This window comes from Endobacterium cereale (genome assembly GCF_009617585.1).
In the GTDB taxonomy this organism is placed as follows: Bacteria; Pseudomonadota; Alphaproteobacteria; order Rhizobiales; family Rhizobiaceae; genus Neorhizobium; species Neorhizobium cereale.
In genome coordinates, this window is record NZ_WIXI01000022.1 from 616,358 (window position 1) to 713,746 (window position 97,389).

The 97,389-nt window shown below is 59.4% G+C and carries 85 protein-coding genes and 2 pseudogenes (1 of these 87 running past the window's edge); 46 read left to right on the plus strand and 41 right to left on the minus strand.

From position 1 onward, the window contains the following. A protein-coding gene (locus tag GAO09_RS03245) for a sensor histidine kinase (protein WP_235937888.1) crosses the window boundary here: on the minus strand, positions 1–942 show its 5' portion. 153 nt of this gene lie to the left of the window's left edge; 942 of the gene's 1,095 nt are visible here — the first part of the coding sequence; it begins with the start codon at positions 940–942; the stop codon falls past the left edge of the window. Between the two features lie 335 nt (positions 943–1,277). Here GAO09_RS03245 and GAO09_RS03250 point away from each other — a divergent pair, with 335 nt between their 5' ends. The 9 genes from GAO09_RS03250 to GAO09_RS03290 all read left to right on the plus strand — a co-directional run bounded on the left by GAO09_RS03250 (position 1,278) and on the right by GAO09_RS03290 (position 12,603). Next, a complete protein-coding gene (locus tag GAO09_RS03250) occupies positions 1,278–1,766 on the plus strand; it encodes a gluconokinase (protein WP_153352717.1) in 489 nt (162 codons plus the stop codon). 57 nt (positions 1,767–1,823) lie between these two features. Next, positions 1,824–3,089, plus strand: coding sequence for a metallophosphoesterase family protein (locus GAO09_RS03255; RefSeq protein WP_153352587.1), 1,266 nt, complete (start codon positions 1,824–1,826; stop codon positions 3,087–3,089). Further along, positions 3,089–6,565: an ATP-binding protein gene (locus tag GAO09_RS03260; RefSeq protein ID WP_153352588.1), complete on the plus strand. Its 3,477-nt coding sequence runs from the start codon at positions 3,089–3,091 to the stop codon at positions 6,563–6,565. The genes GAO09_RS03255 and GAO09_RS03260 overlap by 1 nt, the downstream gene beginning before the upstream one ends. A 501-nt stretch (positions 6,566–7,066) precedes the next feature. Continuing rightward, a complete protein-coding gene (gene proV, locus GAO09_RS03265; protein WP_153352589.1) occupies positions 7,067–8,299 on the plus strand; it encodes a glycine betaine/L-proline ABC transporter ATP-binding protein ProV in 1,233 nt (410 codons plus the stop codon). 44 nt (positions 8,300–8,343) lie between these two features. Continuing rightward, positions 8,344–9,225, plus strand: coding sequence for an ABC transporter permease (locus tag GAO09_RS03270; protein WP_153352590.1), 882 nt, complete (start codon positions 8,344–8,346; stop codon positions 9,223–9,225). Positions 9,226–9,292: 67 nt separating this feature from the next. Continuing rightward, positions 9,293–10,201, plus strand: a complete 909-nt coding sequence (locus GAO09_RS03275) for a glycine betaine ABC transporter substrate-binding protein (protein WP_153352591.1) — start codon at positions 9,293–9,295, stop codon at positions 10,199–10,201. A gap of 194 nt (positions 10,202–10,395) precedes the next feature. Continuing rightward, complete coding sequence (locus GAO09_RS03280) at positions 10,396–11,277, plus strand: glycine betaine ABC transporter substrate-binding protein (RefSeq protein WP_153352718.1); 882 nt, start codon at positions 10,396–10,398, stop codon at positions 11,275–11,277. Positions 11,278–11,377: 100 nt separating this feature from the next. Next, positions 11,378–11,635 (plus strand): helix-turn-helix domain-containing protein, encoded by a 258-nt coding sequence (locus GAO09_RS03285; protein WP_153352592.1) that lies wholly within the window; start codon positions 11,378–11,380, stop codon positions 11,633–11,635. Positions 11,636–12,105: 470 nt separating this feature from the next. Continuing rightward, a complete protein-coding gene (locus GAO09_RS03290; protein ID WP_209018585.1) occupies positions 12,106–12,603 on the plus strand; it encodes a DUF4262 domain-containing protein in 498 nt (165 codons plus the stop codon). 256 nt (positions 12,604–12,859) lie between these two features. Here the strand turns inward: GAO09_RS03290 and GAO09_RS29520 are convergent, their stop codons facing one another. The 7 genes from GAO09_RS29520 to GAO09_RS03320 all read right to left on the minus strand — a co-directional run bounded on the left by GAO09_RS29520 (position 12,860) and on the right by GAO09_RS03320 (position 17,765). Next, positions 12,860–13,033 carry a hypothetical protein gene (locus tag GAO09_RS29520; protein ID WP_209018586.1) on the minus strand — a complete coding sequence of 58 codons (174 nt, stop codon included), beginning with the start codon at positions 13,031–13,033 and terminating at the stop codon, positions 12,860–12,862. Next, entirely contained in the window at positions 13,033–13,353 is a 321-nt protein-coding gene (locus GAO09_RS03295; protein ID WP_153352594.1) for a hypothetical protein, read from the minus strand. The genes GAO09_RS29520 and GAO09_RS03295 overlap by 1 nt, the downstream gene beginning before the upstream one ends. Before the next feature lie 3 nt (positions 13,354–13,356). Continuing rightward, positions 13,357–14,142, minus strand: coding sequence for a gluconate 5-dehydrogenase (locus tag GAO09_RS03300; RefSeq protein ID WP_132275489.1), 786 nt, complete (start codon positions 14,140–14,142; stop codon positions 13,357–13,359). A gap of 164 nt (positions 14,143–14,306) precedes the next feature. Continuing rightward, positions 14,307–15,149, minus strand: coding sequence for a 5-dehydro-4-deoxy-D-glucuronate isomerase (gene kduI / locus GAO09_RS03305; protein WP_153352595.1), 843 nt, complete (start codon positions 15,147–15,149; stop codon positions 14,307–14,309). A gap of 52 nt (positions 15,150–15,201) precedes the next feature. Next, positions 15,202–15,663: a NanQ anomerase/TabA/YiaL family protein gene (locus GAO09_RS03310; RefSeq protein ID WP_153352596.1), complete on the minus strand. Its 462-nt coding sequence runs from the start codon at positions 15,661–15,663 to the stop codon at positions 15,202–15,204. Positions 15,664–15,737: 74 nt separating this feature from the next. Beyond that, positions 15,738–16,754 carry a 2-keto-3-deoxygluconate transporter gene (gene kdgT, locus GAO09_RS03315; RefSeq protein ID WP_153352597.1) on the minus strand — a complete coding sequence of 339 codons (1,017 nt, stop codon included), beginning with the start codon at positions 16,752–16,754 and terminating at the stop codon, positions 15,738–15,740. A 30-nt stretch (positions 16,755–16,784) separates the two neighbouring features. Beyond that, positions 16,785–17,765 (minus strand): sugar kinase, encoded by a 981-nt coding sequence (locus tag GAO09_RS03320; protein WP_153352598.1) that lies wholly within the window; start codon positions 17,763–17,765, stop codon positions 16,785–16,787. Between the two features lie 246 nt (positions 17,766–18,011). Between GAO09_RS03320 and pflB the strand changes: the two genes are divergently transcribed. Continuing rightward, the gene (pflB, locus tag GAO09_RS03325) at positions 18,012–20,270 is read left to right on the plus strand and encodes a formate C-acetyltransferase (protein WP_153352599.1); all 2,259 of its coding nucleotides are present in this window, start codon (positions 18,012–18,014) and stop codon (positions 20,268–20,270) included. 85 nt (positions 20,271–20,355) lie between these two features. Further along, a complete protein-coding gene (gene pflA, locus GAO09_RS03330; RefSeq protein ID WP_153352600.1) occupies positions 20,356–21,147 on the plus strand; it encodes a pyruvate formate-lyase-activating protein in 792 nt (263 codons plus the stop codon). Positions 21,148–21,175: 28 nt separating this feature from the next. Here the strand turns inward: pflA and GAO09_RS03335 are convergent, their stop codons facing one another. Then, complete coding sequence (locus GAO09_RS03335; RefSeq protein ID WP_153352601.1) at positions 21,176–21,436, minus strand: hypothetical protein; 261 nt, start codon at positions 21,434–21,436, stop codon at positions 21,176–21,178. Positions 21,437–21,817: 381 nt separating this feature from the next. Beyond that, positions 21,818–22,822 carry an acyl-CoA desaturase gene (locus GAO09_RS03340; protein ID WP_235937889.1) on the minus strand — a complete coding sequence of 335 codons (1,005 nt, stop codon included), beginning with the start codon at positions 22,820–22,822 and terminating at the stop codon, positions 21,818–21,820. Between the two features lie 352 nt (positions 22,823–23,174). Between GAO09_RS03340 and GAO09_RS03345 the strand changes: the two genes are divergently transcribed. The 3 genes from GAO09_RS03345 to GAO09_RS03355 are packed head-to-tail and all read left to right on the plus strand — an operon-like array spanning position 23,175 to position 26,501. Further along, on the plus strand, positions 23,175–23,630 hold the full coding sequence (locus GAO09_RS03345; protein ID WP_153352602.1) for a MarR family winged helix-turn-helix transcriptional regulator: 456 nt from the start codon (positions 23,175–23,177) through the stop codon (positions 23,628–23,630). Continuing rightward, complete coding sequence (locus GAO09_RS03350) at positions 23,617–25,401, plus strand: efflux MFS transporter permease (RefSeq protein WP_235937890.1); 1,785 nt, start codon at positions 23,617–23,619, stop codon at positions 25,399–25,401. The genes GAO09_RS03345 and GAO09_RS03350 overlap by 14 nt, the downstream gene beginning before the upstream one ends. A gap of 35 nt (positions 25,402–25,436) precedes the next feature. Beyond that, positions 25,437–26,501 (plus strand): HlyD family secretion protein, encoded by a 1,065-nt coding sequence (locus GAO09_RS03355; protein WP_153352603.1) that lies wholly within the window; start codon positions 25,437–25,439, stop codon positions 26,499–26,501. 71 nt (positions 26,502–26,572) lie between these two features. On the opposite strand, the gene GAO09_RS03360 is transcribed toward GAO09_RS03355, so the two are convergent. The 5 genes from GAO09_RS03360 to GAO09_RS03380 all read right to left on the minus strand — a co-directional run bounded on the left by GAO09_RS03360 (position 26,573) and on the right by GAO09_RS03380 (position 31,217). Then, positions 26,573–26,785, minus strand: a complete 213-nt coding sequence (locus GAO09_RS03360) for a hypothetical protein (protein WP_153352604.1) — start codon at positions 26,783–26,785, stop codon at positions 26,573–26,575. A gap of 23 nt (positions 26,786–26,808) precedes the next feature. Then, the gene (locus GAO09_RS03365) at positions 26,809–26,988 is read right to left on the minus strand and encodes a hypothetical protein (RefSeq protein WP_153352605.1); all 180 of its coding nucleotides are present in this window, start codon (positions 26,986–26,988) and stop codon (positions 26,809–26,811) included. Between the two features lie 139 nt (positions 26,989–27,127). Next, the gene (locus GAO09_RS03370; protein ID WP_153352606.1) at positions 27,128–29,362 is read right to left on the minus strand and encodes a methyl-accepting chemotaxis protein; all 2,235 of its coding nucleotides are present in this window, start codon (positions 29,360–29,362) and stop codon (positions 27,128–27,130) included. A 273-nt stretch (positions 29,363–29,635) separates the two neighbouring features. Continuing rightward, a complete protein-coding gene (locus GAO09_RS03375; protein WP_153352607.1) occupies positions 29,636–30,610 on the minus strand; it encodes a threonine ammonia-lyase in 975 nt (324 codons plus the stop codon). 106 nt (positions 30,611–30,716) lie between these two features. Beyond that, entirely contained in the window at positions 30,717–31,217 is a 501-nt protein-coding gene (locus GAO09_RS03380; RefSeq protein WP_235937891.1) for a flavin reductase, read from the minus strand. 216 nt (positions 31,218–31,433) lie between these two features. Here GAO09_RS03380 and GAO09_RS03385 point away from each other — a divergent pair, with 216 nt between their 5' ends. Beyond that, positions 31,434–32,189, plus strand: coding sequence for an HpcH/HpaI aldolase family protein (locus GAO09_RS03385; RefSeq protein WP_153352609.1), 756 nt, complete (start codon positions 31,434–31,436; stop codon positions 32,187–32,189). An 88-nt stretch (positions 32,190–32,277) separates the two neighbouring features. Then, complete coding sequence (locus GAO09_RS03390) at positions 32,278–32,661, plus strand: hypothetical protein (protein ID WP_153352610.1); 384 nt, start codon at positions 32,278–32,280, stop codon at positions 32,659–32,661. Between the two features lie 105 nt (positions 32,662–32,766). Here GAO09_RS03390 and GAO09_RS03395 read toward each other — a convergent pair whose 3' ends face one another. After that, positions 32,767–33,699, minus strand: coding sequence for a glutaminase (locus GAO09_RS03395; RefSeq protein ID WP_153352611.1), 933 nt, complete (start codon positions 33,697–33,699; stop codon positions 32,767–32,769). Between the two features lie 349 nt (positions 33,700–34,048). Between GAO09_RS03395 and purU the strand changes: the two genes are divergently transcribed. Together purU and GAO09_RS30305 are read left to right on the plus strand one after the other, a co-directional pair. Beyond that, positions 34,049–34,933 (plus strand): formyltetrahydrofolate deformylase, encoded by an 885-nt coding sequence (gene purU / locus GAO09_RS03400; protein WP_153352612.1) that lies wholly within the window; start codon positions 34,049–34,051, stop codon positions 34,931–34,933. 210 nt (positions 34,934–35,143) lie between these two features. Beyond that, positions 35,144–36,694, plus strand: a complete 1,551-nt coding sequence (locus GAO09_RS30305) for a sensor histidine kinase (RefSeq protein ID WP_153352613.1) — start codon at positions 35,144–35,146, stop codon at positions 36,692–36,694. Positions 36,695–36,710: 16 nt separating this feature from the next. Here the strand turns inward: GAO09_RS30305 and GAO09_RS29850 are convergent. Continuing rightward, positions 36,711–37,514 (minus strand): annotated as a pseudogene (locus GAO09_RS29850) (FAD-dependent oxidoreductase); the annotation flags it as partial. Between the two features lie 6 nt (positions 37,515–37,520). Between GAO09_RS29850 and GAO09_RS03415 the strand changes: the two are divergent. From GAO09_RS03415 to GAO09_RS03440, 6 genes and pseudogenes are all read left to right on the plus strand, one after another. Continuing rightward, positions 37,521–39,098 (plus strand): annotated as a pseudogene (locus tag GAO09_RS03415) (hydantoinase/oxoprolinase family protein); the annotation flags it as partial. Continuing rightward, positions 39,095–39,709 (plus strand): cysteine hydrolase family protein, encoded by a 615-nt coding sequence (locus GAO09_RS03420; protein WP_153352615.1) that lies wholly within the window; start codon positions 39,095–39,097, stop codon positions 39,707–39,709. The pseudogene GAO09_RS03415 and the gene GAO09_RS03420, both read left to right, overlap by 4 nt. A 31-nt stretch (positions 39,710–39,740) precedes the next feature. Continuing rightward, positions 39,741–40,514 (plus strand): aspartate/glutamate racemase family protein, encoded by a 774-nt coding sequence (locus GAO09_RS03425; protein ID WP_153352616.1) that lies wholly within the window; start codon positions 39,741–39,743, stop codon positions 40,512–40,514. Next, positions 40,511–41,149 (plus strand): aspartate/glutamate racemase family protein, encoded by a 639-nt coding sequence (locus GAO09_RS03430; protein WP_153352617.1) that lies wholly within the window; start codon positions 40,511–40,513, stop codon positions 41,147–41,149. The genes GAO09_RS03425 and GAO09_RS03430 overlap by 4 nt, the downstream gene beginning before the upstream one ends. Positions 41,150–41,438: 289 nt before the next feature. Continuing rightward, the gene (locus GAO09_RS03435; protein ID WP_153352618.1) at positions 41,439–44,495 is read left to right on the plus strand and encodes a hypothetical protein; all 3,057 of its coding nucleotides are present in this window, start codon (positions 41,439–41,441) and stop codon (positions 44,493–44,495) included. A gap of 27 nt (positions 44,496–44,522) precedes the next feature. Further along, entirely contained in the window at positions 44,523–49,394 is a 4,872-nt protein-coding gene (locus GAO09_RS03440) for a GMC family oxidoreductase (RefSeq protein ID WP_153352619.1), read from the plus strand. A gap of 465 nt (positions 49,395–49,859) precedes the next feature. Here GAO09_RS03440 and GAO09_RS29530 read toward each other — a convergent pair whose 3' ends face one another. From GAO09_RS29530 to GAO09_RS03455, 3 genes are read right to left on the minus strand one after another with little or no spacing between them, the layout of a single operon-like run. After that, on the minus strand, positions 49,860–50,969 hold the full coding sequence (locus GAO09_RS29530; RefSeq protein ID WP_209018588.1) for a HupE/UreJ family protein: 1,110 nt from the start codon (positions 50,967–50,969) through the stop codon (positions 49,860–49,862). 4 nt (positions 50,970–50,973) lie between these two features. Beyond that, complete coding sequence (locus tag GAO09_RS03450) at positions 50,974–51,801, minus strand: DUF4198 domain-containing protein (RefSeq protein WP_153352620.1); 828 nt, start codon at positions 51,799–51,801, stop codon at positions 50,974–50,976. Positions 51,802–51,805: 4 nt separating this feature from the next. After that, on the minus strand, positions 51,806–52,927 hold the full coding sequence (locus GAO09_RS03455; protein WP_209018589.1) for a hypothetical protein: 1,122 nt from the start codon (positions 52,925–52,927) through the stop codon (positions 51,806–51,808). 115 nt (positions 52,928–53,042) lie between these two features. Between GAO09_RS03455 and GAO09_RS03460 the strand changes: the two genes are divergently transcribed. Beyond that, the gene (locus tag GAO09_RS03460; protein WP_153352622.1) at positions 53,043–53,237 is read left to right on the plus strand and encodes a hypothetical protein; all 195 of its coding nucleotides are present in this window, start codon (positions 53,043–53,045) and stop codon (positions 53,235–53,237) included. Between the two features lie 98 nt (positions 53,238–53,335). On the opposite strand, the gene mmsB is transcribed toward GAO09_RS03460, so the two are convergent. From mmsB to araD1, 6 genes are all read right to left on the minus strand, one after another. After that, positions 53,336–54,526 (minus strand): multiple monosaccharide ABC transporter permease, encoded by a 1,191-nt coding sequence (gene mmsB, locus GAO09_RS03465; RefSeq protein WP_153352623.1) that lies wholly within the window; start codon positions 54,524–54,526, stop codon positions 53,336–53,338. 3 nt (positions 54,527–54,529) lie between these two features. After that, positions 54,530–56,092, minus strand: a complete 1,563-nt coding sequence (mmsA, locus tag GAO09_RS03470; RefSeq protein WP_153352624.1) for a multiple monosaccharide ABC transporter ATP-binding protein — start codon at positions 56,090–56,092, stop codon at positions 54,530–54,532. 57 nt (positions 56,093–56,149) lie between these two features. Beyond that, complete coding sequence (gene chvE / locus GAO09_RS03475; RefSeq protein WP_153352625.1) at positions 56,150–57,211, minus strand: multiple monosaccharide ABC transporter substrate-binding protein; 1,062 nt, start codon at positions 57,209–57,211, stop codon at positions 56,150–56,152. Positions 57,212–57,370: 159 nt separating this feature from the next. Beyond that, on the minus strand, positions 57,371–59,203 hold the full coding sequence (locus GAO09_RS03480) for an IlvD/Edd family dehydratase (RefSeq protein WP_153352626.1): 1,833 nt from the start codon (positions 59,201–59,203) through the stop codon (positions 57,371–57,373). Between the two features lie 45 nt (positions 59,204–59,248). Continuing rightward, a complete protein-coding gene (locus GAO09_RS03485; protein WP_153352627.1) occupies positions 59,249–60,175 on the minus strand; it encodes a Gfo/Idh/MocA family protein in 927 nt (308 codons plus the stop codon). A gap of 12 nt (positions 60,176–60,187) precedes the next feature. Then, entirely contained in the window at positions 60,188–61,180 is a 993-nt protein-coding gene (gene araD1 / locus GAO09_RS03490) for an AraD1 family protein (RefSeq protein ID WP_153352628.1), read from the minus strand. Between the two features lie 324 nt (positions 61,181–61,504). Here araD1 and ytfQ point away from each other — a divergent pair, with 324 nt between their 5' ends. The 14 genes from ytfQ (at position 61,505) to GAO09_RS03560 (ending at position 76,396) form a co-directional block, all read left to right on the plus strand. Further along, on the plus strand, positions 61,505–62,464 hold the full coding sequence (gene ytfQ / locus GAO09_RS03495; RefSeq protein ID WP_153352629.1) for a galactofuranose ABC transporter, galactofuranose-binding protein YtfQ: 960 nt from the start codon (positions 61,505–61,507) through the stop codon (positions 62,462–62,464). Positions 62,465–62,582: 118 nt separating this feature from the next. Beyond that, on the plus strand, positions 62,583–64,124 hold the full coding sequence (locus tag GAO09_RS03500) for a sugar ABC transporter ATP-binding protein (protein ID WP_153352630.1): 1,542 nt from the start codon (positions 62,583–62,585) through the stop codon (positions 64,122–64,124). Continuing rightward, positions 64,121–65,185, plus strand: coding sequence for an ABC transporter permease (locus tag GAO09_RS03505; RefSeq protein ID WP_153352631.1), 1,065 nt, complete (start codon positions 64,121–64,123; stop codon positions 65,183–65,185). The genes GAO09_RS03500 and GAO09_RS03505 overlap by 4 nt, the downstream gene beginning before the upstream one ends. Continuing rightward, positions 65,182–66,168, plus strand: a complete 987-nt coding sequence (yjfF, locus tag GAO09_RS03510) for a galactofuranose ABC transporter, permease protein YjfF (protein WP_153352632.1) — start codon at positions 65,182–65,184, stop codon at positions 66,166–66,168. Before GAO09_RS03505 ends, yjfF begins: the two co-directional genes overlap by 4 nt. Before the next feature lies 1 nt (position 66,169). Continuing rightward, positions 66,170–66,928: a FadR/GntR family transcriptional regulator gene (locus GAO09_RS03515; protein ID WP_153352633.1), complete on the plus strand. Its 759-nt coding sequence runs from the start codon at positions 66,170–66,172 to the stop codon at positions 66,926–66,928. A gap of 52 nt (positions 66,929–66,980) precedes the next feature. Beyond that, entirely contained in the window at positions 66,981–67,781 is an 801-nt protein-coding gene (locus GAO09_RS03520; RefSeq protein ID WP_153352634.1) for a potassium channel family protein, read from the plus strand. 151 nt (positions 67,782–67,932) lie between these two features. Continuing rightward, positions 67,933–68,157: a hypothetical protein gene (locus GAO09_RS03525; RefSeq protein WP_153352635.1), complete on the plus strand. Its 225-nt coding sequence runs from the start codon at positions 67,933–67,935 to the stop codon at positions 68,155–68,157. A gap of 179 nt (positions 68,158–68,336) precedes the next feature. Then, entirely contained in the window at positions 68,337–68,723 is a 387-nt protein-coding gene (locus tag GAO09_RS03530) for a response regulator (protein WP_324184912.1), read from the plus strand. Between the two features lie 334 nt (positions 68,724–69,057). Further along, a complete protein-coding gene (locus GAO09_RS03535; RefSeq protein WP_153352636.1) occupies positions 69,058–70,890 on the plus strand; it encodes a methyl-accepting chemotaxis protein in 1,833 nt (610 codons plus the stop codon). Between the two features lie 212 nt (positions 70,891–71,102). Beyond that, complete coding sequence (locus tag GAO09_RS03540; RefSeq protein ID WP_274379742.1) at positions 71,103–73,286, plus strand: ATP-binding protein; 2,184 nt, start codon at positions 71,103–71,105, stop codon at positions 73,284–73,286. After that, a complete protein-coding gene (locus GAO09_RS03545; RefSeq protein WP_153352637.1) occupies positions 73,279–73,734 on the plus strand; it encodes a response regulator in 456 nt (151 codons plus the stop codon). The genes GAO09_RS03540 and GAO09_RS03545 overlap by 8 nt, the downstream gene beginning before the upstream one ends. After that, positions 73,724–74,752, plus strand: a complete 1,029-nt coding sequence (locus tag GAO09_RS03550; RefSeq protein ID WP_153352638.1) for a sensor histidine kinase — start codon at positions 73,724–73,726, stop codon at positions 74,750–74,752. Before GAO09_RS03545 ends, GAO09_RS03550 begins: the two co-directional genes overlap by 11 nt. 367 nt (positions 74,753–75,119) lie before the next feature. Then, the gene (locus tag GAO09_RS03555) at positions 75,120–75,530 is read left to right on the plus strand and encodes a nuclear transport factor 2 family protein (RefSeq protein ID WP_324184910.1); all 411 of its coding nucleotides are present in this window, start codon (positions 75,120–75,122) and stop codon (positions 75,528–75,530) included. Positions 75,531–75,607: 77 nt separating this feature from the next. Then, complete coding sequence (locus GAO09_RS03560; protein ID WP_153352639.1) at positions 75,608–76,396, plus strand: class II glutamine amidotransferase; 789 nt, start codon at positions 75,608–75,610, stop codon at positions 76,394–76,396. A 227-nt stretch (positions 76,397–76,623) separates the two neighbouring features. Here GAO09_RS03560 and GAO09_RS03565 read toward each other — a convergent pair whose 3' ends face one another. From GAO09_RS03565 to GAO09_RS03580, 4 genes are all read right to left on the minus strand, one after another. Then, positions 76,624–77,613: a zinc-dependent alcohol dehydrogenase family protein gene (locus GAO09_RS03565; RefSeq protein ID WP_153352640.1), complete on the minus strand. Its 990-nt coding sequence runs from the start codon at positions 77,611–77,613 to the stop codon at positions 76,624–76,626. A gap of 60 nt (positions 77,614–77,673) precedes the next feature. After that, on the minus strand, positions 77,674–77,976 hold the full coding sequence (locus GAO09_RS03570) for an ArsR/SmtB family transcription factor (protein WP_153352641.1): 303 nt from the start codon (positions 77,974–77,976) through the stop codon (positions 77,674–77,676). A 144-nt stretch (positions 77,977–78,120) separates the two neighbouring features. Further along, positions 78,121–79,101, minus strand: coding sequence for an alpha/beta hydrolase family protein (locus tag GAO09_RS03575; protein ID WP_153352642.1), 981 nt, complete (start codon positions 79,099–79,101; stop codon positions 78,121–78,123). 22 nt (positions 79,102–79,123) lie between these two features. Continuing rightward, entirely contained in the window at positions 79,124–79,882 is a 759-nt protein-coding gene (locus GAO09_RS03580) for an SDR family oxidoreductase (protein WP_153352643.1), read from the minus strand. 96 nt (positions 79,883–79,978) lie between these two features. Here GAO09_RS03580 and GAO09_RS03585 point away from each other — a divergent pair, with 96 nt between their 5' ends. Continuing rightward, the gene (locus tag GAO09_RS03585; RefSeq protein ID WP_153352644.1) at positions 79,979–80,875 is read left to right on the plus strand and encodes an AraC family transcriptional regulator; all 897 of its coding nucleotides are present in this window, start codon (positions 79,979–79,981) and stop codon (positions 80,873–80,875) included. 111 nt (positions 80,876–80,986) lie between these two features. Here GAO09_RS03585 and GAO09_RS03590 read toward each other — a convergent pair whose 3' ends face one another. Beyond that, on the minus strand, positions 80,987–81,754 hold the full coding sequence (locus tag GAO09_RS03590; RefSeq protein WP_338015040.1) for a carbon-nitrogen hydrolase family protein: 768 nt from the start codon (positions 81,752–81,754) through the stop codon (positions 80,987–80,989). Positions 81,755–81,860: 106 nt separating this feature from the next. Then, on the minus strand, positions 81,861–82,601 hold the full coding sequence (locus GAO09_RS03595; RefSeq protein WP_153352646.1) for an SDR family NAD(P)-dependent oxidoreductase: 741 nt from the start codon (positions 82,599–82,601) through the stop codon (positions 81,861–81,863). Between the two features lie 181 nt (positions 82,602–82,782). Between GAO09_RS03595 and GAO09_RS03600 the strand changes: the two genes are divergently transcribed. Further along, the gene (locus GAO09_RS03600; protein ID WP_153352647.1) at positions 82,783–83,664 is read left to right on the plus strand and encodes an AraC family transcriptional regulator; all 882 of its coding nucleotides are present in this window, start codon (positions 82,783–82,785) and stop codon (positions 83,662–83,664) included. Between the two features lie 78 nt (positions 83,665–83,742). Here GAO09_RS03600 and GAO09_RS03605 read toward each other — a convergent pair whose 3' ends face one another. The 4 genes from GAO09_RS03605 to GAO09_RS03625 all read right to left on the minus strand — a co-directional run bounded on the left by GAO09_RS03605 (position 83,743) and on the right by GAO09_RS03625 (position 86,933). Next, complete coding sequence (locus tag GAO09_RS03605; protein ID WP_153352648.1) at positions 83,743–84,084, minus strand: hypothetical protein; 342 nt, start codon at positions 84,082–84,084, stop codon at positions 83,743–83,745. A gap of 40 nt (positions 84,085–84,124) precedes the next feature. Continuing rightward, positions 84,125–85,048 carry a LysR family transcriptional regulator gene (locus tag GAO09_RS29855; protein ID WP_235937893.1) on the minus strand — a complete coding sequence of 308 codons (924 nt, stop codon included), beginning with the start codon at positions 85,046–85,048 and terminating at the stop codon, positions 84,125–84,127. Positions 85,049–85,080: 32 nt separating this feature from the next. Next, positions 85,081–86,118 (minus strand): LLM class flavin-dependent oxidoreductase, encoded by a 1,038-nt coding sequence (locus tag GAO09_RS03620; protein ID WP_153352649.1) that lies wholly within the window; start codon positions 86,116–86,118, stop codon positions 85,081–85,083. Between the two features lie 152 nt (positions 86,119–86,270). Then, the gene (locus GAO09_RS03625) at positions 86,271–86,933 is read right to left on the minus strand and encodes a hydrolase (protein WP_153352650.1); all 663 of its coding nucleotides are present in this window, start codon (positions 86,931–86,933) and stop codon (positions 86,271–86,273) included. 155 nt (positions 86,934–87,088) lie between these two features. Between GAO09_RS03625 and GAO09_RS03630 the strand changes: the two genes are divergently transcribed. Continuing rightward, positions 87,089–87,973 carry a LysR family transcriptional regulator gene (locus GAO09_RS03630; RefSeq protein ID WP_153352651.1) on the plus strand — a complete coding sequence of 295 codons (885 nt, stop codon included), beginning with the start codon at positions 87,089–87,091 and terminating at the stop codon, positions 87,971–87,973. A 212-nt stretch (positions 87,974–88,185) separates the two neighbouring features. On the opposite strand, the gene GAO09_RS03635 is transcribed toward GAO09_RS03630, so the two are convergent. The 3 genes from GAO09_RS03635 to GAO09_RS03645 all read right to left on the minus strand — a co-directional run bounded on the left by GAO09_RS03635 (position 88,186) and on the right by GAO09_RS03645 (position 92,142). Continuing rightward, positions 88,186–89,103, minus strand: coding sequence for an alpha/beta hydrolase (locus tag GAO09_RS03635; protein WP_153352652.1), 918 nt, complete (start codon positions 89,101–89,103; stop codon positions 88,186–88,188). Positions 89,104–89,365: 262 nt separating this feature from the next. Continuing rightward, positions 89,366–90,364: a homoserine dehydrogenase gene (locus GAO09_RS03640; RefSeq protein WP_153352653.1), complete on the minus strand. Its 999-nt coding sequence runs from the start codon at positions 90,362–90,364 to the stop codon at positions 89,366–89,368. A 17-nt stretch (positions 90,365–90,381) separates the two neighbouring features. After that, complete coding sequence (locus GAO09_RS03645; RefSeq protein WP_153352654.1) at positions 90,382–92,142, minus strand: monovalent cation:proton antiporter-2 (CPA2) family protein; 1,761 nt, start codon at positions 92,140–92,142, stop codon at positions 90,382–90,384. 344 nt (positions 92,143–92,486) lie between these two features. Between GAO09_RS03645 and GAO09_RS03650 the strand changes: the two genes are divergently transcribed. From GAO09_RS03650 to GAO09_RS03660, 3 genes are read left to right on the plus strand one after another with little or no spacing between them, the layout of a single operon-like run. Beyond that, positions 92,487–93,254, plus strand: coding sequence for an alpha/beta fold hydrolase (locus GAO09_RS03650; protein WP_153352655.1), 768 nt, complete (start codon positions 92,487–92,489; stop codon positions 93,252–93,254). Positions 93,255–93,304: 50 nt separating this feature from the next. Beyond that, positions 93,305–93,769, plus strand: coding sequence for an L-alanine exporter AlaE (gene alaE / locus GAO09_RS03655; RefSeq protein ID WP_153352656.1), 465 nt, complete (start codon positions 93,305–93,307; stop codon positions 93,767–93,769). 18 nt (positions 93,770–93,787) lie between these two features. After that, positions 93,788–94,846 (plus strand): NAD(P)H-dependent flavin oxidoreductase, encoded by a 1,059-nt coding sequence (locus GAO09_RS03660; RefSeq protein ID WP_153352657.1) that lies wholly within the window; start codon positions 93,788–93,790, stop codon positions 94,844–94,846. Positions 94,847–95,013: 167 nt separating this feature from the next. Here GAO09_RS03660 and GAO09_RS03665 read toward each other — a convergent pair whose 3' ends face one another. After that, positions 95,014–95,637, minus strand: coding sequence for a glutathione S-transferase family protein (locus GAO09_RS03665; RefSeq protein ID WP_153352658.1), 624 nt, complete (start codon positions 95,635–95,637; stop codon positions 95,014–95,016). A 192-nt stretch (positions 95,638–95,829) separates the two neighbouring features. Between GAO09_RS03665 and GAO09_RS03670 the strand changes: the two genes are divergently transcribed. Next, entirely contained in the window at positions 95,830–96,714 is an 885-nt protein-coding gene (locus GAO09_RS03670) for a LysR family transcriptional regulator (RefSeq protein ID WP_153352659.1), read from the plus strand. Between the two features lie 53 nt (positions 96,715–96,767). On the opposite strand, the gene GAO09_RS03675 is transcribed toward GAO09_RS03670, so the two are convergent. Next, a partial coding sequence (locus GAO09_RS03675; RefSeq protein ID WP_153352660.1) for a substrate binding domain-containing protein occupies positions 96,768–97,389 on the minus strand: 622 nt, incomplete at its 5' end.

Sequence of the window (97,389 nt, forward strand, 5' to 3'; positions counted from 1 at the left end):
GGAGCCCTGGTTGGGCAAGGCGCTTTCCACAACAGGCGGCCCATTCATTTCCGCCCATAGCAGGTTAAGCTCCGAACCAACCACCATCCAGGCCACCTCCACACGGCCACTCGGCACGGAAAGCGCACCATGCTTGAGCGCATTCGTTGCAAGTTCGTTGATGACGAGGCCAAGCGCGGTGGCGCGCATGGGCTGCAATGGAACCGACGTGCCGGTCAATGAAAACGTCTGCCGGTCCGGCATCATATACGGTTCAAGCTCGATTTCGATCAGGCTGCGCAGATCGATGCGCGCATTATCCTCGATCTTTTCGTCCAGCAGTTCGTGAACGCGTGCCAAGGCGGAGATACGGCCGTTGAACTCGACGCCAAGCTCGCTCGGAAGGGTAAGGCGGGCAAGGCTCTGGGCGCCCATATAGGCGTTCTTGACCCGGTGGCGCAGTTCATCGCGCACCAGTTCGGCTTCCGAAACGGCATCCTTCAGTGCCGAAATCAGACGGACATTCTCGAGCGCGGTGGCCGTGGCGCTCGCGAGCGCTTCGAAAACCTCGATCTCTTCCTCGCTCGGCTCATAGGTCGCGGCCCAATAGGCTCCGATGGCTGCAATCGGATCGTCGCGCCGCACCGGCGTCATCAAAACCGCGCGAACGAAAGTCTCTTCGTAGAGTTCGTAAGGAATTCGGGGATCGAGCGCGATATCCGGCACGACAACCGTCTGCCTGTTGAGCATGGCCCAGCCGCTGATGCAGGCGGACATCGGGAACTTTTGCCCCTTCCAGAGCGGCCCGATCGCATCCTCTTCGATATAGTGGCAGAGATCACCGTCGCGGCGAATGATGGCAATGCCTTCGCAGCCGACCAGCGCACGCGCCGTCGCTCGCACGATATCCACCACCTCATCGGCAGTCTTGGCACCGGCCAGGCGCGCAACCGCTTGGGTCAACTGCCCAAGAGGTGTCCGTCGCCGGTCTCGATTTTGCCCTTCACTCATCACGTCAGCCCCTTGCCCGCACAAGGTGTGAAACACATATCGCAAAATCGCACAGTTACATTCATTAGCAAGACAAAACATTTCGTGATCGGCAAGCTGCACTCGCAAAAATGGTAAGCAGAACGTTGCCGCACTATTGACCTTGGAGACAAACATCGGTTCTCTCCCGCCGTCAGATCGGGAGAAATGGTTTTACCGTCCACCCCGAACACAGTTTCGATAAATGGAATGAGCGTAAGATGGCGACAGAGCAGACCAGCAAGACATTTCAGGGGCCGGTGATCGTGATGGGCGTGTCGGGCAGCGGCAAAAGCTCCGTCGGCATTCTGCTGGCCGAGACGCTGGGTTTGCCTTACGTCGAAGGTGACGAACTGCATCCGAAATCGAATGTCGAGAAGATGTCGAAAGGTACGCCTCTCACCGATGAAGACCGCTGGCCTTGGCTGGACATCATCGGCGGGCACCTGGCGGAGAGTGCATCAACCGGCGTCGTCATCACCTGCTCAGCGCTGAAACTGATCTATCGCGACCGACTGCGCAAGGCGGCCGGCGGCAAGCTCGCATTCGTTTTCCTCGATGGTTCTAAAGAACTCTTGACCGATCGCATGGGTCATCGCGCCGGTCATTTCATGCCGCTGAGCCTGCTCGAGACACAGTTGGCGACGCTTGAGCGGCCTGACAAGGAAGATGGCGTCGTGACCGTCGATATCGATGCCACTCCGGAAGCCATCGCCGATGCAGCTGCTGAGAAGCTGGCCGAACTGAAGTGGCCGTAAAGCTGGCATGCCGGGGCAGTTCCGGCCTATAGTGCCGCAGATTTTGCGAGTCACTTCATGCCCTTCCGCTTTGTTCACACCGCCGATATCCACCTCGATTCCCCGCTTCGTTCGCTGGCCCTGCGCAATGCAGAGCTGGCCGAACTGATCGGCGGCGCGACCCGGCAGGCTTTGGTCGCGATCGTTGATCTCTGCCTCGATGAAAAGGTCGATGCGTTGGTGATTGCCGGCGATCTTTACGACGGCGACCAGACCTCTATGAAAACCGCCCGCTTTCTGGCCGGACAGATGGAGCGACTGCACCAGGCCGGCATTGCGGTCTACACCATTCGCGGCAACCACGATGCGCTGTCGCGCATCACACAGGAACTGGTCCTGCCACCGAGCGTAAAGGTGTTTGGCGGAAAGGCGGAGGTCGTTGAAATTGAGGCGAACGGGCTTGCCGTCGCCATTCACGGACTGAGCTTTTCCAAGCAGCAGGCGCCGGATTCGTTTTTGCCGAAATACAGGCCGCCGGTCTCAGGTGCTGTGAATATCGGCATCATGCATACCAGCCTTGCCGGCGCGCCCGGTCACGATGTCTACGCCCCCTGCAGCACCGCCGACCTGCATGCCTCCGGTTTCGACTACTGGGCGCTTGGCCATATCCACCAGAGAACCGACCACGCTGGCTCCCGCACGGTGATCATGCCCGGCATGCCGCAAGGGCGCGACATCAACGAGGCGGGTGAAAAGACCGTCTCGCTGGTAACGGTTGCCGATGATCTTACGGTGGTCGTCGAAGAACGGCTGACGAGCATCGCCCAGTTCGAGCGCCTGCCCGTCGATCTGACAGCACTGACCGAATGGCGCGATGCCGCGGCGGCAATCGAAACCGCTCTTGCCGCACAGCGCGGGAAAACGGCTTCGCAACACCTTGTGGCGCGCCTTCGTTTGTTCGGCGAAACCCCACTCTCCTTCCGTCTGCGACGCGATATCGACCTCATGCTGGCCGAAGCCGAGCAGCGCGGTGAGCGTCTGGGTGATACCTGGATCGAAAAACTGGAACTGGATGTGCGCCCGCCCGGTGAGACCGAACAGGCAACGGCCGATCCGGTGATCGAGCTTGGCCATCTGATGCGCTCGGACGTGATTGTCCGCCCCAGCTTTCGCGACGGCATCTGCGACATGGTACGGGAAATGCTGGCAGACCTGCCGGCCGAAAGCCGCCATTTTGCCGGCGATGACGAAGTAGCCTTCAATCGCTTTGTCGACGACCTCATGGCGCGAGGCACTGACGACATGACGGCGCGCCTCAGCGGTGCAGAGCGGGATGAACAGTGATGCGCCTCAACCGATTGGACCTGACACGCTACGGCAAGTTCACCGACCACGTGATCGACTTCGGCAAGGTCACCGCTGGGCAGCCGGACCTGCATATCATCTACGGCCTGAACGAGGCCGGCAAATCCACTATGCTCGCCGCCTATCTCGACCTCCTGTTCGGCATGCACACGCAGACACCCTACAATTTCCTGCATTCCTACAGCGCGATGCGAATAGGCGCGCAGCTGGAAATCGATGACGCGGCACATGAACTGGCGCGGCTGAAGCAGCGCAGCGGCAGCCTGATCGACGCGAGTGGCTCGCCGGTCAACGATGCGCTTCTGGTCGGTGCGCTGGGCGGCGTGACGCGTGATGCCTATCGTACGATGTTTTCGCTCGACGACGCCTCGCTGGCGGAGGGCGGCAATGCCATCATCCAGAGCAAAGGCGAACTTGGCGAACTGCTGTTTTCCGCCAGTTCCGGTCTTGCGGGTCTGAGCAAAGCCCTGGCGGCAGCAGGCGAAGAGGCTGCGGGCTTTCACAAGAAGCGCTCCTCCTCGACAAAACTCGCCGAACTGAAACGTGCGCTGGAAACGTTGAAAACCGAGCGCAATGCGATCGACACGTTCGCCACGGCCTATAGCAGCCTCAACTCGGCCCACGAGACCGCGAAAACCGCCTATGACGGCGCCACCGCCGAACTGGCTGAGGCCCGCACCCGCCATGGCGGTCTGAACCGTATTCTGACCGCCCTGCCCCTTTCGCTGGAACTGGCGCGACTGCAAGCAGACCCGTCCAATCAGGCCGAACTTCCACGTCCCCCGGCCGAATGGTTTACACTTCTGCCGCAGCTTATGCGTGACGAAACACGGCTGCAGGCGCTGCTGAAGGAAAAAGATCGGGCCATCAAACAGGTTCAGCGCGAGATCGACGGCATGACCGTTGACGAAGAGGCGCGGCTGATTGCCGTTCATGAAAAAAAGCTGGTCGACGGAATTTCCCGATTCCGTGCCGCTGACGAGGATCTGCCCAAGCGTCGACAGTCTCTGGCCGAGCAGGATGGCGCATTGGCACGTCTGCTGGCAGATCTCGAACGGCCGCCTCATGACGATGCCGAGGCGCTGTTACTGCCGGCATCGACAACCGCGATCATCCGCGATCTGATTGAAAAGCGCTCGGGTATCGATGTGCAGCTTTCGACAGCGGAACGCGAATTCAAGCGCAGCCGCGATGCACTGGAGCGGTTGCGGGAAAGGGAAACGATTGAGGCAGCAGCAGGCGAAGCCCTTGACGATTTCACGCTGGATCGGCTTGAAACGGCACTGGCGCGGCTGACCTCATCCGATCTGCCGTCGCGGCTTGCCCTGGAGGAACGCGGCCGCACGCAATTGCAGCGCAATCTCGAAAACCGTATCGGCATGCTGTCACCCTGGACAGGCGACATGAATGCGCTCGCGGCGACGCGCGCAGCCGACGCCCGTCAGATCGAGACATGGCGCGCTCACGCGATTGCGACAGACCGACGTCTGAGCGATCATCAGGCCCGCCTTCGCGAACTGCAAACGGAACAGGTATCGATGCAGGCGCGCCTTGCCGCCTTCCATGCCGGTGGTGCGATCAATGACACCGAGGCACAGGCCGCACGCGGGGAGCGCGATGACGCGTGGCAGACGCATCTGACAAAACTCGACGACCGGACGGCACGGATTTTCGAGGAAGCTATGCACCGCGATGATGGTGTCTCGGCGGGACGGCTGGCACGGGCCCACGAACTGGCAGAACTGCGGCAGTTGACGCGCAAGACGGCTGAAAACAAAGCCGGGATAGAATACCAGCGTGATCTGCTGGCCGAGGCGGAGGGCGAACATGCGACGCTGTCCGAAAAGATCGGCGCGCTTTTGGCGGAAGCGTCCGAGATCGAAATGAATGCTCTGGACCGCATCGCGGCTCTGGAAAGCTGGACGACACGTCGGGCGGAAGCATTGTCCGCCTGGGAGCAAGTGCAGCAGGCGCAGGCGGATATCATCGATGTTCGCGAAGAGCTCGACGGCATTTGCGGCGTATTGCACGCCGCCTTGTCGGAGGCAGGCGCGCGCGGCCTTCACCAACTCACGCCGGTCGAATTGGCTCGGGGCGCCAGCGATTTCCTGTCGCGCATCAAGGCGGGCGCACATGAACGCGCGGCACATGAAAAATCCACAGCCGACCTCTCCCGCGATATCACCGAGCGCGAGCGCGCCCGGCAAGACGCGCAGCTCAGCGCGGATCGCTGGCAGGACGCATGGCAGCAGGTGCTGTCGAAGACCTGGCTGGCCGAGCATGCACATTCCGTTGCCGCTATCGGGAAAATGCTGTCGGAACTATCGAAACTGCCTGCGATCTTGAAGGATCGGCAGGATCTGGCCCAGCGCGTTTATGCGATGGAGCGCGACCAAACGCAGTTCCGCGACGAGGTTTCAGCTCTGCTGCGCAAGCTGGATGATGACGGTAGTATGGATGACCCGCTGGTAATTACAGGGCAGCTTCTCGACCGGTTGAAAACTGCCACGCGCGACGAGCAGGCGCGCACGACACGACACGAAAACCTCGAGAAACTGCGGGTCGAGCGGATGGAGCTGGCCGGCGAGCTGGCCGTGCATGAGGCGCAGAAGACCAGGATTACCGCCTATTTCGGCACCGACACTCTGGCCGCAGTCGAAAGCTTTCTGGAACAGGCGCGAGAACGCGACAGGATCGAAGCCCGCATCGCCGAACTGAAGGCGCAAATCGCTCAAAGCCTGCAGGTGGCGCATTTCGACGATGCCACCCGAACACTGGCTGAGATCGATGCTGGTAGCGTTGAGAGAGAAGCGGAAGAGCTTTCCACCCGTATCGCTGACCTGACCGATCGGACACGTGAACTCTATGCGGAAACGACCCGCGCCAAAGACAAGCTGGATGCTGTCGGCGGTGACGATGCGGTGGCACAGATCGAGGCCAAGAGGCGCACTGTTCTTCTCGAAGTCGAGGATGTGGCAACGCGTTACCTGACGCTCAGAACCGGCATTCTGGCGGCAGAACAGGCCCTGCATATCTACCGGGAAAAACATCGCAGTTCGATGATGAACCGCGCCTCGGAAGCCTTCAGCCTGATCACAGGCGGCAATTATTCCGGGCTGACAACACAGATCGACGGAAGCAGCGAAATCCTTATCGGCGTATCGCGGGATGGCGGCTCCAAGCTCGCCAAGGAGATGTCCACCGGCACGCAGTTCCAGCTTTATCTGGCGCTGCGTCTGGCGGGTTACGAGGAGTTTGCAGCCGTTCGGCCTGCGGTTCCTTTCATCGCCGACGACATCATGGAAAGCTTTGACGACCAGCGCTCGGAAGAGGTCTTTCGCCTGCTCGGCGAGATGTCGAAGGTTGGTCAGGTGATTTACCTCACCCACCACAGACACCTGTGCGACATCGCTAAAACTGTAGTGCCACAAGTAAAGATCCATCAGCTGCCCTGATAGACTCTGCGTGACTTGAAGGATGCCGTCGCGTGCTTCCAGACGGCGTAAGGCGGCATGACCGGTCTGTTTCGGCGCGTCAAAACCGCACGCAGAATGCCCTGCTTCGCGCAGGCATCACGACCGCCGAAAACCCCTATGGGGCAGAGGCTTACGGCGGATCCCCCACAAAGCATATCGCATCCATAACCCATCCGTGATCACGTCAAATGGGATTTTTTTATGGACACATTTCGTATAGCGCCCTACATAGAGCTCGTCTTCGACATATTTCCTGATCGACGGATCGGAAAATCTCACGGCATGCGCGGAATTACTTTCCGGGCCTTTGTGAATGTACATGATGTATATTCTAACGGTCAGAATTTCTGCTGAGAAATTCATAAGCGTATGCGACACAGAAACACATAAGACTTCCGGAAAGGCTAGCGAAGCTGACTTTTTCGGAGGATTTATCATCAAGGAGTATGTCCGCGCTATCGAGCCCGGGCCCAAGATTGTATGGCTTTTACAACTGAAAATGACGCGTCGGCCGAGCCGGCTTCGACCAAGATCAGTATCAACAACGTCTTCAAGATTTTCGGTGAGCGCCCCGACAAGGCGCTGGACATGGTCCGCGCCGGTAAGACGAAATCCGAAATTCACGCCCAGACCGGCTGTTCGGTGGGCGTTAACAATGCCACATTCGACATCAAGGCCGGCGAGATCTTCGTCATCATGGGCCTGTCGGGATCCGGCAAATCCACCCTTCTGCGCCTCTTGAACCGTCTGATTGAACCGACCTCCGGCTCCATCGAGATTGACGGCAAGGACATCACCAAGATGTCGCGCAAGGAACTGATCGACGTGCGCCGTCGTGAGATCAGCATGGTGTTTCAGTCCTTTGCGCTTCTGCCCAACCGTACGGTTCTCAACAATGCCGCCTTTGGGCTTGAGGTCGCCGGAATGGGCGAAGCCGAGCGCAAGGAAAAGGCAATGGCAGCGCTGAAGGCTGTCGGCCTCGACGGCTATGCTGACAGCAAGCCGGACCAGCTTTCCGGCGGCATGAAGCAGCGCGTCGGCCTTGCCCGCGCATTGGCCAGCGAGCCGACCGTGCTTCTAATGGACGAGGCGTTTTCGGCGCTCGACCCGCTGATCCGCACGGAGATGCAGGACGAACTCGTGCGCCTGCAATCGGAACACAGCCGCACGATCGTCTTCGTCAGCCACGACCTCGACGAAGCCATGCGCATCGGCGACCGCATCTGCATCATGCAGAACGGCAATGTCGTGCAGGTGGGTACGCCGGACGAGATCGTCATGAGCCCGGCTAATGATTATGTGCGGTCGTTCTTCCGCAATGTCGACGTTTCCCAGGTGTTCAAGGCCGGCGACGTGGCCCGCAAGACGCAGATCACCATCATCGAGCGTCAGGGCACGACGGCTGCGGCAGCTCTTGAGCGGATGAAGAACTTTGACCGCGAATACGCGATCATTCTGGGCCGCGACAAGACCTATCACGGCGTCGTCAGCCAGACCTCGCTGGTGGAAAAGATGCGCGAAAAGGTGGCGGATCCCTATCGTGGCGCCTTCCTTTCCGAGATCGAGCCGATCGCGGCCGACGAGTCGCTGTCGAACGTGCTCGGCAAGGTGGCAGCCAGCCCCTGGCCTGTGCCGGTCATCGACGAGAACAAGCGTTATGTCGGCTCCATCAGCAAATCGATGCTGCTTGAGACGCTCGACCGCGCCTCCTGATCGCGCCGCCGCTTCCTTCAACCGGCCCATAACCGGAGACAGACATGAATTTCGATATTGGTGACGGCGTCGATACAGCCGTCAATTACGTCCTCGACAACTTTTCGCCCGCTCTGGATTTCATCGCAGCCATGATCGGCTTCGTGACGACAGGGATCCAGAACATCCTGCTTTCGATCCCGATGCCGGTCGGTATCGCCATCTTCGTTGCGCTGTCGCTCTGGCGCGTCAGTTTCGGCTTCGGCATTCTGACAGGTGTCGCCCTGTGGCTGGTCAGCCATATGGGTCTGTGGGCCCCGATGATGGAAACGCTGGCTCTGGTGATTGCCTCAACGCTTATGGCGATCATCATCGGCCTGCCGCTCGGCATCGCCATGGCCCGCCGAGATTCGGTTGCCGCAATCGTGCGGCCGATCCTTGACCTGATGCAGACCATGCCGGCTTTCGTCTATCTGATCCCGGCCGCCATGTTCTTCGGCCTTGGTGCCGTACCGGGCGCCATCGCCACCGTCATCTTCGCCATGCCACCTGTCGTGCGCCTCACCAATCTCGGCATCCGCCAGGTGCATGAGGAATTCATCGAGGCCGGCAACGCGTTTGGCTGCACCTCGACGCAGCTGTTGTTCAAGGTTCAGCTGCCGAACGCCATGCCGTCGATCATGGCTGGAATCAACCAGACGATCATGCTGTCGCTGTCGATGGTGGTGATTGCATCGATGATCGGCGCCGGCGGCATCGGCAACACGGTTCTCACCGGCATCCAGCGTCTCGACGTCGGTACCGGCTTCGAAGGCGGCCTCGCCGTCGTCATCCTGGCGGTCATCCTCGACCGTATCACCCAGAGCCTCGGAAAGCCGCGTGCCGCCTTCTGGTCCGTGCTTTTCAAAAGACAAGAGCGCGAGGAACTGGCGACGGCAAACGCCTAAACCAGTCCCCGTGCTTTCATGCGGGTGCTGAACCCGCGATCACTTAAACTCCCATCAAGGAGACCACATGCTGAAGAACCTTTTCACGACCGGCACCACTCGTCGCACCACACTTGGCGCAACGCTCGGCCTTGCGGCTGCACTCGTTGCCGGCTCCGCTTTCCCGACAATGGCGCAGGACGTCAAGCCGGTGAAGATCGGCTGGTCCGCATGGTCCGACGCCGAATTCGTCACCAAGCTGGCTGCCAAGCTGATCACCGATGAACTCGGCGGCAAGGTGGACCTGGTGCAGACGGATGTGGCACCGCTTTATCAGGGCGTCAGCCGCGGCGATGTCGACGTGATGATGATGAACTGGATGCCGGCAACCCATGCCGACTATTTTGCCAAGGTCGAGGACAAGGTCGAGACGCTTGGCACGGTTTACGATGGTGCCAAGCTCGGCTGGGTGGTTCCGACCTACATCCCGGAAAGCGAGATCGCTTCGATCGAAGACCTCAAGAAGCCCGAGGTTCAGGAAAAGCTTGCCAAGACCATTCAGGGCATCGATCCGGGTGCCGGCCTGACGCGTCTTTCGCAGCAGGCGGTGAAGGATTACGGGCTTGACGACTACAAGCTGCAGATTTCCAGTGAGGCCGGCATGCTGACCACGGTCGACCGGGCCTATCGTGGCGAAAAGTGGTTCGTCGCCACCTCGTGGAGCCCCCACTGGATGTTCGGCAAGCACAAGCTGCGTTACCTCGAAGACCCCAAGAAGTCTCTTGGTGAAGCCGAAGTGGTCAACATCATCGCCACCAAGGGCTTCAAGGACGAAAACCCGAAGGTTGCCGGCTTCCTGTCACGCATGAAGCTGCCGCTTGCCGATCTTGAAGCTGCGATGTTCAACGCACAGGAAACCTCCTACGACGAGGCCGTGACGAAATACATCACGGATCACCCGGACCAGGTTAAGACTTGGGTTGGTGACGAAGGCTGATTGATTGCGTCAGTGACGGCCACGCCTCTGCGGCGTGGTCGTCACTGACGCGCGATGATCCATCAGTCCTCACTCCGGTTTGGACGTGAGAAACTTAAAGTGGTTCGCTTTCTTCGCCGGCAATAATGCGTGGATGAGGGTTGGGGACCTCCGACAAGGAAAACACGTTGCTTAAGACTTTTTCGAAAAACGACATGACCCGCCGCACGACACTCGGTGCAACGCTGGGGTTCGCCGCTGCGCTTCTGGCGACATCTGCCCTGCCGACCATGGCGCAGGATGCCAAGACCGTGAAACTCGGATACGCACCATGGTCTGACGCCGAGTTCGTCACCAAACTCGCCGCCAAGGTGATGACCGACAAGCTCGGCCAGAAGGTCGAACTATTGCAGACCGATGTGGCACCGCTTTTCCAGGGCGTCAGCCGCGGTGATCTGGATGCGATCCTGATGACATGGCTGCCGGTGACGCATGCCGACTATTACGGCAAGGTGAAAGACCGTGTCGAGACGCTCGGGACAATCTACAGCGGCGCCCGACAGGGCTGGGTGGTGCCGGCCTATGTGCCGGAAAGCGAGATTGGCTCGTTCGAGGACTTGAAGAAGCCCGAGGTTCAGGAAAAGCTGTCCGGCACCATTCAGGGCACGGAACCGGGTGCCGGCCTGACACGCATGTCGCAGCAGGCGCTGAAAGATTATGCACTCGACGGTTACAAGCTGCAGATTTCGAGTGAAGCCGGCATGTTGTCGGCGGTCGACCGCGCCTATCGTAACGAAAAGTGGTTCGTCGCAACGGCTTGGAGTCCGCACTGGATGTTCGGCAAATACAAGATGCGTTACATCGACGACCCGAAAAAGGCGATCGGTGGCAGCGAACATGTCGACATCTTATCGCGCAAGGATTTCAAGACTGACAATCCCAAGGTCGCTGCCTTCCTGTCGCGTATGAAGCTGCCGATTGCGGATCTCGAGGCCGGCATGTCCGATGCGCAGGAAACCTCCTACGACGACGCGGTGGCCAAATATATCGAGAGTCACCCGGACCAGATCAAAAACTGGGTCGGTGAAGAAGGCTAAATTCGCATCCGATAATTTTATCAACAAGGGCTTTGCCGGATTTCCGGCAAGGCCTATCTGACAATCCTTGGCGGCGTTGGGCTGCCGACGGGAGTGCCTGATGCACCGAGACCAGATCGAACCGGATTTCTCCGCCGACGACACGATCGGCGGCCGTATTTCCCTTGCCCGAGATGCGATAGACCTCACCGTTGGCGAGGCTGCGGATTTCATCACCGTGTCATCAGACACATGGACCTCTTGGGAAAACGACCGCGCCGAACCAGTGGCCGACCGCTTGCCGCTGATCGCGCGACTTCTGGAAGTCAGCCTGTCATGGCTTTTGACAGGACGGGGCGACGGGCCGCGCTGGGCGTAACTCGTCACTTCGGGCGACGGCCACAGTCCGCTCATGGCAACTCCGAACGGCAATGTGCCAAAAGTCCGCAAAATCATTGCAACGATAAGCGCGCCATCCATCAGGCGGCTCATGCGCTGCGGCCTGAAGCTCAAACGTGGTTGTCCTCTGCAGTTGTTGGCCGCGTAATCTCTATCCAGCCTTCCCTAGATCGAGGTTTTGCTGTGTCAGTTTTCGCATTGAGGGAGTTCGCGCTCAACGAAACGGCTTGGGACGGCACGCAGAACGGACATAGAGATGCGCTAGGCGCCGGCAGGCCTACTCAGGCGTAAAGACCTGACTATCACACGCTCTCGGAAGAACCGGTCAGACTTACCTTGATCTTGAAGCGAGCTGACAGGCCACGGCAATATCGAGGCTACTCTTGTTGGTGGCATCGTTTCTCGATTGCCGACCAAGGCCTCCGATGACATAAGTGAGCGATGCCTCCTGTGACGACCGCCATCGACGACCAACCTGCAGATTTGCAGCCCTATGAGATCAGTTTGATCGAAAGGGTGAAGGAGCACGGATGGCAGACCACTTCGGTCGGCGCGGACACTGATGGCGACCCCGCGTTCAGCTACACAATCGGGTTTTGGCTGACAGTTCGCCAGCCCGAAGTCATCGTGTTCGATTTCCCGCCACAGTTAGCCCATGACGTGTTTGGAACCCTGATGAGGCGAGCACGCGAAGGCCATCGTTTCGTGACCGGGGAGCCGGTTGAAGGTATTCTATCTAACGAAATTGTCTATTTTCTTCCAGTCACTCGTGCCGCAAGCGTTGAGTATCTCCGGTCAAGCGATTGGTTCTATCGAAGGGCTGAGTTCCCTGTCGTCCAATTGGTTTGGGCCGATCGGGCTGGGCGGTTCCCGTGGGAAAATGATTTCGACAAATCCATGGCGAAGCTCCAGCCAGATCTCTCGGACGGTTACCTTCACACCCTCTAAACAAACATCACCGATCTGGAGGCGTGCGGGATCGTATTCCTGTCACCGAGCGAGCAGATGGATACCACCGCACGGCGTGGCGAGCTTCTGTTTTAGCCGTTCACGTGCTCGCACAACGTGAGCGCGCGCTAATTCGACAGCGGGCCTTGGCAGTGTTTGCTGCTGCCAAGCAGCGAGGACCCCAGGGCGGGCGTCCGCCCATGATCGATGCAGCCCCAAAAGACGGCCGTCGGATGAACAGGCAGCAGCCTGACAATCAAGCGCGCTCATCATCACCGGTGGCAGCCGCTTGACTCTCATCCCGTTGGTCTTTGAGGCCTTGTGCAATCTCGGCATCCAGCCTTCCCCAGATCGACGGATTTACTGAAACGGCTTTGGATTTTCGCGATGGTTTGCGCTCAATGATAAACGGCTTGCTCTGCTGACGCATCAATCCTCCAGATTACGATTCGCGAGTGCGACGATAGCGTAGAAGGTGCGGCGGGCAAGCAGGATGATGTGTGCGAACGGCTGTTTCCCCAATCGAAGCATGCAGCAACCACAGCGCAAGCCGACATGAGGCAGGCTGCCTCGTATCTGAAGCAAGTGCGGTTGAAAGCCATTGCCAGAGCCTTTCATGTCAGAGTTTCCGGCAACCCATCTGTAATCTCCATCGTCTGCGCCGATTGCAAGCTCCCGGCCGTCAAAAACCAAGCGCACGAAAAAAGCCGGGGCGCGAACCCCGGCTTCCATTTTTTCTGATGCCGACAAAGATCAGGGCTGCTTGCCGATATAGGCCAGGATGCCGCCATCGACGTAGAGAACGTGGCCGTTGACGAAATCCGAAGCCGGTGAGGCAAGGAAGACGGCGGGCCCCTTCAGGTCCTGCGTGGTGCCCCAACGATTGGCAGGAGTTTTTGCCAGGATGAAGGAGTTGAACGGATGGCCCGGTTCGCGCAGCGGTGCGGTCTGCGGGGTTTCGATATAACCCGGGCCCAAGCCGTTGCACTGGATGTTCAGCGAACCGTATTCGGAGGCGATGTTGCGGGTCAGCATCTTCAGGCCGCCCTTGGCAGCGGCATAGGCAGAAACCGTTTCGCGGCCAAGTTCGCTCATCATCGAGCAGATGTTGATGATCTTGCCGCCGCCCTTTTTGATCATGCCGGGAATGACAGCCTTGGCGACGATGAAGGGGGCGGTCAGGTCGATATCGATGACCTGGCGGAAATCCTTGACGTCCATTTCGTGCATGGGGGTGCGGCGGATGATGCCGGCATTGTTGACGAGGATATCGACCGGGCCGAGATCCTTTTCGATATCGGCGACCAGTTTCTGCACGCCCGGCTCATCGGTGACGTCGCAGATGTAACCTTTCGCGTCGATGCCGGCAGCCTTGTAGGCTTCGATACCCTTGGCGAGGAATTCCTCGTTGACGTCATTGAAGGCGATGGTGGCGCCGGCCTCGGCCAGTGCGCTGGCAAGCGCAAAACCGATACCGTAGGAAGCACCGGTGACGAGGGCGACCTTGCCCTTGAGCGAGAAAGCGTCGGGATAGCTCATAATCAAAAAATCCTTGAATACGGAGGGAGAATAAAGCGGCAGCGCAAACCTGTTGCCGCTTTGCCTGCAGGAGACGACACCTTCACGGGCGTCGGTTCGGCAGGCTGTTCGAGATCATGGAAGGGCGCAAAAACCTTGCACGCTTTGGCGCCCTCATCCGACGATCAACGCAGTTCATTGATCGGGATGTGGTCCATGTCGTCGAAGGTGAGGTTTTCGCCGCACATCGCCCAGATGAACGTGTAGTTGGCAGTGCCGCAACCGGCATGGATCGACCACGATGGCGAGATGACGGCCTGTTCATTGCCGACCAGGATATGGCGGGTCTGCTGGCCTTCGCCCATCATGTGGAAGACAGCCTGATCTTCGGCGATGTTGAAGTAGTAGTAGATTTCCGAACGGCGCTCATGGGTGTGGGCCGGCATGGTGTTCCAGACATTGCCCGAATCGAGTTCGGTCAGGCCCATCGACAGCTGGCAGGTTTCCAGAACGTCCGGGTGGATGAACTGGTTGATGACGCGCTTGTTGGCGGTAGCGTTATCACCGACCGGCTTTTTCTTCGCATCCGACATCGACAGGAAGGTGGTCTTGCAGACTTTGTGGGCCGGCGCCGAGATCATGTAGAATTTTGCCGGCTTGGTTGCGTCCTTGCTGCGGAAGGTGACCTGCTTGGTGCCCTTGGTAACGTAGAGGCAATCCTTGAAGCCGGTTTCGAACACTTCGCCGTCGACGTCGATCGAGCCTTCGCCACCGAGGTTGAAGATGCCGAGTTCGCGGCGCTCCAGCACGTAGTTGGTGCCGAAGTTCTTCATGCAGTCGATGCCCTTGTCGAGCGGCACGGCTTCACTGACCGGCATGCAGCCGAACACGACCATACGGTCGACATGGCTGTAGGTAGCCAAAATCTCGTCGGCGACGAAGAGCTTTTCGATGAGGAATTCGGCGCGCGTTTCTTCGGTCGTGTAACGCTTGAAATCTCTCTGGCTGGCCGAATAACGGATGTCCATGATGTAACTCCTGTAGAAATTTGTATCGTGATGAAAGAGGCCGGTCTGGCGCTCAGAGAAGGACCTTGACGACAACCTTGCGGACCTTGCCCGCGGTTTCGGCAGCGCACCCCGGACGGTGGATGTCGGTCGGGTAAAACAGCGCGTAGGCGCCCGGGCCCATCAGGAGATCGGTTTCGTCAGTCACGTTCGAATAGAAACGGACGTCGCGGCCTTCGAACAGGTCTTCCTCGACCGTGTGCTCAGTGGCAAGAGGCGCGTAACCGATGACTTCGCGGCCGGCAAAGACATACTGGATGTCCATGTAGCGGGCATGCGATTCCGGGCGCTTTTCGGCCTTCGGCGCGGTGTCGTAATCCTGGATCAGTGCGAAAATGCTATCGCCCTCGATATCGACACGGCCTGCCGGCAAAGATGCGATATCGGTCCTGGCAAGAAAGTCGAGACCTTTGCGGACGTTCTCAGGCAGGATTGCGGCGTCGCGGTCGAGCGTGGCGAGATGGCTAAGATACATGACATTATTCCTTGATTTTCATGGGCCTTTTTGAGGCATCGGGGCCGGCGGCCTAGCGCCGGCCCCGGCGAACCTTACTCGGCAGGCCGCAAAGCGTCACTTGCCTGCGGGACTTCAGCCGGAGCGGCTTCGGTCACGCCTGCCCGCTTTTTCATGTACTTGGCGTACATGCCGGTCAGGATCGGAACCAGGATGGCCGTTGTCAGGCACGCAGCGGCGACCAGCGAGGTTGCGGCGGCAGCGGCGGGTTTGAACTGCGGTGCCATTTCGGCGATGATCATCGGGTTGGCGACGGCCGCACCGGCAGCCGACGAGGCGGCCAGACCGGCAGTACCATTGCCGCCACCGATGATCTTGTCGGCCAGCATCAGCGGAATACCGGTGACGAAGATGACGATGACGCCGAGCAGGATGCCGCCCAGACCGGTGGTCAGGATGACGTTAAGGTCGATGCCGTTACCGAGCGCGAAACCGAAGAACGGGATGAGCGTGGTAACGCCGCCCTTGAAGAAGGCGCGCAGGTCCTTGTCGAGATTGCCGAGGATGAAGCCGATCAGGAACGGCAGGACGGCGCCGACGAACAGGTGCGGTTCGAACGTGGCGACGCCGGCAGCGCCGAGGATCAGCATCGAGACCAGCGGGCCCGATTCGATCGACATCAGCACGAAGGCACCCGATTCTTCCTTGGTGCCATATTGCTGCATGATCGCGGCGTAGAGACCGCCATTGGTCATATCCATTGCGGCGCAGATGGCGAGTGCCGAAAAGCCCATGAACAGGCCCGACTGGACGCCTTCAAGCGGCAGGAACTGGGCGGCGATATAGGTCGCGCCCCAGGCAACCAGCGTCTTGACGACGACGAGGTTCCCCGACTTGCGCAGCACCGTGCCGGTTGCGCGCAGGTCGATCGACGTGCCCATGCAGAAGAACCAGACGGCGAGGATCGGCACCGTGCCGGCGATCAGGCCGTTGGTGAACGAGCCAAAGTAGCTGCCGGCCCAGGGGAAAAACGTCTTGCACAGTGCGCCGAGAATGAGCGGCACCAGCATCAGGCCACCGGGGACCTTGTCGATTGCTTTCTTGATATTCATTTTTGCATTCCTCCTAAAATATTTTCTTCGCTACTCGGTGGCACTCTGTTGGCCGCGCTGAGCGATCTCGTTGGAAAAAACGTCTGGCGTTGCTCCTTCCGGGATGATGGCGCCGTGGTGCTGGACGACAGCACCTGCGACGACGTGGGCTCGGACAGCGGCTTCGACGGGTTGAAGGCCGAGAAGGCGTCCGAGCACGTAGGTGGCGGAAAAACTGTCGCCGGCCGCGGTGGTATCGACGACTTTTGCGACCTTGGTGGCGGGCACGATCTCGACCTTGCCGCCATGGATGAGCGTGGCATCGCCCGGCCCGTCCTTGATCACCACTTCGAGCTGCGGCTTTTTGGCAAAATAATCGATGCCGGCCGCAACAGTCTGGGCAAGACCCAGCACTTCAAGCTCTTCGATGGTGACGAGAACGCGAGTGGAAAAACCGATGACGCGTTCATAAACGGCCCGCGCATTTTCGATGCCGCCCCAGAGAAGCGGGCGGTAGTTTCCGTCGAAATCGACGGCAACGCCGGCGTGGGCCAGTTCCTCCAGCCGTTCGAGCAGGCGCTCGCGGCTTTCGCGCTTCAGGACTGCCAGGCTGATGCCCGACAGGTAGATGCTGGTATAGGTACCGAGGGCTTCCAGCAGGTCCTTCGAACCTTCCGATTCAAAGGTTTCCCGGGCGGCCGCCTCGCCGCGCCAGTAGAAGAAGCGACGTTCGCCATTGGCATCCGTGCGGATGAAATAAAGGCCCGCACGACGTCCTTTCAGACGTAGGGCAAGATGGTCATCGACCCCCTGCTCTTTCCAGAAGGCGGCCATCTGATCACTGAAAGGATCGTCGCCGATGGCGGTGACGTAAGAAACAAAGGTACCCAGTCCGGCGCCGAGTCGCGCCATGTAGGCTGCCGTATTAAAGGTGTCGCCGCCGAAAGCCTGGGTGATCGACCCGTCAGGCTTGCATTGCATCTCGATCATGCATTCGCCGATCGATGCGACGCGAATTTGTTGTTGTGACATTGTGCATCCCTTCCCGGCCGCGTTTGCGGCTTGAAGCACAAGGCGTCTCTGACCCCCGTCTTGCGCTTTCGAGATGAACTTATCGGGATGTCGCACCCTCGGCGTTGATCGGGATCAATGGTTTCTCGCCGCTTGTTGATAGCTTGCAGGTGGAAGTCAGGACGCCTGCCATTCGATGAGCATGTGTCGTGATTTGGGAGGATCCTAAATCAAATGCCGAAAGGCAAAGCAGAAGGAAGACATTCAATGGGCATCCTTTCCGAAAAGATCACTCCGGCCGATGCGTGGTCGGGTTTCAAAGGCGAGGCCTGGCGCGAAAGCGTCGATGTTCGCGATTTCATTCAGGCGAACTACACCCCCTATACTGCCGACAGCACATTTCTGGCCGGTGCGACAAAACGCACGCTGAAACTCTGGGAAGACCTCAGCGTCCTCCTCAAGGCCGAACGGGAAAAGGGCGTTCTCGACGTGTCCGCCGACCGCGCCTCGACCATCACCGCCCATGACGCCGGCTACATCGACCAGAGCGCCGAGCTGATCGTCGGCCTGCAGACCGACGCGCCGCTGAAGCGCGCCATCATGCCGAATGGTGGGTTGCGCATGGTCGAAAACGGGCTGGAAGCTTTTGGTTTCGAGCTTGATCCTTCGGTCAAGGAAGTCTGGACCAAATATCGCAAGAGCCATAACCAGGGCATCTTTGACGTCTACAGCCCGGAAATCCTCGCCGCCCGCAAGTCCGGCGTCATCACCGGCCTGCCGGATGCCTATGGTCGCGGCCGTATCATCGGCGATTATCGCCGTGTTGCGCTTTACGGCACGGATGCCCTGCGCGCCTTCCGCCAGAAGGATTTTCGCGCCATCGAGAACGAGGTCTTCACCGAAAGCGTGATGCGCCTGCGTGAAGAACTGTCGGAACAGTTCCGCGCGCTCGATGAACTGCGCGAAATGGCCGCGAAATACGGCTATGACATTTCCAGGCCTGCGACCAATGCGCGCGAAGCCATCCAGTGGACCTATTTCGCCTATCTGGCAGCGGTGAAGGAACAGAACGGTGCGGCCATGTCGCTCGGCCGTGTCTCGACCTTCCTCGACATCTATATCCAGCGCGATATCGATGCCGGTCTTCTCAACGAAGAGCAGGCCCAGGAACTGATTGATGACATGATCATCAAGCTGCGTATCGTTCGCTTCCTGCGCACCCCAGAGTATGACCAGCTGTTTTCCGGCGATCCGACCTGGGTCACGGAATCGATCGGTGGCCTTGGCGAAGATGGTCGTCCGCTGGTCACCAAGTCGAGCTTCCGCTTCCTGCACACACTCTACAATCTCGGCCCGGCTCCGGAACCGAACCTGACCGTGCTGTGGAGCACCAAGCTGCCTACCGGCTTCAAGAACTTCTGCGCAAAGGTCTCTGCCGATACCAGCGCCATCCAGTATGAAAACGATGACCTGATGCGGCCCAAATGGGGCGACGACTACGGCATTGCATGCTGCGTCTCGGCCATGCGCATCGGCAAGCAGATGCAGTTTTTTGGCGCACGCTCGAACCTCGCAAAGGCTCTGCTTTATGCGATCAACGGCGGCGTCGATGAAAAGAGCGGTGTCGCGGTTGCCAAGGGCTTTGAGCCGATCACGGGCGACGTGCTGGTCTATGACGAAGTCATGGCCAAGTTCGACAAGATGATGGACTGGCTGGCCGCGACCTATGTCAAGGCGCTCAACACCGTCCATTACATGCACGACAAATACGCTTACGAGCGTATCGAAATGGCGCTGCATGACCGCGACATTCTGCGCACCATGGCTTGCGGCATTGCCGGCCTGTCTGTGGCAGCAGACTCGCTCTCGGCCATCAAACACGCCAAGGTGCACGTGATCCGCAACGAGGCAGGCCTTGCCGTCGATTACAAGATCGAGGGCGAATACCCGGCTTACGGCAATAACGACAACCGCGCCGACGACATCGCGGTCTGGCTGACCGAGACCTTCATGAAGAAGATCGCCGCCCAGCCCTACTTCTACCGCGACTCGATGCCGACGCAGTCGGTTCTGACGATCACCTCCAACGTGGTCTACGGCAAGAAGACCGGCAATACGCCGGACGGACGCCGCGCCGGCGAGCCCTTTGCGCCGGGTGCAAACCCGATGAACGGCCGCGACACCAAGGGTTTTGTCGCAGCCGGTGCATCGGTTGCAAAAATCCCCTACGACTCGGCTCTCGACGGCATTTCCTGGACGGCCTCGGCCACCCCGGATTCGCTCGGCAAGACCGATGAGGAACGCGCCCAGAACCTCGCCAATTGCCTGGACGGTTATGCGGCGGCCGGTGGTTTCCATGTCAACGTCAACGTGTTCAATCGCGACACGCTGGTTGACGCCATGGATCATCCGGAACTCTACTCGCAGCTGACGGTCCGCGTATCGGGCTATGCCGTCAACTTCGTCAAGCTGACCCGCGAACAGCAGCTCGACGTCATCTCGCGTACGTTCCACGCCAGAATGTAAGCCGGAACTGGAAATCCCGGGCGCCGACTTTCAGGTGCCCGGGACCTCTAGCCAAATTATTCGCCATAAAACCATGAGCCTCACCATGGACATCCATCCTATTTCAAACGGTTCGCCCAAGGCTGCCGCCAGCCACCACACGCCACTCGACCACGGCTTCCTGCACTCCGTCGAAAGCGGCGCTGCCGTCGATGGACCGGGCATGCGCTTCGTTTTCTTCATGGCGGGCTGCCAGTTCCGCTGTCTTTATTGCCACAACCCCGACACCTGGAAACTGCACAATGGTCGCCGCATCACGCTCGATGACGTGATCGCCGAGATCAAACCCTATTCCGGCTTTCTGAAATTTGCTGGCGGCGTGACCATTTCCGGCGGCGAGCCGCTGATGCAGGCCGGTTTCGTCGGCGAGATGTTTCGCCGCATCAAGCAGGAATTCGGCCTGCATACCGCACTGGACACGCAGGGGTTTCTGCACGGCAATGTCGAGGATACGTTTTTCGACAATGTCGATCTGGTGATGCTCGACATCAAGCATTCCGACCCCGACACCTACAAGCGCCTGACGGCGCAGCCACTGCAGCCGACGCTGGATTTTGCCCACCGCCTGAAACGCCTCAACAAGCCGATGTGGTTACGTTACGTGCTGGTGCCCGGCTGGACGGATGGCGCGGAAGACATTGCCCGTCTTGCCAATTTCGTCGCCGATCTGGGCGATATCGTCAAACGCGTGGAAGTGTTGCCGTTCCACCAGATGGGCACCCAGAAATGGGAGCAACTGGGCATCGAATATACGCTGAAGGATTGCCCGACACCGACGCCGGAATCCGTCGCACAGGCCCGCGCGATTTTTGCGACCAAAGGTCTGACGGTCGTGTGAGGAAAATGGAAGACGGATCGCCGGCCCGTTACCACTGACCGCGTTCATCACCGGCCGGGGCGCCATTTTGCCATTGGTCATAATAGCCGATGGCGGTGTCCTGCGCCGTGCGCAGCAGGGTCGGATCCTGCCAGATCATGAAGCCGCCGATCACCAGCGCCGCCACGATGGCGATGCCGATCAGCTTTCGGACCACGAACATCACCAGCCAGATCGCAACAAGTGCAACCACCACCATGACCAGCAGGGAATAGATATCTTCAGGGATATAAGCGTCGAATGATTCCATGCCTCGCTTATAGGTGGAACGTTTTGGCCGAAAGAAGGCGGCGGACGACGTGACTGTGGATCCGTTCCATGCTGCCATCATTGGCGCGAAACGGCCACGGATCGAGGGGCATCATGGCAAAGGATGCCGTTATGGGACCTGGTCCTATTTCCCATCCATCGAAGCGAAAGAGAGGCGCCTGATCACGGAGCGGGAATGTCTCCTATGCGGCCAAAGCAGGAAATAGCACATAGAGCTTGTGACCAGGCCCAAGCAGGTGCGGTCATGGGACATGGCGGTCATGGGACATGGCTGTCAATGCCGTGGTTGCCGATAGGCTGCAAGCGCAACGGCACTCGGGCAAATTCGAACGCCCGGCGCTGCCTGTACCATTCACGAGCTTTATCGTATCGACCCAGCCCCGGTGCGCCGCGCCGACATCGGGCAGCCCTTGCACGTTCTGGCACATGTCCGCGGCACATAGGCTGTCGCTCCCGGTACGCGCTGCAACCCGTCGCGCGGCTGGGTGTTTTCTGGAAGCTTTACCGCGTCGGCGAGACCTAAGGCCATGAGAGCCTGGATGAAGGTCCAGCCAAGATCGATCTGTCCACGCTCCAGACCAAGGCGTGCTGATTGCGGAAACGCATGGTGATTGCTGTGAAATGCCTCACCGAAAGTGACCAGTCCGAAGGCAGGAAGATTGTATCCCTGCACTGCAACGCCATTGACGCTCCAGCCCTGATGACCGCGGCGATGGGCGAAATGACCGATCAGCCAATGGCCTGTCAGCGAAACAGACACGCGCACAGCGATGCCCCAGACCAGCCAGCTCCAGCCACCGATCGCGAAGAAAAGAACGGCCCATGGCAATTGCTGTGCCATCCATGTGCGCTCGAGAAACTGATAGAAGCGATCATCGCGGACGGTCTTCTCGATAACGAAGGCAGGCGGATGACGCAGTTTTACCGCGCAATGCATCTGCCACCAGGCATCGACGAAGAACGAGCGGCGATGCGCATGCAGCGGATGACAATCGCTCTGTCGCTGTGCCCAGTCACGGATGTCGTGAGCGTGGATCATGCCGAACGGGCCCGCCATGCCGACCAGCGTGCCGAGATAGACGAGAATATATTCGACCGTCCGGCCGGTTTGGAACGAGCGATGAATAAGCAGGCGATGCATACCGACGGAATGACCCGCACAGATGGTGATCGCCGTGGTGACCACAAACAGCGCGAAGGCATCCCAGCTGAAGGTCAAAGGGCCAAGAACCATTGCGGCCAGCGTCATCATGCCGGTCCAGATCGATTTCGAAGGCACCCAGATCACCTCGCCGTCGACCGCGCTGCTTGCCGGGTCGGAGATCATGCGCTCGGTGGACAGGGTCTGGTTCGTCGCGCTTGCCATTGTCGCCTCCAGGTTTTTGTGCCGCCCCAGCATCCAAAAAAGCGAGCGACAAACATTTAATCAATAAGCTAAATGTTTATTGCACTGATTTAGATATTTAGGCAATGGACTAATTGAATGTTTTAAAAAAGAGGAGAACGGCTGTTACAGCGACTACTGGGGCAATGGCCTCAGGTCCGTGCCGCGTATCCCAGTTGTCCGGCGCTACAATCAGAGAACTCCGCCCCATCAGCCCTGCCCGTTTTGCATGGCAGGCAAACTACAATGACGCCCATCAATTCATTGCAATGCAATAGTTGGCGTGCTAACTAATATTCCCATATCATTAGTACGCTAATTATAAGCCTGTGAGATGAAACGTTCCGAACTGCAATCTGAATTCCTTGAAGCGTTGACCAAGGCCAGCCGCAAGATCCGCACCGCCTTCAACCAGCGCGTGACGGCGCATGGGCTGACCTATCCGCGTGCCCGCGCGCTCTGGCGGCTGGCAGAAAAGCCGGACATGGCCCAGGCGGAACTGGCCTTTGAACTTGAGCTTGAACAGGCGACGATGGTGCGCCTGCTGGACAGGATGGAAGAGAACGGGCTGATTGAACGTCGCCCCTCCCTCAACGACCGGCGCGTAAAGCTGATTGCGCTGACGCCGCATGGCGAGGAACAGGCAACGCTGGTGCGTTGCGTTGCCGACCAGATGCGACAGGAAGTGTTCGCCGATATCGACAAGGATGATCTGCGCGGCCTGACGCTGCTTTTGCAGACCATTACCGGGCGCGTTGCCGATCTGGAGGACCACCATGTCGACGCGTGAAACGGCTGCCCGCATGATGGATGGCGCCGACGATATGTCTAGATCCCGGTCAGGTGCCGACGAGCTCGGCTCTGCGGCTGCAAGTGATGGCGCCGTGCAGACAAAAAAGGACAACGCGGACGAAACCGATCGCGCCGGCCCGACACCGGCGCCCACGCCGGCCCCTGCAGCACCGGCTGCCTTCATCCGGAAACCGCCGCTGATCGCGCTTGGCTACATGCTGGCCTCAACCATCGTGGCGCTGACACAGGGGCTTGGCCTTTCCTTCCTGACCGTGAACCTCCAGCAGGTAGCGGGGCCCCTCGGCGTCACCACCAACGAGGCCGCATGGCTGATGGCTGCCTATGTGTTTCCCAATGCCAGCCTTGGCCTGTTCCTGTTCAAGATCCGTATGCAATACGGCATCCGCAACTTCGCCGAGATCGCCATTCTGATCTATGTGCTGGTGTCGATCGCGCATCTGTGGGCGAACGATTTCACCTCGGCGATGATCCTGCGCTTTTTTGCGGGGGCTGCCGCTGCACCGCTGTCGTCGCTCGCTTTTCTCTACATGATCGAGGTGTTTCCGCCGCAGCAGAAGCTCAGCATCGGCCAGGCCCTGGCACTGACGGCAATCGCGTTGCCGACGCCGGTGGCGGGCCTGCTCTCGCCCGGCCTGTTCGACCTTGGCGACTGGGCAACGCTCAACATGCTGGAACTCGGCCTGTCGCTCGTCTCGCTCGCCTTCATTTATCTCCTGCCGCTGACGTCTCCACCGCGCATGAAAGTGATGCAGTGGATGGATTATGTCAGCTTCACCTTCCTTGCCGTGTGCATGGGCTGTTTTGCGGCCGCCCTGACGCTTGGTCGGCTTTACTGGTGGACGGAAGCACCGTGGTTGGGCTGGATGATGGCCGTGGGCGTTGCCTCCGGCATGATCTGTGCCATCATTGAACTTAACCGTCGCAACCATCTGATCGATATCCGCTGGATCACCTCGCGCGAAATCATCCATTTTGCCGGCATTCTGCTTCTCTTCCGCATTCTACTTTCGGAACAGTCGAGCGGCGCCATCAACATGTTCCGCCAGCTTGGCCTTCTGAACGACCAGTTGCAGGGGCTTTATTGGGTAATCCTGGTCGGCTCGCTGGGCGCTGGCGCCTTCTGCGCGTGGCTGTCGCGGCCGGGGCGGGCGGAGATCATCCACGCCGTTTCGCTGCTGCTTTTGGCGATCGGTAGCTACATGGACAGCCAGTCTACTGTATTGACCCGGCCGGAACAGATGTATTTCAGCCAGTTTCTGGTGAGTTTTGCCATGGGCATGTTCCTGCCGCCGGCCATGGCGGTCGGTTTTGCAGCGGCGCTTCAGCGCGGCCTCGTTTATATCCTCAGCTTTCTGGCGGTGTTTCTCGCAACCCAGAAGGTGGGCGGTTATCTCGGCAGCGCCCTCTTCGGCTCCTTCGTGACCTGGCGCGAACAGTTTCACTCGTTCCGCATTATCTCGCGGCTGAACCCGACCGACCCGATGCTGACGGCGCGATTGCAGCAATATGGAGCCGCCTTCGCCAAGGTGACGCAGGACGGCAATCTGCGCAGCATACAGGGCGCCAATCAGCTCTCGAAGCTGATCCAGCAACAGGCTTATGTGCTGGCTTATAACGACGCCTTCCTGCTGACCTCGCTGATGTCGCTCGCCGCACTCGGTTGCCTGTGTCTGCACATGGCGTGGCGACACCGGCATGCGCTGTTCAAGCCACGCGATGGGGAAACGCCCGTGGCCGTGAACAACTGATTTTCAAAGACAACACACCCAAGAAGAACAAGACAATGAACGCCTTCCGCTCGCTTGCCACCTATGTGGCCCTTCTCATCGGCGCCGCCGGTATTCTGGTGATCCTCTATACCTGGCAGCTGCCGCCCTTCCACAATTCGGTGGAAACCACCAACGACGCCTATGTGCGCGGTCAGGTGACGCTGCTCAGCCCGCAGCTGGCCGGCTATCTCGTCGAAGTACCGGTGCAGGATTACCAGAAGGTCAAGGCCGGTGATCTGATCGCCCGCATCGACGACCGTATTTTCAAGCAAAAGCTGGAACAGGCGAAGGCAACCGAAGCGCAGGCGGAAGCAGCGCTGGACAATTCGCAGCAGAGCCAGAAGACGGCCGAGGCAAAGATCGTGTCCGCCAAGGCAGCCGTCGAAAGCGCGCAGGCAGCCCTTGACGCTGCCCGCCTTGCCAACGACCGCACCACCGCCCTTCTGGAAAAGAACATCGCCACCCAGAGCGAAGCGGAAAAGAACCGCGCCACCTATAATCAGGCCGTCGCCTCTGTTCATCAGGCGCAGGCGGCCGAACAGGTGGCCGAACAGGACCTCAACACCGTCATCGTCAGCCGCCGTTCGCTGGAAGCCACCGTCGAAGGCGCCAAGGCCGCCGTGGAACTGGCCGATATCGACCTGCAGAACACCCGCATCACGGCGCCGCAGGATGGTACATTGGGAGAGGTTTCCGGGCGGCTCGGCCAGTATGTGTCCGCCGGCACGCAGCTGACCTCCGTTGTGCCCGACCACACCTGGGTTGTCGCCAATTTCAAGGAAACCCAGCTTGCCGGCATGGTTGTCGGCCAGAAGGTGACGTTTACCGTCGATGCCCTGGGACACAAGACGTTTACCGGTCGCATCGAGCGTTTTGCGCCGGCCACCGGCTCGGAATTCACCATCATCAAGGCCGACAATGCCACCGGCAACTTCACCAAGGTGGCGCAACGCGTGCCGGTGCGGGTGGCAATCGATGCCAACCAGTCGCTGCACGAAAAGCTCGTTCCCGGCATGTCGGTCGTTGCCAGCATCGATGTCGCGCAGGCCGAGACCGATGTGGCGAGCGCCGCACACTGATCCACCGCAGCGCATGAAGAAGCCCCGCACCAGTTTTCTTTTGGTGCGGGGCTTTTTTTATAGGTCAGCCATCAATGTGAGGCGTGAGCAGAGCCACCCTTGCGGGCCGGATCACGGGTATGGTGGCTGTCGCGTTCGCCACCACCGCCGGAAACCTTGCTCTTTGTGCGAACCTCGCCATCGGCCGGCGGTTTGTTGATCTCCAGCGGCGCCTTGGCGTTCTGTTTGGAAGAACCCGGGCCGCCCTGTCGGATACTGGCGGGAGTTTTGGTCGATGTACTCATCGTGACCTCCTCTCTGATTGTGCTTATCGGTCCTGCTGGTAACCCTGGTGAGTGGTGTTCACCTTGGTATTGCCCTGCTGACCCTGTTTTGCCGGATCACCCACGGACTTGGCCTCGACATGCCGCAGATCGGAATGGGTCTGTTCGCCCGCTCCCTTGTGGCTGAGGTTTTCGTCGGGTGTTGGTGGAAGTCTGCTACCCATGAGGGGCCTCCTTCTTCTTGGGCGTTACGAGGGTCTAATCGGCGAGGCCGGCCGATGTTCCGAATTTTCTCAACCAAAAACGAAAGGGCCGGACATTGCTGCCCGGCCCCTCCCAAGTTTCACGGTACCATTTGGCCGATCAGGCCGCGCGCCTTCCATATTGCCCGGCAGGTGCTGCATGCTGCATTTCGAAACGTGACAGCAACGACGACAGGCGCGCACTTTCATCCGCCAGACCGGCACCGGCGGCGTTCATTTCCTCGACCATCGCAGCGTTCTGCTGGGTCACCTGATCCATGTGGTTGACGGAGGTGTTGATCTCGGTGAGCCCAGAGGCCTGCTCCTTGGCGCCGACGGCGATCGCATCCATATGCTGGTTGATCGAGGCCACGAGATCGGCGATCTCCTTCAGGCCGTTGCCTGTGTCGTTGACCAAAGTGACGCCCTGCGTCACCGCGGCTTCCGAATTGCCGACCAGCGTCTTGATTTCCTTCGCTGCGTTTGCGGAGCGCTGCGCCAGTTCACGCACTTCCTGCGCGACCACGGCAAACCCCTTGCCGGCCTCGCCGGCGCGGGCGGCTTCAACACCGGCATTGAGCGCAAGCAGGTTGGTCTGGAAGGCGATATCGTTGATGACGCCGATGATCTGACCGATCTGGGCGGACGCCGCCTCAATCTTGCCCATGGCATCGATGGCGTTGGCGACGACCGAGCTGGACGTGCCGGCACGGGTGCTGGCATGGCGAACCATTTCGCGGGCTTCGGCGGCACGCTCAGACGTCTGCTTGACGTTGGTGGTGACCTCTTCCAGAGCCGCTGCCGTCTCCTCCAGCGAAGCGGCCTGCTGTTCGGTGCGCTTGGCCAACTGGTCGGATGCAGACGAAATTTCGCCGCTGCCGCTGCGGACCGTCAGCGCAGATTTCGCGACACCTTCCAGCGCTTCGCGCAGATGGCGGACGGAACTGTTGAAATCGTGGCGCAGGGCCTCGAACTGCTCTGAGAACACCTCATCGATTTCGCAGAGAAGATCACCGGCGGCGAGACGACGAAGACCCGTGGCAAGACCGGAAGTTGCCTGCGTGAGACGGGTTTCGGCTTCGCTTTCGGCGCGTTTCTGGAAGGCGATGCGTTCGGCTTCGGCCAGTTCGCGCGAGCGGATGGCTTCGGCCTCCAGTTCGCGGTTATGCACGGATGCCTCGCGGAAAATCTCGACGGCACGCGCCATGTCGCCGATCTCGTCCTTGCGAGCGGCACCGGTTATGGCAACCGAGAGATCGCCCGCCGCCAGCTTTCGCATGGCGCCTGTCAGCGCCGTGATCGGGTTGGCAATGCGGAAGATGATGGTGGAGAAACCGACGATCGACAAAGCCAGCGCCAAAAGCGTGGCAATACCGTAAACGATGATCGACTGCAGCGAGGCGGCATTGTTGGCGGCGGTGATCGCCGTCATTTCCTTCAGCGATGCCGAGGCGATATCGGCAAGCGAGGCCTGTGCAGGGCCGGCGGGCTTGCGCCAGTCATCGACATTCATGGCAAAGGGCTGACCGGCCTGGAACTGCTTGAGGGCAGCGGCCTTCTGTTCGGCGTAAGCGCCTGAGAAATACGTGTTCTGGGCGACCTTGTGGAGCTCACGGATGGCAACTGGCGTGGTGTCGCTGGCAACGATCTGCGAGATGACGTCCCAGGCGAGAAACACGCGCGCATCCTGCACGGCGACTTCGGCAAGCTTTTCGGCCGACAGCGGCTGCTTGGAAATGATGGCGCCGACGATGGAGGAATTGGCGGTGCCGAGCTGCGTGCGCGAGGTCCATGCCAGCGAGCGCAGCTGGGTGAACATGATCATGGCCGGGCCGCGGGCATTGATGACCGCTTCGACCTGATAGGAGGCCTTTTCGAGATCGACCAGCATCTGATCGGCAAGTGTCAGGGCGCTCTTGCCAACGCCAGCGTCGCGGTCCTTGACCGGCTGGGCCAGTGCGGCATCCATTTTCGGGCGCAGATCCAGCCATTTGGCATAATTGTCGAGAACCGGGCCGAGGCTGGTCTTCAGGCTTGCCGGTTCGACCGTATCGATGACCGATTTGGCATCCTTGAAGGCGGCATCGAGATCGCGACGGCCATCGTCGATATTCTTTCGGGTGGAGGCCATGTCGGCCGGTTCGAGCTTGACGGCGGAGTTGATGGCGCCGCGCTCGCCGCGCATGCCGAGCAGCGCATCGAACAGCGCCTTGTCCAGCGAGGCGAGGCCCGCCAGCTGGCTGGACGTGCGCTGGGCATCGATCTGGCGCAGCAATTGCTGCCCCATCAGGCCCATGACCGTGAGACTGAGAACCGCGAAAACGGTCACCAGGATGTTGCGAACCGAAAGTTTCATTGCAATGCCCCCAAAGGGATCGATGCGACGCAATCCCCGTTGCGCAAGCCGATCCAAAATCCTCTGCGCGACCGTGACGATCTCGCATTGCAAAATGAATGTTCAATATTGACTAAATTTCCCCTAATGATTTCGGGGGAGGAATGACGATTTTCGCCAATTTATATTGTGCGTCGCAGCATTTTTACTTGCGGCGCAAGAATAACCGAGCAAAAGCATCGCCCCTGAGCGAAAGATCGATAGTTGCGACGCTGACGATCGGTCAGATCACTCTCAACCGAACCGACGAAGCGCCTCGGAAAACAGATCGGCATCGACATTGCCACCGGAGGTGACCGCGATCACCGTGTCGCCTTTCACCTCGTCCTTGCGGAACAGCGCGGCGGCCAGCGCCACGGCAGCGCCCGGCTCGACAACGATCTTGAGCCGCGTGAACGCAAGCACCATGGCCTTCAGCGCTTCATCATCGCTGACCACAAGGCCGGAGCCGCACAGGCGCGACGTGATGGGGAAGGTGATATTGCCGGGGGCCGGGGTAAGGATGGCGTCGCAGATCGAGCCGCCCATGGCGGGGTTGCGCTCGATCTGGCCGGACACTAGCGAGCGGGCGGTATCATCGAACCCTTGCGGCTCGCAGGGGCGCACCAGGAAACCAGGGGCATCTGCCTCCAGCGCCAGCGCGATACCGGAGGTGAGACCGCCGCCGCCGCAGGGCACCAGAATCTCGGCGCGGGCGATACCCGCTTCCTTCGCCTGTTCGGCGATTTCCAGCCCCACCGTGCCCTGACCGGCAACGACATAGGGCTCATCGAAAGGGCGGATGAGGGTAAGATTGCGCTCGGCGGAAAGACGCTCGCCGATGGCGTCGCGGTCCTCCTTCTGGCGATCGTAGAGCACGACCTCGGCGCCATAGGCGCGGGTGTTTTCGATCTTCATCCGCGGCGCATCCGCCGGCATGATGATGACGGCCGGGACACCATGCATGCGGGCGGCCAGCGCCACCCCTTGCGCGTGATTGCCGGAGGAAAAGGCGATGACACCCCTCGTCCGCGTCTCCTCATCCAGAGCGGAGATGGCCGACCATGCGCCACGAAATTTGAACGATCCGGTGAGCTGCAGGCATTCCGGCTTCACGAACAGGCGACGACCGGCGATCTCGTCGAGAAACGGAGAGGACAGGAGCGGTGTGCGACGGGCATGGTTGCCGATCCGGTCACGGGCGGCTCTGATCATTGCGATATCGGTCATGGAATTCCCCGGCGCGTATTTCGTGGGCAAGATACGGTGCGGACGCAGCGTTCATGCAATCTTGCGGCTTGCGCCACCGCTGGCAAGCCCGCGTGCCGGGAAAAAATCAGCCGAGGCTGTGGTAACGGCGGCGGAAATAGACGAGCGCGTCCTCGTCATCCGAACCCGTATGCATGCCCAGCACCTGGCAGAAAAGAACATGATGTGTGCCGCTGGCGACGGCGCTTTCGATACGGCAATCGAAGGAGACGAGCGCATTTTTGAGAACCGGCGCGCCGGTATCTCCCACCATCCATTCGCCAGTGGCAAAACGCTCTTCTTGCGGCGTCGAACCGCCAAACGCGCGAGAAATGTTTTCCTGCGATGCCGTCAGGGTGCTGACGCAGAGCACATTGTTTTTCTCGAACAGGCCGGCAACCGAACTTGCCCGGTTGAGACAGACAAGAAGCGTCGGCGGCGTGTCGGTGACGCTGGTAACCGCAGAGGCGGTGAACCCGGCGCGACCGGCGGGACCATCGGTGGTGACCACATGTACGGCGGCCGCCAGACGCGACATGGCATCGCGAAAGGCCAGTCTTGCGGTTTCGGCATCCTCTTGCGGTGTCATTACCACTCCAAATCCCATTCCAATGCCCGCGTTCGGCCAGCCATTCGGCACCTTGCGCGATGCTCATACCTACCGTCCGTGACGGAAAGCGCAATAGCAGTCCGGACAGTCTCGACAGACGACTTGTCGTGCGTGCGGTTCTGCGCATACTCGACCTTCACGGACTTGCTTCGGCACGGCGGACGCAGCTGATGCCGATGTCACATGAGGGATAACATGACTGATTTTCGTAAGCGTTGCGTTGCACATGATCGCCTGGTCGGCATTTTTTGCGCCATCCCGCATCCCGTCGCCATCGAGGTTTCGGCGGCGGCCGGGCCCGACTTCCTCTGCATCGACTGGGAACATGCACAGATCAGCCGCGAGCGCATCGAGGATCTTGTCCGCGCCGCTGACGTGCGGCAGGTGCCGGCCATGGTGCGTGTGCCAGGCCATGCCTCGGAATGGACGGCGGCCGTGCTGGATGCGGGTGCTGCCGGCGTTCTGGTGCCGCGCATTTCCAATGCCGATCAGGCGCGTGCGGCGGTGAAGGCGACGCGGTTTCCGCCGATCGGCGAACGAGGTCTGGGGCCGGGGCGCGCGACATCCTACGGTTATCACATTCCCGATTATCTGGCCGCCGCCAATGAGCGGCTGGTGCTGGCCATTCAGGTGGAAACGGCGGAAGGGCTGGAAAACATCGACGAGATCGTCGCCGTCGATGGCATCGACGTGATCTTTGTCGGCCCGTCGGATCTCGCCGCATCGCTGGGTGCAACCACGCCGGCAGACGCCGAGCGGCTGGATGCGGCAATCGTCACCATTGCCAAGGCGACCCGCAAGGCCGGCAAGGTCGCCGGCATTTTTCGCCCGAACACGGTGGATGTCGGCAAATGGGCGGATGCCGGCATGACCTTTTTCATTCTGGGCAGCGATACGCGTTATCTCGGCGCCGGTATTGCCGCGGGCATGGAGACGGGCAGGAAGGCTTGAGCTCGAATTGAGACCGCCATGGGAATTTGATCGGAGCACTACCATAGAACAATGAGGCGCCGATTTGGAAATAGACTTGGAGTAAAAAATGGACAAGCGAGAAGCATATTGCGCCCATAGCGGAATGTATGTTACAGCATTAAGCGAATATGAAGAAGATTATGTATATAAATTTTTTCAAGAATTTGAAAAAAGCAATGACAGCTTTGCGATTGCCGACAAAATAATCGAGATGTTCATCGTCCCGACCGTAATTTTTCTTAATCAAACATCTTTCGAAAGATTCAAATTATCTCTTGAATTCTTGATTGCCAATCCACCCGACATTGAAGACGTTGATGAATTGAATGCAGCAGCAGCCTACCTTTTCGGTCTGCCAGAGGATAAAGGCGCGCTTAACTACCTCTTTAATCGCGTCTATGATGAATTTTTCAAAGGCAGGGATGTCCCACCATCCATACAGGTTAAATAAAACAGGACGGCCCACTCTTCGCCGCACACTTCGTTGCGGAGCATGTCAAATTCCTTCCCAAGAGATCGGTTCACAGATCATCATGAATATGCCCCATCACCCGGCTTAAGCCGGACCGAACACGGACCAGCCGGTGCGCGCTGCAAACATTTCCAGCGCCAGTGAACCGAGCAGCGAATTGCCGTTGTGATTGAGGCCCGGCGACCAGACGGTGACGGCCGCCTTGCCGGGGGCGACCGCGAGAATGCCGCCGCCGACACCACTCTTGCCCGGCAAACCGACGCGGTAGGCGAATTCGCCGGAGCCGTCATAGTGGCCGCAGGTCAGCATCAGCGCATTGATGCGGCGCGCGCGTTGGCTGGAGACCACCGAATGGCCGGTCAGCGGATTGCTGCCGCCGGCCGCCAGAAACAGGCCGGCATGGGCGAGCTGCGTGCAGGTCATGGCAAGTGCGCAGTGGTGGAAATAAACGCCGAGCACGTGCTCGACCGGATGCGTGAGTTTTCCGAAGGCACGCATGAAATTGGCAAGGGCTGCATTTCGGAATCCGGTCGCCTCTTCCGACTTCGCCACAGACGGATCGATGACGATGGTTTCGTCATCGGCCAGATAGCGCACGAAGCGGACGATTTCGCCGATCGCCTCGCGCGGCGTATGACCGGCCAGCACGAGATCGCTGACGGCGATGGCGCCGGCATTGATGAAGGGATTGCGCGGTTTGCCACCTTCGTTTTCCAGCTGGACGATGGAGTTGAAGGCCGAACCGGAGGGCTCGCGGCCGACGCGGTTCCATGTCGTTTCGCCATGCTTGCCAAGCGCCATGGTCAGCGTGAAAACTTTTGAAATACTCTGGATGGAAAACGGCTCGTCGCAATCGCCAACCTTGTGCTCGGCGCCGTCGACGGTGATCAGCGACATGCCGAATTTCTTGGGGTCAACATGGGCGAGCTGGGGAATGTAATCGGCAACCTTGCCTTCGCCCAGACGCGGGCCTAGCTCCGCGTGGATATCATCCAGGATCGCCTGCAGATCTGCCATGAAACGCTTCCCCTTTTGTTTGCCCGTGCCGCAGATATCAGCCGAGCCTTATGAAGCCGTTATTGTCTAAATGCCGACCGTTGTGCAACCGCTCCCACGCAGTCAGCACGCAGAGCGCGCCTGATGTGCCGGGTTTGCGCATTTGCAGGACGTTTTGAGAACTGTGTCACTGCGCAACGGTCTTACATTCGTCAGGCGTCGGGACGCGCAGGCAATGCACTGACGACAAAATTCGCTGCAGGGTGAAAAAACCTGTTTCCATTCCGGCAGGGCCATCGATATGGTCCGCCGCCAACATAGACCGGGTGCAGCGCAGCATCTTGCGCACCCAGCGAACGAGGAATTGATCATGAGCAGCTACGTCCTGACCGTGTCCTGCCCCACCAGCCGCGGCATCGTTGCGGCGATTTCCGGCTATCTGGCGGACAAGGGCTGCAACATCGTCGATTCATCCCAGTTCGACGACCTGGATGCGAAGCGTTTTTTCATGCGCGTCAGCTTCATTTCCGAAGAAGGCGTCGATCGACAGGCCCTGCTGGATGGTTTTGCGCCGATCGCTGAAAAATTCGCGATGGAAGCCGAAATCTTTGACGCCGCCGAGCGCATGAAAGTGCTGCTGATGGTGTCGCGTTTCGGTCATTGCCTGAACGACCTGCTCTATCGCTCGAAGATCGGTGCGCTGCCGATCGATATCGTCGGCGTGGTCTCCAACCATTTCGATTACCAGAAACTGGTGGTCAACCACGACATTCCTTTCCACCACATCAAGGTGACGAAGGAAAACAAGCCGCAGGCAGAAGCCCAGCTGCTTGAGGTCGTCGAAAACTCCGGCACCGAACTGGTGGTGCTTGCCCGCTACATGCAGGTTTTGTCCGATGCGCTGTGCAAGAAGATGTCGGGACGGATCATCAACATCCACCACTCCTTCCTGCCGAGCTTCAAGGGCGCCAATCCTTACAAGCAGGCTTACCAGCGCGGCGTGAAACTGATCGGCGCCACCGCGCATTACGTGACGGCGGATCTCGACGAAGGCCCGATCATCGAACAGGACACGGTCCGCGTGACACATACGCAGAGCCCGGAAGATTATGTTTCGCTGGGGCGTGACGTGGAAGCGCAGGTTCTCGCCCGTGCCATCCATGCACATATCCATCACCGCGTGTTCATCAACGGCAACCGCACGATCGTCTTCCCGCCGAGCCCGGGCAGCTATGCATCGGAGCGCATGGGCTGAATAGCCACACCCGGAATATGAGCATTTATTGGAAAGTACTCGTATTTCCCACCTGAATTCACTATGGATAGCACCTGGAGGCCATGCAATTACAGATTGCATGGCCGTTTGATTCCGGCGGTTAAAATTTGGTTAAGCATTGAATGGATAGGCGTTTTGTCCTGCGCACCGACGTGATACGACTGCGTGACCAGAGAGGGAAAACCGGTCGTGTCTGACGAATCAATGCCCGCATCGCCGCGTTTGTTACGCGCCATGCCGACGCTGCCTCTGTGGCTGACGGGCATTTTTCTGGTGGCCATCATTACGGTGACCGGCCTCATTCTGCTGGAGAACTACAAGAGCTCGCTGGCTGCCGGCGAAGCACGCGCCAGATCCTCCGCCCATGTGGTGGCCGCCCATGTGGAATGGATGATGGAGGCGAGCAATCAGGCGCTGCGTCGCGTCGATTCCGCACTTGGCGACAAACCCATCGACAGCCCGGAAAACACACTGGCCAATATCGCCGAGGCGGTGGGCGATCTGCCATCCGGCTTCGAATATTCCGTTTTCGATGCCAGCGGGCTGCAACGCTTTTCCAGCATTCCGAATGCGGCACCGCTCAATCACGGCGACCGTGGTTATTTCCAGCGCCTGCGTGATGGAGAGCCGATCGCGATCTCGCGCCTGTTCGAAGACGAGCGCACCTCCAAACCGGCCTTCATGATCGCCCGCCGCATCACCCGCAATGCGGAGTTCCGGGGCGTTGCGACGATCGCCATACCGAACGAAACAATGGACCGCTTCTGGGCATCGATGGGGCTGGGCCCACATTCGACGGTTTCTGCCGTGCGCGACGATGGCTGGCTGGTGGCACGCCGCCCGGTTTCCGAAAAGTCGGTCGATCTGAGCACCACCGAATGGTATCCGATGACGCGCACAGCGGATTCCGGCGTCTATCACAGTCCGGTCTCGCCGATCGACGGACGTTCGCGCATTGTCGGTTTCTGGAAAGTCACCGGCTGGCCGCTGATTTCGCTCGCCGCCATCGACCGGCAGGAAGTGCTCGACCAGTTCTGGAGCAACGTCTGGTCCGATGCGCTGTTTGCAATACCGCTGATGGTGGTGCTGGTTCTGGCATCGCTGTGGATTACCCGGCTGCTTTATCGGTATGCCGCTCGCAACGAAGAGCTTGAGCAGGCGCTCGAGCGCAACCGTTTTCTGCTGCGGGAAATCCACCACCGCGTGAAAAACAATCTTCAGGCCGTGCTGGCGCTGGTGCGGCTGCAGCCCCTGCCGCAGGAGGCGCGCAACGACATGACACGCCGCGTCGGCGCGATGATTGCCGTGCACGAACAGATCTATCAGCGCGACCAGTATGAGCGGGTGGATGTGGCGGCCTACGCCGAAAAGCTGATCCGCGACGTGGCCTCGGCCTATGATACGCCGGTGACGCTGGATCTTGACCTGCAGGCGGTAACCGTCGATCGCGAGCAGGCGCTGCCGATCGGCATGATCGTCAACGAAGTGGTGTCGAACGCATTCAAATATGCCTTTGCCGGCCGACCGTCGGGCCGATTGACCGTTTCGCTGAAAGAACAGGGTGACGAGTTCGCCCTCAGCATCCGCGATGACGGCCCCGGCCTTGTCGACGAGGTGGAACGCCGCGTCGGCATGGGCAGCAAGCTGATCGGCAGCTTTGTCAAACAGCTGCGCGGGCGGCATACGCTTCGCAACGATAACGGTGCTGTCTTCGAAATGACCGCGCCGCAATCGCTGTGATGCGATCTCTCAGCCGTTAGCTTCCCTGTCCGGCAGCACTTTTTCGGGCGATGTAACCGAGACCGATTGCCGTCAGCAGTCCATTGCCGGACAGATATCCCGAAGCCTCGTTTCCGGACACGCCGCAGGCTGCGCCACCGGCGGCATAAAGATTGGGCAGCGGCTTTCCCGTGCCAGCCAGCACGGCGGCGGTTCGATCCACTGCAAGGCCGCCCTGCGTGTGAAACAGTGCGCCGGTGACTTTTACGGCCCGGTATGGCGGCTGGAGTTTTTGCGCGGGTGAAAATGCGCGGCCGAAAGCATCGCTGCCGCCTTTGGCAGCGGCCGTTTCGATTTCCGCGAAGGTTTTGGTGAGCGCGTCGGCCGGGATGCCCATCAATCTGGCGAGTTCATCGACACTATCGACGGTGAGCACCACGCCCATGGCCTCGGCCCGGCGAAAATCCTCGAACTGGCGGACGATGCCGGCGATGCGTTCGTCGAACACCGTCCAGGCAATCGCGTTTGGCTGGCGTAGAATTTCTGCAGCCTGTTCCAAATAACCGCGCGCCTCGTTGCTGAAACGCCTGCCTTCGGCATTCACCTGAAAACCGCGTTCGGTGACCGTGGCCCAGGAGATCAGGATACCGGCTCGATGCGCAACGGACCCATGCCCCTGATGGCCGTTCAGGTGCCGGCTGGCGGCGCCGAGCGCTTCACCCCACAGAAGCGCATCCCCCTGATTGCCCGGATGACCGAAATAGAGCGCATCCGAGAGGGAGGAAATATGCTGGCGAACCAGATCCTTGTTGCCGCCATAACCATTGCAGGCGAGGATGAGATTATCGCCTATGCCAATTCTGAAAACGAGATGCTGGCGCTTGAAGCCGCCCAATCCGTCTGGCCGAACGGCAATGTCGCCTGTTCCTCGCAGATCCTGCCGGAAATCCGCGAATTCGAACGTACCTCAACGACCGCGCTCAACGCCTATCTGCAGCCGGTTGTCGGCGGTTATCTGCGCAAGCTGAGCGATGCCTTGAAAAGCGAAGCTTTTGGCGGGCGTTTCCACATCGTGCAGTCGAATGGAGGGGTGATGTCGGCCGAAACAGCCCGACGCCTGCCGGTGCGCACCGCCTTTCAGGCCCGGCAGCGGGTGTCATTGCCGCTGCAGCCATTTCCAAGGCCGCCGGTTTCCCCAACATCATCACCGGCGATCTCGGCGGCACGTCCTTCGACGTTTCGCTGGTGGTTGAGGGCGAAACCGCGCTTGCGGCACAGACGACGATCGATTTCGGCCTCGTCATCCGCACGCCGATGATCGAGATCACCACGATCGGCGCCGGCGGCGGTTCGATCGCCCATGTCGATTGCCGGCGGCCTGTTGCAGGTCGGCCCGGAAAGTGCCGGCTCGCGCCCCGGCCCGGTGGCCTACGGTCAGGGCAATACCCGCCCGACGCTGACGGACGCCAGTATCGTTCTCGGCCGCATCAATGCCGAACGACCGATCGGCGGCAAGCTGGCGCGGCTGGATGTGGAGGCCGCGAAAAAGGCGATCGAGGAGCATGTGGCAAAACCCTGCGGCCTCGGCGTCATGGAAGCGGCCGAAGCGATCGTCAAAATCGCCGATGGGCGCATGGCCGGCGCCATTCGTCTTGTTTCCATCGAACGCGGACACGACCCGGCAAAGTTTGTCGCCGTGCCCTTCGGCGGCGGCGGCGCGCTGCATGCCGGCGCTCTCATCAAGGATGTCGGTCTGCAGGCAGCACTGGTGCCGCGCTATCCCGGCGTCACCTCGGCGCTCGGCTGCGTCATCGCCGATATCCGCCATGATCAGGTGCAAACGGTGAACCTGACGGTCGAGGCTCTCGATACCGACATGCTCGACCGCCGCATGGTGGAGGAAGCTGAAGCCGCCCGAACAATCGTCGAGGAAGCCGGTCTGCCGATCGACCGCATCGATCTCGTCTTCGAACTCGACATGCATTATCTCGGCCAGACCCACACAGTGGCCGTGCCTTTGCCGCTGACGATCGAACACGGCTCGACCGGTGTCACCCGCGACATCGTGCAGGCGGCGTTCGATGCCGCCTATCAGGCCTCCTTCAGCCGTCTTCTGCCGGGATTGCAGGCGAAAATCGTCAACCTGCGCACCTCCGCCATCGGCCGTCGCCCGCATTTCAGCCTCGCCGCGCTGGCACCCGAGCCAGGCACGACGGTGGAACAGGCAAAACTCGGCAACAGGCAAGTGTGGTTCGACGGCTCATGGCACGACACGATCATCTATGCCCGTCTGGACCTGCCGGTGGGTGCTGTCATCGACGGTCCGGCCATTCTTGAACAGCCGGATGCGACCGTGCTGGTCGATCCGGATCTTAGCGCCCGTGTCGATGAATTCGGCAATGTCATCATGGAGCGCAAGCCATGAGCGGCCATCCGACCCCCGTTGAAAAGACCGGCCTGATCATGGTCGATCTCACCAATGATTTCCTGGCCCCGAACGGCGCCTATGGCCGCGCCGGTCAGGGTGCTGCGGAGATTGCCGCCCTGCCGGAGCGGATCAAGCCGTTGGTAGACGTTTTGCGCGACAAGGGCGGCTGGATCATCTCGGCCCAGTTCACGCTGGTGCCGGCCAAGGGCGGCGAGCCGATCATTTCACCCCACCTGAAGGAACTACGCCCCTTTCTCGGCAAGGACGATTTCGCGCCAGGCAGCTGGGGCAATGCACTGGTCGACAGCCTCGGCCCCGCCGATCTGGTGGTAGAGAAAGTCGCCTATTCCTCCTTCTACATGACCCGGCTGGAATGGGTTTTGAAGAAATGCGGCATCGAGCGCCTGATCGTCGGTGGCATCGTCACCAATGGCGGTGTGGCCTCCACCGTGCGGGATGCGCATGTGCGCGATTTCGATACGACCGTGCTGTCCGACGGCTACGCGGCCTTTTCGCCGTTCGCGCATGACACGGCGATCGAGGCGTTAAAACCGGTCGCCCGTGTCGCGACGATCGAAACGATCTGCGCCGAACTTTTCGCGCAATAACACGCCCAGACGACGATGGGAGGAGAAGAGTATGGCCAAGGTTCTGGTGATCGTCCCTTTTCCGATGGATGACGACAATCTTTCCAAACGCCGGGCGCCGCTGAATGCAGTGCGCCTCGGCGACGGCATCGATTTCGACTTCAAGCCGGTGCGCATCGCACCCGCCAACTATGTCAGCCAGCAGGATTCGGTTCTCGCGGATATCGGCATTCTGCAAGCGGGGTTACAGGCGCAAGCGGATGGCTATGATGCCGTCTGCATCGACACGATGAGCGACAGCGGCATGTCGGCCCTGCGCTCCGTTCTCGATATCCCGGTCATCGGCCCCGGCCGGCACGCCATGCTGACGGCGCTGATGCTGGGCGAAAAATTCTCCATCCTCGCCATGTGGGACCGCTGGCGGCATCTTTACACCAAGACGCTGGCGGAACTTGGCCTGAGCCACAAATGCGCCTCGCTGCGATCCGCCGGGTTGCAGTCCAACAATCAGAGCCTGCTGGCCGGCAAGGAAGAGGAATTTTTTCCGGCGCTTTACGAGGCGGCGATGAAATGCGTGCAGGTGGATGGCGCCGATGTGATCATCCTCGGTTCGACCACGATGCATGAGGCGCATGCCTATCTGGCCGAACGCCTGCCGGTGCCGATCATCAATCCCGGCCCGCTGACCTATCGGCTGGCCGATGCCGCCATCAAGCTGAAGCTCAGCCATGGCCGCAGCTCCTATCCCGCCCCCTCGCATATCGCGACGGAAAAACTGGCCGCCATGGGCGATATCGCAGCACGCCTTGCCGGAGTTTCGAGATGACTCGTATCCTTCTTCTTTCGCCCGCTGATCTCGATCTGCCGGATGACGTCGTGACTGCGGATGTGCTGGACGCCGACACACAGGTCGAACATCGCCGCGTCATCTATCCATCCTGCCCACCGATCGGCGCACATGACTGGGCGCTGGCAGATCTCGCAATTCTGGCGGCCGGGCAGAACGCCGAGGCCGAAGGTTTTCAGGCCGTTTGCCTCGCCGATTTCGGCGATTATGGTGCCGGCGCACTGCGTTCCGTGCTGGCCGTACCCGTTGTCACGGCCGGTCGAACCTCGATGTTGTATTCGCTGACTTTGGCCGAGCGTTTTTCCGTTCTCGCGACAGACCGCGACCTGACGCGGGCGAAAAAGCTTGTTCACGATTATGGGCTCGATGGCCGCTGCGAGGGCGTTGATCTGGCCGGAGCGGATATGGGCAACGAGGCATCGCGGGAGGTTCTTATCCTTGCCGGCAATGCGCGGCAGCTTGTGAAACAGGCGGGATCGACGGTGATTGATCCGGTTGCTGTTTGCCTGAAAATCGCGGAAAGCCTGATCGGCCTTAGCCTGACGCATAGCCGCCACGCTTATCCCGAGCCGCAGGTTCGCAAGGCCGACCTGATCAAGGCACTCTCGGCCTGACCTTGCCCTCCCCTGATACCGCTTGCCCGGCAAATTGCCTCGCCTTGAAACGAAGGCGAGATGAATTTAACAAATCTCTCATAAGTTGAAATTTGGCACTTGCCAAACCAAAATCAATTTAAGATACATTGTCATCTATGGTTGCATCCATAGATCTACAGCTCTGAACCTGGATCAGGGCCTCTCGACGTTTCAAGCCTTTAATTGCATCGCATCGCATTGCATGGCGTCCGCTCACATGTGGGGAGAGCGGGTGCGCCCGGGCATTTCAACAAGAGGGGGAACGATCGTGGCTGGTCTGCCTGAAACCATGATGCCATCCGTCCTACCGCGCCATCGGAAGGCGCGCCGGTTGCACTGTCTTGTCCTTGCCGGCTTGCTTTTGCTGCCGGCAGCGGCGGCCTTCGGCGGACCGGACGATTATCCGTCGGCATCCCTGCAGCCAGGACTGACGCCCGGCTGGAATGCCCACCCGAACCAGCTCGATATCGACGCGCCCGAAGACGAGGCGCAAAGCGGTATGACCGAGGCTGGCACCCCCGTTCTCAAGCGCAATGAGAACCAGTTTCCGGCCGAAGGGCGCAATGTCCTGCTCGATCTCGACAGCCTTCCGGGCCCCGACGGCGCTCCGCAACCGTTCGATTACGACAGCAGCCCGACGGCACATAATGCCATTCGCGGCAAGAATACGTGGATGTTCTGGGGTGAAGGCAACGAGATTTTCTGGAACTGGGTGCAGCAGCACGGTTATGGCCTGACGGACTTTCTCGTTCTGCTCGATTCACGCAAGCGCGACAGCCGTTTTGCCCGAAGTGGCCTCATAAACCAACCCGGTCTCGAAACGCAGGGCGATCGCGAAAAACGCATTCTCGGCCTCTATATCGACCAGGCGGGAGCAAATGTGCGTTTGCCGGGCACCGGTTCTGCCGATCCGTCTCGCCCCGTCCAGCAGCTTTTCCCGGTCGGCGACAACAAGCTTTACAAGGATGTTTTGTCAAAGCTTCCGGATGACGGGCTTGATCCGGCGATCTACGGTTATCCGAGCGGCATTCTGGGCTTGCGCCTGTTCCTCAATCCGGACTTTTTCGGCGATACGAAAGCGGCCGAGGAAGCCCGGAAATATTGGCAGGCAAAGGTTGTCGCGCCCAATGACGACGCCTATTACGAGCCCGACAAATGGGTGAGCAAGGACCCGAAACTGGTGCGGCCCTTCCGTGTCAGCATGTCCTGCGGCTTCTGCCATGTTTCGCCGCACCCGCTGTTTCCGCCCGCAAATCCGGAAAAGCCGGACTGGAAAAACCTCTCCAGCACGATCGGCGGACAATATTGGGATCCGGCCACCACATTCACCAACCTGCAGGGCAAGGACAGTTTCATCTACCAGTTCCTCGCCAGCCAGCAGCCCGGAACGATTGACACGTCGCTGGTCAGCACCGACCAGATCAACAATGCCAACACGATTACCGCGATCTTCGACCTGCCGGCCCGTCTCGCCCGTGCCGCGACCAACGCGCCGGAGGAGCAGAACGCGTCCAACCTGCTGATCCCGCAGATCGAAGATCCGACACAGGGCACCAATCCGCGCCACACGCCGCGCGTGTTGCTGGATGGCGCCGACAGTGTCGGTGTTTTCGGGGCCTTGTCACGCGTCTATCTCAATATCGGTGCCTATTCGGAAGAGTGGAAACGCCTGCACAACACCGTCATCGGCTTTCGCCCGCAACGGCCCTTCGCGGTGGCGACCAATCTGAAAAACTCCGTCTATTGGCGTGCCACCGACAAATATCGCATCCCGTACCTCGCTGCCTTCTTCACCTATCCGAGCCCAAGCCGCGGCGAGAGCGTGACGCGCCCGATGCTGCTGGGTGATACGGCCGAAGGCAAGCCGATCATCGAGATGGAAAAGGCGGAAGCGCTGAAAGGCCGCGGCGTCTTTGTTGAGAAATGCGCTATCTGTCACTCCAGCAAGCAGCCGACCGGTTTCGACCTGCAATTTTCTCGCGGCGACAAGGTTTCGAAAACTCTGGCAGAAGGCGCACCGCCGGCGCTCAGCCTGCCGATGGATTTCGCCGATTGGCCGGGATTTTTGAAGACGCAGGCCTATGGCGAATATGTACGCCAGATCGCGGCGCTGGCCGGCGAGCCGGCTGCGGATGGTGATGCATTCATCAAGGGCAATTTCCTTGCCAACGAAATCCGCATTCCGATCACCCTTGTCGGCACCAATTCCGGCCGCGCCATGGGCACCAATGCCATGCGCGGGCAGATGTGGGACAATTTTTCCTCGGAAACCTACAAGATGCTGCCCTCGGTTGGTAACATCCATTTCTTCAACCCTTTTTCCGGCAAGCAGACAGACCATTGGGGCAATAATGACAGCTTTACCGCCCCGGCCAACGGCCCCGGTTATTATCGCCCGGCCTCGCTGATCAGCCTGTGGGCGACGGCGCCTTACCTGCACAACAACGCGCTCGGAAAATACACGCACGATCCTTCGATCAAGGGCCGCCTGGAAGCCTTCGATGACGGGATCGACAAGATCCTCTGGCCGGAAAAACGCCAGTCCAGCACTTTTCGCCTGCCCGGAGATCTGCGGAATGATCCGGCAATCACAGTTGCCAACGGCGATGCCGGTTTCATCTACCGCACCACCGTGGCCAGCTATATCGATTTTGCGCCGGGCTTCATCAAGCCGCTGCTGACAGGCGTCGTCGGGCCAACACTGGTGTCCTTTCTCACCTGCGGCCTCTGGGTGGCGCTGGCCGTCGTCTTCATCGCCTTTGCACTGTTCGGACAAACCCGGCATGCGGGTTTCGTTTTCGCGCTGGTGGCGGTGATCACCGCGGCCCTGCTGCGCGTCAGCGGTATGGATACGATCTATCCGGCACTCTGGCTTCTGCCCATCGCTGCGACGGTGATTGCTCTGCTGTTGTGGTTTGCGCTGCCCTGGCGACTGGTCGGACGCATCGTGTTCGTGCTGCTGGCCATTGGCAGTCTTTATACCGCACACCTCGCCGGCAATTTTGTCGACGGCAAATCCGGCAATCTGCGGGTTGGCCCCGTGCCGCAGGGAACGCCGGTCAATCTGCTGATGAACATGAACCCACAGGCATCGCTGCCGGTGATGTCGAACGCCGTGTTCGGCCTGGTTCGCGGCATCCTGCGGGTGAGCAAGGACAACCTGACCGGCGACGCGGCCTGGAATGCTTTCCGTGACGAGGCAGCGATACCGCTGATGCGGGCGAGCAAATCTCCGGATTTCGTACTCGACCGCGGTCACTGGTTCGCTGAAACGCTAAGCGATGATGAAAAGACGCAGCTGAAGTCATTTCTGAAAACCCTCTGATCACGCCAATTCGAAGGTTGCACAGCCATGAACGAGCAATCATCCGCAAATGTCGCGGAACTGCCGTCCCTCGTCAGCGCAGAGGAGACTCATTACGATTATATCGTGATCGGTTCCGGCGCCGGTGGCGGACCTCTTGCCGCCCGACTGGCGCTTGCCGGGCAAAGGGTGCTGGTCATCGAGGCAGGATCGGACACGGCCGTTGCCGGCCAGGACTATCCGGAGGAAACCTATACAATCCCGGCATTTCACGCGGCAGCCACCGAAGACACGGTTACGAGCTGGGACTTTTCCGTTCGCCATTACGGCAATGATAAAAAGCAGGCGGAGGACAACAAATACGATCCGACCATGGATCCTTCCACGACCGGTGGCATCGGCAAGGGTGGGATATTTTATCCGCGTGCCGCAGCCCTTGGCGGCTGCACCTCGCACCACGCGATGATCATCATCCGTCCGAATGATTCCGACTGGGAGGACATTGCCGATTTTACCGGTGACCAGTCGTGGCGTTCGGGCAATATGCAGGGTTATTTCCCGAAGATCGAGAACTGCCTCTATTACGCTGTTTATGACGGATTTTTGGGCAAGTTTTTCAAATTCGTCCAATGGGTGGCCGCCAAGATCAACCCGGCCGTCCACCTCGACCCGAACGGCCATGGCCACAAGGGCTGGCAGCCGACAAGCTTCATCGACCCTCTGGTGATCGCCGCCATCGTGCGTGGCGACCGTGTGTTCCTGAAACTGCTGTTCGATGTCGTCTGGTCTGCGCTCTCCGGCAGAAGCGCCTCTCGCGCCTTCAAGGAGGCAGCAACCCATCTGCAGATCCTGCAGTTTCTCGACCCCAATGCCCGCGCCAAATATGTGCCGAACCGCGCCCGCCTTTCCCTGATTTCGATCGGCACCGATGGCAGCCGCCGCATCGGCCTGCGGGAATGGCTGCTGACGGTGGCCAATGATCCGAAAAACGCACTGACGCTGAAAACAAACGCCCATGCCACACGGCTGATCTTCGAAAAACTGACACGCTCAGCTCCGCCACGGGCTGTCGGCGTCGAGGTTGAACTCGGCGCGAACCTCTACAGGGCAAGCCGGGGACAACCGGGCCCGACGGGTGAGAAGCGCCAATATTTTGCCACCAAGGACGTGATCGTTTCCGGCGGTTCGTTCAATACGCCACAATTGCTGATGCTGAGCGGTATCGGCGAAGCCGCCCATCTCAAGAAGATGGGCATTGACGGTCTGCGCGACAGGGCGGGCGATCTCGTCTCGCCGGTCATCAATCTGCCGGGCGTCGGGCGCAATTTGCAGGACCGTTACGAAGTCAGCGTCATCTCCGAACTGAAGAACGATTTTTCGACGCTGAAGGACGCAACCTTCCAGCCCGATCCTTCCGTCCCGCCGGGTGATCCGAACAAGACCAGTGATCCCCTTTTGAAGAAATGGCGAACCGATCAAGGTGGGCTTTACGCCACCAATGGTGGTGCGCTTGCCTTCATGATGTCGTCCAAGGTCAACACGCGCAAGGCAGACCCCGATCTCTTCGTGTTCGGCATCCCCGCCGCTTTCCGAGGTTATTACTGGGGCTGGTCGAAGGAGTTGTTGTGGCGCACCAAGGGCGCCGGCACCGACCAGAGAAACCTGTGGAGCTGGGTCATTCTCAAGGCCTATACCGACAACAATCAAGGTCTTGTGCGGCTGCGCACGGCAGATCCTTTCGATGTGCCCGATATCGATTTCAACTCCTTTCCGCGCGGAGCAGGCGACAAGGATGCCGCTGCGTTGATCGAAACAGTCGGTCACATTCGCGAGACCAACAAGAAGATCAAGGGCCTGAAAGATGAGGTCCAGCCGGGAAAGAGCCTCGACAGCTACGACCTGCTGAATGACTGGGTGCGGCAGCAGGCCTGGGGGCACCATGCCTGCGGCACTTGCCGCATGGGCAGCGATGTATGGCGCGCGAATGTGAAGGATCTGGACGACAAGTATGCTGTACTGGACAGCAAGTTCCGCGTTCATGGCGTCGAAAATCTGCGCGTGGTCGATGCCTCCGTTTTCCCCCGCATTCCCGGCTATTTCATCGTCACGCCTGTTTTCATGATTGGCGAAAAGGCGGCCGACACGATCCTGCAGGATCGACCCAGTTATCCCGACAGCCTGATGGCCTGCGAGGCCGCCGCCGTCAAAGAGCGTCGACGTATCAATGCGGCCACGCCCACCGACCCCGAGGAGCGGAGCGAAGCGGCCCGCATGCTCGAAAACGATGCGCCGGTCGGCACGCCGGACGCCCATCTGCCGAAGGACTGTATCGGTCTTGCCCTGTCCGGCGGCGGTATTCGCAGCGCCACCTACGGCCTCGGCGTGCTGCAGGCACTCGCCCAAAACGGCGTACTTGCCAAGATCGATTTTCTCTCCACCGTTTCGGGTGGCGGCTTTATCGGCGGCTTTCTGGGGCGGCTGTTCACGCGCAAAAACCCCATGACACCAAACCTGCAAAAGCAGGTGGCACACACGTTGACCGATCCGACATCCCCGGAAATCTGGTGGCTGCGTCGCAATGCCGATTACCTCATCGGCGGCGGGCGCTCGGATTTCGAAACGGACATCGCCATTATCGCCCGTAATCTGACGACCATGCTGTTCTGCATTGCCGCGCTGGTGGTGACGGCCCTAAGCGCCCTGCGCTGGCTGGCCGATACGCTGTTTACCGTTCAGGCAATCGCGATTACCCCAAGCCCGGTCGGCGATCCGATGGTGAACCAGACGGCGGCGGTGGAATTCGACGAATGTACCGCATGCAACCTGACGTCGATCGATGTGCCGTCATGGCTGCCTGACTGGCTGAGTCAATGGATCCCCGTGGAGATACCAAACTGGGGTCTAGGCGGCATTGAAATATCGCCCTGGTGGGTTTTATCCGTGGCCGTGGCACTTGCATCCGTCATACCGCTTGCCATCGGTTACTGGCTGCTCGCCAATCCGGGCTCGCGCTGGCGTTATTCCCTGACGGGGACGCTCTCCTGGGCGGCCCTGCTGGGCGCCGCCATATTCGCGTTGACGCTGCCATCCCTGCTTCTGCCGGCTTTTACCGCCATCGTCGTGCTGCTGCTGGCATGGAGCTGGCAGGAAGTGCTGCGCTGGAAAAAACCAGCGGCACCGGCCGGCACCGACTATGTGGCGCTCTATCGCAACCGTCTGTCGCGCGCGCTTGGTTCCTCGCTGTTCCTGCTGGGCACCACCGTGATTTTTGTCTTGCTCGACAGTCTGGCAAGATATTTTTCCGACGCCGAGAGCATGCCCTATATGGCTGCTACGGTCATCGCCGCACCGCCGCTTCTGCTTCTGTTGCGCAGCATCGCGACGAAACTGCTGCCGCGCAGCACAGCCGAAATTGCCAGCAGCCTGCCGCCAACATTGCGGCAGCGCATCACCGTCAACGTCCTGAGCTTTGGTCTTGCCGCCGTCTTCTTCGTCGCGCTCGATGCTCTTGTCCATTACGCCTTCAACCGGGATGAGACGATCGGGGCATGGCTTTTGCTGTCCGCACTTTTTGTCTCGCTGGCGATTGGCCACGCCTATAAATTCGCCAATCTTTCCTCGCTGCAGCAATCCTTCACGCAGAAACTGACGCGAACCTTCCTCGGCGCGTCCAACAACAACCGCGTGCATCCGCTTGGCCCCGATGCGGCGGTGCCTGTGCAGGTCTCAGACAGCGGCGACGACATGTTCCTGACCGATTATCACCCTGAGCGTCACGGCGGACCACTTCATCTCATCAATGTCTGTCTCAATGAAACGGTGGACTATCAGTCAGGTCGGCAGTTGCGTGGCAACAAAGGCCTCGGCATGGCGCTTGGCCCCTGCGGCATCAGTGTCGGCTCGCGCTTTCATGCCTTGTGGAAGCCGGAGCCTGAGAAACAGGCCGCTACAGTCGCTGCCGCACCGAAAAAATGGGTCAGTCGCGACCGGCGGGCCGTAGAGGCCATTCCGGTCTCGCCAGATCCGAATGCATTCCATGCCTTTGAAAGCCGTGACAGCAGCGAGGTTGCGGTCGAACAGCTGACGGTCGGCCGCTGGATGGCGATTTCAGCCGCGGCAAAATCCACCGGCGCCGGGCGCTATACCAGCCTGCCGATGGCGCTGCTGCTTGGTCTTTTGAATATCCGCCTCGGTTACTGGTGGAACAGCGGCATCGACGCCGGAGATCGTCCCGGCCGTTATCCGCCCGGTTTGTGGAGAAAGATAAAGGGGCTTCCTTCCGCACTTTTCGCGGTTCAGGCGATCATCCTGAACGAATGGCGCGCGCGTTTTGAAGGGCCGAATGCGAGACGCTGGTATCTCAGCGATGGCGGGCATTTCGAAAATTCGGGGGTCTACGAACTGATCCGCCGGCGCCTGCCGCTGATCATCGCCGTCGATGCCGGCGCAGATCCGGATTACCAGATGGAGGATGTCGCCATCCTGATGCGGCAAGTGCGGCTCGACTTCGGCGCCGAAATCACCTGGCTCGACCCCGGCATCGCCATTCCGGGAGCATCGCCATGGGCGGGCCTGCAGAACGCCGCACAGGCACTACCGGATGCGCTCCAAATTCCGCAATTTATCCGGGATGTCGTCAAGCAACCTCTGGCCATCGGCAATCTCGACAGCATCAAACGTGATGGCCCCGTGACCACCGCCTTTGCCCGCGTGTGTTTCAGGGATGCGCCGGCAACCGGTTGCTGGCTGTTGTTGATCAAGGCGAACCTGGCCCCAAAAGTCCCGGCGGATGTCACCAACTATGCCATACTCAACACGGCTTTTCCCAATCAATCGACGCTCGACCAGTTTTTTCAGGACGACCAATGGGAAAGCTATCGCTCGCTTGGGGAATGCGCCGGCAACAGCGTGTTCGGATAGAATTTTGTGCGGGCGCGCCGGCTGCCATCTAGCCGAGATCGATAGCTTCCTTTGCGTAACCCAACGAAAGGGACAGCCGAACTTTGGCAACGCATGATGTTGCGACCGTGCGGTCTGGGCCGCTCCGGCCGATGCCGCCGGTTCACTACGGCCATGAGATGATTTTGGAGGCGCAATCATTCGGGGCCAGCGCCGCCCGGAGAGACCGGGTCAGTTGCAACAGTAGGCATTCGTTGATTGCCTTATGGCCGCGGTTTCACCTGAGCCGAACATAGGCGCAGATGCGACGACAAGGCGCCATACAGCCAAACACGCAAAGCCAAAGGTCAAAACCAATCTCGCCAGCAGGCTGCACGGTTATTCGGCCCAATCGGCAGCATCCGAAGCGCGCCGCCTGCTGACCCATCTTCTCGGACCTATGCCCTGGGCGGCTAACCTCGAACGTTTACGGGACTCGGTTGCGGCTTACAATTCCAGCACCCGCTCCGCCGTCCAGAACAGGCCGATTGCCGCAATCACCACGGAGGCGGGAATGGCCACATAGGGGCGGTAGATGTTCCAGCGCTGGAACCAAATGGCAAAACCGAAATAAGCAATTGCGATAATGACCAGTTGCGCGAGTTCGATGCCGATATTGAAGCTGATCAGCGCCGGAATGATATCAGCGCGGGAAAGCTGCAATTCCTGCAGGGCGCCTGCAAAGCCCAAGCCGTGCAGGAGACCGAAGCAGAACACCACGACCGGCCGCCAGGGCGACAGGTTTCGCGTTACGATGTTTTCTATCGCCACATAGGCGACGGAAAGCGCGATCAGCGGTTCAACAAAATGCGATGGCAGGCTGACAATGCCATACATGCTCAAACCCAATGTGACCGAATGCGCCAGCGTGAAGGCCGTGACCTGAACGAGGATCGGGCGCCAATGCGGAGACAGAAGAAAGATACCGAGCACGAAGAGAATGTGATCCAGCCCTTCCGGGAGGATATGAAGGAACCCGAGTTCCAGATATTGCAGCATCAGGCCGGGAAGCCCCTGTTTTGCGACATTGCCGGTGATGGAGAAAGGCCTGCTCTCGGAAGCTCCCTCCAGCCATTGGGTCTCAGACGTGCTATGTGCCTCGTCCACCACCACAAGCCCATAGGTGCTAAAGACCAGCTCGTAACGCCAGGACAGTGTCTCGGCCTGTGCGGGAATGGGGCCGCCCGCGCTCAAGGTCACGAAAGCCGGCAACGTGATATCCTGCGGGATCACCATCTCGGCAATGTTTGGCTCGACCGCAACCGCCTGCGGACCGAAACGCAATTGCATATGCGGCGCAAGTGCGGGCAATAGGCCTTGCAGCCGTTCGAGCGCCTGCGCCTCCGTCAGGTCACGGCTGGGTGGCTCATTGCGCTCGGCCTCCAGCCGATTGATCAGCATGGTCGGTGCAGTAGTGATCTCCACTGACCAGCGTTTATCAGCACCGAGCGTCAGGCGCACACTTGTGGTGCCGATCTCGTGTGCGGAAGCATGAAGGGATGGCCAAAGCCAGAAAAACGCGACGAAAAGACAGAAACACCAATAACGCTTTGCCATATATTCAATCCCCCAACATCTCGAATGTCAGCGAGGCCCAGTCGCTTTCCCAATCCACATCGGAAAACCAGCCGGCACGTCGCATATGCACGGAGCGGATCAGCCAGACACCGGCCTGAGGCAGATGCATCCGCACCTCTCCCTTCGCATCCGATCGCATGACGATCCTGGCTGCTGGCCTGTCTCTGGCTATGGCTTCAATCTGCGCCCCTGCAAGCGGCTCACCATCGATCAGCAGACGCAGGTCGAGCACAGCCTCCACCCGTGTCGGGTCCGCAAGCGGCACGATTTCGTATCGCAGCCCGACTGGTCTGGTCACGAGCTCGCTGCCGATTTCTCCACCGAGAATGGCCTTGGCATTGCGGTAAAACCGCTCACGGCCGACGCGATCCTGCTCGCCCCGCCTGATACGCTCAGCAACAATGTCACCCAAGCCGTTCTGGACCAGATATTCATCGAAACGTTGTGCCGGCATTTCGATTTGAGAACCGCCACCGCCATACACGACAAGCGCGGTCTCGTGGCCGTCAGCCTCGAACAGGCCGGCCGGATCGATATTGTCGGATCCGGCGATTGGTTGCTCTTCTCCAGCCTGAATAATAACAAACCGTTTGAGAAGGCTGGCCTGCCGTCGCACGGGATCTCCGATGAAATTCTCCCCGACCCGCAACCCAACGGAAACGATCGATCCCGGCAGCGGCCGGAAGGATGATGGTTCTATCCAGAAATCATGGGCACAGACCTGCCCTGCGCCGATGAAGAGAAAGGCCCCGGCAAAAGCCGCCAGCGACGATCGCCGCCACCGTGCCTTTCGAAAATGCGGTGATGACATGCGCTTACTGGGCCGGCGCGGTGGCGGGTTTCGCTGCGAATTTTGCCCACAGCCACCGCCATAACCAGATCACCAACCGGCGAATGGCCTCGACCAAGGCCCAGAAAACAATGGCAAGGACAACGATAATCAGGATGACATAGGGCCAGATGCTCGCGGTCGGCTGCGGCGCTTCGGCCTGATCCGGCCATTGCTCGGCCACATAAGGAAAGCTCGTCACGAAGGGTTTGTCGTTGACCATCACCCTTGGCCAATCCCCCTCGATGAAGGAGAGTTCCTGCAACAGGCAGTCGCCCGCCGCACAGACCTGCGCCACGACATCATCCTCCAGCTTGCGACCATTCGGAAAACCCGGCGGAAACTGCGTGCTGTAGATCATCACATCCGGCTGGGCGTCGTATTTTCGAAGCTGGAAGGTGAATTGCAGGAGATCGGCAACGGCCTTCGACCAGTATTCCCGCTTCTGGCGAAAGAACGTGTAGGTATCGTCCAGAAACGCCTTGCGCTTGAGGAGCGCCGCAACCTGATCCTTGGGTTCCAGATCATTCAGAAACCCGAAGCGCGGCAATTGGCTGCGAAGCGAACGCCCGACATGATCGATCCGTCTGCCGTTCTTGGAGGTCGTTGCCCAGAGAACGAAGTGCCGCTGGCCGGCCGGAAAGGCGACCTTCGGCACACGTAGCGCCATGGAAATAACATTCTGCTTGAAAAAACGAGGGAACACGAAGGGATCGTCTCGTACACCGCTATACCGAACAGCATTTGGTATCTCTATTCCCGTCGAGCTGACTTCCCGAATGCTAGTGTCATCGTTCAGGCGGATCGAGATTGTCGCATCGTCATGAAGCAGCCGTGGCGTTGCGATCGTGCCGCCATAACGCGCCAGATCATCCGGTTTGTCAAAGGTCACCGGCGTCGTGAAATCCATATGGATCTGATAGAGATAGTCGCTGAGATCGTAAGGTTTTGGCTTGCGCAACGACCTGCGGACGTTGAGAATGAGAATCATGTCCTCGCCATCCGGATAAAAGAACAGACCGGTGATGTTCGCTTCCGGATCTGTCAGATTGACCGGATCGGCGTGGTCTGACGCTGCTGCGAAACAGGGCGCCAGAGACACAACCATGAGAGGCGCCAGCGCCAGCCGAAGCCAGGCACTCCAAAGGCGGCAAAAAAACACGAATGCTGCGGACATAAGACCATCCCCCGAGAGCCCTTACCCATAAATGCCGTATGTCTGCATGATCCGTTTTGTTCCGCGCGGCGTGAAACCGTGGCGCCTCCAAAACGGCAAAACACAATCAAAGATTGAATTGCAGCCTATCATGGCTTTTTGCTTTAGCAACAAAAATCAATTTCGCCCGCAGCGGTGGAGTAAAATGGTTTTGGAGAAAAAAGTCGTCGTGCCGATGGTGCTACCGGTAGCCTTCCACTGACAAAAAAGCCTGCCTGCCGCCTCGTGTCATGACGAGGCGGCAGGCAGGCTTCGAACTGACGGTGAGGGACAAAGCCCCTCACCGAAAACTGTCCTGGCTCAGCGGCGCTGGTTATAAACGTCGACGCAGACGGCGCCGAGCAGAACCAGGCCCTTGATGACCTGCTGGTAATCGATGCCGATGCCGAGAATGGACATGCCGTTGTTCATGACACCCATCAGAAAGGCGCCGATGACCGCACCAGTGACCTTACCGACGCCGCCATAGGCCGAAGCACCGCCGATGAAGCAGGCCGCGATGACGTCAAGCTCGAAGCCGGTACCGGCTTTCGGCGTGGCACTGTTCAGACGGGCTGCAACCACGAGGCCGGCAAGTGCTGCCAGAACACCCATGTTGACGAAGGTCCAGAATACCAGACGCGTAGTCTTGATACCCGAGAGTTCGGCTGCGCGCGCATTGCCGCCGACGGCATAGATCTGTCGGCCGAGAATGGTGCGGTTGGTGAAGAAGCCATAGGCGACGATCAGAACCGCCATGATGATCAGCACGTTGGGCAGACCGCGATGCGAGGAGATCAGATAGGCGACGTAACCGACGGCTGCGAGAACAAGGATGTTCTTGCCGACGAAGAAACCGAAAGGTTCGCTTTCAACACCGTGCAGCATGCGGCGCGAACGACTGCGGAAATTCTGCCAAACCAGCAGGGCAGCAAGAACAAGGCCGATGAGCAGCGAGGTGAGATAGATGCCGCCATCCGACGAGATCAACTCGACGACGTAACCCGACGACAGCTTCTGGAAGATCGGCGGGAACGGGCCGATGGCCTGGCTGCCCAAAATGGCGATCATGAAACCGCGGAAGACCAGCATGCCCGCCAGCGTGACGATGAAGGACGGTATCTTGAAATAGGCGACAAAATAGCCCTGGATACCGCCGATCACACCGCCGACCACGAGGCAGGCGATGATCGACAGCCAGATATCGACGCCCCACCGCACCATCAGAAGCCCGGCGAGACCGCCAATGAAGCCCGCCACCGAACCGACCGACAGGTCGATATGGCCGGTGACGATAACCATTAGCATGCCCAGCGCCATGATGACGATATAGGAGTTCTGCAGCACGATATTGGTGACGTTGAGCGGCCTCAAGAGAATGCCGTCGGTGGCGAACTGGAAGAAGATGACGATGACGACAAGCGAGATCAGCATGCCGTAGTCGCGAAGGTTTTCCTTCCAGAAACCGGTGCCCGCTTTCGGGGCGACCGCTGCTTCCTGTGGAGTGCTCATGGTTTATTTCTCCCTGCGGCGCATGATGGCGCGCATGATATTTTCTTGCGTTGCCTCTTCGCCGGCCACTTCGCCGACGAATTCACCCTCGTGCATCACCATGATCCGGTCGCATGTGCCGATCAGCTCGGGCATTTCCGACGAGATCACGATGACGGCCTTCCCGGCATCCGCAAGTTCGTTGATGATGGAATAGATTTCGTATTTCGCGCCGACATCGATGCCGCGCGTCGGCTCATCCAGGATCAGGATATCCGGGCCGGTAAACAGCCATTTGGACAGAACCACCTTCTGCTGGTTTCCGCCCGAAAGTTTTCCGGTTTCCTGATAGACATTGTGGCTGCGGATCCGCATGCGGGTGCGGAATTCCTGCGCCACCTTCATTTCCGAGATATCGTCGATGACACCGCGTGTGGAAACGCCGCCCAAGTGTGCGAGCGAGACATTCTTGCGGATATCCTCCGCCAGGATGAGGCCGAGCTGCTTGCGGTCTTCGGTGACGTAAGCCAGCCCCGCCTTGATGGCCTTGTGGACATCCGACGTATCGACCGCCTTGCCATGAACCTTCACCGTGCCGGTGATGTCACGCCCATAGGCACGACCGAATACGCTCATGGCAAACTCGGTGCGGCCGGCGCCCATGAGGCCCGAAATACCGACGACTTCGCCGGCACGCGCCTTCATCGAGACGTTCTTGACCATCTGCCGGCTGGAATGCTGCGGATGATAGACGGACCAGTTTTCGACTTCGAAAATGACGTCGCCGATCTTTGGCGTGCGTGATGGATAACGGCTTTCGAGATCGCGGTCGACCATGCGCCGCACGATCTCGTCCTCATCGACGGCACCTTCGTGACAATCGAGCGTGCCGACGGTACGACCGTCGCGCAGAACCGTGATGCGGTCGGCGACTTCGGTGATCTCGTTCAGCTTGTGGCTGATCATGATCGAGGTGATGCCGTTGCGACGGAATTCCTTGAGGAGTTCCAGAAGTGCGGCGCTATCCGTCTCGTTAAGCGAAGCAGTCGGCTCATCGAGGATCAGCAGGCGGACGTCTTTCGACAGGGCCTTGGCGATTTCCACCAGCTGCTGCTTGCCGACGCCGAGATTGGTGATCAGCGTTTCAGGCGCCTCACTGTGGAGGCCCACCTTGGTCAGCAGCGCCTTCGTGCGGCGATAACGCTCGTCCTGATCGATAACACCGAATTTCGACGGCGCATTGGCCAGAAAGATGTTTTCCGCGATCGACATCAGCGGAATGAGCGCGAGCTCCTGATGGATGATGATGATGCCGAGTTTTTCGGAATCGTTGATATCGCGGAAATGACGCTCCTCTCCATCGAAGAGGATCGAGCCTTCGTAGGAACCTGCGGGATAAACACCCGACAGAACCTTCATCAGGGTGGATTTGCCGGCACCGTTTTCGCCGACCAGCGCGTGAATTTCGCCTTCCCTGACGGTAAAGCTGACATCTGACAGTGCCTTGACGGCACCAAAATTTTTCGAAATGCCGCGCATTTCCAGAATAGGCGGCTTCTCCGCCGCAAGCGGAACCGGATCAAGCATGACAATACCCCATAAAAAAGGGGTCGCGCGGCATATCCGCCGCGCGACCTTCAGACATTACTTGATCTGGGCTTCGGTGTAGTAACCGCTCTTTACCAGCACATCGACGTTGGTCTTGTCGATGGCGACAGGCTTCAGGAGGTAGGACGGAACGACCTTGTTACCGTTGTTGTAGGTCTTGGTGTCGTTGACCTCAGGCTCCTTGCCGCTCATGACGGCATCGACCATGTCGACCGTGACCTTGGCAAGGTCACGGGTGTCCTTGAAGATTGTCGAGAACTGTTCGCCAGCGATGATCGACTTGACCGAAGGAACTTCAGCGTCCTGACCGGATACGAACGGCATCGGCATGTCGCCGGAGCCGTAACCGACGCCCTTCAGCGACGACAGGATGCCGATGGAGATGCCATCATAAGGCGACAGAACAGCGTTCAGCTTCTTGTCGGAATAGGTCGAGGACAGGATGGCGTCCATACGGGATTGTGCGGTTGCCGGGTCCCAGCGCAGGGTGGCGACCTTGTCCATGCCGGTCTGGCCGGAGCCGACAACGAGCGTGCCCTTGTCGATCAGCGGCTGCAGAACGCTCATGGCGCCGTCGTAGAAGAAGTAGGCGTTGTTATCGTCCGGCGAACCGCCGAAGAGTTCGATGTTGAACGGACCCTTTTCGGTGTCGGCCTTGAGAGCCTTGACCAGCGTGGTGGCCTGCAGAACGCCGACCTGGAAGTTATCGAACGTGGCGTAATAATCGACATTCGGCGTGTCGCGGATCAGTCGGTCGTAAGCGATGACCTTGATGCCGGCGGTGTGCGCCTGAGCCAGAACGTCCGACAGGGTGGTGCCGTCGATAGAAGCGACGACCAGAACCTTGGCGCCCTTGGTGATCATGTTTTCGATCTGCGACAGCTGGTTCGGGATGTCGTCTTCGGCGTACTGCAGATCGGTCTTGTAACCGCGTTCCTGCAGAACCTTGATCATGTTGTCGCCATCGGCGATCCAGCGTGCGGACGACTTGGTCGGCATGGCAACGCCGACGAGACCCTTGTCGGCGGCAAATGCCGGTGCGGCAAAGGCGACGGCAGCAGCGATAGCCACCGTCGACAGGTATTTGAATACGTTCATGACTACTCTCCCAAAAAAAGCGTGCTCACAACGAGCCGCCCATTCCTCTGGGCGACGGCCCTCAGCCGCCGCCTTTGTTCCTCCGGCGTAACGCCGCCGAAAGTCTCCTAAGCTTGCCCATCGAACGCCCCGAAACCACCTTGAATTTCGGGGGGTGCGTCAATGGTTGTCGCGCGGCAGGCCTGCCGTTTGCGCGATACGCTGATATTTGATCGCCGGTTCGAGCACGGCGCCGGATTCCATTTGCCCGACGATGCCGCGCTGGATTTCCTGCCAGGGCGTCTGGTGTTTGGGGTACTTGAAACCACCGTCCGCCTCGAGTGCCTTGTGACGGGTCTCAAGTTCCTCGGCCGAGATCAGGATATCGGCGGTGCCGCGACCGACATCGATGCGAACCTTGTCACCGGTGCGCAGGATGGCGAGACCGCCGCCTGCCGCCGCTTCCGGCGAGGCGTTGAGGATGGACGGGCTGCCCGACGTGCCGGACTGGCGACCGTCACCGATGCAGGGAAGCGACGAGACGCCCTGCTTCAAAAGGTAATCCGGCGCGCGCATGTTGACGACTTCGGCAGCGCCCGGATAACCGATCGGACCGGCGCCGCGCATGAACAGAACCGTGTTCGCATCGATTTCCAGCGACGGATCGTCGATACGGTGATGGTAATCCTCCGGACCATCGAACACGACCGCGCGGCCTTCGAAGGCTTCCGGGTCCTGCGGGTTGGAGAGGTAACGATTGCGGAATTCGTCCGAAATCACGCTCTTCTTCATGATCGCCGAATTGAACAGGTTGCCGCGCAACACGCGGAAACCGGCATGCGGCTTCAGCGGATTGTCATAGGTGCGGATGACCTTGTCGTCCTCGATGACGGCGCCGCGACAGTTTTCGCCGATCGTCTTGCCGTTGACGGTCATCGCATCCTCGTGGATGAGACCCTGGGTCATCAGCTGGTTGACGACGGCCGGAACGCCGCCGGCATGGTAATAGTCTTCGCCGAGATATTCGCCGGCCGGCTGCAGGTTGACCAGAAGCGGCACTTCCTCGCCATATTGCTGCCAGTCGTCGACAGTCAGTTCCACGCCGATATGGCGGGCAAGGCCGTTCAGATGGATCGGCGCATTGGTGGAGCCGCCGATCGCCGAGTTGACGCGGATGGCGTTGATGAAGGCTTCCTTGGTCATGATGTCGGAAGGCTTCAGGTCTTCCTTGACCATTTCGACGATACGCAGGCCGGTGAGATAGGACACTTCCTGACGATCACGATAGGGCGCCGGGATGGCGGCCGAACCCGGCAACTGCATGCCGAGCGCCTCGGCCAGCGAGTTCATGGTCGTTGCCGTGCCCATCGTGTTGCAATAACCGGTGGACGGCGCCGACGAGGCAACCAGCTTGACGAAGCCGGCATAGTCGATCTCGCCCTTGGCGAGAAGTTCGCGGGCTTTCCAGACGATGGTGCCCGAACCGGTGCGTTCGCCACGGAACCAGCCGTTCAGCATAGGGCCGACTGAGAGTGCGATAGCCGGGATGTTGACGGTGGCCGCCGCCATGAGACAGGCTGGTGTGGTCTTGTCGCAACCGATGGTCAGAACGACGCCATCGAGCGGATAACCGTAGAGCACTTCGACAAGGCCGAGATAGGCAAGGTTACGGTCGAGGCCCGCGGTCGGACGCTTGCCGGTTTCCTGGATCGGATGCACCGGAAACTCGATGGCAATGCCGCCGGCTTCGCGAATACCTTCGCGCAGACGGTGCGCCAGTTCCAGATGGTGACGGTTGCACGGCGACAGGTCCGAACCGGTCTGGGCAATGCCGATGATCGGACGATCCGACTGCAGTTCGGCCTGGCTGAGGCCAAAATTCATGTAGCGCTCGAGATAAAGCGCCGTCATGTCGACATTGTCCGGATTGTCGAACCAGGCGCGCGACCGCAGCTTGCGGCCCTTCGCGGCTTCGACGATGGCTTTCGGGTCGTGATTGTCGGAATGGCTCATGATGCTGTTCTCGAATTGGAGGCAAGGGCGGATCGAGTGTTCATCTCAATCCTCGAACGCTTCGACGGCGTGGCGACGACCGAGCATGAAGGCATCAGCCACATGCACGAGCGGCGAAAAATCGGTATCGATCCCGGAGTTCTGCACGAGTTCGACGAAACGCTCGTAGAGACGGCGGTACTCGTGGTTTTCGCCCTCCGGCTGCTTTTCGCCATCGATGATGACACGGCCACCGCCATGGGTGAGCGCAACCGGGCCTTCCTCGGTGTCGATGCGGATATCCCAGGTCTGCGGGCCGGTCTGGCGCCAGTCCATCTCGGCCGTGACGGGAATGCCGCCGGCGGTTTCGAATTTGAGGTTGGCGGCAATCGGTGCTGCCCGGTTTTCCGGGAAGAACAGGTCGGACGAGGTCAGGTGAAAACTGTCCGGCATGATATGGGTGACGATGGAGAGCGCATTGATACCGGGATCGAAGACGCCGAGACCGCCCGGCTCCCAGATCCAGGCCTGGCCGGGATGCCAGTAGCGCACATCTTCCTTCCAGATGACCGAGACCGAGCGTAACGTGCGCTTTGCCAGCAGTTCACGCACCTGTTCGACGGCAGCGCCCGCCCGCGAATGCCAAGTAGCGTAAAGGCTGACGCCTTTTTCACGCGCCAGTTTTTCCAGCGCAAACACCTCCGCAAGCGTGGTGCCCGGCGGCTTTTCCAGCATCAGATGTTTGCCGGCTTCAAGCGCCGCCTTTGCCTGCGCAAACCGGCCCTGCGGCGGCGTGCACAGCGAGATCGCATCGAGCTCGACGCCCGATGCCAGCATTTCACCGATGTCGCGAAAACAGTGCACGCCTTCCAGCTGTGCATTGCGGCTGGCGACGGCGGTCAGTTCGATACCGTCAGCCGCTTCGATGGCGCCGAGATGCTGATCCCTGGCGATTTTCCCAAGCCCGACGATGCCGAGACGAATATTACCCATTATCACTCTTCCTTACAGCTTGCGCACTTCCACCGGCGTCGCTTCGGCGACGGCCAGGCGGTTGACCAGAGGAAGCTTGAACGGTGCTGCCGCAATCTCGAACACGTCGCCCGGCTCGGTCTTGACGCCTTCGGAAAAGGACAGCGTCGCGGTGCCGAAGAAATGCACATGCAGATCGCCCGGCCGGCGAAAGATATCGTATTTGAAATTGTGGTGTTCGAGATTGGCAAACGTGTGCGACATGTTCGCCTCGCCCGACAGGAACGGCTTTTCGAACACGGTCTTGCCATCACGCAGAATACGCGACGTGCCTTCGACATGATCCGGCAGATCGCCGACGATCAGCTCGGGTCCGAGCCCGGCCTGGCGCAGCTTGGAATGGGCGAGCCAGAGATAGTTGCCCTTTTCGGTGACGTGGTCTGAAAACTCGTTGGCGAGGCAGAAGCCGACACGGTAGGTGACGCCGTCATCACCGATCAGATAAATACCGGCCAGTTCCGGTTCTTCGCCGCCATCGAGCGCGAAGGCAGGCGAAGCCAGATCCTCGCCGGTGCCGCGCAGCTGCGAACCGTCGCCCTTATAAAACCATTCCGGCTGCACGCCTTCCTGACCGGGTTTTGGCTTGCCGCCTTCGACGCCCATCAGGAACATGCGCATGGAATCGGTCGGCTTTTCCGCCGATTGCGCTGCCTTGTGCATCTTGTCGCGGCCATCGGCCGAACCGAGATGGGTAAGACCGGTGCCGGCAACGATGAAATGCGCCGGATCGGGATGGGTAATGGGAAGCAGGATGCGCTTTTCCGCCGCTGCTTGTTCAAGATCGACGACGTCACCAAGACCGGCTTCGTCGATCTGTTCGGCAAGCGACCTGCCGGCCGCGATGGCCTGCTTTGCCAGCTCGTATGTGGCGCTGACGCCATTGACGACACGGGCATCGCCTTCACCATTCCATGCAACGACGCGCACAGCGCCAGATGCATCCGCAACCTGAAGAATTCGCAGCATCAAACAATCACCCTAGGTGTTTTTCTCCCACCCGGCGCCTCCTCAGGGCCGGACACTCAGCGGCATCTGCGCCATAGTGACGCTTCGCCTATAAATATGACTATTGGATCAGAGATCGGATTGTCAAGAAGTGGAATCGGCAGACACAAGTCCATCAATATGAAGGCGCCGCCTAGATTTTGGGCAATTTAAATCGTTTGCATTTCGCAATTGTACCGAAACAGCGTGAGAATGTCATTTATCGACAAAGATTCCGCTTGCAAAAGTATGACTATATGATCAGTTAGCGATGCACTTGCTATTTCATCTCTGGGAGGATTTAAGATGAGAACAGCATTCGCGGCGCTTGGCGTCGCATTTACACTTTCCTTGGCATCCAGTGTTTCCGCAGCATCGCTGACGGTTGGTTTCTCGCAGATCGGCTCTGAGTCGGGCTGGCGTGCGGCCGAAACCACTGTCACCAAGCAGGAAGCCGAAAAGCGTGGCGTCACGCTGAAATTCGCCGACGCGCAGCAGAAGCAGGAAAATCAGATCAAGGCCATCCGCGGCTTTATTGCCCAGGGCGTCGATGCGATCCTGATCGCACCGGTCGTTGCGACCGGCTGGGATGCCGTGCTGAAGGAAGCCAAGGAAGAAAAGATCCCGGTCATTCTGCTCGACCGCGAGATCGAATCGCCGAAGGACCTTTATCTGACCGCCGTGACCTCCGATCAGGTTCACGAAGGCAAGGTCGCCGGCGAGTGGCTTGCCAAGGATGTCGGTTCCAAGGACTGCAAGGTCGTGGAACTGCAGGGCACGACGGGTTCTTCGCCGGCCATCAACCGCAAGAAGGGTTTCGAGGAAGGCATCAAGGCCGCTTCGAACATCAAGATCGTCCGTTCGCAGACCGGTGACTTCACCCGCACCAAGGGCAAGGAAGTCATGGAAAGCTTTATCAAGGCGGAAGGCGGCGGCAAGGATATCTGTGCCGTTTACGCCCATAATGACGACATGGCCGTCGGGGCCATCCAGGCGATCAAGGAAGCCGGCCTGAAGCCGGGCACCGATATCAAGATCGTCTCGATCGACGCCGTGCCGGACATCTTTCAGGCCATGGCGAAGGGTGAAGCCAACGCCACCGTTGAGCTGACCCCGAACATGGCCGGCCCGGCCTTCGATGCGCTCGAAGCGTATCTGAAGGACAAGAAGGAGCCGAAAAAGTGGATCCAGACCGAATCCAAGCTCTACACCCAGAAGGACGACCCGATGAAGGTGTACGAGTCCAAGAAGGGCCTCGGCTACTGATCCCTGCCCTCAAGGCATAATCAGCGCGGGCATTTATCGGATGCCCGCATCACTGACGCAAGACGAGCGGCGCGATGAACACGTGCCGCTCGCCCCAAAACTATGCGGACAGGTGAGCATGACAGACCCTCAAAACACTCCGGAAGCCGTTACCGTTCTTGAAGCGCGGGCGATCGCCAAGAGCTTCCTCGGCAATATCGCGCTCGACAATGTCGACTTTTCGCTGAAGCGCGGAGAAATCCATGCGCTGCTGGGTGAAAACGGCGCCGGCAAATCGACGCTGATCAAGATCCTCACCGGCGTCTATACACGCGATAGCGGCACGATCCGGCTGGATGGCGCGGAGGTCTCGCCCGCCAATGTCGGCGAGGCACAGGTGCTCGGCATCGGCACCGTGTATCAGGAGGTCAATCTTCTGGAAAACCTGACGGTGGCGGAAAACCTGTTTCTCGGCCGCCAGCCGCGCCGTTTTGGCCTGACCGACCGTCGCGAAATGCGCCGCCGCTCGCGTGAGCTGCTGGCGCGATATGGTCTGGATATCGACGTCGATGCGCTGCTTTCCACCTATTCCGTCGCCATTCGCCAGATCATCGCCATTGCCCGCGCCGTCGATCTGTCCGGCAAGGTCCTGGTGCTGGACGAACCGACTGCAAGCCTCGATGCGCAGGAAGTCGAGGTGCTGTTTTCCATGCTGCGCAAGCTGAAGGCGGATGGGCTCGGCATCATTCTCATCACCCATTTTCTCAATCAGGTTTATGCCGTGGCCGACCGCGTCACCGTGCTGCGCAACGGCAAGCTGGTCGGCAGCCGCGATCTCGACGGTCTGCCGCGCATGGAACTGATCTCGATGATGCTCGGCCGCGAGTTGCAGCATGTGACCCGCGACCATCAGGCCAGTGAAGGCGATGTGCCGGCGGGCGATGCCGCCATCCATTTCAGCGACTATGGCAAGCGCGGCAGCGTTTCCCCCTTCGATCTGGCTATCCGCCCCGGCGAAGTGGTGGGCGTGGCCGGCCTGCTCGGTTCGGGCCGCAGCGAAACCGCGTTTCTTCTGTTCGGCATCGACCGCGCTGACAGCGGCACCGCGACAGTGGATGGCCGCGAAATCGCGCTGACCTCGCCGGAAGCGGCGATTGCCAACGGTTTTGGTTTCTGTCCCGAAGAGCGCAAGACCGACGGCATCATTGGCGATTTTTCCGTGGCCGAAAACATCGCGCTGGCGCTGCAGGCGCGGCAGGGCTGGGCCAAACCTATCCCGTCGCGCAAAAAGCAGGCGCTGGCGGAAGAGTTTATCCGCTCGCTGGATATCCGCCCAGCTGATCCCGACCGGCCGATCAAATTTCTCTCCGGCGGCAACCAGCAGAAGGCGATCCTTGCCCGCTGGCTCGCTACCAATCCTCGCCTGCTGATCCTCGATGAGCCGACGCGCGGCATCGATATCGGCGCGCATGCGGAAATTCTGAAAATGATCGAAAAACTCTGTGCCGAGGGCATGTCGCTCGTCGTGATATCCTCCGAATTGGAAGAGCTGACGGCGATTGCCCACCGGGTGATAGTTCTGTCCGACCGAAAACACATTGCCGAGCTGTCAGGTGCTGAAGTGACAGCCGACAACATCATGCATGCGATTGCCGCCCCGAACCGGACGGAGGCCGCATGATGAACGCCATCACCCGCCGCTTTCGCCGCCTTGCGCCGCAGATCATCGCGCTTGCCGTCATTCTGGCGATGATCACCGCCGTTGCCCCCGGCTTCCTCAATCTCTCCATCGCCAATGGCCGTATCTATGGCAGCCTGATCGACGTGCTGGTGCGCGCCGCCCCGGTGGCGCTTTTGACCATCGGCATGACGCTGGTGATCGCCACACGCGGTATAGATCTTTCGATCGGCGCGGTCATTGCCATCTGCGGTGCCGTTGCGGCGAGCCTGGTGACGCAAGGCTACAGCCTGCCGGTCGTCATTCTCGTTTCGCTCGGCGTCGGCCTGATCTGCGGCCTGTGGAACGGCATGCTGGTGGCGCTCCTCGATATCCAGCCGATCATTGCCACGCTGATCCTGATGGTGGCCGGTCGCGGTATTGCCCAGCTGATCACCGAGGGCGCCATCCTCACCTTCAACAACGACACATTTGCAGCACTCGGCTCCGGCTCGTTTGCCGGCGTGCCGCTGCCGATCCTGATCTGGGTGGCGATGGCGCTGATCGTCGGCCTCGTGGTGCGGCGCTCGGCGCTCGGTTTCCTGATCGAGGCGACCGGCATCAACCGCCGCGCCGCGACGCTTGCCGGTGTGCGGGCAAGGTTCCTGATCTTTTTCGTCTACGCGATTTCCGGCCTGATGGCCGCGGTCGCCGGGTTGATCGTCACCGCCGACATTCGTGGCGCCGACGCCAACAATGCCGGCCTGTGGCTGGAACTCGACGCGATCCTTGCGGTTGTCATCGGCGGCACTTCGCTGAATGGCGGACGGTTTTCCATCGCAGCCTCGCTGCTCGGGGCGCTGATTATCCAGTCGATCAATACCGGCATTCTGGTTTCGGGTTTTCCGCCGGAATTCAACCTGATCATCAAGGCCGTCATCATCGTCATCGTGTTGACCCTGCAATCACCGGCGCTTCTGACGCTGACGGCCTTCCTGCGCTTCTGGCGCAAGCGCCCGGAGATCGCTGCACCCACCAAACGAAGCGAAGTCAATGATGCCAGCGTGAAGGGGACTGCACGATGATCCACAGCCGCAACCTTCCCTTTGTCACGACGCTTGCCATCTTCGTCATCGCCTATGCGCTCTGCGCCCTGCAGTTTCCGGCCATGCTGTCGACGCGCGTGATCGGCAACCTGCTCGTCGACAATGCCTTCCTCGGCATAGCAGCGGTCGGCATGACCTTTGTCATCCTGTCGGGCGGCATCGACCTTTCGATCGGTTCGGTGATCGCATTCACCAGCGTCTTTGTCGCCGTCGCGGTCGGTTCGTTCGGCCTGCATCCGCTGACGGCCTTCGCCTTGGTGCTGGTCATCTCCACCGCCTTCGGCAGCGCCATGGGGGCGATGATCCGTTATCTGCAGATCCCGCCCTTCGTGGTGACACTGGCCGGCATGTTTCTAGCACGCGGCGCGGCCTATCTGATCTCGACGCAGTCAGTGCCGATCTCGCATCCGTTCATAGACTCCGTTCAGGAGTTTTATTTCCGCTTTCCCGGCGGTGGGCGGCTGACGGCGATGTCGATGCTGATGATCGCGGTGTTCGTGATCGGCGGCATCATCGCCTCACGCACGAAATTCGGCGCCAATGTCTATGCGCTGGGCGGCAATCCGCAATCGGCCGAACTGATGGGCGTTCCGGTCGGCCGCACCACGATCGGCATCTATGCGACCTCCGGCTTTCTTTCCGGTCTCGCCGGCATCGTCTACACGTTCTACACCTCCTCCGGTTATTCGCTGGCGACTGTCGGCGTCGAGCTTGACGCAATCGCAGCTGTCGTGATCGGCGGCACGCTTCTGACCGGTGGCACAGGGCTGATCGCCGGCACATTCGTCGGCATTCTCATCCAGGGTCTGATCCAGACCTACATCGTTTTTGACGGCACATTGTCGTCTTGGTGGACGAAAATCGTCATTGGAATCCTGCTCTTCGTGTTCATCGTGTTGCAGCGCGGCATCATCTGGTATTCAAACAGGCGCATCGATATCGCACGCCTGAAGGGGGCTTGAATTGGGATTGCTGGAAACGACGATCAGCGGACGCAAACGTCGAAGCAGCCACGCGCATGTGGTCGCCGAACTCGGCAGCGCCATCGTTTCCGGCGAGCTTCCAGAAGGCTCGATCCTGCCAGGAGACAACGAGCTTTCGGCCCGTTTCAGCGTATCGCGTACCGTGCTGCGCGAAGCGATGAAGACATTGACCGCCAAACGGCTGATCGAACCGAAGGCCCGCGTCGGCACCCGCGTCCTGCCCCGCGACAGCTGGAACTTTTTCGATCCCGACGTGCTGGGCTGGCGCTGCGATGCCGGCATCGACCATGCCTTCATCGATTACATCGCCGAAATGCGCAATGCGCTGGAGCCGGCGGCAGCCGCAGCAGCAGCCGTTCGCGCGACAAGCGACGATATCATCGCGCTTTATGCCATCGCCGCCCGTTTCGACGACCTTTCGCATACGCCGGAAACCATCGCGAAGGTCGATCTCGAGTTTCATCTCGCGGTCGCGCGCATGTCGGGCAACCCATTCATGCGCTCCGCAAGCGCCCTGATTGAGGCGGCGCTCGCGATCTCTTTCCAACTGTCTTCGCCGGCGGCATCGCCCGAAAAGATCGACGAAGTAGCCAGCAACCATCTGCGCATCGCCCATGCCATCGCGAGCCGCGATCCGGCCAAGGCGATCGCCGCCATGCAGCATGTCATCGATGTCGGCAAAAGCCGTATTCTCGGTTCGATGGACCGCACGGCCGAACTGGAAAATCTGTCTATCTGACGGCTTTTGTCTGCTTGCTTGACCGCAGCCGAGAAGTCTCTATCTGGGCGGCATGAGCACCCAGGACACCAACCGCACCTTTACATCCCGTTCGCGCCACCTGCGCGAAAACCTGCAGCGTATCGAAAGTGGCCGGGACAACTGGGCGCTGCGCTGGCAGGCTCTGCTGGCGATCATCGATCTGGCGATCCTTGCCTTCTTCCTGCTCGGGCCTTACCTGCGCGCCGGCCCCAGCTATCTCATCATCGACTATATGATCGCCGTGTGGATTGCCGGCGAACTGATCGCCCGGGCGATTGCCGCTCCGTCCCTGTGGGGTCTGGCGAAACGGCCGATGACGTGGGTCGATCTTTTCATTCTGGCGACGCTGCTGTTTCCGGAAGCGCTGTTCAATTTCGCCTTCCTGCGCATCATGCGTTTGTGGGCCATCAGCAATAGTCCGATTTTCCGGGTGATCCTGTTCCGCCTCGGCTGTCATCACATTCAGGACGTGATCCGGGCGGTCATCAATTTCCTGGTTTTTCTATTCGTCATCACCGGCTTCGTTTACACCAGCTTCTTTTACGGTCGACCGGGAGGGGAAGGCTTTGTCGATGCACTGTATTTCACGGTGGCCACCGTAACGACGACGGGCTTTGGCGACATCACATTGCCCGGCACGCTTGGCAAACTGACCTCGGTCGTCACCATGATCGTCGGCATTTCCCTGTTCGTGCGGCTCGCGCAGGCTGTTGTGCGCCCCTACAAGGTACGTTTTCCCTGCCCCGAATGCGGGCTGCAGCGTCACGATGCCGATGCGGTGCACTGCAAGGCTTGTGGCCACATTCTCAATATACCGGACGAAGGTAGCTGATATGACCGCTCGAAAATTTCTCTTGTGCCGATATGCCTGAACGATTTGCGACACGCTGCGGCCTCCGTGTAGAGCGCAGGCAACACGAAAGCCGGATCAGGGAAGAGAACCCGTCGATGCGAGCCCAACAAGACGCCGGATAAAATTGTCAATGAGCAGATTCAACGAGATCGAGATCGCGCTGGTCGAACGTCTGCGGGCGCTGAAGGCCAAACCCGGAAGAACGATTAATCTCCTGGACGTCAGCACACCGCTGAACGCGGCCGGATATGAACGGGATGAAATCCTGGATGTTCTTTCAGCGCTGGAACAGGATGGTATCCTGGCCTTTGCTCCGGCGGACAGGCTTCGCATTGTCAAACCGCTGCCCGATTGACTGTGACGCTTCGGCAGTCCGGCTGTCCACAAACGATGATTGGCCGAACATATCGCGAGTAGCGATCACATTCTTTAGAACAACAGAAAACTCTTGAATTCCCATCCCGCTGCCTCACCTAAACACATTCGCGTCGTGACGAAGCGTGCGTAGATCGAGTGACAAGCAGGACGAGTGCAGTGCAGACAGCCCGCAAGACCATCGCAAGCCCTTCCATAATGCTGCTGGAGGATGATTTGCTTCTGGCCATGGATATGGAGGAGTTTCTTGCAGGTCGCGGTTATGAGGTCATCGGCCCGTATGGCCGTGTGGAAGATGCCCTGGAGGCGCTTGAGACGACCGAAATTGACGGTGCAGTCGTTGACCTGAACCTCCATGGGAAATTGTCTTTTCCCGTCATTGATCGCCTGCGCTGTCGCAACCTGCCTGTGATCGTCTGTAGCGGTTACGCCGAACTGCCTGAATTGAAACAGAAGCTGGCCGGCCTGCCGCTATTGCCGAAGCCCTGGAACCCGCGAAAGCTTGAGCGTCTGCTGGAGGACGTATTCGAGGCCGTACCACGGTAAGTTCTTCCCGAACGCTGCAGCAAATCTTTCTAATATTTCCAGCCTCGATGAAAAGTGTGGGCGCAATTGCTGCAATGGAAATCACATTCAATTGCGCTTCGTGACACCATATCACAATCATCTGAAGTAAATTCTCAGTGAACACGCCTCCTTAAATTGGGATATCGGATTCACTGCTTTGAAATTAGTTTCGTCTATATTTGAGACAACCAATATTCAGGATTGTACTTAGGGGGTCCCAACTCGAAACATTAATCTTCCGGTTGCGAAAATAATCAAATCGCAAAGGCTGGTCGATTGGGTTTGGGCTGGAACAATAAACTGGAGATCAGACATGCCTCTTTCTCTTTCATCCGATGCGGCACGCATTCTCGATGCCATGAACCGCTCGCAGGCCGTTATCGAGTTTGATCCCAGCGGACGTGTTCTGGCTGCGAATGCAAACTTCTGCGCAGCACTCGGATACGAGGCATCCGAGATCGTCGGCCAGCATCACAAGCTTTTCGTGCCGCCGGAAGAGGCTGCAAGCGCGGACTATGTACAGTTCTGGGCCAAGCTGGCGCGCGGCGAGTTTGACCGCCGCCAGTACAAGCGGATCGGCAAGGGCGGACGCGAGGTCTGGATAGAAGCGTCATACAATCCCGTGATGCGGGGCGGCAGAGTTTACAAGGTGGTGAAATTCGCGACCGACATTACCGCAGCGAAACTCAAGGCCGCCGACGATGCCGGCAAGATTGCTGCCGTGTCCCGCGCGCAGGCGGTGATCGAGTTCACGCCGGATGGCAAAATCCTGACAGCCAACCAGAATTTTCTCCAGACTGTCGGCTATGACCTGAGCGAGATCGTGGGCCAGCATCACTCGATGTTCTGCGACAAGGCCTACAGCCTGACTGATGACTACAAGAACCTGTGGAAGAGCCTGCAGGCCGGCGAATTTTCCGCCTCCGAATTCAAGCGCATCGGCAAGGGCGGACGTGTTGTCCACATTCAGGCCTCCTACAACCCGATCTTCGACATGAACGGCCGCGTCTTCAAGGTCGTGAAATTCGCGACCGACATTACCGGTCGTGTTGACAACGTCGACACACTTGCTGACGGCCTCAATCATCTGGCAGCAGGCGATTTGACCGGCAACATCGGCAAGCCGTTCATTCCGTCTCTGGAACGGCTGCGTGTCGATTTCAACCTCACTGTGGAACGTCTGCGCGATGCCATGACGACGGTTTCCCGCAATGCCAGCGGCATTGCCGCCGCATCGTCGGAAGTTCGCAGCGCCTCCAACGATCTTTCCAAGCGCACGGATGAACAGGCCGCCTCCGTCGAGGAAACGGCAGCAGCACTCGAAGAGATCACAACAACCGTGGCCGACAGCAGCCGCCGTGCCTATGAGGCCGGTCAGCTTGTCGAGACCACGCGCAGCCATGCCGAACAATCCGGCGTTGTGGTGCGCGACGCTATTTCCGCCATGGGCGCGATCGAGAATTCCTCTCGTGAGATTTCGAACATCATCAGCGTGATCGACGAGATCGCCTTCCAGACGAACCTTCTGGCTCTGAATGCCGGCGTGGAGGCGGCGCGTGCAGGTGAAGCCGGCAAGGGTTTTGCCGTGGTGGCCCAGGAAGTGCGCGAGCTTGCGCAGCGGTCTGCGAAGGCTGCCAAGGAGATCAAGGCACTGATCACCGCCTCTGCGGCTCAGGTGAAGGAAGGCGTGGCTCTGGTCGATCGTACCGGCGCCGCACTCGACCAGATCGTCACGCAGGTCCAGCAGATCAGTGGCAATGTTACGGCGATCGTCGAGAGCGCACGCGAACAGTCCAATGGACTGGCCGAGATCAACAAGGCCGTCAACACGATCGACCAGGGCACGCAGCAAAACGCCGCCATGGTGGAACAGTCGAATGCCGCCGCCCAGGCGCTCGCGGGAGAGGCCGAAGATCTGTTCAAGCTGATTGCCCAGTTCAATCTCGGTCATGCCGTACATGGTCAGCAACAGGCTCTGGAGGCATCCTTCAGCCGTACCGCGCAGCCGACAATGGCAAAAGCCGCGGCAAAGCCGATCTCGCGACCGGCCCCGCATACAGCCGCGCAGCCTGCACATAAACGCGCTTCTGCGCCGGCATTTCATGGCAATGCCGCGCTGGCGCAGGACAATTGGGAAGAGTTCTGATCTGAGCTATCAAGTGTGAATAACGGGCGCGGGCGAACCTGCGCCCGTTTGCATTTATATACCAGGCTTCGGATCGCGGGTCGTGAAACTGAAATCATGTTTGGGCGTTTACATCACGGGCGTCATGCCTATGTTGGCGTCACAGGGTCGAAAAGTTTGATGTTTGCCAAATTCTCGATCGGAGCCGAACCCAGCCAGTACCGGAGTGTGATTTGAAGCGGCCGGATCTCGATACCTGCGCACAAGAACCTATCCATATACCCGGAGCGATCCAGCCGCATGGCGCAATGATTGTGATACGCCCATCGGATATGACGGTCCTGCAGGCAAGCGCCAACGCCGCTGAATTTCTCGGCCAGCCGGTGGAAATCGGCGAAACGGCGAATGGTGCCATCGGTGCGCATCGTAACGACATCCTGGCATGGCACGGCTCAGAAGAACCGGAACTGCAAATCCAGTCAGACAATCTCAGTCTCGGTCTGCATCGAAGCGACGACATGATCGTTGTGGAGATGGAAAATTCGGCAGGCGATGCAGCCGGCAAAGTGTTCCTGCGCCTGCGGGGATTTGCCCAGCAACTGGCAGGGCAACCGGACCTGCCCGGTGCCATGTCAACGACCGTGCGCGTGATTGAAAATCTGACCGGCTTCGATCGGGTACTGGCCTATCGTTTCGACAGAGAGTGGAACGGCCATGTGGTGGCCGAACAAGGCAATGGGCGCCTGCCCTCCTATATGGATCTGCGTTTTCCGGCGGGCGACATCCCGCCGCAAGCCCGCGCGCTTTACGCCCGGAACCACGTGCGCATCATTCCCGACGTGAACTATCATCCGGTGCCATTGCAGCCCGCCATCATTCCGCGAACGGGCACGGCGTTGGACATGAGTTCGGCGCAGTTGCGCAGCGTCTCGCCGATCCACCTCGAATACATGCGTAACATGGGCACGGCCGCCTCCATGTCCGTTTCGATCATGATCGACGGAAAACTCTGGGGCCTGATCGCCTGCCACAGCCACGAGCCGCACAACGTGCCGGTGGTGACGCGCGACGCCTGCGATTTCATCGTCCAGACACTCGCCATGCGCATCGCCGCCCAGCAACATGCCGACGAGGCAGCCCATAGCGTCGCGCTCGCACGTATCCAGGGCCGGCTGCTCGGCGCCATGAGCGTCAGTCCCTATTGGCTGGATGGTCTCACTGCCAACGTTGCCGACCTTCTTGCCCAGGTGGCGGCAACCGGCGCCGCCATCCTGACCGGCGGGGAATGCCACACCGTCGGCTCCACGCCGACGCACGATCAGATCGAACGGGTGATCGGCTGGCTGGCAGACCGTCCCGACACGGACGTGATTGCCACCCATGCCTTGTCGCTGGAGATGCCCGAAGCAGCGGCCTTTGCCGACATCGCCAGCGGTATCATTGCCATTCGCATTTCCGAACTGCACGAAAGCTGGCTGATCTGGTTCCGCCCGGAGGTACTGAGCACCGTCGAGTGGGGCGGCGACCCGCACAAAGTGGTGCGTGAGCAGGGACGAATCCATCCGCGCGTCTCCTTCGAACGCTGGAGCGATGAGGTCCGGCTGCATTCTGCCCCCTGGGCGGAAGCCGAGATCACCGCCGCCCGCGACCTTCGCGCCGCCATTGTCGGCATCGTTTTGCGAAAGGCCGAGGAACTGGCGCAGCTGAGCAGCGAACTGCAGCGTTCCAACAAGGAACTGGAGGCCTTTTCCTATTCCGTCTCGCACGATCTGCGCGCGCCGTTTCGCCATATCGTCGGTTTCGCTCAGCTTTTGCGCGAGCGGGAAAACGTACTGGACGACAAGTCGAAACATTATCTTCAGACGATTTCCGAAGCTGCGCTTTCGGCCGGACGGCTGGTCGACGATCTCCTGAATTTCTCGCAGCTCGGCCGTGCCGCCATTGCCCACAAGAATGTGGATATGAACAAGCTGGTGGTCGAAGTGGTGCGCAGCGTGATGATCAACAACGAGGAGCGCACCATAGACTGGGCGATCGACACTCTGCCGCCGGCCTGGGGCGATGCGACGCTTCTGCGTCAGGTGTGGTTCAACCTCATCGAAAACGCCGTGAAATATTCACGCCCGCGCTCGCCCGCAAAAATTTCCGTGACGGGTACGGCTGAAGACGACCGCACGACCTATACCGTCACCGATAACGGCGTCGGTTTCGACATGGCCTATGTCGACAAGCTGTTCGGCGTATTCCAGCGGCTGCAGCGGATGGAAGATTTCGAGGGCACGGGCATTGGCCTTGCCCTCGTGCGACGAATCATTGAACGGCATTCCGGTATCATTCACGGCGAAGGTGAAGTCGATAAAGGCGCCACCTTTGTGTTTGCCCTGCCAAAAGAAGGAAAGGGAAAGATTCTTGCCTGAACTGCGCCCGATATTGCTGGTCGAAGACAACCCGCGCGACCTTGAACTGACGCTGGCGGCATTGGAAAAATGCCAGTTGGCCAATGAGATTGTCATCGCCCGCGACGGTGCCGAGGCGATGGACTATCTCACCGGCCAGGGCGCTCACGCAGGCCAAGACGGCGGCAACCCGACCGTGGTTCTGCTGGATCTGAAACTGCCGAAGATCGACGGGCTGGAAGTTCTTGAAAAGATCAAGAAGGGCGAAAACCTGCGCCACATTCCAGTGGTGATGCTGACGTCTTCGCGCGAGGAGCAGGATTTGGTGCGCTCCTACGAACTCGGCGTCAACGCCTTCGTGGTCAAGCCCGTCGAGTTCAACGAATTTTTCAAGGCCATTCAGGACCTCGGTGTGTTCTGGGCCATCCTTAACGAACCGCCACCGGGATTTGGACGTAATGCCCCTTGATCATGCGCCTGCGCGCGCGCGCATCCTTCTTCTCGAAGACAGCCCGCTCGATGCCGAACTGATTGCCGAGCATCTGGAAAAGATTTCGCCGGTTCCTGAAATTCGCCGCGCTTCGTCTCGCGCCGCCTATATGGAAGCGCTCGACGAGCGGGATTTCGACGTCATCCTTTCCGATTTTTCGCTGCCGGATTTTGATGGCATGGCGGCGCTGGAGCTTGCCGCCGCACAGGTGCCGGACGTGCCTTTCATTTTCGTTTCCGGTGTACTGGGCGAGGAAGTGGCCATCGAATCCTTTCGCCGTGGCGCGACAGACTACGTTCTCAAGCAACGCTTGATCCGCCTGCCGGCCGCCGTGGAGCGGGCGCTGGCGGAAGCCCGCGAGCGCACCGAGCGCCGCCGTGCCGAGCACCAGAAGGAACTGCTGGTGCGCGAACTCAGCCACCGTGTGAAAAACACGATGGCGATGGTGATGTCGATCGTGCGGCGCACGGCGCGCAATAGCGGCACGGTGGAAAGTTACGTCGAAAACCTGAGCGGTCGGTTGCGCGCCATGGCGGATGCGCATGCGCTCCTGTTTGAAAGCAACTGGACCGACGCCGAGCTTCTGCAGGTGCTGGAGCGTACGATTACGCCGCATGAACAGGGCAACCGGTTTCATGTCACCGCCGGGCCGCTGATACATCTCGACCCCAAGGCGGCACTGGCACTGAGCCTCGCCTTCAACGAACTGACGACCAACGCGATCAAATACGGTGCGCTCTCAAATGCCGATGGACAGGTGGCAATCGACTGGTCACGCGAGGAAATCGACGGCGAACCATGGCTTGCTCTGCGCTGGTGCGAGATCGGCGGCCCGGCCGTCAGCCCGCCGCATGAAGATGGTTTTGGCACGACCCTGATCCAGCGCAGCATTCGTTATGAATTGCGTGGCGAGACGGTGCTGGATTATGCGGAAGCGGGGCTGATCTGCGACATCCGTTTTCCGCTGTCTGCGAGTGACGAGAACATCATCAGCTGAATGCACCGACCAGATGAAAGCGCCTTATGATTTAAAGCTTTCAGGCGTTTTCCAGCCGCGACAAATCTCCGTCATTCTACAGTTCGACGAAGCCTGAATATGGGCGGCTGATGTGTTACCAAACGCGCAGCCAAACTTGCGCATCAGTTTTCGACACACTCGATTTGCCGGAGGCCGTTTCGTCGAAGTCATGCAGCCATGGCGTTGCACTTTTTGCGACACTGTTTTGCAACTATTGCGGCTATTCGGTCACTCATCGCCTCGTTATCAATTCTTGTCTTTGGCTTCTTATGGACGCTGAAGGCATTGCGCATTTCCACTTCGTATCAAGCGGCTGGAGACATCGGGCTTCGCGACGACGTGTCTGGTGGCGATCGCCTTCTCAACAAATCAGCAGGGGAGCGAGTTGATGCAGTCATCAGACTACGACAAATCCATGCAACGGAATCTCACGCACGTCTTCAGTGAGCGCGATCCGAAAAAACGTCTGGAAGTAATCCGTGAGCTTTACGATCCGGACGCTGTGTTGAACGAACCCGAAGCGTCAGTAACTGGGCACGAGGCGATCTCGGACGCTGTAACCAAGCTTCTCGATAGCTTACCGCCTGATTTTACATTTACCGCGATGGGACCAGCCATCGGCCATCACTCCATTGGGCGCTTACGGTGGCAGTCCGGCCCGCCGAACGGCCCGGCCGCGGTGCAGGGTATGGATATCGCCCATTTCATCGACGGTCGCATCCACGCGCTTTACGTCTTCATTGAAGATGAGGACTGACCCGGCACGTCTTCCGCTTGGAGGACGTGGATAGACCACGCCGCCTACACCGCTCGCGCAATAAGGATAATCGTCTAATGTGCCGCTTCCTTGCCTGGATTGGAGACCCACGCTTTATTGATGAATTCGTACTCAACGCCGGCCAATCCCTTGTGACGCAAAGCCGCTCCGCTCTGATCGGGAAAACCTCCCTCAATGCGGATGGCTTTGGCCTTGCGTGGTATGGAGATCGCGATCTGCCGTGCGTCTATAAGGATGTGCATCCTGCCTGGTCAGACGAAAACCTGAAGCAAATCGCCTCCCATATAAAGGCGAGATTGTTCCTGGCGCACGTGCGCGCATCAACATCGACGGCAATTTCCCGAAATAACTGCCACCCGTTCAGCAAGGGGCGATGGAGCTTTATGCACAATGGTCAGCTGGGAGGGCATTTGAAACTGCGCCAGAAGCTTGATGTCATGATACCCGTGGAGTGTTACGACCAACGATATGGCGCCACCGATAGCGAGGCAATATTCTTGATTGCAGTCGGTTTGGGACTGGATCGGTCACCCATATCTGCAATGGAGCAGGCAGTCGGAAAGGTTGAGATGCTGGCTCGGGAAGCCGGGCACACCCCACACATGCGCTTTTCAGCATGCTGGAGTGACGGAGAGAAAGTGTATGCGGCCCGCTACGCTTCAGATCGTTTCGTTCCAAGCTTATTCTATCGTCTTCAGGAGGACGGCATTGTCGTTTGTTCGGAGCCACTCGATGAAGATGAATCCGGCTGGATTGAGATTTCACCCGGAACAGCGATCACGACTGATGGGCGAACGCTGGAAAAAGTAGAGTTCAGGCCTCAAGCCTGTGTGGTGAACACTTAAAAATTCTCCGGGCTCTGCGTGATGGCAAGCCCGTTCAGGAGCCATGGGAAAGACCAGAAGCCACTTATGGCTATCGCGGATCGCCACGCTTCTCAAACGCCAAGAGGCGGGCCGTCGATCATGATCCCACCAATTCAAAATGCGTTCACCGGCTCATGCACAACCCCCGGCAAGCCGGGAATTGTGCATCTGGCATATCATGGCGTTCCCTGACGTCACTTCGACGGTCAGGAAGCCGCATTTTCAGAATGAGCCGACGGCTCGATTGCTATGGCGATCTTCCCCCGAACACCGTTATTGGGCGTCTCCAGCAGCGCGTGGGCGAGCGGAAGGTCGGCAAGTGAGTAGACGGCGCCCACATGTGGCCGTAGCTGCCCGCGCTCGACCAATGCGCTCAACTCGTCCAGCTTGCCGCGGTTCTGACGTGTGAAGACGAAGTGAAAACTTGCGTTTTTGCCCCATGCCTCAATGAGGTTTTGCGGCTGAGCGATATCCACGATCGAAACGACGCGCCCAAGTTGGGCGAGTGCGTGTGAGCTGCGAGACAAAGCGTCTCCTCCAATCGTGTCAAAAACCACATCGACACCGCGACCGCCGGTTTCCCGCATGACGACATCGACATAATCTTCTTTCCGATAGTCGATGACGACATCCGCCCCGACACTCCTAGCAAATTCGAAGTTATCTTCACGAACAGTGGTGAACACTTTCGCACCAATGGCCTTCGCAACCTGGATCGCCACATGTCCAACCCCTCCCGCGCCGCCATGGATCAGGATGCTCTCTCCCACCCTGAGAGCTGCGCGGCCAACCAGCGCCTCCCAGACCGTTCCGCCGACAAGGCTCAAGCTTGCCGCTTCGAGATGGCTTAGCGAAGAGGGCTTCCTTGCGATGATGGATTCATTCGCAACGTGATACTCCGCATAGCTTCCCGGGCCGTCGAATATCTGCGGGGTGTACCAGACCTCATCTCCGGGAGAAAATGTCGTCACGCCCGGACCGACTGCTTCGACAACGCCGGAAACGTCGTGACCGGTAATGGCCGGCAAAGGCACCAGATCGCGATAGTCGCCACGCCGCACCTGGTAATCCAGCGGATTGATTGAGGTTGCATGGACACGCACAAGAACTTGTCCGGCCTGTGCAACGGGTTTTGGCATATCCTGAAGCTCGAAGGCTTCCGGGCCGCCGAAAGATTTGAGTGTCATCGCTTTCATCACATATCCTTGTTTCGTTAAAAAGGAATATCGGGAAATTCCGATATTATGAGGCAAAAATCACAGGTCCTTGCCTATGATCTCAGCCAGGGCACTGATGGTAGCTTCATTGCGCTTATAGTAGGTCCACTGGCCAATGCGCCGGACTTCTACAAGCCCGGCTCGATGGAGGGTGGCAAGATAATCGGACACCGTTGACTGCGATAGCCCGACGCCTTCCTGGATGCTGCTGACACAGACACCTACGACATCAACGTCACCTTCATCCTGTGGAGGGAAGTTCATCGCAGGATTTTTCAAGCCTTTCACGATCTCAAGGCGTGTCCGGTTTGAGAGGGCTTTGAATATCTCGAGCAATTCCATGGCCCGTATATATCGATATTTACCGATATGTCAATACTAACGGCGTCCGCAGCACTCTCACATGAATATTCTTGAGCGTCTGACGAGGGCAAGTAGCGTCCAGCGGTAAGCACCCGTAGCATTCACGAAAAACATCGGAGCGCTTCAAGTTGCATCAGTCGATTTTTGGCGTTCCGATGAACCGCAAGCACGATGCGTGACGGTTGCCAGCGAGGCAGCGCTGCCCTGAAGGGCCGCGCACGCCTTAGACCACGCATGGTCATCCACCGCCAATGCCGTCTGCAACCAGGCAAGGGTCAGGCGCTTGGTTGCCTCCAGCACTTCGGGCGCCTCGATATCGGTTTCGCGCGCGTCCAGCCCGGCGATGCCGCCAAGCCCATGCCCAACGCCATGCAGCGTGACCAATGCGTCAGAACCCTGTCCATCATGAAAGGCGTCGGCGTGCCACTCCGGGCCGCGCGTTGTGAAGTGCGGATCATCCGCATCACCACAGACGACAAGGCTGCGGGTGGTCAGGCCGGAAAAATCCACGTCGAAAAAAGGAAACCGGGCTGCATTGTCTGCGGTCAAATCCTTTCCGCCGCGGCCTGGAGCCGCCAGCAGAACACCCGCAGAAATCCGGGAATCCGAAAAATCCTCCCCATTCAGGCGCGCACCCAAAAGAAGCCCGACTGTGTGCCCTCCAAAGGAGTGACCGGCAGCCGCGATACGGGCATGATCCAGCCGGCCGTATATCGCGGGAGCCTGACGCTCCACCTCGACGATCAGATCAACAATGACCCGCAATTCCGCCACGCGCTCGCGCCAGAAAAAAGGCGCCCCGACCGCGTCGACTGACAATCCGCCGATACGAGAGCTGGCATGCGTCGGCTGGATCACGACAAAACCGCGCTCCGCCCAGAACTGTGCAAGAGGCGCATACCCGTCCTTCGAAGGCAGATAGCTGGACGGACCGAAACCGTGCGACAAAAGCAAGATGGGCAAGCTCTCACCGATGGCAGGTGCAGTAATGCGCAGCTCAAGCGGTGCCCGCCCCTCCATCGGCAGACGGACGGGCGTATAGGCCACCGTAAGTGCCGCCTTGGGCGAAGGAATGTGCCGAGCGAGGTTGATGAGATTGTTCATGGTCATATACCCCGATGACTGCCTAGCTTTCGGCCTGTCCTGCTTCACGGAACAGGGTCTGCGCATCGGCCCCTGCCGGGATTTTCATCGGTGCCTCAGGATCTGTTACCGCACGCATGATGGCCTGGACTACATCGTCGACCGTCGTCACCTCAGTTCCCGCACGCAACCTGTTGAGATAATCGTGGACGAATGTTTCGTAAGGGGCGGGAATATCCATTCCCATGCGCGCCACAGCGTTTTTCCCGAATGAGGTGGAGGGAGCGGAACCGGGCAAAACCAGCCGGATGCGCACGCCGAAAAGAGCGGCTTCAAGCGCGAGGCTTTCCGTGAAAGCGTTTAATGCCGCCTTGGAGGCGCTGTAGACGGACAGCGCTGGTAGCGGTTTTATGGTCACGCTGGAGCTGATGTTGACGATCACGCCCGCTTTCCGTTCGCGCATCTGCGGAAGAACGGCCTTTGCCATGGCAATCGCGCCGAAGACATTGGTTTCGAAGAGATCACGGACCTTCGACATCTCCGAGCCCTCCAACACGTTCAGCATGCCGACACCGGCGTTGTTCACCAGAGCATCAATCTCTCCCGCGGCCTCGACAGCTTTCTTGACGCTTTCGTCGCTGGTTACATCCAGCGCCAAAACTTTCAGCTTATCGGTATTCGGCAGCAGGTCAGGACGCGGGTTCCGCATGGTTGCAACCACATCCCAGCCCGCCTGCAGGAAGGCCTGCGCCGTGGCGAGCCCAAAACCGGAAGAGGTCCCGGTAACAAGTATCTTTGGCATGTTTGTTCTCCTGATGAGTGTGCCTCTAGTGATGGACGATTGCCTTGGGACTATCTATATTCGTTTGTCCGTATTTATTGAGCGTTCGTCCAAAACATGATCGATCCTATTGCTGAAGTCGTTTCCCTGCTGAAACCACGCCCATCCATAAGCAAACTAGTAACGGCTGGCGGCGAGTGGCTTGTCGAGCGCAAGGAGCTTGGCAGCCCATTTTATTGTGCGGTGGTGGAAGGTCGCTGCCTGATCACCATAAGCGGCAGTGAACCGATACTGCTGACCGCTGGCGATTTTGTTCTGGTCCCGGAGATTTTCTCATTCACGATGAGCAGTCTGGAAAGACCGCGCGGAACACTTCCACAGCGGCTTGAGACCAGTCCCGGCGTCTTCCGGCTGGGCGCCCCCGATGCCCCTGTGGACCTGCGAGCAATGGTAGGACATTGCGCCTTCGGATCCGATGACAAAGCCCTTCTCGTATCACTCCTGCCGCAAGTCATACATCTGCGTGGCGAGGACCGACTATCGGTACTGGTCAAGCTGATAAACGACGAGACCCGGCATGAGCGGGCTGCCCGCGAAATCGTGCTTACCAGGCTGCTTGAAGTCCTGCTGATTGAAGCATTGCGTTCAACGGCTGGCCCTGCGGGCCATCCCGGCCTTCTGCGCGGCATGGCCGATCCGCAACTGACGCCGGCATTGCTTCGGATACATGAAGATCCCAGCCAAAATCTCAGCGTGGAGAGCCTGGCTGAGCATACGGCCATGTCGCGTTCCTCCTTTTTTCAGCGGTTCCGCCGGGAGGTCGGCGTCGCGCCCATGGAATATGCGACCAGCTGGCGCATGGCGCTGGCGAAAAAGCTGCTGCGCGACGACGTCGCTACCGCAGAAGTCGCGAGGCGTGTCGGATATGGCTCGGCGAGTGCCTTCAGTGTGGCGTTCAGGCGGCACGTAGGCACTTCTCCCGGCGCCTATTGCCGCGAGAATTTTACCGGATAGGAGAGAGACCTGCCGACACTCGTGTGCCGGCAAATCCTCCCAACAGTCCCCTCACCGCCTGATCTGTCGACGAAATGGCTGCAGCGAACAGACCGATCAACGCACCGTACTTCAAGATTTAAAATGAGGTTCTTTCACATAGACCGGATACCTGCACTTGGCGGCCGAGGTAATGGCTCTGTCGATTTCCAGAGCCACAGCTGGATTTTCCGGCGATGTCGAAGCGATTTCAAAGCCGTCGGAATCGACGGTGAAGCCGCCTCCCCCGAAGACAGGATTATCCCCGGGGCGATGTCCGACGCGGTTAGAACTGAAAATGCAGGCGCCGCTTGCGATACCGGCCATGCTCGCCGCAGTTTTCCACATGCGATGATCAGTACCGGTTGCTCGTGGCACGGCGATCAGGTCGGCCCCCAGCTTGCCAAGGTGGCGTGCTTTTTCCACAAACATCAGCTCTGTACAAAGCAAAACACCGACCGTGAGCCCTGCAACCTTTATCACATCGAAACCGGGACGCCGAAGCTCGAACCAAGCTTCTTCCTCCCACCCTGGTTCAGATGGAAAATAGTGCTTCTGGTGGATGAATTCGTAACGGCCTTGCATCAGCACGAACCCCTCGTTCACAAGGCGATTGCCAGACAATACGGGACGCGATGAAATAACCGCCGCGACCGGGAGGCGCGACAGGCTGTCCAAAGCGCGCTCGTGAAGCGACGCCCATTCTCGAGCAGCATCAATGTCGAAACTGCGCATTGTCGGCTGCCAAAAGCCAAACGGCATTTCATTCGTTACAAGAATGTCATTCCTTGCATCACCGAGTTGCTTGGTGATCTCCTCCCAAGCCGCCTCGCCCGGCAACAGACCTTCCGGCCACTCCACCGACCACGCCCTAACCATCCGGCACTCCCTGATTATTATCGTTGAACGCCTGAGTTCAGCGCGATGTCGATGCAATGACCGTCAGCCAATTTTAATACGACCGCAATCACGCAAGGGCGCCGCCGTCCACCGTCAGGATCGTGCCGTTGATCTGCCGGGCAGCAGGCGTTGCGAGAAAAGCAACGGCCGCGGCAACATCTTCCGGCTGACCAAAACGGCCGAGGGGGATCAGGCTACGCTGGAAATCAGCAAACTCGCTTGTTTCCGGATTGGCATCGGTATTCGTAGAGCCCGGCTGAACGAGATTGACCGTTATATCCCGAGGCCCCAGTTCGCGCGCCAGGCCGCGGTTGAACGCCTGCAGCGCGGCCTTGGTCATGTAATAGACCGTGCTGCCTTCTCCCACGCTTCGGTCTGCACCGGCTGAGCCGATGGTTATCACGCGACCGCCCTCCTTGAGGTGCGGAATGGCCGCCTTGGACGCAAGCACCGGCCCACGCACGTTGACCGCGAACAGCGCATCGAAGTCTTCGACATTAAAGTCGGCTATGGTGTTGTATCGTGCGATCGCGGCATTATTGACCAGAATGTCGAGGCCACCCAGCGCGCGAACAGCTTCCTCAACGGATCGCCGAATCGCGTCGGGATCAGCGCTGTCAGCCTGGATCGCCACGGCCTTGCGTCCATTTTCTTCGATCGACCGAACAAGTTTCTGCGCGCTGTCGCCAGACCGTTCATAGGTAATCGCGACATTCGCACCCTTTTCGGACAGCGCTCGCACGATTGCCGCTCCGATACCACGCGATCCGCCTGTGACCAACGCGTTCTTCCCTGCCAGTTCCTGCATGATCCAAACCCTTTCAACTGATGTGACCCTGATGTTCGGATCGGAAGCCTATTTCTCCCGACGCGGATGATCCGGGCCGTTTCTCTGGTTGAGCATGAAGATAGGAAGATGCGCGTGAGGCCACATTCCCGATCTTCCCAAAGACTTGCCTGATTCTCCCAAACGCACTACCTGATCAGATATGCGAGAGTTTGCGAACGCGACGAATATCCTTCTCAGCGACCTGTCGCCCTTCGCTGGCGGGCAGAGGCGACTGACCGGGCTTCCAACTCCGGTTCCACGCCTCACGGTCTGGACCAGCACAGTCGACAACCCATCGACATCGGCGGTGTTCGAGCCCATGTTTTATGCGGTTTTACGCGGCACTAAGGTGTTGACCATGGGCGAAAATCGTTTCGAGCTTCTGGCGGGGAACTGCGCTGCCTCGTCGTTCGGCCTGCCCTACACGCATCAACTGACGGGCGCGAAGACAGACCTTCCCTATGTCGGCGTCAGTCTCCATCTCGATGTCACCCTGCTCACCCGGGTCATGCTCGATATGCCCAAACGGCATGATCGCTGGACATGTGCGGTAGCGGCCGGCGACCTGAACGGTCCTGTCGGCGAAACATTCGCACGCCTTGTCGGGCTTGTGAACACGCCCGACGACATCAGCGTGCTGGCACCGCATTACGAGTTCGAGCTTTACTACCGCCTGCTGCAAAGCTCCATGGGCGATACGCTCAGTCAGATCAACCAGCGCAACGAGCGGTTCCAACAGCTCAAGGCGGCAGCGGACTGGCTCGCAAACCATTACCGCGAAGCTGTCGTCATTCCAGATCTGGCGGCCTCATCCGGCATGAGCGTCACCTCGTTTCACCGACACTTCAAGGACGTGACGGGATTTAGCCCGCTCGCCTTTCAGCGGCAGATGCGCTTGCTCGAGGCGCGCAAGCGTCTTGTCGCCGGGAACACCAACGTATCGCATGTGGCATATGAAGTGGGTTATGCAAGCCCATCGCAATTCAGCCGGGAATACAAGAGCATGTTCGGCAGCGCTCCGGTTGCCGATCTGCAACGCTAAACCTAGCCAACACCTTCGATGTCTGGCCGCTTGAGACTTACGCCGCAGCATTGCCGCCCATTCACAATGGAGATTTGGCTACCTTGGTGGGTAGGGTTCGATATCCGCCGACCAATAATGTTTGGCGATAGCCTGGCCGTTACGGATGACATTGTAGGCGATATCCGGATCGCCTCCTTCGAAAGTATCCGGGTTTGCGCCGCATATCAGGCAATACATGCGCTGATGGATGACGCTTGCAAAATATTCCAGCGGCGGAGCGGTCTCCTCCTGCCCTATAGCTTTCATCTCGTCGGCAACCTGATTGCTGGCTTCTTCCAGGGCGACGGACAATGCAGCCGCCAGAGAATGATCCGCACGTCTGATAATATCGGCAATCTGCCTTTGGACCGGTGTGAGAACAGGACAGCTCTCCGTCATAACGTCACCTCGTGCTGAGCCAACCTTGTCATGTTTACGGTCATCCTGATTGCCTCGGCAGTGTGGTGAGGAGCGACATGTATCTTCGGGCATTCTCCGTGAATTCGCGATCCGTGTCAGAGACATTCTCAAGCGCCGCATGGCGCGCCTCCACCGCCGCCTCCATTCGATCACCAATCTGCGGATCAGAGGCACGTGCGTGGTCAACCAGAAGGCGGATCGCGGTTTTCAGCGCAAAATTCTCTGCGGCAAGTATCAACTGCCGTCGTTCGGATTCATCTTTTTCAATGTCTTCCGGCCGTTCCTTCCTTTTCCGATTTTCTCCGGAACGTCCACGCTCTTTCTCCCAATGACGGGCAACGCTGCGGCCGACATACAGAATTTTCCATGCGGTTTCAGGATCGCCCCCGGTATAGGTTTCGGGGTCGGCGCCGCACAGCCGCAGAAAAAGGTGACGAAGAACGCCTTCTGCAAAATAGTCATGCGGCGATCTAATCAAGCCAAACGATTGAAGCTCATGGCCCGCGGTATTCACGGCCCGATCGATCGCTTCGTTAACGTCTGCCCATAGCGCCTCGTCGGCCTTCTTCATCAGCTGGTTCATTTCCTGCATATTGTTCTCCTGCTCCGGCATACCCCCTTGCCCGAGCATATGTTCAATTTTCAAGCTATTCGGCAAGGCGACGGATTTGCGCCACTGCAGTTCGTCGCTCGGCAAGATTGCCCGGCGAGCGGCGTCTATTTCTGTGCAGGTTTTTGCGGCATATTCGCGAAAAGTGACGCCAGCCGCCGTGAGGCTCCCACCACGGGTGGTCCGGTCAAGAAGCCGGACGCCGAGTTCCGCTTCGAGACGGGCCAGCCGCCGACTGACCATAGACTTGGAAATCCCCAATCGTCGCGCCGCAGACGAAACCCCTCCGGAATCGGCAACTTCGACAAACGTGCGCAGATCTTCGACGTCCATTGGTGGCCCCATTTTACGCGATAGTCTGGGATCTAAAAGTTTCCTGCTGTCTTGACGATTGGGGCGACTTCCGTGCCCAGGAGTTCGATCGATCTCTTCATAGCCGACGTATCCAGAGAGGCCGTACTCATCTGGAAGGTGATGCGGGCAAGACCGCCGAGTGTTTCGCTCGCCCTCAGCATTTTCTCCGCAACGGTATTCGGATCCCCGACCAGAAATGCGCCGTCGGGGCCGGCCATGACATCAAACTGCTGGCGCGACGGCGGCGACCAGCCGCGTTCGCGACCGATCGTCGTTGTCAGATGCGCCCATCCTGGAAAGAAGGCATCCTTGGCGGCATCATTTGTCTCACCGACAAAACCCATCGCATGGATGCCGACCTTCAGTGTCTCCGGGGCATGTCCGGCGCGCCTGCCTGCTTCATGATAGAGATCAACGAGCGGACGGAACCGCTCGAAGCTGCCGCCAATGATTGCGACCATCAGCGGCAGGCCAAGCGCACCGGCGCGGGCGAAGGATTGCGGCGTGCCGCCAACCCCGATCCAGACCGGAAGCTTTTGCTGGTGCGGGCGCGGAAAGACGCCCTGCCCCGCCAATGACGGCCGAAACCGCCCTTCCCAGGTGACATGCTTCGTTTCGCGAAGCTCCAGCAACAGGTCGAGCTTTTCTGCGAAGAGGTCGTCGTAATCACGCGTATCGAGGCCGAACAGTGGATAAGCCTCAACGAAGGAACCGCGGCCGACGACAATTTCCGCGCGGCCTTTCGAGATCAGGTCAAGCGTTGCGAATTCCTGGAAGACGCGCACCGGGTCCGCCGCGCTCAAGACGGTGACCGCGCTCGTCAACCTGATCCGATCTGTCCGGGCCGCCGCGGCCGCCAGGATGACCGCGGGCGCAGAATCCAGAAACTCGCCGCGATGATGCTCACCAATGCCGAAGACATCGATGCCGACGCGATCGGCGGTCACGACCTCTTCTATCAGTTCGGCCATACGATCGGTCGCAGACGGTGGTTTGCCTGTCGCGGGATCCGGGAGAATTGCTGCAAAACTGTCGACACCGATTTCCATGCATGGGCCTTTGAATAATGATCGCAATACGGGTTAGTCCGCGCTGGCGACTGGAAATCGCCGGCGCGGTATTGGAAATGGCATCACGGGATCGCGCGGCCAGAGTGCGTGGCGAATACGCGTTCCTGGAAGCCCGTCAGCCGTTCCAGTGCTTAGTGTCCACCGGCATTGGAGGTCGGCACCGGTGTATTCAACAGTTGCTGCTCCCACAGGTAGGCCATACCGCTACCGGCCAGATGATCCTTGAGGAGCTCGACGAGTGCGGGACCCGTTTTGGTCCGTCGGTAGTCGCGCTGCCATTCAGCGACGAGTGCAAACCAGGTCATCATGTTACAGCCTGCCGCGATCATGCGCTGAATGGAGACCTGATGGGCTTCGAGTGACACGCCACCGCATGCGTCGGTAATGACGGTCACATCCCAGCCTTCGCCGGCTGCCTGAATTGCCGGCATCGCAACGCAGATCTCCGTAAAGAGGCCCGCTATGATCAGCTGCTTACGCCCGGTGGCCTTGACAGCATCGACAACATTCTCGTCTTCCCAGGTATTGACCCAGGTTCTGTCGATCACTTCCTGACCCGGAAAGACATTCGTAATCTGCGGAAAGATGAGACCACCGCGATCGGCGAGGACACTGGTCAGAATGGTAGGGACATCAAAGGCTTTGGCCGCTTTCGCCAGGCCTGCGGAATTGTTCACCACCATGTGCGGATCATGGCTGTTAATATTGGTGAGCTGGTAGGGCTGGTGGTCAATCAGAACGAGAACCGAATCTTCCGGGCGAAGAAGCGACGCAAGGCCGTTGCGAAACGTCATCGATAAATCCTCCATTGTCATTTCGTCAAAATGATTGATTTGTCAGAGACATCAGCTGACAGCTGAGCTGCAGACACGCAAAGACTGTCATCCCGGCTCGCAATGCGGTAGTGCTCGTTCATGTTGTGCTGTGTTGCGAAATAGGGAACGCCAGTTTGGACACCGAAGACTTGCGGACATTTGTCGAAGTGGCAGATTCCGGCGGCGTTTCGGCCGCTGCGTCGCGGCTCGGCATCTCGAAATCCATGGTCAGCCGTCGATTGGCCCGGCTTGAGGCGGAGCTTGGCACCCAGCTTTTAGCGAGGACCACCCGCGGCGCCTCACTCACGGAAGCTGGAACAATATTCCGGGACTATGCGGCAAGGATCAGCGGCGAAATCGACAGCGCCAGGGAGACACTTCTGCCCGCGGGTGAGTTGAGTGGCCGTCTTCGTATTGCCGCCCCCCTGTCATTCGGGCCAACCCATCTCGCGCCGGTCATTGCGGCAATGGCGCAACGCTATCCCCAGCTGCAGGTGCAGACCTGCTATAGCGATCAATTCGTCGATCTCATTGCGGAAGGCTATGATTGCGCCATAAGGCTGGGCCGTCTTCAGGATTCGAACTTGATCGCGAAGCGTATCGGCCCGCTGTTCGGCAGACTGGTTGCGAGCCCCGATTATGTTGCCAGGCACGGCTCTCCCGAAAAGCCGGAAGACCTCATGAACCATCAGGCACTCATGCAGGGCACAGAGGCATGGCGGTTTATGGATGGCGAGAAAACAGTGACCATCAATCCACGAGGTCGTTTCAAGGCTGACAATGCCGTCGCTCTCGTGGCCGCCGCCGTTGCAGGTGTGGGGATCGCACTCGTTCCCAACGGTGTGACTGACGAATACGTTGCTTCCGGCGCTCTGTTGGCACTCATGCCGCACCACCCGCCACCGCCCGCAGGCATTTATGTTGTCCGTCCACCGGCTCAGTATCCGACCAGAAAGGTGCGTATTCTCACCGACATACTGACCGAGTGTTTTGGCCGGGCCGTAACCCCGCAAGCCTGAGGCTGGCGACACAATCAGGAACGGCTAACCAGGGCGAACCGACCGTGATGCCTCCCGCGCGCTTGCTCCATAGTTTCGTTCCCGCCAGAACCCCGATGAATGGCAGCCTGACGCGTCTTTCCGTCGCTCTTCCTTCCAATAGGCCCGGATTGGCGACTGCGAGAAATCTTTTCGGCGGAAGCGAAGCGCAACTGGATCGGGCTTCGTGCCCGCTATTCGGCCAGGTGTTTTGAATAGAATCCCGCTAAACTCTCGACCGCCTGACCTACATATTCCGGCTTGTAGTACATGTCATAATGTCCAGCGCCTTCAACAGCCAGAAAGTGCTTTTCCCTTGCCGGTGAACGCTCATAAAGCCGCTCTCCTGCCTCGTATTGTCCGGTCGTCCCACGACGGCCGCCGACAATGACCTGAAGCGGCTGTGTCAAAAGGTCGGACACAAGTCCGAAGGCATCGAAGTTCAGGATATTGCCATAGCTGACGAAAAGCAGGCGGTTCGTGGAATTCGGATGGCGATACTGCGATTCCCGGTAAAATTTGACCGCTTCAAGCACGTCCGGATCCGTGATCCCCGCCTCTTCGGCGTCCTTCAAACTATCCGGAATCCACGGGTCCCTGCGCGGATTGCTACCGCGCGCTTCCGCTGTTCGCTGGGCTGCCACATCCACCAGAGCTTGGCGATAATCCGGAAGCAGACGTCGCAATGCCTCACCGATATCGTTTGCAACGACTGTTCCAACCGCCTTGAACCGGCGCTCCGTGAGGGCCGCATTGATGGCGTAGCCACCGCCCGCGCAGATACCCAAAAGGCCAACGCGCTCTTCGCCCACATAGGGCAAGGTCATCAGATAATCGACAGCGCAACGGATATCTTCAACACGGGCAGCCGGGTCCTCGAGATCTCTGGGATCACCACCGCTTTCGCCCTGATATGACGGATCGAATGTGAGAGCGACATAGCCCTTCGCGGCCAGTCTCTCGGCGTAGATCGCACCGATCTGCTCCTTGACGCTGCTGCCGGGCGTGACGAGCACAAGTGCCGGATATGACCGGCTGTCATCGAAGCCGGGAGGCAGATGCAGATTGCCGATAACCTCGATATTTCGGTTCCTGAACGAAATGCGTTTCATGTTGCTTCTCCTCCTCTCACATCGTTTTCAGCATGCGTTGCCAACAGATCCGTCAACGGCAAGAACGATCGAACAAGGCTCCCATGAACGCACCGTGCAGCGTCGAGCGGCGATCAAAGCATCTTGCGACCGGCAGACGGAATCCGGCAGATCGGCGTATTTCAGCACTGTCGGACGACGTGGATTCTCATGGACTGCAGGCTCATGTTCGTTTCCTCCGCGATGCGTGGGACTGTTCATTCAGCTGACAGGTGCGACACCTTCAGGACGTGCGAGCCGCCAGGATATGTTCCAGGTCCTTCAGCGCCGCAGCCGCCGTCGCCAGTGGCTCCTTGCCGGATCCGATCGCCAAAGTTTCGCCCATCGCATCGGTCACGATGCGGATCGCCTTGTCCTTGCCGCGGATATTGGCGAAAGGGTCGGCAGGCGGATAGGTCCGGATGCCGACCGCGGCGCGGATTGCGCCGTTCTCGCGCCACAGGCGGCCGACGAGTTTCGGCACAAGCCCTTGCCCGCGCCATGTCTCGATCCGCTCGGTGGTGACCGACTGGATACCCTCGACGTCGAGATCATCCATCGTAAGGTCAGCGCTGAGGCCGAAGTTGGCGATGAGCAACAGCTTGCAGGCGGTATCCCAGCCCTCCGTGTCGTTGCGCGGATCGGCCTCGGCAAAACCGCCAAGCTGCGCCTCGCGCAAGGCCTCGTCAAAGCCGACCCTTCGCGTCGTCATCGCATCGAGCAGGTAATTGGTGGTGGCATTGAGGATGCCTTCGACTTCCAGCACCTCGCAGCCCTTGAGACTATGCACGACCAGATCGATCGTCGGCAGGGCGGCCGCAGCCGCACCGCTGAGTTTCAGGAGCGCGCCGGAGCTTTCGGCCAGCGCCTTGAGTTCCCGTCCGCTATGAACCAGCGCGCCCTTCGAAATGACGATCGTGTCGCGCCCGGCTGAAAGGGACCCGCGAAGATAGGCAAGCCCCGGGCCCCCGGTGCGGAAATCGCTCGGCCCTGCCTCTATCAGGATATCGGCGGCGCTTTCCTCGATGAGGGCCGGGCCCGACAAGCCATCCTCTAGCGTGGCGAGTTGCGCCGCTTCCAGCCCGTCCGCGCTCACTGCGCCGGCGCGCGATCCACAGACAGCCACGAGCCGCACATCCGCGCCATAAACCTCTCGGTACCGTCCCCGCCGGGACAGGAGCAGGTTTGCCGTCGCCCGCCCCACGCCGCCGAAACCTGCAATCGCAACCCTGAATGTCGTCATCGTCCCTGCTCTTCTGGCTATTTCGCTGGCGCCGGGCTCAGCGGCTCGGGCACCGGCCGGACATGCAAATGGTCGAGGCCCGACATGGCGTCGCCCTGCACCTGCTCGGACAGCCGCTCATTGTCCCGCCGACGAACGTCCTCTGCTGCTTCCTCCACGTCAAGCTCGGCATAACCCAGCGCACGCAAACCTTCCGCACCCATCATGTAAGCGGATTCGACCGTTTCGCGAATCTGGTAGTCGACACCGGCGCGGATCAGATCCACGGCATGGGCACGGTCATAGCTGCGCACCAGTATCTTTGCCTGGGGGAATTCATGCTGCGCCAGTTCGACGACCTGCAGCGCGGCTTTCGGGTCGTTGATGCAGATCAGCAAGGCCTCGGCCGAACCGGCGCCGGAATGATGCAGCGTGTCGAGACGCGTGCCGTCGCCGAAAAACACCTTGAAGCCGAACCGCCCCGCTTCGCGGATGCGGTCGGGGTTCATGTCGATGACGGACAGATTGACACCTTTCGACAGAAGCAGTTGCGAGGCGATCTGGCCGAAACGGCCGAAGCCGATGATGAGCACCTTGCCGCTCAGGTCTCGCGCGGTTTCAACACCCTCCATCGAGGCCTTACTGCGCAATAACCGGTCCGCGGCAATCATCAACAGCGGTGTCAGCGCCATGGAAAAGATCACAACGGTGGTGAACAACGCATTTTCGCGCTGATCGATCACTCCGCCGGCAGTTGCGGCGGCATAAAGCACGAAGGCGAACTCGCCGCCCTGCAGGAACATCGAGGTGCGGTGCAACGCCTGATGGTTGGAGCCGCCGAACAGACGGGCAACCCCATAGACCACCGCGCCCTTGGCGATGGTGAAGGCAACCAGCATGGCGATGAGCAGGGCCCATTCGGCGGCCACGACGGCAAGGTCCAGCGACATGCCGACGGCCATGAAAAACAGGCCCATCAGCAGGCCGCGAAACGGCTCGATATCGCCTTCGATCTGGTGCCGGTAGCTGGAACTCGACAGCATCACACCGGCCAGAAAGGCGCCCATCGCCATGGAAAGCCCGACGCCCGCCATCAGCAGGGCCGCTCCCAGCACCACCAGCAGCGCGCCTGCCGTCATCACCTCCCTCGTTCTTGCCCGCGCCAGAAGGGCAAAGAACGGATTCAGTCCCCATTTCGACACGCCGAGAAGAACGAGCAGCGCACCGAGCGCCATCAGCACATCCATCCATCCCGACTGCCCCTGTGACAACGGCGACAGGAAGGCAACCACCGCCAGAAGCGGCACGATCATCAGGTCCTCGAAGAGGAGGATCGACACGGACTTCTGTCCCTCGGCGCTTGAAATCTCGCCGCGATCCTGCAGCACCGACATGATGACGGCGGTCGAGGAGAGCACGAAACCGGCACCCGCCACAAAGGCCACCGTCGCCGGCAGGCCGAAGGCGAGCATGCCCGCGAGCGACAGGGCCGTCGTCGCTGCCGCCACCTGCACAAGGCCGAGCCCAAAAATCTGGCCGCGCATGGCCCACAGCTTGTGAGGTCTGAGCTCCAACCCGATAACGAACAGGAACATCACCACGCCCAGCTCGGAAAAATGCAGGATCGACAGGGCATCGGTAAAAAGACCCAGCACCGACGGGCCGACCAAAACGCCGGCTGCGAAATATCCGAGAACGGAGCCGAGACCGAGCCGCCGAAAAAAGGGCACAGCGACCACGGCAGCCCCCATCAGCACGATCGCCGGTCCGATCGTCTGCCCCAAACTCGCTTCAGCCATGCATTGCTCTCCGATTCTCTGCCTTCAGGCCCTCGGTGCCATCCAACGATCCGCCCGGAAAAAAGAGGCAAAACGGCCGCGAATCTTGCACCATCCATTGTATCTGATGGCCGTAGCTAGCGTTGCAATCATGAGACGGACAGTCACTTGTTCTGCAAAAGTCTGTCGCAATTGGCGGAACGCCAAATCGCTGGATGCCGGGCTGAAAGTCTGCAAACTGAGTAGGCCCGCAATGTGTGGATGTTGATGACTTGTCGACCACGGGTGGCGAACCAACATTCATTCGCGACGAAGCAAACCCGATTTCAATAACACTGAAAACGAATTCAGACAGGGAGTTTTCCATGACCAATCTTGCGGCGGCCGCCCTTGTCGCAGCTTCGCTCTTGTCCGGGACGGCGATCGCGCAACAGGCCAAGCCCACCATCGTCCTCGTACACGGCGCATTCGCCGATGCTTCAAGCTGGAATGGTGTGATTACGCATCTCCAGAAGGACGGATACAACACCATCGCCGTCGCCAATCCGCTGCGTAGTGTCGCGAACGACGCACGGTTCGTTTCCGATGTCATCGGCAGCATCGAGGGACCTGTCGTTCTCGTCGGTCATTCCTACGGTGGTCAGGTCATCTCCAATGCCGCGAACGGGCACGAGAATGTCAGGTCGCTCGTATACGTGGCAGCCTTCGCGCCGGACGTTGGCGAAGCAGCGGCCGACCTTGCCGGCAGGTTTCCCGGGAGCACGCTCGTTGAAGCGCTTGCTGCACCAGTTAAGCTGGCCGATGGTGGCATCGACCTTTACATCGACCAAGCAAAATTCCATGCGCAGTTCGCCCACGATGTTCCGAGTGAAGCCGTTGCAGTTATGGCCGCGGGTCAACGGCCGATCACGCAGGCGGCGCTGACGGAAAATTCCGGCGAACCCGCCTGGAAATCGATCCCGTCTTATTTCGTTTATGGCGATGGCGACAAGAACATTCCGGCCAAGGCACTCGGCTTCATGGCTGAACGCGCGGGCTCGCGGCGTACCGTCGTGGTGGAGGGTGCATCACATGTTGTCATGATCTCGAAACCGGAGATCGTGGCAGATGTTATAGAGAATGCCGCGAAATAGTGCGCTGTTGCGGCATTCGCCGGGACAGCGCGATAATGGGGAAGAAAATCATGGCCAACGAAGCGACAGGGGAGGCTTCCCGTCAACGCGCCTTCATCGCCGATACTTTGGCACTCATCCTGTTTTTCACGACAACAGGGATCATCAACGAGCGCTTCATTGCCGGCATGACTTGGGAAGAAGTCTTCAAGGCCCGCCTGCTGGGAGCAGCTCTTATGGTTCCGGTGGCGCGGCCGTATGGCCTGTGGCGTGACTGGCTCATGCAGCATGCCGGTGAGACGCGGTTATCCCGACTGTTCTGGGATAGTACCGCGCTCATGACCTTTCAGGTGCCGATCTACGCAGCCATCATTGCGGTTAGCGGCGCGAAAGGTGGCGGTTTGCTGAGCGGAGTTCTCGGTGCGGCGATCATGATGCTGGTTCTCGGATCACCATATGGTGTGTTCCTGAACTGGGTCAGAGGTCTTTTCGGCCTTCCCAAAGGCGGACAGAAACCAATGTCACTGGATGTGTGAGATAACTGGATTGTTCGTATGATTGCATTGACGGGAACAGAGTATCCGATCATCCAGGCGCCGATGGCTGGGGTGTCCACCCCAGCGCTTGCGGCGGCTGTTTCCAATGCGGGTGGTCTCGGATCACTTGGGATCGGTGCAAGTTCGCTCGCTCAGGCAAGAGCGATGATCCTTCAGGCCCGATCGCTCACCAACCGGCCAATCAACGTCAATGTCTTCTGCCACGCACCGGCTCGCCGCAATGAAGTCGTTGAGACCGCATGGATCCGGCATCTTTCTCCACTGTTTGCCGAACTTGGCGCGCAGGTGCCCGGGCAACTGAACGAAATCTATCAATCTTTCCTCACTGATGAGGAAGCATTCCATATGCTGTTGGAGGTGAAGCCCGCCGTTGTCAGTTTTCATTTCGGCATCCCTGCTGCAGACAAGATAACTGCTTTCAAGGCAGCGGGCATGACCACGCTGGCGACTGCCACCAATCTGGAAGAAGCATTGGCCATCCAGAACGCCGGTATCGATGGGATTATTGCGCAAGGCATCGAGGCAGGCGGGCATCGCGGCATGTTTGACCCGGCAGAGACAGACGAGCGTCTGGGCACTTTGGATCTGCTACGGCAGTTGGTTCGTCACATCAACCGGCCAATCATCGCGGCGGGTGGCATCATGGATGGAGGCGGCGTTATGGCGGCACTCGATCTTGGCGCCGTAGCGGTGCAGCTCGGTACCGCCTTTATCCTGTGCCCGGAAACCGCCGCCGATACGGCTTACCGGCATACCCTCAAAACTGCACGGTCCGGCCAGACACGATTGACCTCGGTTATATCGGGCCGCCCCGCACGTGGCATCGTCAACCGATTGATAGAGCATGGCGAAGCTTCCATCAGCCCGCCACCGGCCGACTATCCGGTTGCCTATGACCTTGCAAAGCAGCTTCATGAAGAAGCGACCAAAATCGGAAACAGTGGTTTTGCCGCACACTGGGCCGGACAAGGCGCACCGTTTGCTCGGGAATTGCCGGCAGCGCAACTCATGCAGGTACTCGTCGATGAGTTAACGGCAGCCCGTTGCGAACATTAAAGCCAAACCAAACAGCGTTCCATCACCGCGAGTTCGCCCGGTTTTCGACCTTACAGCCATTCGACGACCGGGCAACGCTCACGATTTTCAGGCAATCGACCAAGGAGCGATAACCTGAAGCATCTGTGACCGTTGCCCCGCTCGTTTCCGAAGCTTTCCGGCATGCCCTAACCGTTGCTCGCCTCTTGCGAAAGCACCCTTGCGACCGCCGGATCCGCTTTGACCCTGTCGTGCAGGGCCTGTATGTTGGGATAGTCCGTCAGGCCACCCGGCAGGAGTTTTATCGCCCATCGGATCATCGGGAAGGAATAGGCATCGATGATCGAGCGCCCGCCATCAAGGATGAATTCACGGCCGCTCATATGACGCTCCAGAATACCGAACTGCTTGGCCACAAGCCGGTGGCCGGCCTCGACGACAGATCTGAGAGCGTTCTCGCTTTTGTCCGTCGTGTAACGGTCAGGCAAAAAGATCGGCCAGAAAGCAGCGTGAACATCCGAGGTGAAAAAGGCCGACCAACGATGCGCCTCTGCTTTTGCGCGTAGATCTTCACCGCCGCCAAGCGCAGCCTCGGGGTGCTTGTGTGACAGATAGTCGAGGATCGCGCCAGCCTGTGTCAAAAGCCAGCCATCGTCTTCGCGGAAGGTCGGCACTGCGCCGGCAGGATTGATCGCCAACAGTTTTTCAGAACCGTACTGAACCTTGATGGCCTCGTATGGCGCGCCGATCCATTCCAGCGCGATATGGGGCGCGAGCGAACATGCACCGGCCGCGTAATAAAGTGTGGGCATGGGTCTACCATAACCTTTCCGTCAAAGACCGGTCGGCAGCCTTCCTGACCACCAATCTGTCCTCAAACCTCAATTCGGGATCAAACCCGCACATGCTTGTATGCCGGCTTTCGAGACAGACCTTGTCACTCGTGCACGCAATACGATAGTGCTGCGCAACGCCAAACAATGTCGCGGAATGGGGAACGCAGCTTGGAAGTGGAGGACATGCGGACATTCGTGGAGGTTGCCGATGCGGGAGGAATAACCTCCGCTGCGCGGCGGCTCGGCATCTCGAAGTCGATGGTCAGCCGGCAACTGCACCGACTGGAATCGGAACTGGGCGTACAGCTTCTGGCCCGGACGACACGCGGCGCGTCACTCACTGAAGCTGGAGCAACATTTCGCGATCACGCAGCCAAGGTATGTGCCGAGATCGACGTCGCGCAGGAAACCATCCTGCCGGATGGTGAACTCCGCGGCCTGCTGCGGATTGCAGCCCCTCTCTCATTCGGCCCCACGCACTTTGCGCCGGTGCTCGTGGAAATGGCCAGACGCCATCCACACCTTAAGGTCCACATCAACTTCAGCGATCACGCTGTCGACCTGGCTGCCGAAGGTTTCGATTGTGCGATCCGCCTCGGTTATCTGCGGAACTCCGATCTCAAATGGACCCGCATTGCACCCGTTTTCGGTACTGTGGTTGCGAGTCCCGACTATATCAAGAGACACGGCGCTCCTGAAACGCTGGCGGAACTGGTCGAGCATCAGGCGGTGATGCAAGGCACCGAAAAATGGCAACTCATGGATGGCGATGAGGTCGTTGCCGTCAGCCCTAGCGGACGTTTCAAAGCGGACAATGGAACAGCGCTTGTTTCGGCGGCACTCGCGGGGCTCGGCGTGGCGCTTCTTCCCACCGGTCTCATTCGGGAACACCTTGAATCAGGTGCGCTGGTTCCGGTCATGGCCCGACACCCCGTTCCCGTCGCGGGCATATATATCGTCTGCCCTCAAACACCCTATCCTGCCCGCAAGGTGCGGATACTTGCTGAAATGCTGATTGAGAGTTTTGACCCCGCCCCTGTATCAGGCGGTTAAAAGCCGGTTCATTCTATGCGGATGCCGAAAAGGACATGGGCGAACGGTCCGGATCAGAGCCCTGCGGCCGCCTGGCTCAAACCCGGCTCAAGATATTCGATCAACATTTCACTGAGAACTCGAACTTTGCGGTTGGGTTGCTCACCGGGAGGCCGGACAACATATATTCCCGCCTGCGGAAGAGGGTAACGGCTCATGACCGGAACCAGCCTGCCGGCTAAAAGGTGATCCCGAATGAACTGGTTGGCCAGTGCCGCAATCCCCAGACCGGCGACGGCGGCGTCGGCGAGAACCGTCCCATTATCCACCTTGAAGCGCCCTCTGGGACTGACGGTGATCAGCTTGTCGCCATCCATGAGTTTCCATGTTTCCGACCCTCCCATCAAGGCCTGATGCGCGGAGAGTTCCTCCAGGGTTTCCGGCGCTCCATGCCGCCTGATATAGTCTGGACTGGCGACGAGCTTGCCGTGCAGTGGGCCGACGCGTCTTGCGATCAGGTTCGAGTCGTCGAGAAAGCCCAAACGGATGCCGCAATCGAAGCCTTCGGCAACCAGGTCCACGAACCGCTCACCATAGGATGTGTGAATCTGGAGCTGCGGGTGTCGCCGACCCATCTCCGCCAGTACCGGCGCAAAATGTGTCGGACCAAACGACAACGGCGCCGCCACACGAAAA

What these genes read in the sequence shown, in the direction of transcription:
- GAO09_RS03360 (WP_153352604.1), bottom strand. Translation starts at nt 26,785, where the DNA reads ATGAGTACATCGACCAAAACTCCCGCCAGTATCCGACAGGGCGGCCCG.
- GAO09_RS03335 (WP_153352601.1), bottom strand. Translation starts at nt 21,436, where the DNA reads ATGGAATCATTCGACGCTTATATCCCTGAAGATATCTATTCCCTGCTG.
- ytfQ (WP_153352629.1), top strand. Translation starts at nt 61,505, where the DNA reads ATGAGAACAGCATTCGCGGCGCTTGGCGTCGCATTTACACTTTCCTTG.
- GAO09_RS03460 (WP_153352622.1), top strand. Translation starts at nt 53,043, where the DNA reads ATGATCCGTTTTGTTCCGCGCGGCGTGAAACCGTGGCGCCTCCAAAAC.
- araD1 (WP_153352628.1), bottom strand. Translation starts at nt 61,180, where the DNA reads ATGCTGCGAATTCTTCAGGTTGCGGATGCATCTGGCGCTGTGCGCGTC.
- chvE (WP_153352625.1), bottom strand. Translation starts at nt 57,211, where the DNA reads ATGAACGTATTCAAATACCTGTCGACGGTGGCTATCGCTGCTGCCGTC.
- GAO09_RS03385 (WP_153352609.1), top strand. Translation starts at nt 31,434, where the DNA reads ATGACTGATTTTCGTAAGCGTTGCGTTGCACATGATCGCCTGGTCGGC.
- GAO09_RS03585 (WP_153352644.1), top strand. Translation starts at nt 79,979, where the DNA reads ATGATCGATCCTATTGCTGAAGTCGTTTCCCTGCTGAAACCACGCCCA.
- GAO09_RS03440 (WP_153352619.1), top strand. Translation starts at nt 44,523, where the DNA reads ATGAACGAGCAATCATCCGCAAATGTCGCGGAACTGCCGTCCCTCGTC.
- GAO09_RS03625 (WP_153352650.1), bottom strand. Translation starts at nt 86,933, where the DNA reads ATGACGTTTCGCAACGGCCTTGCGTCGCTTCTTCGCCCGGAAGATTCG.
- GAO09_RS03580 (WP_153352643.1), bottom strand. Translation starts at nt 79,882, where the DNA reads ATGCCAAAGATACTTGTTACCGGGACCTCTTCCGGTTTTGGGCTCGCC.
- GAO09_RS03420 (WP_153352615.1), top strand. Translation starts at nt 39,095, where the DNA reads ATGAGCGGCCATCCGACCCCCGTTGAAAAGACCGGCCTGATCATGGTC.
- GAO09_RS03355 (WP_153352603.1), top strand. Translation starts at nt 25,437, where the DNA reads ATGAACGCCTTCCGCTCGCTTGCCACCTATGTGGCCCTTCTCATCGGC.
- GAO09_RS03640 (WP_153352653.1), bottom strand. Translation starts at nt 90,364, where the DNA reads ATGACGACATTCAGGGTTGCGATTGCAGGTTTCGGCGGCGTGGGGCGG.
- GAO09_RS03270 (WP_153352590.1), top strand. Translation starts at nt 8,344, where the DNA reads ATGAATTTCGATATTGGTGACGGCGTCGATACAGCCGTCAATTACGTC.
- GAO09_RS03345 (WP_153352602.1), top strand. Translation starts at nt 23,175, where the DNA reads ATGAAACGTTCCGAACTGCAATCTGAATTCCTTGAAGCGTTGACCAAG.
- GAO09_RS03570 (WP_153352641.1), bottom strand. Translation starts at nt 77,976, where the DNA reads ATGGAATTGCTCGAGATATTCAAAGCCCTCTCAAACCGGACACGCCTT.
- GAO09_RS03380 (WP_235937891.1), bottom strand. Translation starts at nt 31,217, where the DNA reads ATGACACCGCAAGAGGATGCCGAAACCGCAAGACTGGCCTTTCGCGAT.
- GAO09_RS03310 (WP_153352596.1), bottom strand. Translation starts at nt 15,663, where the DNA reads ATGTATCTTAGCCATCTCGCCACGCTCGACCGCGACGCCGCAATCCTG.
- GAO09_RS03620 (WP_153352649.1), bottom strand. Translation starts at nt 86,118, where the DNA reads ATGGAAATCGGTGTCGACAGTTTTGCAGCAATTCTCCCGGATCCCGCG.
- GAO09_RS03275 (WP_153352591.1), top strand. Translation starts at nt 9,293, where the DNA reads ATGCTGAAGAACCTTTTCACGACCGGCACCACTCGTCGCACCACACTT.
- GAO09_RS03650 (WP_153352655.1), top strand. Translation starts at nt 92,487, where the DNA reads ATGACCAATCTTGCGGCGGCCGCCCTTGTCGCAGCTTCGCTCTTGTCC.
- GAO09_RS03645 (WP_153352654.1), bottom strand. Translation starts at nt 92,142, where the DNA reads ATGGCTGAAGCGAGTTTGGGGCAGACGATCGGACCGGCGATCGTGCTG.
- GAO09_RS03250 (WP_153352717.1), top strand. Translation starts at nt 1,278, where the DNA reads ATGGGCGTGTCGGGCAGCGGCAAAAGCTCCGTCGGCATTCTGCTGGCC.
- GAO09_RS03320 (WP_153352598.1), bottom strand. Translation starts at nt 17,765, where the DNA reads ATGTCACAACAACAAATTCGCGTCGCATCGATCGGCGAATGCATGATC.
- GAO09_RS03550 (WP_153352638.1), top strand. Translation starts at nt 73,724, where the DNA reads ATGCCCCTTGATCATGCGCCTGCGCGCGCGCGCATCCTTCTTCTCGAA.
- GAO09_RS03520 (WP_153352634.1), top strand. Translation starts at nt 66,981, where the DNA reads ATGAGCACCCAGGACACCAACCGCACCTTTACATCCCGTTCGCGCCAC.
- proV (WP_153352589.1), top strand. Translation starts at nt 7,067, where the DNA reads ATGGCTTTTACAACTGAAAATGACGCGTCGGCCGAGCCGGCTTCGACC.
- GAO09_RS03375 (WP_153352607.1), bottom strand. Translation starts at nt 30,610, where the DNA reads ATGACCGATATCGCAATGATCAGAGCCGCCCGTGACCGGATCGGCAAC.
- GAO09_RS03485 (WP_153352627.1), bottom strand. Translation starts at nt 60,175, where the DNA reads ATGGGTAATATTCGTCTCGGCATCGTCGGGCTTGGGAAAATCGCCAGG.
- GAO09_RS03350 (WP_235937890.1), top strand. Translation starts at nt 23,617, where the DNA reads ATGTCGACGCGTGAAACGGCTGCCCGCATGATGGATGGCGCCGACGAT.
- GAO09_RS29520 (WP_209018586.1), bottom strand. Translation starts at nt 13,033, where the DNA reads ATGCGTCAGCAGAGCAAGCCGTTTATCATTGAGCGCAAACCATCGCGA.
- kduI (WP_153352595.1), bottom strand. Translation starts at nt 15,149, where the DNA reads ATGGACATCCGTTATTCGGCCAGCCAGAGAGATTTCAAGCGTTACACG.
- GAO09_RS03500 (WP_153352630.1), top strand. Translation starts at nt 62,583, where the DNA reads ATGACAGACCCTCAAAACACTCCGGAAGCCGTTACCGTTCTTGAAGCG.
- kdgT (WP_153352597.1), bottom strand. Translation starts at nt 16,754, where the DNA reads ATGAATATCAAGAAAGCAATCGACAAGGTCCCCGGTGGCCTGATGCTG.
- GAO09_RS03390 (WP_153352610.1), top strand. Translation starts at nt 32,278, where the DNA reads ATGGACAAGCGAGAAGCATATTGCGCCCATAGCGGAATGTATGTTACA.
- pflA (WP_153352600.1), top strand. Translation starts at nt 20,356, where the DNA reads ATGGACATCCATCCTATTTCAAACGGTTCGCCCAAGGCTGCCGCCAGC.
- GAO09_RS03635 (WP_153352652.1), bottom strand. Translation starts at nt 89,103, where the DNA reads ATGAAACGCATTTCGTTCAGGAACCGAAATATCGAGGTTATCGGCAAT.
- GAO09_RS03525 (WP_153352635.1), top strand. Translation starts at nt 67,933, where the DNA reads ATGAGCAGATTCAACGAGATCGAGATCGCGCTGGTCGAACGTCTGCGG.
- GAO09_RS03425 (WP_153352616.1), top strand. Translation starts at nt 39,741, where the DNA reads ATGGCCAAGGTTCTGGTGATCGTCCCTTTTCCGATGGATGACGACAAT.
- GAO09_RS03600 (WP_153352647.1), top strand. Translation starts at nt 82,783, where the DNA reads ATGCGAGAGTTTGCGAACGCGACGAATATCCTTCTCAGCGACCTGTCG.
- mmsB (WP_153352623.1), bottom strand. Translation starts at nt 54,526, where the DNA reads ATGAGCACTCCACAGGAAGCAGCGGTCGCCCCGAAAGCGGGCACCGGT.
- GAO09_RS03605 (WP_153352648.1), bottom strand. Translation starts at nt 84,084, where the DNA reads ATGACGGAGAGCTGTCCTGTTCTCACACCGGTCCAAAGGCAGATTGCC.
- GAO09_RS03560 (WP_153352639.1), top strand. Translation starts at nt 75,608, where the DNA reads ATGTGCCGCTTCCTTGCCTGGATTGGAGACCCACGCTTTATTGATGAA.
- GAO09_RS03660 (WP_153352657.1), top strand. Translation starts at nt 93,788, where the DNA reads ATGATTGCATTGACGGGAACAGAGTATCCGATCATCCAGGCGCCGATG.
- GAO09_RS03370 (WP_153352606.1), bottom strand. Translation starts at nt 29,362, where the DNA reads ATGAAACTTTCGGTTCGCAACATCCTGGTGACCGTTTTCGCGGTTCTC.
- GAO09_RS03340 (WP_235937889.1), bottom strand. Translation starts at nt 22,822, where the DNA reads ATGGCAAGCGCGACGAACCAGACCCTGTCCACCGAGCGCATGATCTCC.
- GAO09_RS03365 (WP_153352605.1), bottom strand. Translation starts at nt 26,988, where the DNA reads ATGGGTAGCAGACTTCCACCAACACCCGACGAAAACCTCAGCCACAAG.
- GAO09_RS03535 (WP_153352636.1), top strand. Translation starts at nt 69,058, where the DNA reads ATGCCTCTTTCTCTTTCATCCGATGCGGCACGCATTCTCGATGCCATG.
- mmsA (WP_153352624.1), bottom strand. Translation starts at nt 56,092, where the DNA reads ATGCTTGATCCGGTTCCGCTTGCGGCGGAGAAGCCGCCTATTCTGGAA.
- GAO09_RS03300 (WP_132275489.1), bottom strand. Translation starts at nt 14,142, where the DNA reads ATGAGCTATCCCGACGCTTTCTCGCTCAAGGGCAAGGTCGCCCTCGTC.
- GAO09_RS03280 (WP_153352718.1), top strand. Translation starts at nt 10,396, where the DNA reads ATGACCCGCCGCACGACACTCGGTGCAACGCTGGGGTTCGCCGCTGCG.
- GAO09_RS03430 (WP_153352617.1), top strand. Translation starts at nt 40,511, where the DNA reads ATGACTCGTATCCTTCTTCTTTCGCCCGCTGATCTCGATCTGCCGGAT.
- pflB (WP_153352599.1), top strand. Translation starts at nt 18,012, where the DNA reads ATGGGCATCCTTTCCGAAAAGATCACTCCGGCCGATGCGTGGTCGGGT.
- GAO09_RS03565 (WP_153352640.1), bottom strand. Translation starts at nt 77,613, where the DNA reads ATGAAAGCGATGACACTCAAATCTTTCGGCGGCCCGGAAGCCTTCGAG.
- GAO09_RS03595 (WP_153352646.1), bottom strand. Translation starts at nt 82,601, where the DNA reads ATGCAGGAACTGGCAGGGAAGAACGCGTTGGTCACAGGCGGATCGCGT.
- purU (WP_153352612.1), top strand. Translation starts at nt 34,049, where the DNA reads ATGAGCAGCTACGTCCTGACCGTGTCCTGCCCCACCAGCCGCGGCATC.
- GAO09_RS03505 (WP_153352631.1), top strand. Translation starts at nt 64,121, where the DNA reads ATGATGAACGCCATCACCCGCCGCTTTCGCCGCCTTGCGCCGCAGATC.
- GAO09_RS03455 (WP_209018589.1), bottom strand. Translation starts at nt 52,927, where the DNA reads ATGGTTGTGTCTCTGGCGCCCTGTTTCGCAGCAGCGTCAGACCACGCC.
- GAO09_RS03665 (WP_153352658.1), bottom strand. Translation starts at nt 95,637, where the DNA reads ATGCCCACACTTTATTACGCGGCCGGTGCATGTTCGCTCGCGCCCCAT.
- GAO09_RS03260 (WP_153352588.1), top strand. Translation starts at nt 3,089, where the DNA reads ATGCGCCTCAACCGATTGGACCTGACACGCTACGGCAAGTTCACCGAC.
- GAO09_RS29855 (WP_235937893.1), bottom strand. Translation starts at nt 85,048, where the DNA reads ATGGACGTCGAAGATCTGCGCACGTTTGTCGAAGTTGCCGATTCCGGA.
- GAO09_RS03480 (WP_153352626.1), bottom strand. Translation starts at nt 59,203, where the DNA reads ATGAGCCATTCCGACAATCACGACCCGAAAGCCATCGTCGAAGCCGCG.
- GAO09_RS03285 (WP_153352592.1), top strand. Translation starts at nt 11,378, where the DNA reads ATGCACCGAGACCAGATCGAACCGGATTTCTCCGCCGACGACACGATC.
- GAO09_RS03450 (WP_153352620.1), bottom strand. Translation starts at nt 51,801, where the DNA reads ATGTCATCACCGCATTTTCGAAAGGCACGGTGGCGGCGATCGTCGCTG.
- GAO09_RS03395 (WP_153352611.1), bottom strand. Translation starts at nt 33,699, where the DNA reads ATGGCAGATCTGCAGGCGATCCTGGATGATATCCACGCGGAGCTAGGC.
- yjfF (WP_153352632.1), top strand. Translation starts at nt 65,182, where the DNA reads ATGATCCACAGCCGCAACCTTCCCTTTGTCACGACGCTTGCCATCTTC.
- GAO09_RS29530 (WP_209018588.1), bottom strand. Translation starts at nt 50,969, where the DNA reads ATGGCAAAGCGTTATTGGTGTTTCTGTCTTTTCGTCGCGTTTTTCTGG.
- GAO09_RS03575 (WP_153352642.1), bottom strand. Translation starts at nt 79,101, where the DNA reads ATGAACAATCTCATCAACCTCGCTCGGCACATTCCTTCGCCCAAGGCG.
- GAO09_RS03255 (WP_153352587.1), top strand. Translation starts at nt 1,824, where the DNA reads ATGCCCTTCCGCTTTGTTCACACCGCCGATATCCACCTCGATTCCCCG.
- alaE (WP_153352656.1), top strand. Translation starts at nt 93,305, where the DNA reads ATGGCCAACGAAGCGACAGGGGAGGCTTCCCGTCAACGCGCCTTCATC.